Genomic DNA, 113820 nt, shown 5'->3' with positions numbered 1-113820 from the left:
CGGAGTCCAGGTTGCCCAGGTCCAGGTCACCACGTGCCACGTCGACAAAGCTCTTGCCGTCGAACTCGTTGAGGTAGCTCATCAGCCACTCGTCGATCCGGTCGGTGAGCAGCAGCACTTCGATGCCTTTCTTGCGGAAGACTTCCAGGTGCGGGCTGTTCTTGACCTGGGCGTAGGATTCGCCGGTGAGGAAGTAGATCTTGTCCTGGCCTTCCTTGGCACGCGCCAGGTATTCGGCCAGGGAAACGTTCTGCTCGCCGTCTTCGCCCTGGGTGGAAGCAAAGCGCAGCAGGCCGGCGATCTTCTCCTTGTTGGCGAAGTCCTCGGCCGGGCCTTCCTTCATCACCTGGCCGAAGTTCTTCCAGAAGCCCTTGTATTGCTCCGGCTCGTTCTTGGCCAGCTTCTCCAGCATGTCCAGCACGCGCTTGGTCAGCGCCGACTTCATCGAATCGATGATCGGGTCTTTCTGCAGGATTTCGCGGGAGACGTTCAGCGACAGGTCGTTGGAGTCCACCACGCCCTTGATGAAGCGCAGGTACAGCGGCAGGAAGGATTCGGCCTGGTCCATGACGAACACGCGCTGCACGTAGAGCTTGAGGCCCTTCGGCGCTTCACGCTGGTACAGGTCGAACGGCGCGCGGGCCGGTACGTACAGCAGCGAGCTGTATTCCAGCTTGCCTTCGACCTTGTTGTGGCTCCAGCTCAGCGGGTTCTCGAAGTCATGGGCGATGTGCTTGTAGAACTCCTGGTATTCCTCGTCCTTGATCTCGGTACGCGGACGGGTCCACAGGGCGCTGGCGCGGTTGACGGTTTCCCACTCCAGCGCCGGCTTCTCCTCGCCTTCGGCAGCTGCCGCTTCTTTAGGCAGTTCGATCGGCAAGGCGATATGGTCGGAGTACTTCTTGATGATGTTGCGCAGGCGCCAGCCGTCGGCGAACTCGTCTTCGCCGGACTTCAGGTGCAGGACGATACGGGTGCCGCGCTCGGCCTTGTCGATGGTGGCGACTTCGAACTCGCCTTCGCCCTTGGACGACCAATGCACGCCTTCGCTGGCGGCCAGGCCGGCACGACGGCTGAACACCTCGACCTGGTCGGCGACGATGAACGCGGAATAGAAACCGACACCGAACTGACCGATCAGGTGCGAGTCCTTCTTCTGGTCGCCGGTGAGGTTCTTCATGAAGTCGGCGGTGCCGGACTTGGCGATGGTACCCAGGTGGGTGATCACATCTTCACGGCTCATGCCGATGCCGTTGTCTTCGAGGGTGACGGTTTTAGCGTCCTTATCGAAGCTCACACGGATTTTCAGTTCGGCGCCACCTTCCAGCAACTCGGGCTTGGACAGGGCTTCGAAACGCAATTTATCGACCGCATCGGAGGCGTTCGAGATCAATTCGCGAAGGAAGATTTCCTTGTTGGAATACAGCGAATGGATCATGAGGTGCAGCAGTTGCTTCACCTCGGTCTGGAAGCCCAGGGTTTCCTTTTGAGTTTCCACACTCATGGTCATCAAACTCCAATCAGATGGCTGTGGCCGCGCCCGAAGGCGGACGGCGGCGGGATGACATGAAAGTGGGGATCACTCGGCAGATTTCAAGGGCCGGGACTCTCCTGAATCTTGAAATGTGCCCGGGCAGTGGCAATCGGCTCATCAGCGGTACTCTGCCAGGCGGTGATGGCGACGTTGGCCACCCGCCGGCCTTGGCGACACACCTGGCAACGGGCAAAGGTGTCGCGAAAACGCCCGGCACTCAGGTAATCCAGGGAGAAGTCGATGATCTTCGGCACCTCGCACGCCCCCGTGAAGATCAACAGATGCAGGGATGCCGCCAGCTCCATGAAGCCGGCGATCACTCCTCCGTGGAGTGCTGGCAGCAATGGATTGCCGATGTTGTCCTTGTTGGCCGGCAGGCGAAACAGCAGCTCATCACCCTGTCGCGAGCACTCGATGCCGATCAGCCCTGCATAGGGAACCCTTTGCAGCAGCGGGGCGTACTCACCCTGTCGATGGGCCTGCTCCAGCAATGCCTTGAAATCCTCGCTCATGCCGAATCTCCTTTTGCCGTGCCGGAGGAAACCGGGGCACCCTTGAGCCCCTTGCCCAAACGCATGAAGGTGCCCACCACGTGGGCTACCGGGTGCGCCGGATCGTCCTGATAGGCAAAACCACGGGTAAAGATCACATCCTTGGTGACCCGATAACACTGGGCAAAACCATGCACATCCCGGTGAGGAATGGCTGGGTGCATATAATCTATGCGCAAGTCCAGCGTCGGACACACCTCGAACTCCGGCAGCACGCAGAGCGTGGCCATACCGCAGGCAGAGTCCATCAATGACGTCAGGGCCCCGCCATGAATGACACCGCTTTGCGAGTCGCCGACGATTTTTGGGCTGTAGGGCAAGGTCAGGGTAATCCCTTCCTCAGAGGCGTCATGAACGGTTATACCCAACACTTGGCAGTGGCGTAGCGCCAAGAGGAATCGCGTTGCACGCTCAAAAATCAGATTTTGCGCCATCACAGATATCTCTTGTTATTGTCAGAAATGTGCATTTAACAAAGCACGAAAAAGTTCCGTGACATCAATCCTTAATATATCTGTGGGGCCCAAGGAACTTAAAGCACAAGGCCATGATCGAAAGGCCAGTAGATATCTTCACTCAGGAGAAACACCCCATGCGTAAGACTTTAGCTATTGCCCTGATGCTGACCGCTTCCCTCGGTCTGGCTGCCTGCGACAAGAAATCCGAGGACAAAGCTCAAGATGCCAACCAACATGCTGAGCAAGCCCAACAGAAAATGAACGAAGCTCAGGATAAGGTGAACGACGCAGCCAAGGAAAACGCCGAAGCTGCCAAAGATCAGGCTGAATCCAACAAGGCTGCAGCCGAAGAAGCCGCTAAGGATGCCGCACCTAAAACCAACTAAATCGGTTTTAGCGCAACACACAATAAAGCCCGCCAAGTGCGGGCTTTATTTTTTCCGGCGTAACTTCTATGCCAACAACCAACGAAAAGTTGGACTAAGCATCAATAACAAAGAACATAACAGGCTCACCCCCCAGGCCAGGCTCCGCTGCCACGCCAGGTCGGCCAGATAACACCCCAGGTAAAGCACACGGGCAATCACGAAGATGATTGCCAGGGTATCGATCAGCCAACCCTGGGTCTGCGTGGTGTGCGCCATCAACACCCCCACGGCGAACAGGATGAAGGCTTCGAAACTGTTCTGGTGGGCCGCCAGGGCCCGGGCACCACGCCCGCTCAACCGGGCCTGCTGCAGGCGCGGCAGGTGGTTGTCGTAGCCACCCTGCTCCTTCATGGCCTTGGCCACTGGCATCCGCGCAATGAAGATCAACAACGCGCTGATAAACACGCACCAGAACGTAATGGTCATCCGTTGCTCTCCTTGTTCGCCTCGGGCAAGGGCGCCTCTGTAGGGGTATAGACCATGACGTCCAGGACGTCGGAATGAAATTCGCGACGATAGAGCACCAGCACTACCCCGCTACTCATCAACATGAACAACCAGGGACTGACGAACCAGGCCAGCATGCTCATGCCGAAGTAATACGAGCGCAAGCCGAAGTTGAACTGGTTGGCCGCCATGGAGATCACCCGCGCAGCACGGGCGGCAAAGGCCTTGCGCTCCTGCTCGGACACATGCCGCTCGCCGATCATCGGCGCCGAACCCACCAGCACCGCGGCGAAGTTGTACTGGCGCATGCACCAACTGAAGGTGAAGAAGGCATAGACGAACACCAGGGCCAGGCATAGCAACTTGATTTCCGACATGCCCTGGGAAGCCTGCTGGACCATGGGGATATCCGCCAACAGCGAGACCGCGCGTTCCGATGCACCCAGTACGGTGATGATGCCGGCCAGGATGATCAGGGTGCTGGAGGCGAAGAACGAAGCATTGCGCTCCAGGTTACCGATCACGCTGGCATCGGCAATACGGTTGTCCCGCAACAGCATGCGGCGCATCCAGTCTTCGCGATACAGGTGCAGGACACTGGCCAGGCAAGGCGTGTCGCGGCCTTTCCAGGTGGCATAGCGGGTATAGCCGCCCCAGCAGACGATGAACCATAGAGCGGCCAATAGGTGGATCTGGTTGGCTTGGATGAACGACATGCAAATTCCTGTGGGCATTGGCGAAAGCTGGGAGCACTGTTTCGACGCCTCACCGGGGAAAAAGACACCGTGCAAGGCCCATAAAAAATGCCCCGTATCGATGGATACGGGGCATTTTAATCAGCGCTGGCCGACCGCTCGTGACGGCCGGCGAACACAGGTCAAATCAAGCCAGGGCTTCGCTGGGCTTGCCCAACAGGCGATCGCAGACCACGGCCAGCGCCAGGATGATCACCGAAGGCACCAGCCAGGCCAGGCCCTGCTCGCTCAACGGCAGGTGGGACAGTTGGCTAGGAATGAGATCGGCAAACGCGGTGCCCTTGATTGCATCGATCAGGCCGAAGATGAACGAGACCAGCATCACCGGGCCGACGATGCGGCGTTGATCCTGCCAGAAGTCCTTGCAGAAGCTCAGGGCCACCAGAACGATGCATGGCGGATAGATAGCGGTCAGCACCGGGATCGAGAACGCGATCAGCTTGGTCAGGCCCAGGTTCGACACCACCAGCGAGAAGCCCGCGAGGATCACTACCAGGGTCTTGTAGGACAGCGGCAGGACCCGGCTGAAGTACTCGGCACAGGCGCAAGTCAGGCCTACGGCGGTCACCAGGCACGCCAGGGAGATCAGTACCGCGAGGAAACCACTGCCCAGGGAGCCGAAGGTGTGCTGCACATAGGCATGCAACACGGCCGCACCGTTGGTCGCACCAACAGCTACTTCGTGGCTACCGGAGCCCAGGCGGAACAGGCTGACGTAGACCAGTGCCAGGCCGACACCGGCCACCAGGCCGGCGATCACCGCGTAACGGGTGATCAACCGCGGTGACTCGACGCCACGGGAGCGGATCGCGTTGACGATGACGATACCGAACACCAGGGCACCCAGGGTGTCCATAGTCAGGTAGCCATTGATGAAGCCTTGGGAGAACGGCGCCGCCACGTATTCCGGAGTGGCCTGGCCGATATCACCGGCTGGCAAGGCGAATGCCGCGATCCCCAGGACCGCCAGGGCGATGATCTTCAGTGGCGCCAGGAAGCGACCAACGGTGTCCAGCAGACGGCCCGGGTACAAGGAGATGAAAAACACCAACAGGAAGTAGACCGTGCTATAGAGCGCCAGCGCCAGCGGGCTTTCGCCAGTCAGCGGCGCCAGGCCCACTTCGAAGGATACGGTGGCCGTGCGCGGAGTGGCGAACAACGGGCCCACTGCCAGGTAGCTCACTGCAGCCAACAGGCCGCCGGCGACCTTGCCGATGGGGCTGCTCAGGGAATCCATGGCGCCGCCGACCTTGGCCAGGGCGACCACGGTGATCACCGGCAGGCCGACTGCGGTGATCAGAAAACCCAACGCCGCCATCCAGACATGGGGTCCGGACTGCAAGCCGACGATAGGCGGGAAGATAATGTTGCCTGCTCCAACGAACAGGGCAAAAGTCATAAAGCCGAGCGCCAGAATGTCCTGGCCTTTCAACACTTTCATTAAGGAAATACCACACTACTGAATCGGAATTTAGAGAGGGATTTCCCTTATGGGTGAGGGAAATGCTGTCAGTCCGTATAAGACTGACCCGTTTAGCGTGCCGCGGCCTTGTGGGTCGCAGACACATCAAAGAGGCGGCTAGCGTAACGAATCTGTAAGACGAACGCATCGGCGTGGGGTAAATTTTCTGATATGCGACATCGCAATGTCGCTTTTTTGAAACTATATTTCCGCGGGTATTAATCCCCTTTCCCTCTTTGCCCCGTCCCAGACCCTTTTCAGGAACTCGGAACGCACAAAGGCCACCCGAAGGTGGCCTTTGTCAGCAGAGCTACAAGTTAAGCGCGAGGCTTACTTGACCGCCCAGCCAGTCAGCTCGGCCAGGGCCTTGCCGATGTCTGCCAGCGAACGCACGGTTTTCACGCCTGCGTCTTGCAGAGCAGCGAATTTCTCGTCTGCAGTGCCTTTGCCGCCGGAGATGATTGCACCTGCGTGGCCCATGCGCTTGCCCGGAGGAGCAGTCACACCAGCGATGTAGGAAACAACCGGCTTGGTCACGTGAGCCTTGATGTAGGCAGCCGCTTCTTCTTCAGCCGAACCGCCGATCTCACCGATCATCACGATCGCTTCGGTCTTCGGGTCTTCCTGGAACAGCTTCAGGATGTCGATGAAGTTGGAGCCTGGGATCGGGTCACCACCGATGCCGACGCAGGTGGACTGGCCGAAACCGGCGTCAGTGGTCTGCTTGACGGCTTCATAGGTCAGGGTGCCAGAACGGGAAACGATACCGACCTTGCCTGGCAAGTGAATGTGACCTGGCATGATGCCGATCTTGCATTCGCCCGGAGTGATCACGCCTGGGCAGTTAGGGCCGATCAGGGTCACGCCCAGCTCGTCGCACTTAACTTTAGCGTCCAGCATGTCCAGGGTAGGAATGCCTTCGGTGATGCAGACGATCAGCTTGATGCCGCCGAAGGCTGCTTCCAGGATCGAGTCCTTGCAGAAAGGAGCTGGAACGTAGATGACGCTGGCGGTGGCGCCAGTGGCGGCTACAGCATCTTTCACGGTGTTGAACACTGGCAGGCCCAGGTGCTCGGTACCGCCTTTGCCCGGAGTTACGCCACCCACCATCTGGGTGCCGTATTCGATGGCTTGCTGGGTGTGGAAGCTACCCTGCGAACCGGTGATACCTTGGCAGATAACCTTGGTGTCTTTATTGATCAGGACGCTCATTATTTGCCCTCCGCAGCTTTGACAACTTGTTGAGCAGCGTCGGTCAGGCTGGTAGCAGCGATGATGTTCAAGCCGCTTTCTGCCAGTACTTTAGCGCCCAGTTCAGCGTTGTTGCCTTCAAGGCGAACAACAACCGGGATTTTCACGCCGACTTCTTTCACGGCGCCGATGATGCCTTCGGCAATCATGTCGCAGCGAACGATGCCGCCGAAGATGTTGACCAGTACTGCTGCGACGTTGGCGTCGGACAGGATGATCTTGAAGGCTTCGGTCACGCGCTCTTTGGTAGCACCACCACCTACGTCGAGGAAGTTGGCTGGCTTACCGCCGTGCAGGTTGACGATGTCCATGGTACCCATGGCCAGACCAGCACCGTTGACCATGCAACCGATGTTGCCGTCCAGGGCCACGTAGTTCAGTTCGAACTTGGCAGCGTGGGCTTCGCGTGGATCGTCCTGGGACGGATCGTGGAAGGTCTTCAGCTTAGGCTGACGGTACATGGCGTTGGCGTCGATGTTGATCTTCGCGTCCAGGCAGTGCAGATCGCCGTCGGCCTTGATGACAAGTGGGTTCACTTCCAGCAGAGCCAGGTCGTGATCCTGGAACAGTTTGGCCAGACCTACGAAGATCTTGGCGAACTGGGCAACTTGCTTGCCTTCCAGACCCAGTTGGAATGCCAGCTCGCGACCCTGGAATGGCTGAGCGCCGACCAGTGGATCGATAGTGGCCTTGAGAATTTTTTCTGGAGTGTCGTGAGCGATTTTCTCGATGTCCACGCCACCTTCGGTGGAAGCCATGAACACGATGCGACGGCTCGAACGGTCAACGACAGCGCCCAGGTACAGCTCTTTAGCGATATCAGTGCACGATTCAACCAGGATTTTGGTGACAGGCTGGCCATTGGCGTCAGTCTGATAAGTCACCAGACGCTTGCCCAGCCACTGCTGTGCGAATGCCTTAGCGTCTTCTTTGCTGCGAACCAGCTTGACGCCGCCCGCTTTACCGCGACCACCGGCGTGAACCTGGGCTTTGACAACCCACTCGGAGCCGCCAATCTTGTCGCAAGCTTCTGCTGCTTCTTCCGGGGTGTCTACCGCGTAGCCTTTGGATACTGGCAGGCCGTACTCAGCGAACAGCTGCTTACCCTGATACTCGTGAAGATTCATGCTTTTTACCGTCTTCGTTAGGTACTGCGCATTCGGCGCTGCACTCCAGGAGTGCCGCACCACCTGTGACCGCTACTCTCAAACCAGCGCCACACCTGGGTTCCGGAGCCTGGGCCCCGGTCCAGTGTGTGGCGCTACCCTGAGAGGTCGAGTCCAGCGGATATTCCGCGGTGAGTCTTGCGCACAAGGCTCACGACGGGCCAACCGCCGTGGTTTCTTATTATTGCTTAGCGTTTCTTGCGGTTGGCAATGTGGATGGCGCCGCCATTCACAGCCAGGGCTGCTTCGTGCAGGGCTTCGGACAGGGTCGGATGGGAGAAAACCATCATGCCCAGGTCTTCGGCGCTGGTGCCGAATTCCATGCCGATCGCACCTTGTTGAACCAGTTCCGCAGCGCTTGGGCCAATCACGTGGACGCCCAATACGCGATCTGTCTTGGCATCGGCGATGACCTTGACGAAACCGCCGGTATCGTTGGCTGCCATGGCACGGCCGCTGGCAGCGAACGGGAAGGTGCCGACGTTAACTTCTACGCCTTCAGCTTTCAAGGCCTGCTCGGTTTTACCAACCCATGCAATTTCCGGGTGAGTATAGATAACCGAAGGGATCAGGTCATAGTTCATCTGAGCCTTGTGGCCCTTGATGCGCTCGACAACCATGATGCCCTCTTCCGAGGCCTTGTGAGCCAGCATCATGCCGCGAACCACGTCACCAATGGCGTAGACGCCTGGGACGGTGGTGGCGCAATGATCGTCAACGTGCACGAAGCCGCGCTCGTCCAGGGTCACGCCGCAGTCGGCAGCCAACAGATCGGTGGTCACAGGACGGCGACCAACGGCTACGATCAGCTTGTCGAAGGTGATGGTCTGCTCACCGCTGGCATCGGTGTAGGTCACTACGACTTCTTCACCGTTGACCTTGGAGCCGGTCACGCGAGCACCCAGCTTGATATCCAGGCCCTGCTTGGTCAGGGTTTTCAGCGCTTCCTTGGAAACAGCGGTATCGGCTGCCATCAGGAAGGTATCCAGCGCTTCCAGCACGGTCACTTGTGCGCCCAGGCGCGACCATACCGAACCCAGTTCCAGGCCGATGACGCCGGCGCCGATCACACCCAGGCGCTTTGGCACTGCCTGGAATTCCAGGGCGCCAGTGGAGTCCACGATCACGTTCTGGTCAACCGGGGCTGGTGGGATGTCGATTGGACGCGAACCTGGAGCCAGGATCACGTTTTCGGCTTCGATCACTTCCACCGAACCGTCAGGCTTGGTGACTTCGACTTTCTTGCCAGCCAGCAGCTTGCCGTGGCCCTGGATCGAAGTGACGCCGTTGGCCTTGAACAGGGTGGCAACACCGCTGGTCAGGCCTTTGACGATGTTGGCCTTGCGACCGACCATGGCCGGTACGTCCATGCTCACGCCGGAGTGGCTGATGCCGTGGATGGCAAAGCCATCTTGCGCCTCGTGGAACTTCCAGGAACTGTCCAGCAGTGCCTTGGAAGGAATGCAACCGACGTTCAGGCAAGTACCGCCGAGGGCCAGCTTGCCCTCCTTGTCGGTGTACTTCTCGATGCAGGCAGTCGTCAGGCCAAGCTGTGCGGCCTTGATTGCAGCTACATAGCCGCCAGGGCCCGCGCCAATCACTACCACGTCGAATTTCTGAGTCATAAAAGGTTCCTTTTAGCGGCAAGCTAGAAGCCGCAAGCCGCAAGTTCCAAACGTCCCGCCCGAAGGCACGAAGTTCGTCGCTTGCAGCCTGCAGCTGCTTTTTAGATGTCCAGGAGCAGACGCGCTGGATCTTCCAGCAGGTTCTTGATGGTCACCAGGAACGTCACGGCTTCTTTACCGTCGATCAGGCGGTGGTCATAGGACAGCGCCAGGTACATCATCGGACGGATGACAACTTGGCCGTTGACCGCCATAGGACGCTGCAGAATGTTGTGCATGCCCAGGATGGCCGCTTGTGGCGGGTTGACGATCGGGGTGGACATCATCGAACCGAAGGTACCACCGTTAGTGATGGTGAAAGTACCGCCAGTCATCTCTTCCATCGACAGCTTGCCATCACGAGCCTTCTTGCCGAAGGTGGCGATGCCGCTTTCGATTTCAGCCAGGCTCATCAGCTCGGCGTTACGCAGAACCGGAACCACCAGGCCGCGATCGCTGGAAACGGCAACGCCGATGTCCGCGTAGCCGTGGTAGACGATGTCGGAACCGTCGATCGAAGCGTTGACCGCTGGGAAGCGCTTCAGGGCTTCGGTGGCAGCCTTGACGAAGAACGACATGAAGCCCAGGCGCACGCCGTTGTGGGACTTCTCGAACAGATCCTTGTACTTCGAACGCAGGGCCATGACTTCGGTCATGTCGACTTCGTTGAAGGTAGTCAGCATCGCCATGTTCGACTGGGCTTCGACCAGACGCTCGGCAACCTTGGCCCGCAGGCGGGTCATCGGTACGCGCTTCTCGACGCGATCGCCAGCAGCGAAAACCGGAGCAGCAGCGGCTGGAGCCGGAGCCTTGGCCGGCGCAGCGGCTGGAGCGGCCTTCTTGGCAGCAACAGCGGCCACTACGTCTTCCTTGGTCACACGACCGCCTTTGCCAGTACCGGCAACGGAAGCGATGTTGATGCCGTTTTCTTCAGCCAGCTTGCGCGCGGCTGGAGCAGCGATCGGGTCGTCTTCGCCTTCAGCGGAAGCTGGGGCAGCAGCGGCAGCCGGAGCGGCAGCAGCTGGAGCGGCGGCAGCGGCGCCGCCTTCAACGATGGAGCCCAGGACTTCGTCGGACAGAACGGTGTCGCCTTCGTTCTTGACGATAGCGCCCAGCACGCCGTCGGCGGTGGCCAGCACTTCCAGAACGACCTTGTCGGTCTCGATGTCGACGATCAGCTCGTCACGCTTGACGGCGTCGCCCGGTTGCTTGTGCCAGGTGGCAACGGTGCCATCGGCAACCGATTCCGGGAAAGTGGGGGCTTTGATCTCGATAGCCATTGTCTGTGGTTCCTTAAATTCGGTTTCAGGTGCGCGAAGGCGTTAAACGGTAAACGCGTCTTGCAGCAGTTTTTCCTGCTGCTCGGCGTGCATCGATGCGTAACCACATGCTGGGGCAGCAGAAGCCTCACGGCCCGCGTACTCGAGTACGAGAGACTTGTTGAGGTTGCTGATGCTGCGACGCAGGTGGTGCTGGCTGCAGTACCAGGCGCCCTGGTTCATTGGCTCTTCCTGGCACCAGACCGCCGCTTTGGCGTTGGTGTAAGGAGCCAGGACTTCTTTCAAGTCGTCCTCAGGGAATGGGTACAGCTGCTCGATACGCACGATGGCGATATCTTCGCGGCCTTCGGCACGGCGTTTTTCCAGCAGGTCGTAGTAGACCTTGCCGCTGCACAGAACCACGCGCTCGACCTTTTTCGGGTCCAGTGCATCGACTTCCGGGATCACGGTCTGGAACGAACCTTCGGCCAGATCTTCCAGGGTCGAGATGGCAAGCTTGTGGCGCAGCAGCGACTTCGGCGTCAGTACTACCAGCGGCTTGCGCAGCGGGCGGATCACCTGACGGCGCAGCAAGTGGTAGATCTGTGCCGGGGTGGTCGGCATGCACACCTGAATGTTGTGCTCGGCGCACAGCTGCAGGTAACGCTCAAGACGCGCCGAGCTGTGCTCAGGGCCCTGGCCTTCGTAGCCGTGCGGCAGCAGCATGGTCAGGCCGCACAGGCGACCCCACTTGTGCTCGCCGCTGGTGATGAACTGGTCGATCACGACCTGTGCACCGTTGGCGAAGTCGCCGAACTGGGCTTCCCAGATCACCAGCGCATTGGGCGTGGTGGTCGAGTAACCGTATTCGAACGCCAGCACAGCCTCTTCCGACAGGAACGAGTCGTACAGGTCGAAGCGCGGCTGACCGTCGTACAGATGCTTCAGCGGAATGTAGGTGCCGGCATCTTTCTGGTTGTGCAGAACAGCGTGACGGTGCGAGAACGTACCGCGGCCGATGTCCTGGCCAGTCATGCGGATCGGGTGACCTTCGAACGCCAGGGTCGCGTACGCCATGGTTTCGGCGTAACCCCAGTTGATCGGCAGGCCGCCGGCTTGCATCTTCTGACGGTCTTCGTAGATCTTCGCGACCTGGCGCTGAACCACGAAGCCTTCCGGAATTTCCAGCAGCTTGGCGGACAGTTCCTGCAGGGTCTTCAGGTCGAAGCGAGTGTCGTGACGCGCAGTCCAGGCGTGGCCCAGATACGGACGCCAGTCCACGAACAGCTCTTTGTTCGGTTCCTTGACCAGCGACTTCACCACGTGCAGACCGTTGTCCAGCGCATTGCGGTATTCGTCGACCTTCGCCTGGACGCGCTCTGCATCGAGCACACCGCCCTGGGTCAGGCGATCAGCGTACAGCTCGCGAGTGGTGCGCTGCTTGGTGATCTGCTGGTACATCAGCGGCTGGGTGCCACTTGGCTCGTCCGCCTCGTTGTGGCCGCGACGGCGGTAGCAGACCAGGTCGATGACCACATCACGCTTGAACTGCATGCGATAGTCGATGGCCAGTTGGGTCACGAACAGGACCGCTTCCGGATCATCGCCATTCACATGGAGGATCGGCGCCTGGATCATCTTCGCAACGTCGGTGGCGTACTCGGTGGAACGCGAGTCCAGCGGATTGCTGATGGTGAAGCCAACCTGGTTGTTGACCACGATGTGCACAGTACCGCCGGTCTTGAAACCGCGAGTCTGCGACATCTGGAAGGTTTCCATGACCACGCCCTGACCGGCGAACGCCGCGTCACCGTGGATGGAGATCGGCAGGACTTTCTCGCCGGTTGGGTCGTTGCGACGGTCCTGGCGGGCGCGCACGGAACCCTCGACCACTGGAGAAACGATTTCCAGGTGGGACGGGTTGAATGCCATCGCCAGGTGAACTTCGCCACCGGAGGTCATCACGTTGGACGAGAAGCCCTGGTGATACTTCACGTCGCCGGAGCCCAGCTCAACCTTCTTCTTGCCTTCGAACTCGTCGAACAGTTCGCGCGGGTTCTTGCCGAAGGTGTTGACCAGCACGTTCAAGCGACCACGGTGGGCCATGCCGATCACGACTTCCTTGGTGCCATAGGAGCCGGAGCGCTGGATCAGCTCGTCGAGCATCGGAATCAGGCTTTCGCCACCTTCCAGGCCGAAACGCTTGGTGCCTGGGTACTTGGTGCCCAGGTACTTCTCCAGGCCTTCTGCCGCGGTGACACGCTCGAGCAGATGGCTCTTGATGTCGGCAGAATAGGTTGGACGGCCGCGTACGCTTTCCAGACGTTGCTGGAACCAGTGGCGCTGCTCGGAATCGGTGATGTGCGTGAATTCAGCGCCGATGGTGCGGCAATATGTCTGCTGCAACGCTTCGTGAATTTCGCGTAGGCTCGCTTCCTCTTTGCCGATGAACAGGTCGCCGGCACGGAAGGTCGTATCAAGATCGGCATTGGTCAAGCCATAATGATTGATCGACAGGTCTGCAGGTGCAGGACGCTGCCACAGTCCCAGCGGGTCCAGCTGGGATGCCTGGTGGCCACGCATCCGATAGGCCTGGATCAATCGCAGCACTTCAACTTGCTTCTTCTCGTGCTCACTGCTCACGCTACCGGCGGAAACCGGTTGGGCGCGGCGCTGGTTCTTTGCCAGCAAGACGAAATGATCGCGGATCGTCGAGTGCGAAACATCGATGGCAGTGTTGCCGTCGGCAGGCAACTTATCAAAGTAAGTGCGCCACTCTTCTGGCACAGCGTTAGGGTCGTGCAGGTAGAGCTCGTAGAGCTCTTCCACATAGGCAGCGTTACTACCGGATAGGTAGGCGCTGTTCCACATGCGCTGCATCACGCTTTCTTGCATGCTTGGTCACCCTCGGTTAGGGGAACACCACCGGCGACGACACCGAGCAAGCTTGCAGAAGTCCGAATGCAGCGACCAAAACAAGCCACTTAGGATCACGCTGATAGTCCGGGTACCAGCCCGGATGCCCCTGCTTGTCTCATTTCTTCAAAAATATAGAGCAGCCACTTTGTAAGCTACTGCTCAGGTTAGAGCCATGACGCGGGTTGAAGCCCGCGCCCTGGCTTTTACGGTACAGCGGTCCTACAGGTACAACAGCTGAATCACACGCCGCTTTGCAGAAGCATGTTACGAATGTGACCGATGGCCTTAGTCGGGTTCAGGCCTTTCGGACAAACGTTGACGCAGTTCATGATGCCCCGGCAGCGGAATACGCTGAACGGGTCATCCAGCGAAGCCAGACGCTCTGAAGTCTTGGTGTCGCGGCTGTCTGCCAGGAAGCGATAGGCTTGCAGCAGAGCGGCTGGACCCAGGAACTTGTCGGGGTTCCACCAGAAGGATGGGCAAGAGGTCGAGCAGCAAGCGCACAGGATGCACTCGTACAGACCATCGAGCTTCTCACGCTCTTCCGGCGACTGCAGACGCTCGATGGCCGGGGCCGGAGTATCGTTCTGCAGGAATGGCTTCACCTTCTCGTATTGCTTGTAGAAGATGCTCATATCGACGACCAGGTCACGGATAACCGGCAGACCTGGCAGAGGACGAATCACCAGCTTGTTCTTCTTGACCACGGCGGACAGCGGCGTGATGCACGCCAGGCCGTTCTTGCCGTTGATGTTCATGCCGTCGGAACCGCAAACGCCTTCACGGCAGGAGCGACGGTAGGAGAACCCCTCGTCCTGCTCTTTGATCAGGGCCAGCACGTCCAGCACCATCAAGTCCTTGCCACCGGTGTCGACCTGGAAAACCTGGGTTTTCGGAGCCGAGTCGGTGTCAGGGTTGTAACGATAAACTTCAACTTGCAACATATCGATCACCCTTTAGTAAGTCCGGACTTTTGGTTCGAAAGTCGGAACAGTCTTCGGCGAGAAGTTGACCGCACGCTTGGCAACGCGCTTCTCACCCGGGAAGTACAGGGTGTGGCACAGCCAGTTTTCGTCGTCACGGTCTTCAAAGTCTTCACGGGCGTGAGCGCCGCGGGACTCTTTGCGCACTTCGGCAGCGATGGCAGTGGCTTCGGCCACTTCCAGCAGGTTCTGCAGCTCAAGTGCTTCGATACGCGCAGTGTTGAAAGCTTGAGACTTGTCGTTGATCTTGACGTTGGCGATGCGTTCGCGCAGATCGGCCAATTGGGCAATACCCTTCTGCATGTATTCGCCGGTACGGAATACACCGAAGTAGTTCTGCATGCAGCTCTGCAGCTCGCGACGCAGGGTAGCGACGTCTTCGCCGGTGGTGCGCTCGTTGAGCTTGGCCAGGCGGTTCAGTGCAACGTCCACATCGGTATCGCTGGCATCGCGGTATTCGATACCGTCGGTCAGCGCTTTTTCCAGGTGCAGGCCAGCCGCACGACCGAATACCACCAGGTCGAGCAGCGAGTTGCCGCCCAGGCGGTTGGCACCGTGTACCGATACGCAAGCCACTTCACCCACTGCGAACAGGCCAGGGATGATGGTGTCTTCGCCAGCGGCGTTCTGAGTGATGGCCTGGCCATGGATGTTGGTGGCAACGCCGCCCATCATGTAGTGGCAGGTAGGAACGACCGGCACCGGAGCGACGACAGGGTCGACGTGGGCGAAGGTCTTGGACAGCTCGCAGATACCAGGCAGGCGGCTGTGCAGCACTTCCTCGCCCAGGTGATCCAGCTTGAGCATCACATGGTCGCCATTAGGGCCACAGCCGTTGCCAGCGATGATTTCCTTGACCATGGAACGCGCCACTACGTCGCGGCCCGCCAGGTCTTTGGCGTTAGGAGCATAACGCTCCATGAAACGCTCGCCGTGCTTGTTGATCAGGTAACCACCTTCACCACGGCAACCTTCGGTTACCAGTACACCGGCGCCGGCGATGCCGGTCGGGTGGAACTGCCACATCTCGATGTCTTGCACCGGAACGCCAGCACGCAGGGCCATGCCCACGCCGTCGCCGGTGTTGATCAGGGCGTTGGTGGTGGAGGCGTAGATACGGCCCGCACCGCCGGTGGCCAGAACGGTGGCCTTGGACTTGATGTACAGGGTCTCGCCGGTTTCGATGCAGATCGCGATCACACCAACGAATGCGCCGTCCTGGTTCTTCACCAGGTCAACTGCGTAGTACTCGTTGAGGAAAGTGGTACCGGCTTTCAGGTTGCCCTGATACAGGGTGTGCAGCAGTGCGTGACCGGTACGGTCGGAAGCAGCGCAGGTACGGGCAGCCTGGCCACCCTTGCCGTAGTCCTTGGACTGACCGCCGAAAGGACGCTGGTAGATACGACCGGTTTCGGTGCGGGAGAACGGCAGGCCCATGTGATCCAGCTCGAAGACCGCAGCCGGACCTTCCTGACACATGTACTCGATAGCGTCCTGGTCGCCGATGTAGTCGGAACCCTTGACGGTATCGTACATGTGCCAGCGCCAGTCATCGTTCGGATCCGCCGAGGCGATCGCGCAGGTGATGCCACCCTGGGCAGATACAGTGTGCGAACGAGTCGGGAAAACCTTGGTGATCACCGCGGTTTTATGGCCGCCCTGGGCCAGCTGCAGCGCAGCACGCATGCCAGCGCCGCCGCCGCCAATGATGATGGCGTCGAAAGAAATGGTTGGAATGTTAGCCATGAATCAGATACCCCAGAGAATCTGCACACCCCAGACGAAGTAAGCGAACATTGCGACGCCGCATACTGCCTGGAAAAGGAAACGTACTGCTGTCGCCGACTTGCCCAGCGCCATATGCGTCAGGTAGTCAGTCGAGATAGTCCACATGCCGACCCAGGCGTGAGCGCCCAGGGCCACCATGGCCAGCAGACTGAAGATACGCATCCAGTTGTTTGCGAACAGGCCATGCCACTGGGTGTAGTCAATGCCCGGATTCGCTACGAGGTATCCGATCAGGAAAATGAAATAAGCCGCGAGAACGACCGCAGACACACGCTGCGCCATCCAGTCATAAAGGCCTGAACGCGACAGGTTCGTAACGCTGGTTACCATATCCAAACTCCCGCCAGAACGATTACCACCACGGATACGGCGATAACGATTTTCGAGCCCAGCTTGCCGCCTTCCAGCGTCTCACCGATGCCCATGTCCATAATCAGATGGCGTACACCCGCCACCAGGTGGTACAGCAAGGCGGACAGGAGGCCCCATGCAACGAATTTGGCCAGCGGACTGGTCAAGCACGCCTTCACCTCGGCATAACCTTCCTCGGAGCCCAGGGACTTGCTCAATGCGTACAGCATGATGCCGATGCCCAGGAAGAGAATGATGCCGGAAACACGGTGGAGAAACGACGTAACGCCGGTAATGGGGAGTTTGATGGTCCTTAGGTCTAGGTTTACAGGTCGTTGGCTATTCACGGCTTTTTTTCACACTGAAGAGCCCCTAACAATCAGGGCAAAGTTGTTGGGGAGTGCACTGGTCAGGTAACCACCACCCAGGGAGTGCGACCCCCATCAAAACGGGCCCAGAAGCCCATGGCGGTCGGTGGCCGAGTATAGACAGTTAGGCTACTAATGACAACGCAAACACCTTCCCCTAATAGCTGATTGCGTTACCTTCATAAAAGGCGTAAATGGCAGTGAATTTCGCTAAAAAATCCCTCCCAAAGCCTTCTGGGACAAGACTTTAGGCAAATTGACATTCGGATTTATCTCACTATAGTGGTGCGGGCCCTGCGTGGGGGGTCTGTCTGATGATTTCAAGCATAAATAGGAGGCCACATGGCTGACAAAAAAGCGCAGTTGATCATCGAGGGCGCAGCCCCCGTCGAGCTGCCCATTTTAACCGGCACCGTTGGTCCCGATGTAATCGATGTTCGGGGCCTGACGGCCACGGGCCGCTTCACTTTTGACCCGGGTTTCATGTCGACCGCCTCCTGCGAGTCGAAGATCACCTACATCGACGGCGACCAGGGTATCCTGCTGCATCGCGGCTACCCGATCGAACAACTGGCTGAAAAGTCGGACTACCTGGAAACCTGCTACCTGCTGCTCAACGGCGAACTGCCGAATGCCGAGCAGAAGGCCCAGTTCGTCAGCACCGTGAAGAACCACACCATGGTTCACGAGCAGCTGAAGAGCTTCTTCAACGGTTTCCGTCGTGATGCCCACCCGATGGCGGTCATGTGCGGCGTAGTCGGTGCACTCTCGGCGTTCTACCACGACTCCCTGGACATCAATAACCCGCAGCACCGCGAGATTTCCGCCGTGCGCCTGGTTGCCAAGATGCCGACCCTGGCAGCGATGGTCTACAAGTACTCCATGGGCCAGCCGATGATGTACCCGCGCAACGACCTGTCGTACGCGGAAAACTTCCTGCACATGATGTTCAACACCCCGTGCGAGATCAAACCGATCAGCCCGGTACTGGCCAAGGCAATGGACCGGATCTTCATCCTCCACGCCGACCACGAGCAGAACGCCTCCACCTCCACCGTACGCCTGGCAGGCTCTTCGGGCGCCAACCCGTTCGCCTGTATCGCTGCCGGCATCGCAGCACTCTGGGGCCCGGCTCACGGCGGCGCCAACGAAGCCGTGCTGACCATGCTCGATGAAATCGGCGATGTCTCGAACATCGACAAGTTCATCGCCAAGGCCAAGGACAAGAACGACCCGTTCAAGCTCATGGGCTTCGGTCACCGCGTGTACAAGAACCGCGACCCTCGCGCCACCGTGATGAAGCAGACCTGCGACGAAGTACTCAAGGAACTGGGCATCAACAACGATCCACAACTCCAACTGGCCATGCGCCTGGAAGAGATCGCCCTGACCGACCCGTACTTCATCGAACGCTCGCTGTACCCGAACGTCGACTTCTATTCGGGGATCATCCTCAAGGCCATCGGCATTCCAACCAGCATGTTCACCGTGATCTTCGCCCTGGCGCGTACCGTCGGCTGGATCTCGCACTGGAAAGAAATGCTCTCCAGCCCCTACAAGATCGGCCGTCCTCGCCAGCTGTACACCGGCTACGAGTCGCGCGACATCACCAAGCTGGAAGACCGCAAGTAAGACCGGCCTTGCACTACCGTTCTTAGCTCCATCGAATACGGCCTCTGTTCAGAGGCCGTATTTTTTTGCCCCTGCCCTGCCTTTGCATAAAGCCACTTCGCCGTCACGACCACCAAGCCCTGGCATCGAGCCATCCCCTCACACCACACCACAACCCTGCGGTCATTTCCCGGGCAATGAAAAATGCCCCGGCCTTTCGACCAGGGCATTTCGCCATCACTTTGCCTCTATATAGAAGCCGAACGTCGGAGACCGCTTAGTGCGATACCGCACCACTGGCACCCAGACCGGTTTGCGAACGCACGAACTGCGGGAAGAACAACGCCCTTTCGTTGGCCGCAGAGGCCGACTTGTCGGTGATGGAGAAGAACCAGATACCAACGAAGGCGATAAGCATCGAGAACAACGCCGGGTACTCATACGGATAGATCGGCTTCTCGTGATGCAGGATCTGCACCCAGATGGTCGGACCGAGGATCATCAGCGCCACTGCGCTTATCAGCCCCATCCAGCCACCGATCATGGCACCACGGGTGGTCAGCTTCTTCCAGTACATGGAAAGCAGCAGCACCGGGAAGTTGCAACTGGCCGCGATGGAGAACGCCAGGCCCACCATGAAGGCGATGTTCTGGCTCTCGAACAGAATGCCCAGGCCGATGGCCAGCACACCCAGGGTCACCGTGGTGATCTTGGACACGCGGATCTCGTCTTTCTCGTTGGCCTTGCCCTTCTTGAGCACGCTGGCGTACAGGTCATGGGAGACCGCCGAAGCGCCTGCCAGGGTCAAGCCGGCAACCACCGCCAGGATAGTGGCAAAGGCCACCGCCGAGATGAAGCCCAGGAACACGCTGCCACCCACGGCATTGGCCAGGTGCACCGCCGCCATGTTGTTACCGCCCAGCAAGGCGCCCGCGGCATCCTTGAAGTCTGGATTGGTACTCACCAGCAGGATCGCGCCAAAACCGATGATGAAGGTCAGGATGTAGAAGTAACCGATGAAACCGGTGGCATAGAGCACGCTCTTGCGGGCTTCCTTAGCATCGCTCACGGTGAAGAAGCGCATCAGGATATGCGGCAGGCCCGCAGTACCGAACATCAGCGCCAGGCCCAGCGAGAACGCAGAGATCGGATCCTTCACCAGGCCGCCCGGGCTCATGATCGCCTCACCCTTGGGGTGGACCTTGATTGCTTCGGAGAACAGCGTGTTGAAATCGAAATTGACGTGCTTCATCACCATCAAGGCCATGAACGACGCGCCGGAGAGCAGCAGGACCGCCTTGATGATCTGCACCCAGGTGGTGGCCAGCATGCCGCCGAACAATACGTACAGGCACATCAGGATGCCCACCAGGATCACTGCGACGTGGTAGTCGAGGCCGAACAGCAACTGGATCAGCTTGCCGGCACCCACCATCTGCGCAATCAGGTAGAACGCCACCACCACCAGCGAACCACAGGCCGACAAGGTGCGGATCTGGGTCTGCCCGAGGCGATAGGACGCCACGTCGGCAAAGGTGTACTTGCCCAGGTTGCGCAAGCGCTCGGCGATCAGGAACAGAATGATCGGCCAGCCCACCAAAAAGCCGATGGAGTAGATCAGCCCGTCATAGCCGGAGGTGAACACCAGGGCGGAAATCCCCAGGAAGGACGCCGCCGACATGTAGTCGCCCGCAATCGCCAGGCCATTCTGGAAACCGGTGATCTTGCCACCCGCCGCATAGTAGTCGGCGGCCGACTTGTTGCGCTTGGAAGCCCAGTAGGTGATGCACAAGGTGGCACCGACGAACACCACGAACATCACGATCGCCGATACGTTGAGGGGTTGCTTGTGGACCTCGCCCGTCAGGGCGTCAGCGGCCCATAGGGCCGGGGCGAACGCGGCAAGGCCGAGTGCAGCGAATAGACGGCGGATCATTGCTGAGCCTCCTTCAGGATCGCCTTGTTCAGCTCGTCGAACTCACCGTTGGCGCGCCGCACATAGATGGCCGTCAAGATGAAGGCCGAGACAATCAAGCCAACGCCGATGGGGATGCCCCAGGTGATGGAAGAGGTAGGACTGAGCTTGGCCCCCAGGATCTGGGGCCCGTAGGCGATCAGCAGAATGAAAGCCGAGTAAAGCCCAAGCATGATCGCCGAAAGAATCCAGGCGAACCGCTCCCGCTTGCTGACCAGCTCCTTGAAACGCGGGCTGTTTTGAATCGAGAGGTAAATGCTGTCGTTCATTGTTTTTATCCTCGCAGCACAGATTTTAGGTGGAACCTAATCCACTCTATGCGGCTATCCGGCAGGTTCTAGACGACCTTAGTATTAGAACGACATTAACCCCCGCGCCAATTCTCCCCCGCAAAAAAACAGGGCCATCCGCGACTTTGCCGCGAATGGCCCCGAGACCCTTGATATAGACGCTGCGCTGCTATTTAGCCGTCCATTCGGCCACTCGATCAGCGTGCTTGCCGACCCAATCCTTGGCCGCAACATCAGGCTTGGCGCCCTCCTGGATGGCCAGCATCACTTCGCCAATTTCGTCTTTCGAAGCCCACTGGAACTTCTTCAGGAACGCTGCCACCTCCGGCGCCTTCTTCGCCAGATCCTTGCTACCGATGCTGTTGACGGTTTCAGCGGCGCCATACACGCCTTTGGGGTCATCGAGAAAGCGCAGTTTCCACTTGGCGAACATCCAGTGCGGCACCCAGCCCGTCACCGCGATGGACTCCTGCTTCTCCTCGGCACGGCTCAGTTCGGCGATCATCGCCGCCCCGGAGCTGGCTTGCAGCTTGTAGTCCAGCCCGTAGTCCTTGATCGCCTGGTCGGTCTTGAGCATGACGCCGGAGCCGGCGTCGATACCCACGATCTTGCTCTTGAAGCTGGTATCGGTCTTGAGATCCTCGATGGATTTGGCCTTGACGTACTCCGGCACGATCAGCCCGATCTTGGCGTCCTTGAAGTTGGGGCCATAGTCCACCACCTTGTCTTTGTTCTTGGCCCAGTACTCGCCATGGGTCACCGGCAGCCAGGCCGACAGCATCGCATCGAGCTTGCCGGTGGCCACGCCCTGCCACATGATCCCGGTCGCCACCGCCTGCAGCTTGACGTCATAACCGAGCTTCTTGATCACCTCCGCGGCCACGTAGGTCGTCGCCACGCTATCGGACCAGCCATCGACATAGCCGATGCTCAGGGTCTTGCTGTCGGCGCTGGCCAAGCTGGAGCCAAGGGCAAGTACCATTGCGGCACCTACGCCTAAGAGTCGTCGCATCTTCATCGTTACTTCCCCGAAAAGTGCAGTGCCGGGCGGCTGCCGGGCACATCAACGTATGGTTATGGTGCTCGGCGCCTCCGTCACGCCTCACCGCGAACGCGTTCGATCATCAGCGGAGTACTGATGCCTGGATCATCAACCCGCCACCATCCGCGACCTGCTCTGGCTGCGACCTCAAGGCAACAAGCAGCGACATCAGAAAGCCAGTAGCCAGCATCCGCCTCTCAGGGCCAGCAGGTCCGCCCGAACTTTGCATGCCTGGATCATGCCGGCCACCAAGCTGCGGGCGAATGCAGGTAAGATGCCGGGCTTCGTTCCCCTGACGGCCTGACCATGCCCGCCACCCCTCGTTTTCCCGCCCTCGCCTATCTGCTTGCCTGCCTGCTGGGCCTGATCGCCCTCTGCAGCTACTGGTACGGCCTCGGCCAGCCGGTGCAATTGCCGGATGTCGCCAGCGCCAGCCACAAGTTGCAATGCGCCTCCTACACCCCGTTCGACAAGGACCAGTCGCCATTCGACCAGCCATTCAAGCTGCGGCCCGAACGCATGGATGCCGACCTGGCGCTGCTGGCCACCCGCTTCGAGTGCATCCGCACCTACTCCATGAGCGGCCTGGAAGCCTTGCCGGAACTGGCGCGCAAGCACGGCCTGAAGCTGATGATCGGCGCCTGGATCAACAGCAATCCGGTGGACAGCGAGAAAGAGGTCGATCTGTTGATCGCCTCAGCCAACGCCAATCCGGACGTGGTCAGCGCGGTGATCGTCGGCAATGAAGCGCTGCTGCGCAAGGAGGTCACCGGCCCACAGCTGGCGCGCCTGATCCTCAAGGTCAAGCACAACGTCAAGCAGCCGGTGACCTACGCCGACGTCTGGGAGTTCTGGCTCAAGCATCCCGAAATCGCCCCCGCCGTGGACTTCCTGACCATCCACCTGCTGCCCTACTGGGAAGACGATCCATCGAACATCGACGTAGCCCTCAATCATGTGGCCGAAGTACGCCAGGTGTTCGGCAACCGCTTCGCCCCCAAGGACGTACTGATCGGTGAAACCGGCTGGCCCAGCGAGGGCCGCCAGCGCGAAACCGCACTCCCCAGCCGGGTCAACGAGGCCAGGTTCATCCGCGGTTTCGTCGCCCTGGCAGAACAGAACGGCTGGCACTACAACCTGATCGAGGCCTTCGACCAACCCTGGAAGCGCGCCAGCGAAGGGGCAGTCGGCGGCTACTGGGGGCTGTTCGATGCCAATCGCCAAGACAAGGGCATCCTCGCCGGGCCGGTCTCCAACCTGCCTTTCTGGCCGCTGTGGCTGGGACTGGGAGCGGTGATCTTCGCCAGCACCCTGGTACTCGGCGGTCGAGTCCGCAGCGCCAAAGCCGCCCTACTGCTGCCATTGCTGGGGGCCCTGGCGGCCTGCAGCATCGGTACCTTCGCAGAACTGACGCGAGTCACCAGCCGTTTCGCCGGCGAATGGGCCTGGGCAGCCTTGCTACTGGGTCTGAACCTGCTGGTCCTGGCTCACTGCGCACTGGCCCTGAGCCCACGTGAAGGCTGGCGCCAACGGCTCTTCACGACCCTGGAGAAGCGCGCCGGCTGGTGGCTGGCGGCAGCCGGCTTCGCCGCGGCGGTGATGGCACTGGAACTGGTATTCGATCCGCGTTATCGCAGCTTCCCCAGTGCCGCCCTGCTGCTGCCGGCGCTGGCATTCGTGTGCCGGCCAGTACGAGTGCCACGTCGCGAGATAGCCCTGCTGACCTTCATCATCGGTGCGGCCATCGCACCCCAGCTGTACCAGGAAGGCCTGGCCAACCAGCAAGCCTGGGGATGGGCGCTGGTCAGCCTGCTAATGGTCGCCGCCCTGTGGCGCAGCCTGAGGGCCCGTATCGCCTGAAACCGACGGGCTAACAGCGCCTGGCACGTACCAGGCGCAGGCTCGCGAGCACCAGGGCAAATACCGCCAGGGTGGTGTTGTACAGCACCAACGCCGGAATGGCGGCCAGCAACGCCAGCGCCGCCAGCCCCCAGCCAGCGCGTCCGGGCACGACGAACGCCAGGAGCGCCGCTCCCAGGGCGCTCCAACCCAGTACTTTGAAGTGGATCATCCATCCCAGGCTGGAACGCAGGGAACACTCCCAGCGACCGGCCTCGTCGATACAGACGCCCACCCAGCGAGCGTCCTCCATGAAGCCGTAACGCAGGCCATAGCTGGCGGCCAGCCACAACGGCAAGGCAACGAGCAGGACAATCACGGGAAAGCGGCTAGACATGCAACACTCCGAACAATCAAAACGGCGCCCAGCATAATGCTCCGGCCACGCTTGGCAAGCACGACGCACAGATAGCTGTTCAGCTCGGGGTGGCAACGTGTATCGTCCGGCTACTATCACCCCGGCCAGATGCACCCAGGCGTTATTTGAACCAGCCATGGCACTTCGTCAGCAGCCCGGTGGTCATAGCCTGCGAACCTCATTCGGCACCTTCCTTCTAGGGATACAGTCATGCTTCGTTCCTTGCGCTTCGCCGCCCTGTTCGGCGGCCTTATCCTGAGTGCGTCCGCACTGGCGGTCGATGTCGACCCGGCCGGCTACGGCTATCCATTGACCAATCCCTTCGAAGCCACCATCGTCACCACGCCGCCGGACCTGCGCCCGGAGCTGCCTTCCGATGAAGACATCCGTCAGTCGGACTACAGCCTGACCCTGCGCCCGGAGCGTGAATTCACCCTCCCGGACAATTTCTGGGCGGTGAAGAAGCTCACCTACCGCATCGCCACCCAGGACCATGCAGCCCCGCTGATCTTCCTGATCGCCGGTACTGGCGCACGCTACGACAGCACACTCAACGAATACCTGAAGAAGCTCTACTACAAGGCCGGCTACCACGTGGTGCAGCTGTCCTCGCCCACCAGCTTCGACTTCATCAGCGCCGCCTCGCGCTTCGCCACCCCGGGCGTGACCGCCGAGGACGCCCAGGATCTCTACCGGGTCATGCAGGCTGTGCGGGCACAGAATGCCAAGCTGCCGATCACTGATTTCTACCTCACCGGCTACAGCCTCGGCGCCCTGGATGCCGCGTTCGTCAGCAAGCTCGACGAAACCCGGCGTACCTTCAACTTCAAGAAAGTCCTGCTGCTCAACCCTCCGGTCAACCTCTACACCTCGATCACCAACCTCGACAAACTGGTGCAGACCGAGGTCAAGGGCATCAACAACAGCACTACCTTCTACGAACTGATGCTGGCCAAGCTCACCCGCTACTTCCAGCAGAAGGGCTACATCGACCTGACCGATGCCCTGCTCTACGACCTGCAGCAATCCAAGCAGCACCTGAGCAACGAGCAGATGGCGATGCTGATCGGCACCTCCTTCCGCTTCTCGGCGGCTGACATCGCCTTCACCTCGGACCTGATCAACCGTCGCGGCCTGATTACCCCGCCCAAGTACCCGATCCGCGAGGGCACCAGCCTCACGCCCTTCCTCAAGCGTGCCCTGCAATGCGACTTCGACTGCTACCTGACCGAGCAAGTGATCCCGATGTGGCGCGCCCGCACCGATGGCGGCAGCCTGCTGCAACTGGTCGACCAGGTCAGCCTCTACGCCCTGCAGGATTACCTCAAGGCCAGCCCGAAGATCGCCGTGATGCATAACGCCGACGACGTGATCCTGGGCCCCGGCGACCTGGGCTTCCTGCGCCGGACCTTTGGCGAGCGCCTGACCGTCTACCCCCATGGTGGCCACTGCGGCAACCTCAACTACCGCGTCAACAGCGACGCCATGCTGGAGTTCTTCCGTGGCTAAACATCTCCTGCTTATCGCTGCGTTGCTCTGCACAGGCTATGCCCAGGCCGATAACAGCCTGGCCGGCACCACCACCGCCCCCGATCCCGACGGGTTCACCGAGCCACTGCAACAACTCAAGTTCAACCCGGGCCTGGACCAGCGTGAATTCGAACGCTCGACCCTCAGTGCACTGAACGTCTATGACCCGCTGGAGTCCTGGAACCGCCGGGTCTATCACTTCAACTACCGCTTCGACCAATGGGTGTTCCTGCCTGTTGTAGATGGCTACCGCTACGTGACGCCAAGGTTCCTGCGCACCGGGGTCAGCAACTTCTTCAACAACCTGGGCGACGTGCCCAACCTGCTCAACAGCCTGTTGCAGTTCAAGGGCCAGCGCTCGATGGAAACCACGGCCCGCCTGCTGCTCAACACCACCATCGGCATCGCCGGCCTGTGGGACCCGGCCACCAAGATGGGCCTGCCGCGCCAGAGCGAAGACTTCGGCCAGACCCTGGGTTTCTATGGCGTTCCTGGCGGGGCCTACCTGGTGCTGCCAATCCTCGGCCCCTCGAACCTGCGCGACACCGCCGGCCTGGCAGTGGACTACACCGCCGAATCGGCGATCAACTTCCTCAATGTCGCCGAAGTCAGCAAGAACCATCCGGAGCTCTGGCTGCTGCGCGGTGTCGACAAGCGCTACCAGACCAACTTCCGCTACGGCGAGCTGAACTCGCCGTTCGAGTACGAACAAGTGCGCTACGTCTATACCGAAGCCCGCAAGCTGCAGATCGCCGAGTAAGTGCCCGGCCGCCCTTCCATCGGAGGGCGGCCAGTTCCCGCCATTCAGCCATACCTTTCAACCGGCCCCGCCAGGCTCGAAACAACCATTGGCAGCCTCAGGCAATGTAGATACGATGCTAATCGTTAGCTAGCTATCTATGTGACCCCAACATGAAACTGCCGACTTTTCGTGTCGCCGATACCTGGCAAGCCCTCTTCGCTCCCGCCCCCTCGGACCTGCTGTTCGCCACCCGGAACCTGATTGCCGGTGGACTGGCGCTCTACCTGGCCCTGCGCCTGGATTTTCAACAACCGCAATGGGCCCTGACCACCGTGTTCATCGTCAGCCAATCCAGCAGCGGCATGGTCCTGGCCAAGGGGGCTTATCGTCTCTTGGGCACGGTGATCGGAGCCCTGGCATCGATCCTGCTCATCGGTCTGCTGGGCCAGGCACCGCTGCTGTTCCTGCTGGTCATGGCCCTGTGGCTGGCCTTGTGTACCACCGGCGCCTCGCTGCTGCGAAACCATGCCGCCTACGGATTCGTGCTGGCCGGCTATACCGCGGCAATCATTGCCCTGCCCGCCACCGTGGCGCCCTTGCAGGTGTTCGACCAGGCGGTGGCACGTTGTTCGGAGATCGGCTTGGGGATCATTTGCGCCTGCGTGGCCAGCCTCGTGCTCTGGCCACGCCGGGTCGAGCAGGCCCTCGCCGCCCAGGGCCGGGCAGCCTGGCTGGCCGGGCGCCGCGCCGCAGCGTCGGAACTGTTGGGGGATGACCAGCGCCAGGGCCTGCTGCTCGCCCTGGGCAGCATCGTCACCGTGGATGCCCAGCGCGATCACGCCTGGTTCGAGGGCGCACAGGGGCGCCGCCGTTCCCAGGCATTGCGCGTTCTGAGTCGTGACCTGCTGGGCCTGCTGCGCGCCGCCAGGAGCGTGGCCCGACAGCGACAGTTGCTCGAACCGCAAGAGGCACAATCGGTGCAAGCGCTGATCCGCGAAACCAGCCAGGCCCTGGCAGCCGAGCATGAGTCGCCCTTGGCCGCCCTGGCCCAGCGCCTGGAACAAGGCTTGGCCGATCGCTCGCAATCGACCGAAGCCCGTCTCTGCCTGCTGCAACTGTCCCAGGTGCTGGACCTGGTGGCGCAAAGTGCTCGTAGCGTCAGTGCCCTGGAACAGGGCCTGGTTCCTCCCGGCGCCCCAGGAGCCTTGTCCTGGCACCGAGACCTTGAGCAAGGCTTGCTGGGCGGATTGCGCAGTGCCCTGGCCTTTCTCGCCGTGGCCGCTTTCTGGCTCCTTTGCGCCTGGCCTTCGGGCCTGGGGGCGGTCTCCATCTGCGGTGTGGTGCTAAGTCTGTTCGCCGGCCGCGAGAACCCTGCAGCAGCCTGCCTGAACTTCCTCAAGGGTATCGCCCTGTCGGTTCCTGTCGCAGGCTTCGTCGGCCTCGGCCTGCTCCCCGGCTGGGATGGCTTTCCCCTGCTGTACCTGGGCCTTGGCGTGCCGCTATTTTTCGCGTCGCTCTGCATGAGCCGGCCGAAACTGGCACCGATCGCGTCGGCCTTCTGCATTTTCTTCGTCAACAACGTCGGCCCCGGCAACCTGATGACCTATGACCTGGCCGCCTTCCTGAACAAGGCCATGGCCACCCTGGTGGGCGTCGCTATTGCCGTGGTGGTGCTGCGCCTGGTCAGCCTGAGCCCGGGGGAGCATCACTACCGCCGGATGTTCAAAGCCTCCTTGTTCGACCTGGCACAGCTCACTTCAAGGCCGCTGGAGCAGGCCGAAAGCTGGTTCGGCGGACGCATGGCCGATCGCCTGATCCGCGTGTCCCGGTATTGGCAGATGCAACCCGAGAACCGCCGCGACCACTGGGACAATGGCCTCCAGGGGCTGGACCTGGGAGACGAGCTGCTACAGCTGCGCGGCTGCCTGGACACCACTCGCGGCGCCCTGGCCATCGAGCGTGATCGCTATCTGAATCACCTGGCGATGCTGCTCAGGAGCGGCGGCCCTACGACCCTGCGCCACGACCAACTGGATGGCCCGACGCGATCCTTGCTCCAGGCACTGGCAACCGCCCCCAACCTCCCCGAAACCTCACGGGAGATGGCCCACGCTGCGCTCATGCAGTTGCAGGCCACCTGGCGCCGCTGGTGCCGCCAACAGGCACAAGCCCCACGCCCGGAGGCAGAGCAAGCCGCGGCCTGAGGCCAGGCTCAACCGCGCAGGCCACGCCAGAGCTTGCCCGCCAGCGTCACCGCCGCCAGCACCAGAGCCCCGGCAATGACCCCGACCACGGCATTGAGCAGGGTCGGCGTCAGCACCGCAACGGCGCCGAGCAGCGAGGCACTGCGCCCGGCCAGGTCTTCGATCAGGTGATGCAAGGCGGGAACCCCATGGGTCAGGATGCCGCCGCCGACCATGAACATCGCGGCAGTACCGATCACCGACAGGCTCTTCATCATCAATGGCGCCGCCCGCAGGATCGCCGCGCCAACTCGCCTGGCCAGGGCCCCAGGCTTGCCTGCCAGCCACAGCCCCAGGTCATCGAGCTTGACGATACCGGCCACCAGGCCATAGACCCCCACCGTCATCACCACCGCGATTCCCGAAAGCACCACTACCTGCTGGGCCAGCGAAGCGCCGGCCACGGTGCCCAGGGTGATGGCGATGATTTCTGCGGAGAGAATGAAGTCAGTGCGGATCGCTCCCTTGATCTTGTCCTGTTCGAAGGCCACCAGGTCCAGCGACGGATCGACCTGCGCCTGTTGGCTTTGCACAGGCTCGGCACCCGCATCGGCGGCGTGCAGGTACTTGTGCGCCAGTTTCTCGAAACCCTCGAAACACAGGTAGGCGCCACCGAGCATCAACAAGGGCGTCACCAGCCAGGGCGCCAGGGCACTGATGGCCAGCGCCGCCGGTACCAGGATCAGCTTGTTGCGAAACGAGCCCTTGGCAACGGCCCAGACCACCGGAATCTCGCGCTCGGCACGAACACCCGATACCTGCTGGGCGTTGAGGGCCAGGTCATCCCCCAGGACCCCGGCGGTCTTCTTCGCCGCCATCTTGCTCATCAAGGCCACGTCATCCAGCACCGCGGCGATATCGTCGATCAAGACCAGCAAACTGCTTCCTGCCATGGGCCAGGCTTCCCTTCGTCAAATGAGGCCGCAGCATAGCCTGTGGCATAGGCTACCGGCGAGATAGCGACCGGCTCCGCCATGCCCCCTATAAGCGTCGATTGCTCCAGGAGCGCATGCGCTCGCCCTTGCCCCAAAAGCCCCCTTCAACTCGGAAAAAAGCTGCCCAGTGGGCATTCTTGAGCCTCTCGCAACCCCGGTGCTACCATGCGCAACCGCCCGAACAGGCAAGGAATCCCCTGGTTTATGAGCACCATCCGCGAGCGCAATAAAGAACTGATTCTGCGAGCCGCCAGCGAAGAGTTTGCCGACAAGGGCTTCGCTGCGACCAAGACCAGCGACATCGCCGCCAAGGCCGGGTTGCCCAAGCCCAACGTCTACTACTACTTCAAGTCCAAGGAAAACCTCTATCGCGAGGTGCTCGAAAGCATCATCGAACCCATTCTCCAGGCCTCCACTCCATTCAACGCCGACGGCGTGCCCAGCGAGGTGCTCAGCGGCTACATTCGCTCGAAGATCCACATCTCCCGCGACCTGCCCTTCGCCTCCAAGGTGTTCGCCAGCGAGATCATGCATGGCGCGCCGCACCTGAGCCCGGACCAGGTGGAACAGCTCAACGCCCAGGCCAAGCACAACATCGAGTGCATCCAGACCTGGATCGACCGTGGCCAGATCGCGCCCCTGGATCCGCACCACCTGATGTTCAGCATCTGGGCCGCGACCCAGACCTACGCCGACTTCGACTGGCAGATCTCGGTGGTCACCGGCAAGGCCAAGCTGGCTGACGAAGATTACGAAGCCGCCGCCCAGACCATCATCCGCCTGGTACTCAAGGGCTGCGAGCCCGAATCCGCATAACCCGCCCTCCTGGCGCCGCCCGGTTCAAGGACGCCATGGGGTTCCCGCAGGCTGCGTACGGCTCGGCACGAGCCCCCTGGTGGCTATCGGCAATTAACCTGAGGTACCGCGTCGCCCGGTTTGGCGGGCGACGCGCACCCGATCGAAGCCTCGCAGGTTCGACAGCGGCTACACGTACTGCGCGACCTAGGCGCTGACGCCTGCATCCGCGGCCAGGCCCTGAGCTTCGATGGCGCTGATGGCGCACTGCTCATCGATGTCCGAGGTATCGCCACTGATGCCGATGGCGCCGATCACCAAGCCCGCCTGATCACGAATCAATACCCCGCCCGGCGCCGGTACCACGCTGCCCTGCCCCAGGCTGTTGAGTGCGCCGATGAAGGCCGGGCGCTGCTGGGCATCCAGCGCCAGCAGGCGCGAACCCTTGCCCAGGGCGATCGCCCCCCAGGCCTTGCCGATGGCGATCTGTGGGCGCAGCAGGCTAGCGCCATCCTCCCTTTGCAAGGTCACCAGATGACCACCGGCATCGAGTACCGCGATGGCCAGTGGCGCGGCACTGATCTTGCGCCCCGCCTGGATGGCCTGGTTGGCCAGGTTGATTGCGACTTTCAAGGTTAAAGCGCTCATGGGTGCCGTCCTCATCTTGTTATTGGAAAGCCTGGTGGAGCTCATTTCAGGAGAAGCTCGATGCAACGAATAGAACACAATGAACTTTGTTTTTGTATACAATAATTGTTGAAATATAGCCCATGCGACAAAATGACACCGGTTTATCGGGGCTAAACACGCAGCCGTCTGCTTCCAAGAAAAGCCATTGACCTGCGCAGCCCGCCGTGAATACACTCTGCGCAAAGCCACTTGTATACAATTACAAAACGTAAGAGGCACAAAACCATGAGCAAAATGAGAGCAATCGAAGCCGCCGTTCTGGTGATGCGCCGTGAAGGGGTCGACACCGCCTTTGGCATCCCGGGCGCTGCCATCAACCCGCTGTACTCCGCACTGCAGAAAGTCGGCGGCATCGATCATGTGCTCGCTCGCCACGTCGAAGGCGCCTCGCACATGGCCGAGGGCTACACCCGCACCAAGGCCGGCAACATCGGCGTGTGCATCGGCACCTCGGGCCCCGCCGGCACCGACATGGTCACCGGCCTGTACAGTGCCTCGGCCGACTCCATCCCGATCCTCTGCATCACCGGCCAGGCTCCCCGTGCCCGCCTGCACAAGGAAGACTTCCAGGCCGTGGACATCACCAGCATCGTCAAGCCGGTGACCAAGTGGGCCACCACCGTGCTGGAGCCGGGCCAGGTGCCCTACGCCTTCCAGAAAGCCTTCTATGAAATGCGCTCCGGCCGCCCTGGCCCGGTACTGATCGACCTGCCGTTCGACGTGCAGATGGCGGAAATCGAATTCGATATCGACGCCTACCAGCCCCTGCCCCTGGCTAAGCCCTCGGCCACCCGGGTCCAGGCCGAGAAAGCCCTGGCCCTACTGGCCCAGGCCGAACGGCCGTTGCTGGTGGCCGGCGGCGGGGTGATCAACGCCGATGCCAGCGAGCTGCTGGTGGAGTTCGCCGAGCTGACCGGCATCCCAGTGATCCCGACCCTGATGGGCTGGGGCAGCATTCCCGACGATCACCCGCAGATGGTGGGCATGGTCGGCCTGCAGACCTCCCATCGCTACGGCAACGCCACCCTGCTCAAGTCCGATGTCGTACTGGGCATCGGCAACCGCTGGGCCAACCGCCACACCGGCTCGGTGGATGTCTACACCGAAGGCCGCAAGTTCATCCACGTGGACATCGAACCGACCCAGATCGGCCGGGTCTTCACTCCCGACCTGGGCATCGTCTCCGACGCCGGTAGCGCCCTTACCGTACTGCTGGAAGTGGCCCGCGAGTGGCAAGCGGCCGGCAAGCTCAAGGACCGCAGCGCCTGGTTGCACGACTGCCAGCAGCGCAAGGCCAGCCTGCAGCGCAAGACCCACTTCGACAACGTGCCGGTCAAGCCGCAGCGGGTCTACGAGGAAATGAACCAGGTGTTCGGCAAGGACACCTGCTACGTCAGCACCATCGGCCTGTCGCAGATCGCCGGCGCGCAGTTCCTGCACGTCTACAAGCCACGCCACTGGATCAACTGCGGCCAGGCCGGCCCGCTGGGCTGGACCATTCCCGCGGCCCTGGGGGTGGTCAAGGCTGACCCAAGCCGCAAGGTGGTGGCACTGTCCGGCGACTACGACTTCCAGTTCATGATCGAAGAGCTGGCGGTGGGTGCGCAGTTCAACCTGCCGTATATCCACGTGGTGGTGAACAACTCCTACCTGGGGCTGATCCGCCAGGCCCAGCGCGGCTTCGAGATGGACTACTGCGTGCAGTTGTCCTTCGACAACCTCAACGCTCCCGAGCTCAATGGCTACGGCGTGGATCACGTAGCGGTGGCCGAAGGCCTGGGCTGCAAGGCCCTGCGAGTATTCGAGCCCAAGGACATCCAACCGGCCCTGCGCCAGGCCCAGGAACTGGTCGAAACCTTCAAGGTGCCAGTGGTGGTGGAGATCATCCTGGAACGGGTGACCAATATCTCCATGGGTACCGAGATCAACGCCGTCAACGAGTTCGAGGACCTGGCGCTGGTGGGCAACGACGCCCCCACCGCCATCGCCCTGCTCGACTAACCAGCCAGCACAACTCCCGTAGCCGCCCAGGACCGCGCTCGAGCGCCAAGCCAACGCCGTCTTCGCGAGCCGCCAGGGTCCACCGGGCCTTGGCGCCTACTGCCCCGGCGACTACAGGACTTGATAGATCCACAGGAGACCACCATGCCGCGTTTTGCCGCCAACCTGTCCATGCTGTTCACCGAACAGGACTTCCTCGCCCGTTTCAAGGCTGCCGCCGATGCCGGCTTCAGCGGGGTCGAGTACCTGTTTCCCTATGAGTTCAGCTCGGCCGAGATCAAGGCCCAGCTCGACGCCCACGGCCTGACCCAGGTGCTGTTCAACCTGCCGGCCGGCGACTGGGCCAAGGGCGAGCGTGGCATCGCCTGCCTGCCCGACCGGGTCGCGGAATTCCGCGCCGGGGTCGATCTGGCCATCGCCTATGCCCAGGTCCTGGGCAACACCCAGGTCAACTGCCTGGCCGGCATCCGCCCCCAGGGCGTGGATGAGGCCCTGGTGCAAAAGACCTTCGTCGACAACCTCAGGTACGCCGCCGACAAGCTCCAGGCCGTGGGCATCAAGCTGGTAATGGAAGCCATCAATACCCGAGACATTCCCGGCTTCTACCTCAACAACACCGCCCAGGCGCTGTCGATCCGCGAGCTGGTCGGCAGCGCCAACCTGTTCCTGCAGTACGACATCTATCACATGCAGGTCATGGAAGGAGACCTGGCCCGGACCCTGGCCAACCACCTGGAGCAGATCAACCACGTGCAACTGGCGGACAACCCCGGGCGCAACGAACCGGGCACCGGCGAGATCAACTACCGCTTCCTGTTCGAGCACCTGGAGCGCATCGGCTACCAGGGCTGGGTCGGCTGCGAGTACAAGCCGCTGACCACCACCGAAGCGGGCCTGGGCTGGCTCAAGAGCCACAACGCCATCTGATCGGCCACCGCGTCATCGTTCATCGCGGGCCAGCCGGATGCTGCTCGCCCCTACTGCAGGGGCCAGGCTGCCCGCAAGACGGATGCCTTGGCACCCGCAACCTTATAGAGCAATAAAAAGAGGATTTTCCCATGGCTAAAATCGGATTCATCGGCACCGGCATCATGGGCCACCCCATGGCCGCCAACCTGCAGAAGGCCGGCCACAACCTGCTGCTCTCGGAACACCACGGCAAGGCCCCGGCCGACCTGATCGCCGCCGGTGCCGTGGCCCTGGCCTCCCCCAAGGAAGTGGCCCAGGAAGCCGAGTTCGTGATCATCATGGTGCCCGACACCCCCCAGGTCGAAGACGTGCTGCTGCGCGCCGACGGCGTGGCTGCCGGGATCGGCAAGGGCAAGATCGTCATCGACATGAGTTCGATCTCGCCCACCGCGACCAAGGCCTTCGCCGCCAAGATCAACGAAAAAGGCGCGCAGTACCTGGACGCCCCGGTGTCCGGCGGTGAAGTCGGGGCCAAGGCCGCGACCCTGAGCATCATGGTCGGTGGCGACAGCCAGGCCTTCGAACGCGCCCTGCCGCTGTTCCAGAGCATGGGCAAGAACATCACCCTGGTCGGCGGCAACGGCGACGGCCAGACCGCCAAGGTGGCCAACCAGATCATCGTTGCCCTGAACATCCAGGCCGTGGCCGAAGCGCTGCTGTTCGCCGCGAAGAACGGCGCCGACCCGGCCAAGGTGCGCGAAGCACTGATGGGCGGCTTCGCCTCCTCGCGCATCCTGGAAGTGCATGGCGAACGCATGATCAAGGGCACCTTCGACCCGGGCTTCCGTATCAACCTGCACCAGAAGGACCTCAACCTGGCCCTCAGCGGCGCCCGCGAGCTGGGCATCAACCTGCCCAACACCGCCAACGCCCAGCAGGTGTTCAGCACCTGCAACGCCATCGGTGGCGGCAACTGGGACCACTCGGCCCTGATCAAGGGCCTGGAGCACATGGCCAACTTCTCGATCCGCGACAAACACTAAGCAGCATTCGTAGCCACCGCCCCGGGCTGTGCGAAGGTCCGCAGGAAACGCATCACTGCGGGCCACGGACAGGCCCTGCCGACCCTGACACCGCCCTTGGCGGTGGCTACACCTGTTTCACGCCCCCATAACAAGAATCCGGGAGCCCGCCATGTCGGTCGATCCGCAACAATTGCTGCGTGAGCTGTTTGCCACAGCCATCGACGCCGCCCATCCGCAACATGTCCTCGAAGCCCACCTACCCAGCGACCGCAGCGGCCGGGTCATCGTCATCGGCGCCGGCAAGGCCGCCGCGGCTATGGCCCAGGTGGTCGAACGCAACTGGCAGGGCGAAGTCCGTGGGCTGGTGGTCACTCGCTATGGCCACGGCGCCCCTTGCCACAAGATCGAGGTGGTCGAAGCGGCCCACCCGGTGCCCGATGCCGCCGGCCTGGCCGTGGCTCGGCGGGTGCTGGAGATGGTCAGCGACCTGACGGAACAGGACCGGGTGATTTTCCTGCTGTCCGGCGGTGGCTCAGCGCTGCTGGCCCTGCCCGCCGCTGGCATCACCCTGGCCGACAAGCAAGCGCTCAACAAGGCCCTGCTCAAGTCCGGCGCCACCATCGGCGAGATGAATTGCGTGCGCAAGCACCTCTCGGCGATCAAGGGCGGGCGCCTGGCCAAGGCCTGCTGGCCAGCCACGGTCTACACCTATGCGATTTCCGATGTTCCCGGCGATTTGGCGACGGTCATCGCCTCCGGCCCCACCGTGGCCGACCCCAGCACTTCGGCCCAGGCCCTGGCGATCCTCCAGCGCTACGCCATCGAGGTACCGCCGGCAGTGCGCACCTGGCTGCAGAGCCCCGAGTCGGAAACCGTCAAACCCGGCGACCCGTGCCTGGCCCGCAGCCATTTCCAGCTGATCGCCCGGCCTCAACAATCCCTGGAGGCGGCGGCAGTCAAGGCGCGCCAGGCCGGTTTCAGCCCGTTGATCCTCGGCGACCTGGAGGGCGAGTCCCGCGAGGTGGCCAAGGTCCACGCCGGCATCGCCCGCCAGGTGGCCCTGCATGGCCAACCCCTGGCCGCGCCCTGCGTGATCCTGTCCGGCGGCGAGACCACGGTCACGGTACGCGGTACGGGCCGTGGCGGGCGCAATGCCGAGTTCCTGCTAAGCCTGACCGACAGCCTCAAGGGCCATCCCGGCATCTACGCCCTGGCTGGCGACACCGACGGCATCGACGGCTCCGAGGACAACGCCGGGGCCATCATGACCCCGGACAGCTTCGCCCGCGCCACGGCCCTGGGCCTGAACGCCAGCGACGAGCTGGACAACAACAATGGCTACGGCTATTTCGCGGCCCTGGACAGCCTGATCGTCACCGAGCCGACCCGTACCAATGTCAACGACTTCCGCGCCATCCTGATTCTCGAGACCACCAAACATGACGCCTGACAAGAAGGTCAAGATCCTCGCCACCCTGGGCCCGGCCACCGACGGCATCGAGGACATCCGTGAGCTGGTACAGGCCGGAGTGAACATCTTCCGGCTCAATTTCAGCCACGGCAGCCATGCCGATCATGCCCAGCGCTATGCCTGGATCCGCCAGATCGAAAGCGAGTTGAACCACCCACTGGGCATCCTCATGGACCTGCAAGGGCCGAAGCTGCGAGTCGGCACCTTCGCCGACGGCAAGGTCCAGTTGGTGCGCGGCCAAGCCCTGCGCCTGGACCTGGACCCGACCCCCGGGAACACCCAGCGGGTCAACCTGCCGCACCCGGAGATCATCGCCGCCCTGGAGCCGGGCATGGACCTGCTGCTGGACGACGGCAAGCTGCGCTTGCGAGTCCTGGCCAGGCACGCCGACGCCATCGACACCACGGTGCTCAACGGTGGCGAGCTCTCGGACCGCAAAGGGGTCAACGTGCCCCAGGCGGTGCTGGACCTGAGCCCGCTGACCGCCAAGGACCGCCGCGACCTGAGCTTCGGCCTGGAACTGGGGGTGGACTGGGTGGCGCTGTCCTTCGTGCAGCGCCCGGAAGATATCCGCGAAGCCCGGGAGCTGATCGGCAGCAAGGCCTTCCTGATGGCCAAGATCGAAAAACCCTCGGCAGTGGCTCAACTGCGGGAAATCGCCGAACTGAGCGACGCAATCATGGTGGCCAGGGGCGACCTGGGAGTCGAGGTACCGGCCGAAGCCGTGCCGCAGATCCAGAAGGACATCATCGGTACCTGCCGCCAACTGGGCAGGCCGGTGGTGGTGGCCACGCAGATGCTGGAGTCCATGCGCTTCAGCCCGGCGCCCACCCGGGCTGAAGTGACCGATGTCGCCAATGCCGTGGCCGAAGGCGCCGATGCGGTGATGCTGTCGGCGGAAACCGCTTCAGGCGAGTACCCGCTGGAAGCCGTGCAGATGATGAGCAAGATCATCCGCCAGGTGGAAACCGGGCCGGACTACCAGGCCCAGTTGGACGTCAGCCGGCCCCAGGCCGAAGCCACGGTGTCCGATGCCATCAGCTGTGCGATCCGGCGTATCTGCAGCATCCTGCCGGTGGCGGTGCTGGTGAACTACAGCGAATCCGGCAGCTCCACCTTGCGCGCCGCCAGGGAACGACCGTCGGTGCCCATTCTCAACCTGACCCCCAACCTGCTGGCGGCCCGCCGCCTGAGCGTGGCCTGGGGCGTGCATTCGGTGGTCAACGATCGCCTGCGCCAAGTGGATGAAGTGTGTGCCACGGCCCTGGAAATCGCCCAGGCCCAAGGCCTGGCCAAGCGCGGGGATACCGTCGTGATCACCACGGGTGTGCCGTTTGGCCAACCTGGGACGACTAATTCCCTGCGTGTCGAAACCCTTCTCTGACCTGCCCCACTGCCGGCGCTGCGGCCCCGGTCCATTCAGCGCTCTCCACAGAGAGAGCCTGGTGGGCCGGACGCAGCCAACAGCGGCCGCACTGACCGATGTCCATCATGCCGTCACAGTCGTTCAACGCTTTCTGCCCCGATTGGGCCACTGCCCTGCTCAATGGCTTCAGCCAGATCTTTCTCCAGCGCGACCCGCTGTGCGGCCTGCTGTGCCTGCTGGCGATCCTGGCCAGCGCTCCGGCGCTGCTCGGTGGCGCCCTGCTCGGCGCCCTGGCCGGACTATTGACGGCCCAGCAACGGGGCTACGCCAAGGCCGATCGGCAAGCCGGGCTGTTCAGCTACAACGGCGTGCTGCTCGGGCTGCTGCTGAGCCTGTACCTGCCCTGGTCGATCTTGCTGCCACCTTTGATCATCGCCGCCGGCGGCCTGAGCGCGATCATCACCCAGCAGTGGCTCAAGCGCGCCCGGCAACCCGCCCGGCTGCCGGCCTACACCGCACCCTTCGTCGGCCTCGGCTGGCTCCTGGCGGGCCTGTTCACACCGCTGGCCGCCCACCCGCAAACCGCTGGGCTGTCACCCACGGGGCTGCTGGGCGGCCTGTTCCAGGGCCTGGGCCAGGTGATGTTCCTCGGCGACTGGCTGGCGGGGCTGCTGGTCTTCGCCGGCCTGCTGCTGGCCAACCGTCGGGCGGCGATCTGGGCCCTGGGCGGCTCGGGGTTCGGCCTGGCCGTGGCGGTCATGCTGCAGGAGCCCGGCCAGGCGCTCTCGGGACTGGCCGGCTACAACTGCGCGCTGGTGGCCCTGGCCTTGGGCCAACTTGGCCTGCGCCCCTGGTGGCCGCTGCTGGGCATGGTCCTGGCGCTGTTGATCGCCCCCGGCATCGCCGCGATAGGCTTGCCGCCCCTGACCGGTCCCTTCGTCCTTGCCTGCTGGCTGGTGCTGGCCTGCAATCGGGTGTTGGGCCGCACGCCACGCAGCGAGGCGCCTTGCGCTAGCGCGACGAATCCACCTAGGCTTCGCTGATCTTCGATTCAGGCGATTTCCATGGGTAACAGCGACAACTGGCGGCAACGCCTCTACGTGATGATCTTCCAGACCGACACCGTGGCTGGAAGACGCTTCGATACCACCTTGCTGCTGATCATTCTCGCCAGCCTGGTGATCGTGATCCTCGACAGCATCGACCAGGTGCACCGCGACTACGCCAACGTCCTGGCGTACATCGAATGGGGCTTCACCCTGATCTTCGCCATCGAGTACGGGCTGCGCCTGTACTGTTCGCCCAAGCCGCTGCGCTATGCCTTCAGCTTCTACGGGCTGGTGGACCTGTTGGCGATCGTCCCCGGGATCCTCGCCCTGTACTACAGCGACGCCCAGTACCTGTTGATCATCCGCATCATCCGCATGCTGCGGATCTTCCGGGTGCTCAAGCTGGCGCCCTACCTCAAGCAGGCTCACTACCTGCTCGACGCCCTGCGCGGCAGCAAGCAGAAGATCCTGGTGTTCCTGCTCAGCGTCTGCACCCTGGTCACGGTGTTCGGCACCCTGATGTACGTGGTCGAAGGCCCGGAGCACGGCTTCACCAGCATTCCCAAGGGCATCTACTGGGCCATCGTCACCCTGACCACCGTGGGCTACGGCGATATCGTGCCCAAGACGGTGATCGGCCAGGTGATCTCGTCCATGGTGATGATCACCGGTTACTCGATCATCGCCGTGCCCACCGGGATCTTCACCGCCGAACTGGCCAGCGCCATGCGTGGCGAACAGCTCAAGCACGACTGCCCGGTGTGCCGCAAGAACCACCATGAACCGGCCGCCGCCTTCTGTTCACGCTGCGGTAATGCCCTTTTTAAGAAAATGGAATAAGCAAAGTACTTTTCAATCTTTAAAGAGATATAGCGCCCCGGCTATAGTCGGCGGCAAATTGCCTTCACTCTCGAATAAAAGGAAATGTGCAGTGAAAAAACTCTTCAGCGCTTCGCTCCTGGCCGCCGGCCTGGCCCTGGCTGGCGCCGCCCAGGCCGCACCGACCCTGCTCAACGTTTCCTACGACGTGATGCGCGACTTCTACAAGGACTACAACGCCGCCTTCCAGAAGCACTGGAAGGCCGAGCACAACGAAAACATCACCCTGCAGATGTCCTTCGGCGGCTCCAGCAAGCAAGCGCGCTCGGTGATCGACGGCCTGCCGGCGGACGTCATCACCATGAACATGGCCACCGACATCAACGCCCTGGCGGACAACGGCAAGCTGGTCCCGGACAACTGGGTCACCCGCCTGCCGGACAACAGCGCCCCCTTCACCTCGGCCACGGTGTTCATCGTGCGCAAGGGCAACCCCAAGGCATTGAAGGACTGGCCGGACCTGCTCAAGGACGGCGTGCAGGTGATCGTGCCCAACCCCAAGACCTCGGGTAACGGTCGCTACACCTACCTCTCGGCCTGGGGCTACGTGCTCAAGAACGGCGGCGACGAGAACAAGGCCAAGGACTTCGTCGGCAAGCTGTTCAAGCAGGCGCCGGTGCTGGACACCGGTGGCCGCGCCGCCACCACGACCTTCATGACCAACCAGATTGGCGACGTGCTGGTGACCTTCGAGAACGAGGCGGAAATGATCGCCCGCGAATTCGGCCGCGACCAGTTCGAGGTGATCTACCCGAGCGTCTCCGCCGAAGCCGAGCCTCCGGTGTCGGTAGTGGACAAGGTGGTGGAGAAGAAAGGCACCCGCGCCGCCGCCGAGGAATACCTGAAGTACCTGTGGTCGCCGGAAGGCCAGGAGATCGCCGCCAACAACTACCTGCGCCCGCGGGATCCGAAGGTGCTGGCCAAGTTCACCGACCGCTTCCCGAAAGTCGACTTCCTTTCGGTGGAGAAGACCTTCGGCGACTGGCGCAGCGTGCAGAAGACCCACTTCAACGACGGCGGGATCTTCGACCAGATCTACACCAACGCCAAGTGACCCCTCGCGGGTGAATAGAAAAAGCGATCTGTGCGGTTAATGCCGATCAGTTAAGCGAGGTGATCCCGGTAGGAGCGAAGTTCGCTCGCGATGGTAGCGCGTGTTCACTGGATAAACGCAGCGCTCCGAGTCCATCGCGGGCAAGCCTCGCTCCTAGCATTTTCTTGACTGGCGGTCAGATGGCCCGCGCCGGATTGAACAGCGCCGTTTCGACGACCTGCTGACGCTCCTCCAGCACTGCCTCTGCCTCGACTTCGATCAGCCACTCGGGTAGCGACAGGCCGCTGACAATGATCCACGAAGACGCCGGTGGCTGGCTGGCAAAGCGTTCGAGCAAGACCGCGCTGATGTGCTCCTGCTGGTCCCGGGCCGCTTCGGCGATATAGATCCGCAGCATTACCACATCCGCCAACGCCCCACCGGCCTCGGCCAGCACCCGCTGGATATTGTCGAACGCCTGCTCGGTCTGCTCCCGCAGGCCCGGGCCCACGGTCCGCTCGTACTCGTCCACCCCCACCTGCCCGGACAGCAGCAAGCGCCGCCCGCCCCGCACCTCCACGGCCTGGCTGAAACCGTATTGCAACGAGTTGAACACCGTGGCCGGATTGAACGTTGACTTTTCCATAAGGGACTCCGCCGTTATTGAACGACCGCAAACCCTAAACCAGGGCCCGGCGAACCGCCAGCACAACCCCGGTATGGAAACATCCGGCAACGCAACACCGGACGACGAACCTACATCGGCGGTTTCACCCCGTCCTTGCCAGCGGAAATCGATTGCGCAGTCAGTTTGCCGTCGGCACCCTGGGTGACGAACATCACCACCTTGACCCCGGACTTGAGCAAGCTGCGATCCCCCGGCAGCAGATTGACGATGGGCACATCGTCAGGCACCAGGATCTTCTGCTGGCCACCCTTGTAGTTGACGGTCAGGGTCCGGCCATTGCTCACCACCAGATCACCAACGCTGCCGTTGGTCATGCTGCTGCCCTTGGCCAGGTCGAAAGGCCGGTGGCCGTCGCCGGTCCCGGCCATCTGCGGCGGAAACACATGCACCTCCAGGGCCTTGAGAGTGCCGTCGGCCATGGGCACCGCCGCCGAGCCGATGTAGCTGCCGGGCTTGATGTCCTCGATATTGGCCAGGGTCACGGCACGCACCTGGGTCTGCGGCGTCAGCTCGACACTGACATTCTCGCCGGTTGTGACATGCACCCGCAGTACATCGCCACTGATCCCGGCGATCTCCCCACGTACACCGACCCGCATGCCGGGAGCATCCTGGGCCAGTGCACTGCCCAGCATGGCTGCCAGGGCAATGCACTGGATACTGCGAAACAGGCCAAGCAAAGACCGATTCATAGGAGCGCCTTCCTCTGTTGAACGGATTGCACGGCGCCAGGCTGCCAGCACCAGGGCCGAAGAAAAACATTAGCCTGCTATCGGAAAAAATGTAAGCACATGCATCGTTGCTCTTGGAGCGGGACAGGGCATAGCGGTGGCGGCCCGGACTCAGCCGCCATCGATGTCTTCGCCGGTACGATCACGGACCCACAGCAGCACCAGGGTGGACAGGGCCACTGTCGCCATCATGTACCAGGCCGGGGCCAGGGCCTGCTCGGTCACCTGCAGCAACCAGGTCACGAAGAACTGGGCAAAGCCGCCGAACACCGAGACGCCGATCCCATACGCTGCCGCCATGCCCGTGGTGCGCACGGATTTGGGGAACATCTCCGGCAACATGGTGATGCCCGGCACCGTCTGCAAGGTCAGCAGCACCGACAGCAAACCGATGATCAGGAGCAAGCTGGACAGGCTTGGAGCCGCAATCAGCCACTGGAAACACGGCACGATCGCGACCAGGGTCAAGAGTCTTGAATGGAAGATCACCCGCTTGCGCCCCCAGCGATCGGCCAGCCAACCCACCCATGGCGACAGCAGGAAACACACCGCGCCCACCACCACGCTGGCCAGCAGGCTGGAAGTAGTGGGCAAGCCCAGCACCCGGGCAGCATAGGCCGGCATGTAGAAGGCAATGATCTGGGTCGAGACCATGGCCCCCAGCATCAGCAGCACGCTTTTGCACAGCGTTGCCTTGTGCTTGCCAAACAACTCGCGCAAAGGGCTGCTGCGAGCAGCACGCTCCATGGCCTGCCGACTCTGCGCACTGGGCACGCCGGCCACCAGCGTGTCCTCCAGATGCCGGCGGATGTACCACCCCACCGGGGCGGTGAGCATCCCGATGAAGAACGGGATGCGCCACCCCCATTCAGCCATCGCCCCCTGGCCCAGCCCCGCCACCAGGGCTGCCACCATGATCGCGCCGAGAAAGATCCCCAGGGACTGGCTGCCGAACTGCCAGCTGGCATAGAAGCCCCGCTGCGATGCCGGTGCATGCTCGACCAGTAAAGTGGTCGCTGCCCCCACCTCGCCCCCGGCCGCGAAACCCTGGATCAACCGCGCCAGGGCCATGACCAGGGGGGCGGCCATGCCGATCTGGGCATAGGTCGGAGTCAAGGCCATCAGGCCGCAGCCCAGGCCCATGAGGAACAGCGTCAGGGTCAATGCCGAACGCCGCCCGAAACGATCGGAGTAGGAGCCGATCAGCATCGCCCCTACCGGACGCATCAGGAAACCCACGCCGAAGGTGGCAGTGGTCAACAACAGCTGGCCGTAAGCGGAAGCTGCCGGGAAAAACAAGGGACCGATAAACAGCATCAGGAAACTGAAAACCGTGAAGTCGAAGAACTCCAGGGCATTGCCGATGGTGGTGCCAACGATCACTCGACGGCGCGATACAGGTAGGTCAGATGCGACAAGCGGCAGATGGGACTGGCGAAGAACAGTCATGGGATTCTCCAAGGCATACCTATCCACAACCGACCAAGCCGGACGGGCCTGGTCGGTATCATTGTCAGAAGGTGTGGATCAGTCGTCGGGATCGAGGAAGGCGCTCACCAGCTTGACCCAGTAGGTAGCGCCATAAGGCAGCCCGGCATCGTTGAAGTCGTAACCTGGGTTGTGCAGCAGGCAGCCGCCCTCTTCTCCCTCGCCATTGCCCATGATCAGGTAGCTGCCAGGGCAGGCTTGCAGCATGAAGGAGAAATCCTCGCTGCAGGTCATCGGCTGCATATCGGGCACCAGGCCGTCGTTGCCCAGCCAGTCCTGGACCACACGGCGCGCCAGTTCGGTTTCCCGCGGATGGTTGAACAGCACGGGAAAGGCATTGGGGCTGACCAGTACCTCGGCCGTCGCGCCGTATGCCTGGGCTTGTGCCTGGGCCAGTTCATCGATGCGCTTGAGCAGCAGGTCACGGATGGATGTTTTCAAGGCCCTGACCGTCACGGCGAGCTCGACACTGGTGGGCACCACCGACGAACTGCTGCCACCGTGAATCGCCCCGACCCCCACCACACCCATGTCCAGGGGCGGCACATTACGCGCCACCACGGTCTGCAAAGCCATCACCAGCGAGGCAGCGGCCACCACCGGGTCCACGGTGTCGTGGGGCATGGCCCCGTGGCCACCACGACCGTGGATGCGAATGGTCACGGTATCGGCCGAGGCCATGAACGGCCCGGCCAGGAAGCCAAAGCGCCCCACCGGCAGGCCCGGCCAATTGTGCATGGCGAACACCGCATCGCAGGGAAACAACTGGAACAGGCCGTCCTCGATCATCTTGCGTGCCCCTACATGCCCCTCTTCGGCAGGCTGGAAAATCAGGCGCACAGTGCCATCGAAGTCGATATCCCGAGCCAGGCACTGGCCGGCGGCGAGCAACATCGCCGTATGCCCGTCGTGGCCACAGGCGTGCATCTTGCCTTCATGGCGACTGGCATAAGGCAAGCCGCTGCTCTCCAGGATCGGCAGCGCGTCCATGTCCGCCCGCAAGCCGATGACCCGGCCGCTGCGGCCCTTGCGCAGCGAGCCGACCACCCCGGTGCCGGCCAGCCCCTGGTGGACTTCGTACCCCCACTCACGCAGCTTCTCGGCGACCAGTTCGCTGGTGGCGAATTCCTCATAACTCAACTCGGGATGGGCGTGCAGATGCTGGCGCAGGGCAATCATGGAGGGAATCGATGCTTGTACTTCAGGCAGGATCGCGTGGTTCGGCATGGGTTACTCCTCAGCGATGTGGTACGGCCTGATCGTCGGCTGAGACGCTGTCAGGCTCTTGTAGGATGTCGCCGGCACGCCAGGGCGGACCCACCCCATCGCGACGGCACGCCGACTATCGCCCCAGGCCCTGGCAAAAATAAAATAATATGTTCCGATCTGGCTCCTCGGAATTTCTTATGAAGATCAGCCTGCGCCACCTGCGATATGCCCTGGCGGTCACTCGCCACAGCAACATCACCCAAGCCGCCGAACACCTGAACGTGTCGCAGCCTGCAATATCTGCGGCGATCAGCGAGCTGGAAGGGCACCTGGGCCAGTTGCTGTTCATTCGCCAGCGTGGGCTGGGCATGACGCTCACCCCTTTCGGCCGTGTGGCGATGGACAAGGCCCGGCAGATCCTGGCTGGGGTACACGAACTGGAGAGCCTGGCCACCAACGACGCCCTGTCCGGAGAGCTGATGCTGGCTTGCTTCGAGGACCTGGCGCCCTACTGCCTGCCGCAGCTACTACGGGGCTTGCAGCAGCGTCATCCAGCCATCAGGGTGGCGATTCGCGAATGTGGCTTCGACCAGATTGGCAAGCAATTGAGCAATGGCAGCCTGGACGTCGCTCTGAGCTACGACCTGGGCCTGCCGGACGGCGTCCACACCACCGTACTGTGCGAGTTGGCGGCCCATGCGCTGCTGCCAGCCAACCATCCTCTGGCCGCGCAGCACAAGGTTAGCCTGCAGCAACTTTGCGAGTATCCCCTGGTACTGACTGGACAGGCCTATAGCTGGCAGCACTTCCTGGATCTGTTTCGTTTCCATGGGCTGCAACCACAAAACCTGAGCAAGACCCACTCGTTCGAGCTGCAACGCGGCCTGGTGGCCAACGGCCTGGGCGTGGCAGTGGCGTATACCCGGCCTTTTGGCGATCACAGCTACGACGGCCAGCCCCTGGCGGTACGCCCAATCAGTGAAGCCCTGCCCCTGCAACGCATCGTCCTGGCCCAGTCACGGGCCCAGAGCGACTCCCAACTGGTCGATGCCTTTCGAGAGCAGGCCGTGCAATGGTTCGGTGAAAGCCCGGGATTTGGCTGGCAGCCGTAAGCCCAGGAGGCAAGGACGAACAGGCACTCAGATCCGCTCGCGAATCAGGACCTCGACGTTGCTCTCCTGGCCCCAGCGGCGCACGCGCTCGATCAGCCCGGCGTCGGTCTCCCCCACCAGGTACAGAAGATCGATGCTCTGGCTGGCAGTCCATTCGACGAATTCGCTGCTATCGAATTCAGCGAGGTTAGCCAGATGGAATTCATTTTCGTAGAACCCTGCCCCCACCGGCACCTGGGTGTCCTGTGGACTGGCCGGGGCGATGAAATCGCACGCCAGGTGCACCACCCCCCACTGCGCGACTCGCCAGTTCCTCAAGGCTTCGTCCAGGCGGGCACGGGCTCCACGGGCAAACCCCTGGCCATCGAGGACCACGCGCCGATTGACGATCAGCCACAGCTTGCGCCGCCGCGGCGCCTTGAGCAGCACCTCGCCGGTGACCTTGGCAGCTCGCAGGGCCAGGGCAATCACCAATAGCAAGGGAGAACAGTAGCTGTAGGTTTTTTCAGCCTGGCTGGCCTGCGTCAGCTGATGCAGGCGGCGGACTTCCTCGCGCTGGCGCTTTTGCTCGGAGAAGTCGGTCCCGATACGTTCCAGCCACTGGCTGACCAGGGGTGAGGAATACTCGCCCTGCAGCGATTCCAGGGCCTGTTCCACCTGGGCCACGCCGAGTGTCGACAAGCGCCCATCGGCCATGCGCGGCAGTGTGGCGAAGCGTTCGCACAGGCTGGCTACCTGGGCGGCGTCCTGGGGTTCAAGGCGCTGGGGTGCCGACTTGCACTGTTCGGGGGCCAGCAGGTCGTCGATGTCCGCCATCACCCGTCGCTGCAAGCCGGACTCGGCGCTCTGGGCCAGATGGAAGTCGGTCTGGAACCAGTCCACCCGCACCACCTGGGTCGCACTGACCAACGCCATGGACGCCAGGGCCAACCAAAGATAATCCACCTTCTTCCAGCCCACCTCGCCCAGTGGGAACACCGAGATCAAGGTCCAGCAACACAGGTAATAGAAAAAGGCGAAGACCACCAGCAAGGACAACGGTTGTACCGACAGATAGATCAGCTCCGGCACTTCGGCCGGCCCCATGCCATATACCAGCAGCAGAACGCCGATCACCACCAGCCAGAAAAACATCGGCGCAAAATAGGGTTTGTTCAGGTCTTTCTTCATCGGACACTCGATAGCCACTACTCGGGAACACCCCGCTGTATCGGCCAGCGAGCTGGTGGCTTAAATGGGAGACCCGAGCCTGTGGCCCGGCTTACTGGAACTGGCGCCCGAGCCCTGCCGGCACACCATGGATATCGGTGTCCTCCCACGGGCCGTCGGGGCTGATGGCGCGGCTCCAACCATTGTTCCAGCGGTAATAGGTGCGCTGGCGGTAGAAGGTGTTGCTCTGGTTATCCAGCACATAGACCCCCAGTCGCGCATCCCAGTGACTGTTGCCACCAGGCGGCGGTGCGAAGTGGGTGGAAGTGCGAGGCAAGGGCTTGGTCGCAGGCGCGGGGGCATGGGGCGTGCCCGGCGTGACCGGCCTGGTCGACGGTGCCGGGCTGGGGGCCGGGTGCGTACTCGGCCCCGCTGGCGGGATGGGCTCGGAACTGGTGGGAAGCGGCCGATGGACCGTACAAGCGCTCAACCCCAGGACCAGTGACAACAGGGTGATGCGAGCGATGGCGGTCATGACGGCTTCTCTGCTTATTGATCCGGAGTGTCGATGGTCAGCTGCTGGGCGGCACGGGTGCTGCTGGCCAGGGGCTGGCTACGCCCGACCCATTCGCCGGTCATTGGCTGGCCGGCACGGGATACGCGCGCAACCAGTTGGACTTCAGGAAAGTTCGACAGTTTCAACTGCGGCATCATCGCATCGGCATCGCCCAGCTCGACGGTAGTCGGCAGGTCGGCGACCGTCAGGCGCTTGGCGGCCAGTGGCGCAGGCGGCCCCTGGGTGGCACGGGCGAAGATGAATACGCTGTCGCCTGGCTGGACCTTGGCCTTGAGCTCGGCGGCCAGGTCGACCCGGACCTTGATCAGTGCACCCTTGGCCTTGGCCGTCGGCTCGGTGGCAACCTTGCCCCCGGCAGCCACCAGTTTCTCGCTGGCCCGGTCGATCCCGCCTTGCAGGGCAGCACGGGACTTGTCGTCCGGCGGCAATTGCGCCTGCAGGCGCTTCCAGTAGTCGATGGCGTCCTGGAACCGCTCGGCCTCGAACGCAGCGATGCCCAGCAGGCCCAGGCTGGTGACTTCATTGGGGTCGGCCTTGAGCGCTTCGTCGGTGAGGGCCTGGACCTTGTCCGACCACTTCTTGTCGTCGGCGAAATACTGGGCCTGGGCCCACTGCCCCAGCAGCTCGGGCTGACGCCCGGCCAGGGCCACGGTGCGCTCGAAGATCTTCGCCGCGTCCGCCGGCCGGTCCTGGGCCATGTAGGTACGCCCGAGGAAGTACAGCCCTTCGGCGGAGTCCGGCTGGGCCGCCACCGCACGCTCCAGGCGCTGGGTCATTTCCTCCATGGTCTGCGGCGCCTGGGCGAACTCGCGAGTCAGCTCGACTTTGTCGCTGGCGCCGAAGTGCAGGTACAAGGCCACGCCCAGTACCGGCACCAGCAACGCAGCCAGCAAGGGTAGCGGCTTGCCCAGGCGCGAACCGCTGGCCTGGCCACTGCCTTCGGTGTCCGCCAGCAACTCGCGGGCGGCCTCGGCGCGACCGCTGTCCAGTTGCTCGGTAGTGAGCACGCCTTCTTGCTGCTGGCCCTGCAGCTCGGCCAGGCGCTCTTCATACAACGCCACGTTCAGGGCGGTCCGATCCTCTTCACGCTGGGCGCGACGTTCGCGCAATACCGGGATCAACAGGAAACTCAAGGCGATCAGGAGCAACAGGCCTGCCGCAAGCCAGAAATCAATCATGGGTGTTTTTTATCCAGCAGTTGGTCAAGGCGCTGCCGCTCCTCGGCGGAAAGCGTGTTCGGGCTGTCGCCGCGCTGGGCGCGGCGGCGCCGGACAATCACGGCGATGATCACCAGGCCGCCCAGCAACAGGGCGGCGGGGCCGAACCAGAGCAAGGCGGTCTTGCCGGTCAGGGCCGGGTTGTAGCGTACGAAGTCGCCGTAGCGGTCGACCATGAAATCGACGATTTGCTGATTGTCCTTGCCCTCGCCGAGCATGCGGAAAATCTCTTTGCGCAAGTCCGCGGCGATGGGCGCGTTGGAGTCGGCGATATCCTGGTTCTGGCACTTGGGGCAGCGCAGTTCCTTGGTCAACTCATGGAAGCGTTCGCGCTCGCTGTCATTGGCGAACTGGTAGGTGTCGATGGCGGCATGGGCCACCCCCGCAATGCTCAAGCCCAACAGGGCGGCGAATAACCAGCGCTTCATGGCTTGGCCTCGTCCACCAGGGCCTGGTACTTGGCAGCCAGCTGTTCGCGCCATATCACCTCGTCGATCACCCCGACATACTTGTCGCGGATGATGCCCTTGGCATCGATGAAGAAGGTTTCCGGAGCGCCATACACACCAAGGTTCAGGCCCAGGGAGCCATCTTCGTCACGCACGTCCAGCAGGTAGGGATTGTGGAACTCAGCCAGCCACTTCAGGGCATCGGCGTTGACGTCCTTGTAGTTGATCCCGTAGATCACCACGCCGCGCTCGGCCAGCTTGTTCAGCACCGGATGCTCGACCCGGCAGGAAATGCACCAGGTGGCCCAGACATTGACCAGCGCCGGCTTGCCCAGCAGGTCGGCACGGGTCAGGGTCTTGTCGCCCTGCACCGAAGGCAGGGAGAACTCGGGGAACGGCTTGCCGATCATCGCCGATGGCAGCTCGGCCGGGTCCAGGTACAGGCCGCGGTAGAGAAACACCGCCACCACCAGGAACGCCGCCAGGGGCAACATCATCATCCAGCGCTTCATGCGGTGGCTCCCGTCATGCCCAGTGCCTCGCGCACTCGGCTTTTCACCTTGATTCGATAGCGCCGGTCCAGTGCCGCCAGCATCCCGCCCAGGCCGGTCAGCAGACCGCCCAGCCAGATCCAGCGCACGAATGGCTTGACGTGTACCCGCACGGCCCAGGCGCCATCACCCAGGGATTCGCCCAGGGCGACATAGAGGTCACGGGTGAAACCGGCATCGATCCCGGCCTCGGTCATCATCGAGCTCTGCACGGTGTACAGGCGTTTTTCCGGGTGCAGCACCGCCACTTCCTTGCCGTTGCGCACGACACGGACAGTGCCCTTGTCGGACGTGAAGTTAGGTCCTTCGAAGTGCTTGGCGCCCTCGAAGATGAAGTGGTAGCCGGCCAGTTCCATGGACTCGCCCGGCTCCAGGCGCAGGTCGCGCTCGGCGCTGTTCTGGCTCGACAGCACCACGCCCAGGGCGCAGACCGCGATACCCACGTGCGCCAGGTGCATGCCCCAGTAGCTGCGGGTCAGGCTCGGCAGGCCCTTGATCAGGCCCTTGTGGCGGGTCTTGTCGAAAATGTCCCGCACGCTGGCCAGCAACACCCAGGCTGCCAGCATGAAGGTCGCCAGCACCGCCCAGTTGAAGTCGCCATAGGCGATGCCGGCCACCACGGCCAGGGCCACGCTGCCCAGCAGCACCGGACCGAGCATGCCCAGCAGCCACTTCACCGGGGTGTCTTTCCAGCGCACCAGCACGCCAACCGCCATCACCACCATCAGCAAGGCCATCAACGGAATGAACAGGGCGTTGAAGTACGGCGGGCCCACCGACAGCTTGGCGCCGCTCAGGGCATCCAGCACCAGTGGATACAGGGTGCCCAGCAGAATCATCGACGCCGCCACCACCAGCACCAGGTTATTGCCCAGCAGCAGGGTTTCCCGGGACCACAGGCTGAAGCCCACCTGGCTCTTGACCACCGGTGCGCGCAGGGCGAACAGGGTCAGGGAACCGCCCACCACGAACAACAGGAAGAACAGGATGAACACGCCGCGCTCAGGATCGGCGGCAAAGGCATGGACCGAGGTCAGGACCCCGGAACGGACCAGGAAGGTACCCAGCAGGCTCAGGGAAAACGCCGCGATCGCCAGCAGCACGGTCCAGCTCTTGAACACCCCGCGCTTCTCGGTGACGGCCAGGGAGTGGATCAGTGCGGTGCCCACCAGCCAGGGCATGAAGGAAGCGTTTTCTACCGGGTCCCAGAACCACCAGCCACCCCAGCCCAACTCGTAGTAGGCCCACCAGGAGCCCAGGGTGATGCCGATGCCCAGGAACGCCCAGGCGACGATGGTCCAGGGCCGCGACCAGCGGGCCCAGGCGGCATCCAGGCGGCCGCCGAGCAGCGCGGCGATGGCGAAGGCGAAGGCCACCGAGAAACCGACATAGCCCATGTAGAGCATCGGTGGGTGGACGATCAGGCCGATGTCCTGCAACAGCGGATTGAGGTCGCGCCCATCGGCCGGAACCTGGGGCAGGATCCGCGCGAAGGGGTTGGAGGTCACGATCAGGAACGATAGGAAACCGGTGCTGATCATGCCCATCACCGCCAGTACCCGGGCCAGCATCACTTGTGGCAACTGCCGCGAGAACACCGATACGGCGAAGGTCCAGCCGCCCAGGATCAGCGCCCAGAGCAACAACGATCCTTCGTGGGCGCCCCACACGGCGCTGAACTTGTAGTACCAGGGCAAGGCGCTGTTGGAGTTGTGGGCGACGTAGGCCACCGAGAAATCGTCATTCATGAAGGCGTAGGTCAGGCAGCCGAAGGCGAACACCAGGAAGGCGAACTGCCCCCAGGCCGCCGGCTGTGCCAGGCTCATCCACAGGCGGTCGCCACGCCAGGCGCCCAGCAACGGCACCACCGCCTGGACCAGGGCCAGGCACAGCGCCAGGATCATCGCCAGGTGGCCGAGCTCGGGAACGAACAATGCGGAACTCATGGCTTAACCCTCCTTGGCCGGGGTCGGAGCAGACTGGCCGCTGTCTTTCAGGGCCTTGGTGACTTCCGGCGGCATGTACTTCTCGTCGTGCTTGGCCAGTACTTCATCGGCCACCACCACGCCATCGGCATTGATCTTGCCCAGGGCGACGATGCCCTGCCCTTCGCGGAACAGGTCCGGAAGAATGCCGCGGTAGGTGATGGTCACGGACTTGTTGAAGTCGGTGACCACGAACTTGACGTCCAGCGAGTCGGCGGAGCGCTGCAGGGAACCGGCCTCGACCATGCCGCCGGCACGGATGCGGGTGTCATGGGGGGCTTCGCCATTGGCGATCTGGGTCGGGGTGTAGAACAGGTTGATGTTTTCCTTCAGCGCACTGAGGGCCAGGCCGACGGCGATGCCCACACCTACCAGGATCGCCAGGATGATCAAAAGACGCTTTTTACGCAGCGGATTCACTTACCGTTCTCCCGGCGCAGACGACGCGCCTCTTGTTGCAGATAGCTCCTGCGGTCCAGGATCGGCGCCACCAGCTCACGCACCAGGACCACCAGGCAGATGCCATAGGCCGACCAGACGTACAGGCCGTGATGGCCCATGGCGAGAAAGTCGCTGAAGGATGCAAAGCTCATTGTGCGGCCTCCAGGCTGCGTTGGACTTCGGCCTTGACCCAGCTGGTCCGGGCTTCGCGCTTGAGTACCTCAAGACGCATGCGCAGCAACAGCACCACGGCGAAGAAGCAATAGAAACCCAGTACCGTCAGCAACAGCGGCAGCCACATTTCCACTGGCATGGCAGGTCTTTCGGTCAGGGTGAAGGTGGCGCCCTGGTGCAGGGTGTTCCACCACTCCACCGAGTACTTGATGATCGGGATGTTGACCACTCCGACAATCGCCAGTACCGCACAGGCCTTGGCGGCGCTGTCGCGGTTGCTGATGGCGGCGTTCAGGGCCATGAGGCCGGCGTACAGGAACAGCAGGATGAGCATCGAGGTCAGCCGGGCATCCCAGACCCACCAGGAGCCCCAGGTCGGCTTGCCCCAGATGGCCCCGGTCACCAGCGCCAGGAACGTGATGGAATGGCCAATGGGCGCCGCGCATTGCAAGGCGACGTCGGCCAGTTTCATTTTCCACACCAGCCCGACCACGCCACATACGGCCAACATGACATAGCAGGACTGGGCCAGCATCGCCATCGGCACATGGATGTAGATGATGCGGAAGCTGTTGCCCTGCTGGTAATCCGGTGGTGCAAAGGCCAGGCCCCAGACCACGCCGATACCGATCAGCAACACGGCGGCAACGCTCAGCCAGGGCAGCAGCTTGCCGCTGATGCCGTAAAACCATTTCGGCGAGCCGAGCTTATGAAACCAGGTCCAGTTCATTCGTTGTTTCCATCACGGTTGCTCTTCGCTTTCACGAACAGCCAGGGTCTTTACTGGTTAAAAAACAACCAGACCTCATTATTCGCCGACGCTGATCTTCAGGCCAGCAGCTATTGCAAAGGGTGTCAGGGTTACTGCCAGGGCAGTCAGGCTACCAAGCCATAGCAGGAAACCCGTCGCCGGCAGCCCTTGCAATGCTGCCTGCAAGGCACCACTGCCCAGAATCAACACCGGGATATACAAAGGCAGGATCAGCAGCGCCAGCAACAGGCCGCCGCGCTTGAGTCCCACCGTCAATGCCGCGCCTACCGCTCCAAGCAGGCTGAGTACCGGCGTGCCCAGCAGCAACGAGAGCAATAGCACCGGCAGGCAAGCTACCGGCAGCCCCAGCATCACGGCCAGCAAAGGCGACAGCAATACTAGTGCCAGACCAGAAAAAACCCAGTGTGCCAGTACCTTGGCCAGGACCAGAAGTGCCAGGGGGTGCGACGAAAGGACCCACTGCTCCAGGGAACCATCTTCGAAATCACTGCGAAACAGCCCGTCCAGCGAGAGCAGGACGGACAATAGGGCCGCTACCCAGACCAGCCCAGGAGACAAGGTTTGCAACAATTGTGTCTCAGGTCCCACCGCCAGCGGAAACAATGCGACAACGATTGCGAAAAATACCAGGGGGTTGGCCAACTCCGCCGGGCGACGGCACAGCAGCCGTGCTTCCCGGGCGACCAACAAGGCAAAGACACTCATGCGGCCCACCGTCCAAGATCGATATCGCGATAACCCGATGGCGTCCGGGTCAGGCTGTGGTGGGTCGTCAGCAGCACGATGCCGCCTCGTTCGCAGTGGGCAGCCAGGTGCTCCTCGAGCTGGGCCACCCCTTGCTTGTCGAGGGCGGTGAAGGGCTCATCGAGAATCCACAGCGGTGGGCTGTCCAGGTACAAGCGCGCCAGGGCCACGCGACGCTGCTGGCCGGCGGACAAGGTATGGCAGGGCACGTCTTCGAAACCTTTCAGGCCAACGGCAGCCAGGGCCTGCCAGATCGCTTCGCGCCGAACCGGTTGATGCAGAGCGCAGAGCCAACGCAGGTTTTCCTCGGCAGTGAGCAGATCCTTGATGCCAGCGGCATGCCCGATCCACAACAGATTGCGCGCCAGTTCGGCACGCTGGGCATGCAGTGGCTGGCCATTGAGCAGTACCTGGCCACTGGTGGGTTGCATCAGTCCGGCAAGCAGGCGCAGCAGGCTGGTCTTGCCACTGCCATTGGGGCCGCTGATCTGCACCATGTCTCCAGCCGTCAGGCGCAACTCGAGGTGTTCAAACAGCATCCGCCAATCGCGCTCACAAGCGAGTGCAACGGCTTCGAGAAGAGGGCTGGTCAAGGGATAACGGGCCTTTACGGGTTCAAGTCGGCAGTGGAGCGGCCGTTAAAGGGATGCAGGATAAATGCATTGGCGGCCTGTTCTAGAGAGCTGCGTCAAACAATTGTATTGTTTTTACCACTCCTTCAAAGACGGGCGGCATTATACATGTGAGTCCCTACCTTATAGGGGGTTAATTTCCACAGGTTGTGTCCGAATGACAGGCGAAATGAACATCCTCCCGCTGCCACCGACGCCCGCTCCCGGCGCCTCGCGTCCCCAGGTGCCCAGTGGTGAACTGCTCAAGCTGACGCTGCCGCTGGAAGGGCTGATCGCCGCCGGCCAGAGCGCCAAGGCTGAAGTGCTGTCGCTCAAGCAGACCGACCAGACCTTCGAGCTGCTGCTCAAGCTGACCTTGGACAATGGCCGGCAAACCACCTTGCAGGCCACCAGCAGCCAACCCCTGCCCCAGGGCACCAGCCTGGCGGTGACCCAACCGTCGGCGGGCAACCTGGCCATCACGGTGCAGCAGGCCATCGCCTCCAGCGTTGCCGCCTTGACCCGACTGGACACCACGCAACTGCCACCCGGCACCCTGCTGCAGGGCAAGGTACTGACTTCCCAGGCGCTGCCCCAGGGGAGCAACCAACCCGCGGTGTACCGCTCCCTGGTGAGCCTGCTCAACACCGCCCAGAGCGGCAGCACCCTGAGCCTGGAAAGCCCGCAGCCACTGCGTATCGGCAGTTTGTTGAGCGCCCTGGTCAGCGACGCTCAGACCCTGAATTTCGTCCCCTTGAGCAACCGCCAGGATCAACTGGCCATTGCCGCCCAACTGGCGACCCAACAAGGCCGCCAGGGCTCCTTGGGGGCTCTGCTCAATGCCTTGCAAAATCTGCCGGCCGACAGCGACCAGGCAGACACGCAACTGCGCTCAGCAATCGAGCGCCTGCTGGGCAACCTGCCCGATGCGCAACAACTGAGTACCAGCCGTGGGGTGGCTCAAGCGCTGCTGGGCAGCGGTGCGTTTCTGGAAGCCCAACTGGCCACCGGCAATCCAGGCCAGGCATCGGACCTCAAGGCCGACCTGCTACGCCTGGTCGCACAGCTGACGCCAGCCCTGCCCTCCTCCACCAGCCTCAATGCCATCCTGGCCGCCAGCACACTGGCCCAGTCGCTACCGAACTTCGTGCGCGGTGCACTGGGAACCCTCGGCCAACTCGCCAGCAAGCCCACGCCCGGTGGCTTCCCGCTCCCCGAACGCTTGCTGCAGAGCCTGGAAGGTTCAGACAGCCTGGAACAACTGCTGCGCCTGGCTGCTGCAGCGATATCACGCCTGCAGAGCCATCAACTGGCCAGCCTGGAACAAAGCGGGCGCACCGACGACGGTCGACTGCTGACGACCTGGCAGCTGGAAATCCCCATGCGCAACCTGCAGGACATCGTGCCGTTGCAGGTCAAGCTGCAACGCGAGGAGCCGCCCGAGCCGGAACAACAGCCCCAGAACAAACGTGAGGAACGCGAGCCCAGGCAGGCGCTATGGCGAGTGGACCTGGCCTTCGACCTGGAGCCGCTGGGCCCCTTGCAAGTCCAGGCACAATTGATCCAGGGCCGCCTCTGCAGCCAGCTGTGGGCCGAGCGCCCCTACACCGCAAGCCTGATCGAAAGCCACCTGGGCAACCTGCGCGAGCGCTTGTTGGCCTCGGGCCTGAATGTCGGCGACCTGGATTGCCACCTCGGCATCCCTCCACAAGGTCCACAAACCCGATTGGAACAACGCTGGGTCGACGAAACCGCATGAAGCACTCTGCCCCACCCCGCCAGGCCATCGCCCTGAAATATGACGGCCAACAGGCCCCGATGCTCACCGCCAAGGGCGATGACGAACTGGCCGAAGCCATCCTGAAGATTGCCCGGGACTATGAAGTACCGATCTATGAGAACGCCGAACTGGTGAGATTGCTGGCCCGGCTGGAGTTGGGCGACAGCATTCCGCCGGAGCTGTACCGGACCATCGCCGAGATCATCGCGTTCGCCTGGAACCTCAAGGGCAAGTTCCCGGCAGGCCACGATCCGCAACAGATAGAGTCGGAGAAGGACGTCACCGAACGCGGCGACGATTACTAGAAGAGCCGCTGCAAGCCATGAGCCGCAAGTCTTGAAGCTTGCGGCTTGCGGCTGACGGTCAGCCTCTGTGCAGCTTGCTGACCAGCTCTGCCTCGGCCTGGGTCAGGCCGCAGGACTGGGTCAACTCGTCAACGCTGGCACCCATGCCGACCAGGCGGGCAGCCTGGGCGAAGGACAGACTTGAGGGGTCTCGCTGCTCCAGCTGGGCCAGCTTGTCCGGCAACGGCGCCACGACTGCGCGCAGCTCATGCAGGTCTTCGCCCATGCGCACCGTACCGTTCTGGTAATGGTCGACGCGCTTGGCCAGCTCCTTGATCCGCTGGTCGCGCAGGGCGTCGCCTTCTGCCTGCTGCGCAGCGATCTGGCGCTGGTTGCGGGCATAAGACAAGAACATGGCCAGTGTGGCGACCCAGAAGATCGCCAGGACAATAACCGCTACCTCGAGGATCAATCAGATACTCTCCAGTTCCGACCATTCCTCTTCGCTCATCATCTTGTCCAGTTCGACGAGGATCAGCAGCTCGCCGTTCTTGTTGCAGACGCCCTGGATGAACTTGGCCGACTCTTCATTGCCGACATTCGGTGCAGTCTCGACTTCCGACTGACGCAGGTAGACCACTTCGGCCACGCTGTCGACCATGATCCCGACCACTTGCTTGTCGGCTTCGATGATGACGATCCGAGTGTTGTCGTTGACCTCGGTGGGCACCAGGCCGAAACGCTGGCGAGTGTCGATCACGGTGACCACATTACCCCGCAGGTTGATGATCCCCAGGACATAGCTGGGCGCGCCCGGCACCGGAGCGATCTCGGTGTAGCGCAGGACTTCCTGGACCCGCATCACGTTGATGCCATAGGACTCGTTATCCAGCTTGAAGGTGACCCATTGCAGGATCGGATCTTCGGAACCCTGTGCAGACGACGACTTATTCATACCCTGACCCCTCAAAATACCGTTGAAAACGGCGTGTGTTCTGTATGGCCGCGCCCCACTGGCGCGGCCTGTGTTTGGTTCACTTCGGCTTGTGGGCCGCTTGACTGATTGCCAGCTGCTTGGCGCCACCGGTGGCGATCAGCTCCGCCAGTTCGGCCACGTCAAGCAGGGCGCACATGTGTTCGATCACCGTGCCGGCCAGCCAGGGGCGTTGGCCACGATGGCTGCGCCACTTGATTTCATTGGGGTCCAGGCGCAACGAGCGACTGACCTGATGCACGGCCAGTCCCCACTCGTAGCCCTGGACCGAGATCACGTACTGCAGGCCCTGGCGAAAATCATCGCGATACCGATCCGGCATGACCCAGCGCGCGGTATCCAGGACCTTGAGGTTGCCCGCCTGGCTCGGCAGGATGCCGAGGAACCATTCCGGCTGCCCGAACAACGGCGTCAACTCCTGACCGGCCAGGGAGTAGATCGAGCCCAGGCAGACCAGGGGCACTGCCAGGGTCAGGCCGGCGACATCGAACAGCAGGCACTCGAAAGGCTCGGCCGCCCAACTGGGGCGATCGCTGCCGGCGGCTGGCGGCGGCGTGTTGCTCGGCGGCAGGTGAACTTCCACCAGCGGTGGCACCAGCGCCTGGAGCATCGGCACCACGGGGCTGGGCAAGGGCGCCGGTGCATCCATTACCGGGGCCACCGGTACGACCTTGGCTTGCTCGGCAGGTGCCGCCTGGTGCTGGCTCCGTGCATCCCGGGCCTGCTCTTCCAACACCGCAGCCTGGAACTCGTCCAGGACTTCGCTGGAAACCTCCTCGACGAGTGGGGCGGCGGGCAACACGACCTGCGCTACCGGCTCCGGAACCTGCTCCTCTTCGGTAGCGTCCTGCAGCAACGCGTCCAGGTACGACTGCAATGCCAGCTGCGGTCGGTTCTTGATATCCAGGGGACGATTCATGAGGACACCCATGCAGACACCCCTGCATAACGATCTGTAGGGGTTATCGGCTGCACTGCCGGGCGACTTGAATGGCGCTTCACGTCAGGCCACCTGCGCCACGAGTTGCTGGGCCAGCAGGTGCTTGAGCAAGGCCTTGTAGGCCAGGACCCCGCGACTCTTGCCATCGAACTGCGAAGGAGTGACTCCAGCCCGGCTGGCATCGCGCAAGCGCGTGTCCACGGGGATATAGCCCTGCCAGATCTCCTCGGGAAACTTGTCGCGCAGGATCCGCAATGTGCCCAGGGAGGCCTGGGTCCGACGGTCGAACAGGGTCGGCACGATGGTGAACGGCAGCGGCTGCTTGCGCGAGCGATTGACCATCGCCAGGGTATTGACCATGCGCTCCAGGCCCTTGACCGCCAGGTGCTCGGTCTGCACCGGGATCACCAATTGCTGGCTGGCCGCCAGGGCGTTGACCATCAGCACACCCAACAGCGGCGGGCTGTCGATCACGGCATAGTCGAAGTCCTGCCACAACTGGGCCAGGCTCTTGGCAATCACCAGGCCCAGGCCGCTCTGCCCCGGCGACTGGCGCTCCAGGGTCGCCAGGGCGGTGCTCGATGGCAGGAGCGAGATGCGTTCATGGCTGGTGCCCAGCAGCAACTGCCCAGGCAGATCCTCGGGCACATTACCCTTGTGCAGGAACAGGTCGTAGCTGCTGTGCTCCAGGCTGTCAGGGTCATAACCGAAATAACTGGTCATGGAGCCGTGGGGGTCGAGGTCGACCACGACCACGCGCTTGCCCGCCTCCGCCAGCAAGCCGGCTAAAGCGATAGAACTGGTGGTTTTACCAACACCACCCTTTTGATTGGCAACAGCCCAGACTCTCATTCGGTTTGTTCCTCCCGCCCGGCCACAGCAGGGCGAGACATAGCGCAAAGTTATAAAGCAGGTGACGGAGAATTGACGGCGTTCCTCTGTACCGGCGTTTTCACCGCGGTTGGTGCAGTTTGTGTGCCAGCCCGCTTGAGTGCCGCATCCGGCGTCGCATTGGCGCTGCCAGTTCCGGTCAGGCTACGGCGCACATCCAGGTTTCGCGAGACCACCAGCACCACCCGGCGATTGCGTGCCCGGCCCTCGGCGGTGGCATTGTTGGCCACCGGCTGGAACTCGCCATACCCTACCGAAGCCATGCGTGCCGGGTTCACTCCCTGCATCGCCAGCATGCGCACGATACTTGCCGAACGTGCCGAAGACAGCTCCCAGTTAGTGGGGTACTGCATGGTCTGGATCGGCTGGTTGTCGGTAAAACCCTCGACATGGATCGGGTTGTCGAAGGGTTTGAGGATCTTCGCCACCTTGTCGATGATGCTGAACGCCTTGTCGCTGGGCATGGCATCACCGCTGCCGAACAGCAGGCTGGAATTGAGCTCGATCTCCAGCCACAGCTCGTTGCCACGCACAGTCATCTGGTCGGAGCTGATCAAGTCGCCGAAGGCAGCGCTGATATCGTCGGCGATGCTCTTGAGCGGGTCGCTACCACCGGAAATACCGGCGTCGGTCTGCTCACTGTCCTTGACCAGAGGCTTGGCCGGAGTCACGGTCTTGGGCCGCTCGTCACCAATGGGAATCGGCTTGAGGGCGCGATCGGAATCGGTGAAGACCCCGACCAGCGCTTCGGAAATGACCTTGTACTTGCCCTCGTTGATCGAGGAGATCGAGTACATGACCACGAAAAACGCGAACAACAGGGTGATGAAGTCGGCGTAGGAAACCAACCAGCGCTCGTGGTTGACGTGTTCTTCATGCTGACGACGACGGGCCATAATCAGTCCATGAAGCCTTGCAGCTTCAGCTCGATGGAGCGGGGATTCTCGCCTTCGGCGATGGACAGGATGCCCTCCAGGAGCATTTCCCGATACCGCGATTGGCGCAGGGCGATGGACTTCAGCTTCGCCGCGATCGGCAACAGCACCAGGTTGGCACTGGCCACGCCATAGATGGTGGCGACGAAGGCCACGGCGATACCACTGCCCAACTGCGATGGATCGGCCAGGTTGCCCATCACGTGGATCAGGCCCATGACCGCCCCGATGATACCGATGGTGGGGGCATAGCCGCCCATGCTCTCGAACACCTTGGCGGCCTCGATATCACGACTCTCCTGGGTGTAGAAGTCGACTTCCAGGATGCTGCGGATCGCTTCCGGCTCGGCGCCATCCACCAGCAACTGCAGGCCCTTGCGCGAATAGGTATCCGGTTCGGCATCCGCCACGCCTTCCAGGCCCAGCAGGCCCTCCTTGCGCGCCGTCAGGCTCCAGTTGACCACCCGGTCGATACCGCCAGCCAGGTCGACCCGCGGCGGAAACAGTATCCATGCCAGGATCTGCATGGCGCGCTTGAAGGCACTCAGCGGCGACTGCAACAAGGCCGCGCCGATGGTCCCGCCAAGCACGATCAAGGCTGCCGGACCATTGGCCAGGGCCGACAGATGACCACCTTCAAGGTAGTTGCCACCCACGATGGCGACGAACGCCATGATGATGCCGATAAGGCTGAGCACATCCATTACAGGCAAGCCTCGACCAGGTGCCGGCCGATATCGTCCAGGCTGTACACCGCATCCGCCAGGTTGGCCTTGACGATGGCCATGGGCATGCCATAGATCACGCAACTGGCCTCATCCTGGGCCCAGACCGCGCTGCCGCCCTGCTTGAGCAACCGTGCGCCTTCGCGCCCGTCCGCCCCCATGCCGGTGAGCACCACCGCCAGAACTTTGTCGCTATAGGACTTGGCCGCCGAGCCGAAGGTAATGTCCACGCACGGCTTGTAGTTCAGGCGCTCGTCGCCGGGCAGGATCTTCACCGCACCGCGGCCGTCGACCATCATCTGCTTGCCGCCGGGGGCCAGCAGTGCCAGGCCTGGACGCAGGATGTCGCCATCCTCGGCTTCCTTGACGCTGATCTTGCAAAGCTTGTCCAGGCGCTCGGCGAAGGCCTTGGTGAAGGCCGCCGGCATGTGCTGGATCAACACGATCGGCGCCGGGAAGTTGGCCGGCAGCTGGGTCAGCACCCGCTGCAGCGCCACCGGGCCGCCAGTGGAAGTACCGATGGCCACCAGTTTGTAGGCCTTGCGCTTGGGCGCTGGCGCCGCCGGACTGGCAGCCGGTGCCGGAGCACGACTTGGAGCCGGGGCTGGTGCCGGGCGGCTGCTGCCGAAGCTGGACGCAGCCGGCGCCGCAGCGGCAGTCGGCTGCGGAGCTGGCGTGCTGTAGCTGCTGAAGCGACGATTACTGCGCGAGATGCTATGGACCTTCTCGCACAGCAGTTGCTTGACCTTCTCGGGGTTGCGCGAGATGTCCTCGAAATTCTTCGGCAGGAAGTCCACGGCCCCGGCGTCCAGCGCATCGAGGGTCACCCGCGCGCCTTCATGGGTCAGGGAAGAGAACATCAGGACCGGGGTCGGGCAGCGCTGCATGATGTGCCGCACTGCGGTGATGCCGTCCATCATCGGCATCTCGTAGTCCATGGTGATCACGTCCGGCTTGAGGGCCAGGGCCTGATCGATCGCCTCTTTACCATTGGTCGCGGTACCGACGACCTGGATGCTCGAATCCGCAGAAAGAATTTCCGAGACGCGGCGGCGGAAAAAACCCGAATCGTCCACCACCAGGACTTTGACTGCCATAAACACTCCGTTAGGTGGGGCGAGGCCAAGCGCCCCTCCCCTCCGAATCAAATACGCCGTGCGGCGTAACGCTTGAGCATGCTCGGGACATCGAGGATCAATGCGATGCGACCATCACCCGTGATGGTGGCGCCGGACATGCCCGGGGTTCCCTGAAGCATTTTGCCCAAGGGCTTGATGACCACTTCTTCCTGGCCCACCAACTGATCGACGACGAAGCCGATCCGCTGGGTACCCACCGAAAGGATCACTACGTGGCCTTCGCGCTGCTCTTCATGAGCGGCGGAACTGACCAGCCAGCGCTTGAGGTAGAACAAGGGCAAGGCCTTGTCCCGCACGATCACCACTTCCTGGCCGTCCACCACATTGGTGCGCGACAGATCGAGGTGGAAGATCTCGTTGACGTTGACCAACGGGAAGGCGAACGCCTGGTTGCCCAGCATCACCATCAGGGTCGGCATGATCGCCAGGGTCAACGGCACCTTGATCACGATCTTCGAACCCAGGCCCTTGGTCGAGTAGATATTGATCGAGCCGTTGAGCTGGGAAATCTTGGTCTTGACCACGTCCATGCCCACACCGCGACCAGAGACATCGGAGATCTCGGTCTTGGTGGAGAAGCCCGGGGCGAAGATCAGGTTGTAGCACTCGGTATCGCTCAGGCGATCGGCGGCGTCCTTGTCCATCACCCCGCGCTTGACCGCGATGGCGCGCAGGACGTTGGGGTCCATGCCCTTGCCGTCGTCGGAGATCGACAACAGGATGTGGTCGCCCTCCTGTTCCGCTGCCAGCACCACCTTGCCCAGGCGGGACTTGCCCGACTCCTCGCGCTCTTCCGGCGACTCGATACCATGGTCCACCGCGTTGCGCACCAAGTGCACCAGCGGGTCGGCCAGGGCTTCCACCAGGTTCTTGTCGAGGTCGGTTTCTTCCCCCACCAGCTCCAGGTTGATCTCTTTCTTGAGCTGCCGGGCCAGGTCGCGAACCAGGCGCGGGAAGCGCCCGAAGACCTTCTTGATCGGCTGCATGCGGGTCTTCATCACCGCGGTCTGCAGGTCGGCGGTAACCACGTCGAGGTTCGACACCGCCTTGGACATGGCCTCGTCGCCACTGTTGAGACCCAGGCGCACCAGGCGGTTACGCACCAGCACCAGCTCGCCCACCATGTTCATGATTTCGTCCAGGCGCGCGGTATCCACGCGCACCGTGGTTTCTGCTTCACTGGCAGGCTTTTCCGCCGGGGCCGCAGCCGCTGCGCGGGCTGGGGCCGGGGCAGCGGCTGGCTTCGGCGCTTCGGCCTTGGCTTCGGCTTTCGGCGCGACTGGCTTGGCCACCGCAGCGGCGGCCGGGGCGGATGGCGCAGCCGGTGCGGAAGCCGCTGCCGGGGCCGCGGGCTTGGCTGTCCCCGGGGTGTCGGAGAACTTGCCTTTGCCATGCAGCTCGTCGAGCAGGGATTCGAATTCGTGATCGCTGATCAGGTCGCTGCCCGCGGCGGCGGCACTGGCTGCCGGCGTAGCGGGAACGGCGGCCACGGCCGATTCCAGCGCGTCAACGGCAAAGTTGCCCTTGCCATGCAGCTGATCGAGCAAGGCTTCGAATTCATCATCGGTAATTTCATCGCTGCCGGCGGCTGCGCCGCTGTCGGCACTGGCCGCGGCAGGTGCGATGGCATCGGGGGCGAACTGGCCCTTGCCATGCAACTGGTCCAGCAGGGACTCGAACTCGGCATCGGTGATTTCATCACTGGCCGCTTCGCCCTCAACCGCTGGCGCAGCAGCAGGTGCAGCCTCGGCTTCGGCCTTGGCAGCGCTCAGCGAGTCGAGCAGGAGTTCGAATTCATTGTCGGTGATATCGCCCGACGGGCTTTCGGCCGCAGGCTCCGCTACCACTTCCACCACCTCTTCCACCACCGGTTCGGGGGCGGGTTCGGCACCAGCCGGCTCAGCCAGGCGGGCCAGGGCGGAAAGCAGTTCAGGTGTCGCAGGAGTGATCTCGGAACGCTCGCGGACCTGGCCGAACATGCTGTTCACCGTGTCCAGCGCTTCGAGCACCACATCCATCAGTTCCGAATCGACACGCCTCTCACCCTTGCGCAGGATGTCGAAGACGTTCTCGGCGATATGGCAGCACTCCACCAGCTCGTTGAGCTGGAGGAAGCCGGCGCCCCCTTTAACAGTGTGAAAACCGCGAAAAATTGCGTTGAGCAGATCCGCATCATCCGGCCGGCTTTCCAGCTCGACCAGTTGTTCGGACAGTTGCTCTAGAATCTCGCCGGCCTCAACCAGGAAATCCTGAAGGATCTCTTCATCGGCGCCGAAGCTCATTAATGGGTGCTCCTAGAATCCAAGGCTGGAAAGCAAATCGTCTACATCGTCCTGACCGGACATAACGTCTTCCCGTTTATCGGCATGAATCTGCGGACCTTCACCCTTAGCGAGATGTTTTTGCGGATCTTTTTCCGCTAGGATCGAGGCACGGTCATGTTCGATGCCGGCGAAACGATCGACCTGGCTGGCCATCAAGACGAGTTTGAGCAAATTGCTTTCGACTTCCGTGACCAACTGGGTCACGCGCTTGATCACCTGGCCGGTAAGGTCCTGGTAATCCTGCGCCAGAAGAATGTCGTTGAGGTGGCCCGAGACGGTACGGGTCTCCTGTTCGCTACGAGTCAGGAAACTGTCGACCCGACGCGCCAGCTCGCGAAACTCCTCGGCCCCGACCTCGCGCCGCATGAAGCGCCCCCAGTCCACGCTCAACGCCTGGGCTTCGCTGCTCAGGCCGTTGACCAGCGGGGTGCTGCTCTCCACCAGGTCCATGGTGCGGTTGGCCGCGGCTTCCGTCAGCCGGACCACGTAGGACAGGCGCTCGGTGGCATCCGTGATCTGTGAAACTTCCTCGGCTTGCGGCATGTGCGGATCGATCTGGAAATTGACGATCGCACTATGCAACTCGCGGGTGAGCTTGCCCACTTCCTGGTACAGGCCGCGGTCACGGGTCTGATTGAGCTCATGGATCAGTTGCACAGCTTCGCCGAACTTGCCCTTTTCCAGGCTTTCGACCAGCTCCAGCGCATGTTTTTTCAGGGTCGACTCAAAGTCGCCCAGTGAAGATTCGTTATGCTCCATAGCTCCCCCGTGGCGCAATGGCTACGCATCTCAACCGATGCGTTCGAAGATCTTCTCGATCTTCTCTTTCAGCGCCTGGGCCGTGAATGGTTTGACGACATAGCCGTTTACGCCGGCCTGGGCGGCTTCGATGATCTGCTCACGCTTGGCTTCGGCAGTGACCATCAGTACCGGCAGGTGCTTGAGTTTTTCATCGGCGCGCACATGACGCAGCAGGTCGATACCGGTCATGCCCGGCATGTTCCAGTCCGTTACCAGAAAGTCGATGCTCCCGCTGTTGAGAACCGGGATGGCAGTGGTGCCATCGTCGGCCTCGACCGTGTTGGTGAAACCCAGATCACGCAACAGGTTTTTTATGATCCGCCGCATCGTTGAGAAGTCATCAACGATGAGGATTTTCATGTTCTTGTCCAATTCGACCTCCAAGCAGTCTTAAACGCATCCAGTACCTGGATACGCCATTCAATCAATCCGGCATAACACGCAACGACTGCATGGAGCACATACTGCAAAACCGGCCAGGCACAAGGCCCGACCGGTCTTGGGCGCAGTGTCCCCACACTGCCTGTCAGCGCGCTCGCCACTCCCCCAAACGCCCCCGCAAGCGGGCCGCGCACTGGCTGTGTAACTGGCTGACCCGCGATTCGCTGACCCCCAGGACCTCACCGATTTCCTTGAGGTTCAGCTCTTCGTCGTAGTACAGCGCCAACACCAGTCGCTCGCGCTCCGGCAAATTGGCAATCGCATCCGCCAACGCGGCCTGGAAGCGTTCATCCTCCAGGTCCCGTGACGGCTCGAGATGAGCACTGGCGCCATCCTCGTGCAGCCCTTCGTGTTCGCCGTCCTGCAACAGGTCGTCGAAACTGAACAGTCGGCTGCCCAGGGTGTCGTTCAAAATCCCGTAATAATCATCGAGGCTCAATTGAAGTTCGGCCGCAACCTCGTGATCTTTAGCGTCACGACCGGTTTTAGCTTCAATTGCGCGAATGGCATCACTGACCATGCGCGTATTACGGTGCACCGAACGCGGGGCCCAGTCGCCTTTACGAACCTCGTCGAGCATCGCACCGCGGATACGGATACCCGCGTAGGTCTCGAAACTCGCACCCTTGCTCGCGTCGTACTTGGTCGACACTTCGAGCAAACCGATCATCCCGGCCTGGATCAGGTCTTCCACCTGGACGCTGGCCGGCAACCGCGCCAACAGGTGATAGGCAATACGCTTGACCAGGGGCGCATAGCGCTCGATCAGTTCGTATTGGCTGTCACGCGCCGACTTCTTGTAGAGGTTGTAGCCACTGGCAGTCATAGCACCGGTCCCGCTGTTTGATGCACTAGCCGCTCGACAAAAAACTCCAGGTGCCCGCGAGGGTTCGCCGGCAATGGCCAGGTATCGACTTTTTGCGCGATGGCCTTGAACGCCAATGCACATTTCGAACGAGGAAAGGCTTCATAGACCGCACGCTGCTTTTGCACGGCCTTGCGCACGCTTTCGTCGTAGGGAACTGCGCCGACATATTGTAAGGCCACGTCCAGGAACCGATCAGTGACCTTGGTCAACTTTGCAAACAGGTTGCGCCCTTCCTGGGGGCTCTGGGCCATGTTGGCCAGGACCCGGAAACGGTTCATGCCGTAGTCGCGGTTGAGCAGCTTGATCAGGGCGTAGGCATCGGTGATCGAGGTCGGCTCGTCGCAGACCACCAGCAGCACTTCCTGGGCCGCGCGGACAAAACTGACTACCGAGTCACCAATACCCGCAGCAGTGTCGATCACCAGCACATCGAGGTTGTCGCCGATGTCGCTGAAGGCCTGGATCAGGCCGGCATGCTGGGCCGGGCTCAGGTGCACCATGCTCTGGGTGCCCGAGGCTGCCGGCACGATACGGATGCCGCCCGGGCCCTGGAGCAGCACATCGCGCAGCTCGCAGCGCCCTTCGATGACATCGGCCAGGGTACGTTTGGGGGTCAGTCCCAGCAGGACATCGACATTGGCCAATCCCAGGTCGGCATCCAGCAGCAACACCCGCCGGCCGAGCTCAGCCAGAGCCAGGGACAAGTTCACTGACACATTAGTCTTGCCGACGCCACCTTTGCCGCCGGTCACCGCAATCACCTGTACGGGATGCATGCTGCCCATGTTCTTTCTTTACCTTGTCTTACTTAGACGGGGCCACATAACTGGCTGCGTGTTCACCATTGGAACAGTGCCTGGCAGACCATCGATGTAGATACGCTGCAATCTATCCATGAGTACCTCAACCGACCCGCTTGGCCGGATTGTGGTACAGGTCAGCGAACATGTCGGCCATGGCCTCTTCGCTGGGTTCTTCCTGCATCTGCACGCTCACTGCGCGGCTCACCAACTGATGCCGGCGGGGCAGATGCAAGTCGTCAGGAATCCGCGGCCCATCGGTCAGATAGGCAACCGGCAGTTCGTGACTGATGGCCAGGCTCAATACCTCGCCAAGACTGGCCGTTTCATCCAGTTTAGTCAGGATGCAACCGGCCAGGCCGCAGCGCTTGTAGCTGTGGTAGGCGGCGGTCAGCACCTGCTTCTGGCTAGTGGTGGCCAGCACCAGGTAGTTCTTCGCCCGGATACCGCGACCGGCCAGGCTTTCCAGTTGCATGCGCAGCGCCGGATCGCTGGCCTGCAGGCCGGCGGTATCGATCAGCACCACGCGCTTGCGCAACAGTGGGTCCAGGGCCTGGGCCAGGGACTGGCCAGGGTCGACATGGGTCACCGAGACATTGAGGATCCGCCCCAGGGTCTTGAGTTGCTCCTGGGCGCCGATGCGATAACTGTCCATGCTCACCAGCGCGATGTTCTGCGCACCGTACTTGAGCACATAGCGCGCCGCCAGCTTGGCCAGGGTCGTGGTCTTGCCCATGCCGGCCGGGCCGACCATGGCAATCACCCCGCCCTCTTCCAGAGGCTCGAGCTCCGGTGTCTGGATCATCCGCGCCAGGTGGGCCAGGAGCATGCGCCAGGCCTGGCGAGGCTCGTCGATATCGGTGATCAAGGCCAGCAGGTCGCGCGCCAGCGGGCCGGAAAGGCCAATGCGCTGCAGCCGGCGCCAGAGATTGGCCTGCTCCGGACGACTGCCCTGCAACTGGCTCCAGGCCAGGGAGCCCAGCTGGACTTCCAGCAGCTCGCGCAGGCCGTTGAGCTCGAAACGCATCGAATCCAGGGCACGATTGTCCACCGCCGGTGCAGCAGGGGCTGGCGCCGGGCGCGGGCGCTCGGTCAGGGTCGGTTCGATCAGGGGCTCGGCGGCGGTCAACGGCAGGCCGGCGAACAACTGACGGTTGGTCATCGAGGTACTGTCGCCCTCGCTGCGCAGGCTGAGTTCGGCCTGGGCCGTGACGATCCGCGACTGAGTCTTGCGCAGCTCGTCCTCGAGCTCCATGTTCGGAACCCGCGGCGACAGTGCCGACAACTTGTAATCCAGCGCCGCCGTCAGCTCGACACCACCGGCGATCCGGCGGTTGCCGATGATGGCAGCCTCAGCGCCCAGCTCATCACGAACCAGCTTCATGGCCTGACGCATATCGGCGGCGAAAAAACGCTTAACTTGCATAACCCACTACCTCAGCCGTTGGGCCCTACTGTCGCAACGATGGTCACTTGCTTGTTGTCAGGAATTTCCTGGTACGCCAGCACATGCAAACCCGGAACGGCCAAGCGACCGAACCGCGAGAGCATGGCGCGGACCGGACCTGCAACCAACAGGATCACCGGTTGACCTTGCATCTCTTGACGCTGCGCCGCTTCGATCAGCGAACGCTGCAGCTTTTCTGCCATGCTTGGCTCGAGCAGAACGCCTTCTTCCTGGCCTTGTCCTGCCTTCTGCAAACTGCTGAGCAAAATTTGTTCCAACCTTGGCTCCAAGGTGATCACAGGCAGCTCGGACTCAGTACCTACAATGCTTTGGACAATGGCGCGCGAGAGTCCGACGCGGACCGCAGCCACCAAAGCGGCAGTATCTTGACTCTTAGCGGCATTGTTGGCGATGGCCTCGGCAATGCTGCGAATGTCCCGCACGGGCACCTGCTCGGCCAACAGCGCCTGCAGCACCTTGAGCAACTGCGACAACGACAGCACGCCCGGCACCAGCTCCTCGGCCAGCTTCGGCGAACTCTTGGCCAGCAGCTGCATCAGTTGCTGGACTTCCTCGTGGCCGATCAGCTCACTGGAATGCTTGTACAGAATCTGGTTCAAGTGGGTCGCGACCACGGTGCTGGCGTCCACCACGGTGTAGCCCAGGGATTGGGCCTGGGGCCGCTGGCTGATCTCGATCCATACCGCTTCCAGGCCGAAGGCCGGGTCCCGGGCGGCGATGCCATTGAGCGTGCCGTAGACCTGCCCCGGGTTGATCGCCAGTTCGCGATCCGGGTAGATCTCGGCCTCGGCCAGGATCACGCCCATCAGGGTCAGGCGATAGGCGCTGGGCGCCAGGTCCAGGTTATCGCGGATATGCACGGTGGGCATGAGGAATCCCAGGTCCTGGGACAACTTCTTGCGCACGCCCTTGATCCGCGCGAGCAACTGCCCACCCTGGTTGCGGTCCACCAGGGGAATCAGGCGGTAGCCGACTTCCAGGCCGATCATGTCGATGGGAGTCACGTCATCCCAGCCCAGCTCCTTGGTTTCCATGGCCCGCGCCGGAGATGGCAGCAGTTCCTGCTGGCGCTGCACCTCTTCCTCGGCCCGGATCTTGGCCTGCTGCTGCTTTCTCCAGACCAGGTAGGCCGCACCACCTGCCACCAGCGCCAGGCTGAGGAAGGACACATGCGGCATGCCCGGCACCAACCCCATCACCGCCATCAGCGCGGCGGCGACGGCCAGCGCCTTGGGCGAGGCGAACATCTGGCGATTGATCTGCTTGCCCATTTCCTCGGAACCCGAGGCCCGGGTCACCATGATCGCCGCCGCGGTGGACAGCAGCAGCGAAGGCAACTGCGCCACCAAACCGTCACCGATGGTCAGCAAGGCATAGACCCGACCCGCGTCGGCAAAGGTCATGTTGTGCTGGAACATGCCGACCGCCATACCGCCGATCAGGTTGATGAACAGGATCAGCAGGCCAGCGATGGCGTCACCGCGAACGAACTTGCTGGCACCGTCCATGGAACCGTAGAACTCGGCTTCCTGGGCGACTTCGGCGCGGCGCGCCTTGGCCTGGTTCTGGTCGATCAGGCCGGCGTTGAGGTCGGCGTCGATGGCCATCTGCTTGCCGGGCATGGCGTCCAGGGTGAAGCGCGCGCTCACCTCGGAGATCCGCCCCGCACCCTTGGTCACCACCACGAAGTTGATGATCATGAGGATCGCGAAAACCACGATACCCACGACATAGTTGCCGCCGATCACCACTTCGCCGAAAGCCTGGATCACCTTGCCCGCAGCGGCATGCCCCTCTTGGCCGTGGAGCATCACCACCCGGGTCGAGGCCACGTTGAGCGCCAGGCGCAACAAGGTCGCCACCAGCAGGATGGTGGGAAAGACGGCGAAATCCAGTGGCCGCAAGGCATAGACGCAGACCAGCAGGACCACGATCGACAGGGCGATGTTGAAGGTAAAGAACACGTCCAGCAGGAACGCCGGCACCGGCAGCATCATCATGGCCAGCATGACCAACAGCAGCACCGGCACACCCAGGTTGCCCCGACCAAGGTCGGCCAGGTTACTGCGAGCCGTGTTGATTAACTGAGTGCGATCCACCGATTTACCCCGTTCCGTAAAGCAAACTTTTGACGCCTGAAGCGATACAGGGCGGCTACTGCAAGAAGCCTTCCAACTTTCACCTGGACAGCTCAATCAAGCATTTGCGCCCATTTCGTCACGCAAGGAGCTGCACCTGGAAGGCCCTGAGGAAGGTTAATAGCAATTAGCCATTTTTCTGACGAACAAGCCCGAACGGGCGAGGCTCGTGCTAGGCAGGTTTCGCCGGCCCCGAAGCCGGTCGATTGCCGGCGCTGTCGCGCTGCAAGTCGTCGGGGATCTGCGGGTCCTTGAGCGGGTCCGGGCGCTTGCCCTTGCCGGCGCGATGTTGGCGAATCTGATAGACGTAGGCCAGGACCTGGGCCACCGCCAGGTACAGGCCGGCCGGGATCTCCTCCTCAAGCTCGGTGGAGTAGTAGATCGAGCGAGCCAGCGCCGGGGACTGCAGCAACATGATCTCGTGAGCCGTGGCGATCTCACGGATCTGTTGCGCCAGGAAGTCCGTGCCCTTGGCCAGCAGCATCGGCGCCCCGCCCTTCTCGGCATCGTACTTGAGGGCCACGGCATAGTGGGTCGGGTTGGTGATCACCACGTCAGCCTCAGGAATGGCCGCCATCATCCGCCGCTGGGACATCTCGCGCTGCACCTGGCGAATCCGCTGCTTGACCTCCGGTCGCCCCTCCTGGTCCTTGTGCTCGTCGCGCACTTCCTGCTTGGTCATCATCAGCTTCTTGTGGGCCTGGTACAGCTGCACCGGCACATCCACCGCGGCAATCAGGATCAGCCCGCAAGCCATCCACAAGGTGCTCCAGCCCACCACCTGGACACTATGGATGATCGCCAGCTCAAGGGGCTCATGGGCGATCCGCAGCAGGTCGTCGATATCGGAGGACAACACCGACAGTGCCACGAATAGCACCAGGCTGAACTTGGCCAGGGCCTTGAGCAGCTCGATCAACGCCGTGAAGGAGAACATCCGCTTCAGCCCATTGGCCGGATTCATCCGGCTGAACTTGGGCGCCAGGCTCTTGCCGGCGAACAGCCAGCCTCCCAGGGAAATCGGCCCGATGATGGCCGCCAGCAGCAGCGTCAACAGCACCGGCTGCACCGCCAGGATGGCGATCTTGCCCGAGTGCAGCAGATACAAGCCCATGGCCCCGGGGCTGAGCAGCACATCGCGCGGCAGGGAAAAATTCAGGCGCATGATCTCCAGGAGGTTCTGCGCCAGGTTCGCACCGAAGACCAGCAGGCCTCCAGCCCCGGCCAACATGATGGCCAGGGTGTTGAGCTCCTTGGAGCGAGCGATCTCGCCCTTTTCCCGGGAGTCCTTCTTGCGTTTCTCCGTGGGGTCTTCTGTCTTGTCCTGACCGCTCTCGCTCTCAGCCATGGCTCAACGTGACCTCGCCAATTCGCGCAAGAACTGCAAGGCCTCGGCGGCCAGCGGTTGATACTGGTTGAGAATGTCGGCGAGGCTGATCCAGACGATACCCATCCCCAGCACCAGGGTCAGGGGGAAACCGATGGAGAAGATGTTCAACTGTGGCGCCGCCCGGGTCATCACGCCGAAGGCGATGTTCACCACCAGCAAGGCGGTGATCGCCGGCAACACCAACAGTAGCGCCGCCCCCAGCACCCAACCCAGCTTGCCGACCAGCTCCCAGTAATGATTGACCATCAGCCCGCCACCGACCGGCAGCGTGGTGAAACTTTCCACCAGCACCTCGAACACCACCAGGTGGCCGTTCATGGCCAGGAACAGCAAAGTCACCAGCATGGTGAAGAATTGCCCGATCACCGCCACCGAGACACCGTTGGTCGGGTCGACCATGGAAGCGAAGCCCATGCCCATCTGGATCGCGACGATCTGCCCGGCGATGACAAAGGCCTGGAAGAACAACTGCAAGGCAAACCCGAGCACGGCACCGATCAGTATCTGCTCAGCCACCAGCAGCAGGGCACTGGCGTCCAGCGCATGCACCTCGGGCATGGGCGGTAGCGCCGGGGTGATCACCACGGTGATCGCCAGGGCGAAGTACAAGCGCACCCGCCGCGGCACCAGGGTCGTGCCGAAGACCGGCATCACCATCAACAGCGAGGTGACCCGGAACAGCGGCAGCACGAAGCTCGCCACCCAGCTGCTGATCTGGGTATCGGTCAACGCCAGCAAGGACATGGGTTCAGCCGATCAACTGCGGAATACTGCCGTACAACTGACGGATGTATTCCATGAAGGTCTGCACCAGCCAGGGGCCGGCGACAATCAGGGTCACCAGCATCACCAGCAAGCGCGGCAGGAAGCTCAGGGTCTGCTCGTTGATCTGCGTGGCCGCCTGGAACATGGCCACGATCAGGCCCACCAGCAGGCTGGGCACCACCAGCACGGCAACCATCATGGTGGTCAGCCACAGGGCTTCGCGAAACAGGTCTACCGCGACTTCTGGAGTCATTGTCGATCACCCGCAAACAAGGTTCTAAACACCGCCGAAACTGCCGGCCAGCGTGCCGATGATCAGTGCCCAGCCGTCCACCAGGACGAACAGCATGATCTTGAACGGCAGGGAAATGATCAGCGGCGACAGCATCATCATGCCCATGGCCATCAGCACACTGGCGACCACCAGGTCGATGATCAGGAACGGGATGAAGATCATGAAACCGATCTGGAACGCCGTCTTGAGTTCCGAGGTGACGAAGGCCGGCACCAGGATGGTCAACGGCGCCTGGTCAGGACTGGCAATGTCGGTACGCTTGGACAGGCGCACGAACAGCTCCAGATCACTGCTGCGGGTCTGCGCCAGCATGAAGTCCTTGATCGGCACCTCGGCCTTGGCCACCGCATCCTGGGCGGTGATCTTTTCCGCCAGGTACGGCTGCAACGCGTCCTGGTTCACCCGGTCGAACACTGGAGCCATGATGAACAGGGTGAGGAACAGCGCCATGCCGGTGAGGATCTGGTTCGACGGCGTCTGCTGCAACCCCAGGGCCTGGCGCAGGATCGAGAAGACAATGATGATCCGGGTAAAGCTGGTCATCAGCATGACGAACGCCGGGATGAAACTCAGCGCGGTCATGATCAGCAGGATCTGCAGGCTGACCGAGTACTCCTGCTGGCCGCTGGCATTGGTGCCCAGGGTGATGGCCGGGATCGACAACGGATCGGCCGCCAGCGCCAGCGGCGCCGCCAGCATCAGGGCCAACGTCAAGATGATGCGCAACGGCATTACTTCCTATCCTTCTGATCCTTGCCCAACAGCTCCATCAGGCGCTGGGCGAACTCAGGCGTGGCCTGTTCGGCGCTAGGCACCTGCACCGGCTCTTTGAGTACATGTAACGGGGTGATCGTGCCCGGGGTCAGGCCCAGCAGGATCTGCTCGTTGCCGACCTGCACCAACACCAACCGGTCACGCGGGCCCAGGGCCCGGGAACCGATCAGCTCGATCACCTGCCCCTTGCCAGCAGGACCTGCCTGCTGCACTCGGCGCAACAGCCAGGCCAGGAGAAAGATCAGCCCGACCACCAGCAACAGGCCCAGCACCAACTGGGCCAGCTGCCCGCTAAGGCTGCCCACCGCCGGCACCGCGGCCGTCACCTGGGCAGTGGCCACAGGTTCTGCGGCCAGGGCACTCAAGGGCAAGCCGAGCAATACGCCAAGCAGCCTGTTCACTTAGCGCAGCTTCTTGATGCGTTCGCTTGGGCTGATCACGTCAGTCAGGCGGATACCGAACTTCTCGTTGACCACCACCACTTCGCCGTGGGCGATCAGGGTGCCGTTGACCAGCACATCCAGCGGCTCGCCCGCCAGGCGATCGAGCTCGATCACCGAACCCTGGTTGAGCTGCAACAGGTTACGGATGTTGATGTCGGTACTGCCCACTTCCATGGAGATCGATACCGGGATGTCCAGGATCACGTCCAGGTTCGGCCCTTCCAGGCTCACCGGCTCATGGTTCTTGGGCACACTGCCGAACTCCTCCATTTGCAGGCGCCCACCGCTGGCCGCGGCGCCGGCATCGGCCGCCAGCAAAGCGTCGATATCGGCCTGGCCGGCATCACCGGTTTCTTCCAGCGCAGCAGCCCACTCGTCGGCCAGCGCCTGATCGTCCTGGGAGTTAATTTCGTCAGCCATCTTGGGTCCTCGACGCGCAAAAATTCATTGAACAACAAACAGGTTGGAGCACCGTTCAGCGGCGCTCGATCGGTTCGATCACTTGCAGCGCCAGGTTGCCCTTGTGGGAACCCAGCTTGACCTTGAACGACGGCACGCCGTTGGCCCGCATGATCATGTCTTCTGGTAGCTCCACCGGGATCACATCGCCAGGCTGCATGTGCAGGATGTCGCGCAGGCGCAGTTGCCGGCGGGCGACCGTGGCGCTCAGCGGCACCGCCACATCCAGTACGTCTTCGCGCAGGGCTTTGCTCCAGCGCTCGTCCTGGTCGTCCAGGTCGGACTGGAAACCGGCGTCGAGCATTTCCCGGATCGGCTCGATCATCGAGTACGGCATGGTCACGTGCAGGTCGCCGCCACCACCATCGAGCTCGATATGGAAGGTCGACACCACCACCGCCTCGCTCGGGCCAACAATGTTGGCCATCGCCGGGTTCACTTCGGAGTTTATGTACTCGAAATTGACCGGCATGATCGCCTGCCAGGCTTCCTTGAGGTCGACGAAGGCCTGCTCCAGCACCATGCGCACCACGCGCAGCTCGGTGGGAGTGAACTCGCGCCCCTCGATCTTCGCGTGACGACCATCACCGCCGAAGAAGTTGTCCACCAGCTTGAACACCAGCTTAGCGTCGAGGATGAACAGCGCGGTGCCGCGCAGCGGCTTGATCTTCACCAGGTTCAGGCTGGTGGGAACGTACAGCGAGTGCACGTACTCGCCGAACTTCATCACCTGCACACCACCGACCGCCACATCGGCGGAACGACGCAACATGTTGAACATGCTGATCCGGGTGTAGCGGGCGAAGCGCTCGTTGATCATCTCCAGAGTCGGCATGCGTCCGCGGACGATGCGATCCTGGCTGGTCAGGTCGTAGCTTTTGACACTACCGGGTTCGGCAGCGTGTTCGGTCTGTACCAGACCGTCGTCGACGCCATGCAACAGCGCGTCGATCTCATCCTGGGACAGCAGGTCCTGCACGGCCATGTCGTGTTCCTACTGCAATACGAAGTTAGTAAAGAGCAACTGCTCGACCACTACCTTGCCCACCTCTTTCTGGGCCACTTCCTGGACGCTGGCGGTGGCTTTCTGGCGGAGCATTTCCTGACCGACCGGAGTCGCCAGGGTGTCGAAATTCTGCGCGGAAAACAGCATCACCAGGTTGTTGCGGATCACTGGCATATGCACTTTCAGGGCATCCAGGTCCGCTTGATTGCGCGCCAGCATGGTGATGCTCACCTGCATGTAGCGCTGCCGGCCGTTCTGCGTGTAGTTGGCAACGAAAGCCGGGGCCATGGGCTCATAGATCGCTGCGGGCTTGACGTTGGTGGCGGTCTCCGCAGCCGGTGCCGGCTTGCTCTGAGCACTGTGCATGAAATACCAGGTGGCGCCGACCGACAGGCCGATGGCCAACAACAACGCCAGGACAATCAAGAGGATAAGCTTGAGTTTGCTTTTCCCTGCGGTGGGTTTTTCTGCTGCTTCGCTCTTCGCCATGCCAATAATCCGTCACTATTCGGGGGTTCACAGTCGCACGGCAAGGCAAGAGCAAGTGTTATGCCAGATTTGTCAGAAATGCAGATCTGAGACCGTCAGCAGGACGCTGAAAGAAATGGCGAGCCGGGACGCCGGGGCAATGTCCGCCGGGAGCCTCCTTGCCACAGGAAGCTCCCGCTGGTCATCCGGTCAGGCGTAATAGTCCACGACACTCGTGCCGATCACGCTCTGCACCGGGGCAGAGACCTCAGCCAATGCAGGCTGCCCGTCATCGCCAGGCTCGCCATCCAGGCGCGAACCACTGGCGCTGGAGCCGCTGGCGCGGCTCTGCCCTTGCTGCGCCTGCTCCTGGCCCTGCCAGCCACGGGACTGATCGGAAACATTGACGTCCACCTGCCCCAGGCCCTGCTGGCTGAACATATCGCGCATGCGATGCATCTGCCCTTCCAGGGCTTCACGCACACCCGCATGGGCACTCATGAACGTCACCTGGGTCTGCTGGTCGGGAATCATGTGCACGCGAATATCCAGGCGCCCAAGCTCGGCCGGTTGCAACTGGATATCCGCCGACTTGAGGTTGGCGCTGGACAGGTACATCACCCGGTTGACCACTTCATCGGTCCACCCGCTCTGGTGCATGGCCAATGGCTGGTTGACCGGCACCGCATTGGCTGTCTTGGGCGTTGCCGCCTGGGTCAGGGCCGCCAGGCGGTTGGCGAAGTCATCCACGCGAGTATCGCTGGACGCGCCCTTGAGATCCTTCAAGCCTTCGGTAATCAGACCGCTGAAGGCCTTCTCGCCCCCCTGCTCGGTACCGCCCTTGCCAGCCTGCTCGAGCAGGCCGGCCATGCCATTGGCGATATTCGGCGCCGATGCCAACTGAGCATCGGCGTTAGCGGTGCTAGAGGCATTCTTGGGTTGCGATTGACTGGACGCCGAGACATGGCCGCTTTGCTCCATGGCCAAACGCACGGCAGGCAGGGCATCCAGAGGGTCGGCCTCGGGATCGAACGCCTCTTTGGCAGGTTCGGCGGCCGGCGCCGGCACTACCGCTGCCGCAACCTGCGCTGGCACCAGGACAGGAGCCGCTTCGACCTGAGGCTGCGGCACAGGGACCGGGGCAGGCTCTGCCACTGCCACCGGCGCTACAGGCTGGCCTTGCAGCAGGCTTGGATCCACCGCGGGCTCGCTGGACGGCGCCTCGGCCTGTGCTGTATCGACTGGCTTGCGGTCATCGCTGGCAGCACCATCTTTGCCGGTGCTGGCCGGTTTTTCGGCAGGCAAGGCCTTGCCGCTATCGGCAACCGCTGGCTGCGATGCGGCAGCCTGATCATTGCCAGCGTCCCTTTTCGGGGTGTTGTCGGGGCTCTTGTCGCGCACCGGTGACGGGCTGTTGTCAGCGACAGCCTGAGGCTTGCTCTGCACTTTGGCTTGAGATTGGCTGGCGTAGAGCTGCGCGAAGCTGGAAGCCTTGTCCCCAGGCTGGGCAACGCTTGCCAGAGGGCCAACAGCAGCCGCTTGCGCCTTGGATTGAGGGCTGGCCTGGGCGGTGGCCTGAAGAAGCGAATTAGGGGTAACAGCCATGGAACAGTCTCCGCTGCACTGAAATCATAGGTACAGTACGAGACTTCTTTGCAAAGGACGGGCCAACTCCTGCAAAGCACTGGCCGAGGATCGCCATTCAGCAATGAAAACGCTGCAGCTCCTGCTCACACAAGCGCCGGACAATAGCGAACTCGCCATCAATCTCCCCCACCAACTGGCGCACCCCCTCATCAGCCGCCTGCGCGGCTCGCAGCTCCAATTGATGGCAGAGCTCGGCCAGGCGCGTAGCGCCCATGTTGCTACTGCTGCCCTTGAGGCTATGGGCAGCGGCGACCAGCTGGATGCTGTCCCGGGACTTATGCAGCACGCGTACACGCTCGGCCGAATCGCAGACAAAAGTATCCAGCAGGACGGGATATTCGTCCTCCATGACCTCCTGCAACGCGTTGAGTACCGTGTGATCCAGATGAATCTCAGCCACTTGTTCGCTCCTTGATCAAGAACCAGGAAATTATGCCAGAGCCTCCCAGGAAAACTCCACGCGGACACTGCGACCATCGTCAGCCCATTGTGCCTCGCGGCTCATCTGACGAATCAGGCTGACACCGCGCCCCGACAAGCGCCCGGTATCGTTGGGCCGAGCCATGATCGCCGCCACGTCGAATCCTTCGCCACTGTCCTCGACCCGTATCACCAGGCGCCCTCCCGCCTCCAAGGGCTCGACCTGCAGATGCACGCGGACAAAACCCTCGCGCAACTCCTCCAGGCGGCTGGCCCGCTCGCGATAGTAGCGAGTGAATCCCTGGGCATCGCGCTTGAGTTGCGAGTCCAGCTTGAGCACTCCATGCTCCAGCGCATTGGAGTACAACTCGGCCAACACGCTGTACAACGCCCCGCTCTGGGAACGCAGGCCATGCACCTCCAATAGCAGCTGCAACAGATAAGGCAGCGGATTGAAGCGCTTGAGAGTGGCGGCACGAAACTCGAAGCTCACCGACCAATCCAGCGGGCAGGACAAGCCGCTGTCGGAGTAGACCAGGGCCGGGGGCACCAAGCGGGAGAACTCCGGCAGGCTGACCTCGACCATGCTCACATCGTCCCGGGCCTGGCCGCCAAAGTCTTCCAGTGCCTGCTGGATCTCCCCCAGCAGGCACTCCTCCTGGCGGTTGGCAGCAAACACTTGCTGCAGGCGCTGTGCACCGAACAACTCATCCTCGGCATTGCAGGTATCGATCACACCATCGGAGAGCAGGAACACCCGGTCCCCCGGGGCCATGGGAAAGACCTCGGTGCGGTCCTCGAACACCTCAACCCCCTGCACCCCAAGCGGCAGGTGCCGGGACACCAGGGGCGTTCGCGCGCCACTGGCATGGCTGTACAGATACCCTTCGGGCATGCCGCCGTTCCACACTTCCAGCGCCCGCCGCTGGGAACTCAGGCACAGCAGCGTGGCACAGCAGAACATGTCCACCGGCAGGATGCGCTTGAGCTTGGCATTCATCTCCCGCAGGGTTTCCGGCAACCCGTAGCCCTTGGCAGTCATGCCATAGAACACCTCGGCCAGGGGCATCGCCCCGACGGCAGCCGGCAGGCCATGGCCGGTGAAATCCCCCAGCAGCACATGCATGTCCCCCGCCGGGGTATACGCCGCCAGCAGCAGATCGCCGTTGAACAGTGCGTAGGGCGATTGCAGGTAACGGATGTTCGGTGCATTCAGGCAGCCGGAATGCGCCACCTTGTCGAACACCGCCTTGGCCACCCGCTGCTCGTTGAGCAGGTAGTCATGGTGACGAGTGATCTGGTCACGCTGCTGCAATACGGTTTCCTGCAGACGGCGCAAGCGGTCCATGGCATTGATCTTGGCCGCCAGGATTACCGGGTTATAGGGCTTTGCCAGAAAATCGTCGCCTCCGGCCTCCAGGCAACGAGCCAGCGCCTCGCCCTCGCTCAGGGAGGTCAGGAAGATAATGGGCACCAGGGTCTCGCCCGCCAGCGCCTTGATCCGACGCGCCGCCTCGAATCCGTCCATGACCGGCATCATCGCATCCATCAATACGATCTGCGGGCGCTGGCCCTGGAACAACTCCAGGGCCTCCAGGCCATTGCTCGCGGCCAGTACCCGATGGCCCTGGCGACGAACGATGCTCGACAGCAACAGACGGTCCGCCGCGCCATCCTCGGCAATCAATACGCACAGGGACTCGGTCATCGACCGCACGCCAGTCAACTGATATCGAAAAGCTTGTCGAAATTGGAGATAGCGAGGATCTTGCGGACATCCGAATTGCTATTGATCACCCGGACGTCGGCATTGTCGCCACCGGCGTGATCACGCAGCAGCAGCAACATGCCCAGGGCCGAGCTGTCGAGATAGGTGGCCTCCTTGAGATCCACCACGATGGATTCCGGCGTCTTGTTGAGTCGTTCGTAGGACTCGCGAAATTCCTGGTGACGCCCGAAGTCGAAACGCCCCTTGATCGAAATAGTGAGTTTCTGTCCATCCGGGGATATTTCTGTAACGACCGACATGAGACTGGTTCCTTGTCATTGGCGACGTCTAGAAGGTTTAGCACCCACTGGGCAGCCGAACAACCTGCCAGGAAAAAAACCGCCGCTCAATAAGGCGATTGGCGCGGCAGGCGCTGGGAAAGCTCATCCAGCAGTTTCTGCTCGCGCTTGTCTTCCAGCGCCCGCGCCTCGTCGATATAGCGCTGCACCAGCTTGCGCAACCCTTCCACCCGCGCGTAGGCCTGCTGCCAGGCCTCACGGGCGCGGTCGAGGTTGTTCTGGTGCCAGGCCAGGCTCTGGCGCTGCTGGGCTACAGCGGTGTCCAGCTGACTGAGGAAGTACTGGTAGTTGAGCAGCCAGTGGCCGGAAACCCCCAGCTTGCCGCGCTCGACCCATTGCTCCTGGTAGTCGTTGCGAAACCGCTCCAGGTCACCCAGCTTGCTTTCGGCGACCCGCATCTGGCCATTGAAGTATTCCAGGCGCTGGACCGCAGTGCGCTCGGCTTTCTCCGCCATGTCCACCACCGGCGCCAGGCGCGCCGCACGGCTATCGGCCATGACCGGTTACCCGCTCGCGATCTGGGAGAACAACATTTCCAGATGGGTCTGGCTATGGCCCAGGCTGACGTTGTCGTTCAGTCCCTGGCGCAGATAGGCCACCATCGCCGGATGCAGGGAGATCGCGGTATCGGTGTCGCGATCGCCACCGGCGACGTAGGCCCCGACGCTGATCAGATCGCGAGCCTGCTGGTAACGCGACCACAACTGCTTGAAGTACTGGGCGCGCGCCATGTTCTCGGCACTGATCACCGCCGGCATGACCCGACTGATGGAGGCCTCGATATCGATTGCCGGGTAGTGCCCCTCCTCCGCCAGGCGCCGGGACAGCACGATGTGTCCGTCGAGCACGCCCCGGGCCGAGTCGGCGATCGGATCCTGCTGGTCGTCGCCTTCGGAAAGCACGGTATAGAACGCCGTGATCGAACCACCACCGGCCTCGGCATTGCCCGCGCGCTCCACCAGCTTGGGCAGCTTGGCGAATACCGACGGCGGATAGCCCTTGGTCGCCGGAGGCTCGCCGATCGCCAAGGCGATTTCCCGCTGGGCCTGGGCAAAACGAGTCAGCGAATCCATCAGCAACAGGACATTCTTGCCCTTGTCGCGAAAATACTCAGCGATCCGCGTGCAATACATCGCCGCGCGCAAACGCATCAGCGGTGCGTCGTCCGCCGGCGATGCCACCACCACCGAGCGCTTGAGCCCCTCTTCGCCGAGGATATGCTCGATGAACTCCTTGACCTCGCGTCCCCGCTCACCGATCAGCCCGACCACGATGATGTCGGCCTCGGTGAAGCGGGTCATCATGCCCAGCAGCACACTCTTGCCCACGCCCGTACCGGCGAACAGGCCCAGGCGCTGGCCGCGACCGACTGTCAATAAACCGTTGATGCTGCGGATACCCACATCCAGCGGCTGGCTGATGGGGTCGCGATTGAGCGGGTTGATGGTCGGACCGTCCATCGGCACCCAGTCTTCGGCACGCATGCCGCCCTTGCCGTCCAAGGCCCGACCGGCACCGTCCAGCACTCGCCCGAGCATGCTCATGCCCATGGGCAGGCGCCCGGTATCGCCCAGCGGTACCACGCGAGCACCGGGAGCAATCCCGGCGACACTGCCCACCGGCATCAGGAACACCTTGCTCCCGGAGAAACCCATGACTTCGGCTTCGACCTGGACCGGGTGGTAACTGTCGTCGTTGATCACCAGGCAGCGGGTGCCCATGGCGGCTCGCAGGCCTTCAGCCTCCAGGGTCAGGCCGACCATGCGCAGCAGGCGTCCCTCGAGGACCGGCTGGCTCGGCAACTTGACGGCCTCGGCGTAGCTGCCCAGGCGCTTGCCGAAGCTGGTCCGATCAAGGCGCATGGACAGGGTCCGTGGGCTCAGGCTGCTCGGCATCCTGTTCAGCACCTGGATCGGCAGCTGGCGCCTGCGGCAAGTCCGGCGTACGCGGCCCGAGCTCCAGGCTCAAGTCCGCCGCCGCTGGATGCAGCGATTGTTCGTGCAATTGATCGAAGAGCTGGTCCATGGCCTGGGTAATCCGGGTCTCGACGCTGGCATCGATACGACTGTGCTCGGTCTCGACCCGGCAGCCGCCCGGCAGCAGGGACTCGTCCTCGACGATGCGCCAGTCTTCTTCATGCCGGTCGCGCAGGCTCTTGACCTGTTCGAAGTCCTGCGGATTGACGTACAGCCGCACATTGCCAACGCCCAGGGGCAGCAGCTTGAGGGCCTCGCGCATGACCTGTTCGATCTGGCTGGAGTCCATCGCCAGCTCACGCTGGATAACCTGGCGCGCTACATGCCTGACCAGGTCCACCAGGGTTTTCTCGATCTGGGTGTCTTGCTCGGCGATCGGCTCGAACAGATTGCCCATCAGCAATTCGAGCGCCTGCAACTTGGCATTCAAGGCCACGTCAGCTTCCTGGCGAACCTTGAGCGTGGTGCTGTGGAAGCCCTCGCGTTCACCGGTGGCAAAACCCTCGTTGTAGGCTTCCTGGCGAATGCTCTCGAGTTCCTCCAGGGTCAGTGGCTGGACTTCCTCCAGCGGCACCTCCTCGATTTCTTCCTCGATCTCCTCGGGCTCGGGTTCCGGCTCCGGCTCGGGTTCCGGGTCGAAGCTGGGCAGCGCCCAGACATCGAAACCCTCTACGTCCCGAGCACGGATCAGTCCGCTCTGGGCTTCATCACTGCTGGACGACATAAAGCGACCTTAGATCATTTCTTCGCCGCCCTTCCCACCGAGAACGATCTCTCCGGCTTCGGCCATACGGCGGGCAATGGTGAGGATTTCCTTCTGCGCAGTTTCCACGTCGCTGACGCGCACCGGCCCCTTGGCTTCCAGGTCGTCGCGCAGCAACTCGGCGGCACGCTTGGACATGTTCTTGAAGATCTTTTCCTTGACGCCCTCGTCCGACCCCTTGAGGGCCAGCACCAGCACATCGGAAGACACCTCGCGCAACAGCGCCTGGATCCCGCGGTCGTCGACATCGGCCAGGTTGTTGAAGACGAACATCAAGTCCTCGATCTGGCCGGACAGGTCCTCGTCCACTTCGCGGATCGAGTCCATCAGCTGGCCTTCGATCGAGCTGTCGAGGAAGTTCATGATGTCGGCGGCGCGCTTGATACCGCCCAAGGTGGTACGCGAAGCGTTGGAGTTGCCGGAGAACTGCTTCTCGAGGATCTGGTTCAGCTCTTTCAGCGCCGCAGGTTGCACGGTATTGAGCGAAGAAACCCGCAGGATGATGTCCAGTCGCGCCTTGTGGTCGAAGTTGCCCAGCACCTCGCCAGCCTGGTCCGGATCCAGGTAGGCCACCACGATCGCCTGGATCTGCGGGTGCTCATAGCGGATCACGTCGGCCACGGCCCGCGGCTCCATCCACTTCAGACTGTCCAGGCCACTGGTGTTGCCGCCCAGCAGGATGCGGTCGATCAAGCCGTTGGCCTTGTCCTCGCCCAGGGCCTGGGTGAGCATCTTGCGTACGTAATCGTCAGAGCCCACGCCGAGACTGGTCTGGTCGCCGACGATGTCGACGAACTCGCTCATCACCTGCTCGACCTGCTCACGGTGCACGTTACCCATCTGCGCCATGGCCACACCCACACGCTGGACCTCCTTGGGCCCCATGTGGCGCAACACTTGCGCGGCATCGGTGGAGCCCAGGGACAGCAGCAGGATCGCAGCCTTGTCGACCCGGGTCAGTTTGGCGGTAGCGGCTCGGTTATCACTCATCTGCGTTAATCCACTCTTTCACGACCTGGGCCACTCGACCCGGGTCTTCTGCCACCAGACTCTTGATTGCATTCAACTGAGCGTCATAACCCTCGCTCGGGCTCGGCAGCAGGATGCTTTGCGGACCACCGAGGCTGACACGGTCGTTGGCCAACTCGCCATCCAGGCCGCCCATGCCGCCCAGCTCGACGTCGCTGCCCAGGCCAGCCAGTTGCTTGCCTTTGCCGCCGCCGGTGATGTTGTTGAGCACCGGACGCAGGACACCGAACACCAATACCAGGATGAACAGCACGCCCAGCACTTGCTTGACGATGTCCCAGAACCAGGGCTGCGAGTAGAACGGAATATCGGCGACCACTTCCCCACGATCGGCGGAGAACGGCACGTTGATCACACTGACGCTGTCACCACGGCTGGCATCGAAACCGACCGCGTCCTGAACCAGGCGAGTGAAGCGCGCCAATTCGTCGGCGCTCCATGGCGCACGGGTAGTTTCGCCATTGGCCGGGTTGACCTTGACCTGGTCGTCCACCACCACAGCGACCGAGAGGCGATTCAAGCGGCCCTGCTGTTGCTTGGTGTGACTGATGGAACGGTCGAGTTCGAAGTTCTTGGTGGATTGTTGACGCTTGTCCGACGGATAAGGCGCGAGCATCGGCTGGCCAGTGGCCGGGTCCATGATCTGCTGGCCGTTGGCATCCAGCAACGGCTGCCCTGGCTGCACCATACCGGCAGAAGCGGTGGCGCCACCGGTAGTCTGCGGGGCCGAGGCCGGCGACGGCGGCTGGTTGCTCAGGGCACCAGGAACGCCTTGCGGGCCATTGCTGCTGGAACGCTGCTCGTTGACCGACTGCTCGCTGCGCAAGGCCGGCTGGTCGGGGTTGAACTGTTCAGAGGTGGATTCCACCGCACTGAAGTCGACATCGGCCGAGACTTCAGCCTTGTAGCGATCGTTACCCAGCACCGGCTGCAGGATGTTATGCACCCGCTGGGTCAGCATGCTTTCCATGCGGCGGCTGTAGTCGAACTGCTTGCCGGCCATGGTCAGCGCGGAGTTTTCCGCCTGGTCGGAAAGCAGGTTGCCCTTCTGGTCCACTACGGTGACCTGGGACTTGCTCAACTCGGGAACGCTGGTCGCCACCAAATTGACGATAGCCATGACCTGGCCAGGCTCGAGGGAGCGGCCAGAGTACAGCTCGACCAACACCGAGGCACTGGGCTTGCGTTCGTCGCGCACGAATACCGAGCTCTTCGGAATGGCCAGGTGCACCCGGGCACCCTTGACGTTGTTCAGGCTGGAAATAGTGCGGGCCAGTTCGCCTTCCAGACCACGGCGGTAGCGGGTAGCCTCCATGAACTGGCTGGTGCCCAGCCCTTGTTCTTTATCGAGGATCTCGAAGCCGACATTGCCGTCGCCCGGCGCTACGCCGGCGGCGGCCAGTTTCAGGCGGGCACGAGGCAAGTCATCGGCCTTGACCAGCAGGGCTCCGGAGTTGGGCTCGACGGTGTAGGGAATATCGGCAGAGGCCAGGGTATCCATGACCTGCTTGGCATCCATCCCCGCCAGGCTGCCATACAGCGGCCGGTAATCGGGCTGCTGGGACCACAACACCACGGCAAAGCCGATCGCCACGCTGGCGGCCAGGCCCACCAACAGGCCGACCTGACGCAGCATGGTCATCTGGGACAGGTTTTCCAGGAACGACAAACCGAACAGCGGCGGTTTCCCGTCTACCGGCGGTGTGGCCTTGGCCGGTACGTTATCGGCGACTGCTTCTGCCATGACTCAATCTCGTCCTTAAACCGGCATCTGCATGATGTCTTGATACGCTTGAACCAGCTTGTTACGCACCTGGGTCAAGGCTTGAAAAGACACACTGGCCTTTTGCGAGGAAATCATCACGTCCGTCAGATCGACGCCGCTCTTGCCAATCTCGAAGGCGTTGGCCAACTGATTGGAGGCTTGCTGGGTATCGTTGACCTTGTTCACGGCCTGGCCAAGCAGGTCGGCGAAACTGCTGCCGGCGACCTCTGCTACTGCGGCGGATTTTGGCTGCGACATTGCGTCCATCTGCATGGCCCGCATATCCAACATCAACCGATTAAATTCAATACCTTGGCTCATGGTCTACTCTCTCTGACGACCCGCATTTTTTTGACGCTCACTCCGCGGTTAGTGAGGTGTTAGCAACAAGGGTGCCAGCTCCATGGCCCAACTCGACAAAAGCCCATCCTGGGCTTCGTAAACCTCTCATCAGGTAGCGAACAGATAGGCCTCGACGTCCATTCCGGCGTCACGCATCTGCGCCAATTTGTAACGCAGGGTGCGCGGACTGATGCCCAGGCGCTCCGCCGCCTCCTTACGCCGTCCGCGCTCTGAGCGCAGGGTATCGATGATCATCTGGAACTCCCGCCGCCGCAGATCGTCCCCCAGGCCACCCGACTCCTGGGGTGCCTCAGGCAGCTCCCCCACCACATCGCGGGCCGCCTGGCCAACAGGCGCGAGCGCCGGCAACGGCGCACAGGCAACGGGCCCGGCGAGACAGAAATCCTCGGGGCGAATCAGGCCGCCCTGCTGCAGGATCAGGGCCCGCTGCAATGCGTTGTCCAACTCACGCACATTACCCGGCCAGGGGTAGGCCAACAGACAAGCCTGGGCTTCGACCGAGAGCTTGGCGGCGGCATGCTTCATTTTATTGACGTGCTTGAGCAGCAATCTTTCGGCCAGCGGCAGAATATCGGCAGTGCGCTCGCGCAATGGACGCCAGGCCAGGGGGAAAACCGACAAGCGGTAATAAAGGTCCTCGCGGAAACGCCCGGCCGCCACCTCTCCCGCCAGGTCGCGGTTGGTCGTGGCCACTACGCGGATATCCAGGCTGATGGGCTTGCGCGCGCCGACCCGCTCCACTTCACGCTCCTGCAAGACCCGCAGCAGCTTGGCCTGCAGGCCGAGGGGCATTTCGGAGATCTCGTCGAGCAAGATCGTGCCGCCATCGGCCTGCTCGAACTTGCCCGGCTGGGCTGCGATAGCGCCCGTAAAGGCCCCCTTCTCATGCCCGAACAGAGTGGCCTCGAGCATGTTGTCCGGAATCGCCGCACAGTTGATGGCGATAAAGGGCTGGCTCGCACGGTGCGAATGCTGGTGAATGTAGCGCGCCAGCACCTCCTTGCCAGTACCCGACTCCCCGGAGATCAGCACCGTGGAGTCACTGCGGGCCACCCGGCTCGCCAGCTCCAGCAACTGCATGCTGGCCGGCTCGAAGGCGACCGGACCTTCATCGTCGCTCACTCCCAAGCAGCCCAGGGCATGACGCGCCACCAGATCGAGCAGGGCCTTGGGTTCGAAGGGCTTGACCAGATAATCGGCGGCCCCCTGGCGCATGGCATCCACGGCACGCTCGACTGCGCCGTGGGCCGTCATCAATAGCACCGGCAACTGCGGCTGGCGCGCGCGCAGCAGGCCCAGCAACTGATGGCCATCCATGCCGGGCATGTTGACGTCACTGAGCACCAGGCTGAAAGACTCGCTGGCCACTGCCGTCAATGCCTCTTCGGCACTACCGACCGCCTTGTAGTCATGCCCCGCCAGCAGCAGGGTGTCGGCCAGTGCTTCACGCAGGGCGCGATCGTCTTCAACCAGTAGAACCTTGATTGCCATTACCTTCACTCCACTCCATGGGCACTGGAGAACAGAGGCAGGGTCACCAGTGCGCAAGTACCACGCCCGGGACGCGAGCGCAGTGACAATTCTCCCTGATGAGCCCGCGCCACCGCCTTGACCACTGTCAGGCCAAGCCCTGTTCCGTTGGCCTTGGTGGTGAAAAACGGCTCCCCCAGGCGCTCCAGCACGGCAGCGTCGATACCACTGCCATTGTCACTGATACACAACCGCAAGGTGTCATCACGCCGATACAGGTGGACCTTCAAGCGTGCCGTTGCGGCACTGGCCTGGAGCGCATTCTCGATCAGATTGAGCAAGGCCCCCACCAGGGTGTCGCGATTGCACAACAGCTCGCCTTCGCGGCTATCGCACTGCCAGCGCACCGACGCCTCCTGGACATGAGGCGAGGCCGCTTCCTGCAACGACTGCAATAGGGCACTGGGCGTCAGGCGATCCGTCAACGGCAGCTCGCCACGGGCGAACACCAGCATGTCGCGCACCTGATGCTCGAGCTCATGCAGGCGCTCCTTGAGCCGACCGGCAAAACGCTGCTGGGTGCTCACGGGCAGCTCCTGCTCGGTCAAATGGCTGGCATACAACAAGGCCGCCGACAACGGCGTACGGATCTGGTGCGCCAGGGACGCCACCATTTTTCCCAGGGAGGACAGACGCTCATGGCGAGCCAGCTGATCTTGCAAATGGCGGGTTTCAGTCAGGTCGTTGAGCAGCACCAATTGCCCAGGTTCTGCATCCAGCGAGCGGGTCGAGATGGACAGCCGTCGACCGTCGCGCAGGGAAATCTCATGACCATCGTCTTCGCGCGGAGCGAAACTGCGGGTAATGACGTTGCGCCACAACTCCCCCTCCAGGGGCAAGCCCAGGAGATCACAGGCGGCCGGGTTGGCTTCGCTGACGATGCCATGGCCGTCGATCACGATCACGCCGCCCGGCAACAGGTCGAGGAGGTTCTGCAGGCGATTGGCCAGGCGTTCTTTTTCCGCCAGCTCCTGCATGCGTTGGGCACTGACCACCGCCAACTCGCCCTTGAGCTCGGTGACCCGGGCTTCAAGCATGCTGTAGGAGTCAGTAAGTTGGCTCGATACCTGGTTGAACAGGGCAAAGGCCTGCTCAAGACCCAGCCGGCTTGCCTGCTCTACGGACGACGATTGCCCCTGGGTATCGGGAGCAGGAGACATCTGGGCGGCTTGGGGCATGGGGCTCTCTCGCGTGGCTGACCGTCAGTTAAACGGAACGTTACGAGAGACTTAGCAATACCCGTGCCTAAAAAAAACCGCCCATATTTCAATGACTTGAAAAACAGGCGTCAATCATCCGCCTGTTCATCACCTTCACGACGGCTCATGCCGTACTTGCGCATTTTCTCCACCAGGGTGGTACGCCGGATGCGCAACCGCTCGGCGGCACGCGCCACGATGCCATTGGCATCGTCCAGCGCCTGCTGGATCAACCCCTGCTCCAGGCTACCGAGGTAGTCCTTCAGATCCAGGCCTTCCGGCGGCAGCATGGCGGTGGAAGCAAAGTCCGGGGCATGGCCGTTAATCGCCACCCGCTCTTCCAGGTCACTGCGCAGGCTGTCGACCATCTGCTCGTCTTCATCGTCGACATAGCGGAATTTCTTCGGCAACTCGACCACGCCGATCACCCCATAGGGGTGCATGATCGCCATGCGCTCTACCAGGTTGGCCAGCTCGCGGACGTTGCCCGGCCAACCATGGCGGCACAAGGACATGATGGCGGCGGAATTGAAGCGAATCGAACCGCGCTTCTCGTGCTCCATTCGCGAGATCAGCTCGTTCATCAGCAGTGGAATGTCTTCCACCCGCTCACGCAGCGGGGCCATCTCGATAGGGAACACATTGAGGCGGTAGTACAGGTCCTCACGGAAACTGCCGACCTCGATCATGCTTTCCAGGTTCTTGTGGGTCGCAGCGATGATGCGCACATCCACGCCCTGGGTCTTGTTGCTACCCACGCGCTCGAAGGTACGCTCCTGCAGCACACGCAAGAGCTTGACCTGCATCGGCAACGGCATGTCGCCAATTTCATCGAGGAACAGCGTTCCGCCATTGGCCAGCTCGAAACGCCCGGCACGGCTGGTAATCGCCCCGGTGAATGCGCCTTTTTCATGGCCAAACAGCTCGCTTTCCAGCAACTCGGCAGGAATCGCCCCGCAATTGACCGGCACGAAAGGTGCGTCGCGGCGTTTGGAGTGATAGTGCAAGTTGCGTGCAACCACTTCCTTGCCGGTACCCGACTCGCCAAGGATCAGCACGCTGGCGTCGGTATCCGCCACCTGCTGCATCATCTGCCGGACGTGTTGGATCGCTCGGCTGGTGCCGACCAGGCTACGAAACAGATTGGGTTCGCGATGACGCCCGCGCTCACGCGCCTGGTCGTACATCTCACGATAGACCTGAGCCCGATGCAGCGAGTCGAGCAGCTTGCTGTAGCTAGGCGGCATTTCCAGGGTGGACAGCACCCGACGACGCTGATCTTCGGGAAGATCAACAGAGGAATTTTCACCCATCAGCAGAACCGGAAGGAACTCATCCCAGGTCGAGAGTGTCTTTAACAAGCCCGGAAGTGCGCCAGGAGCATTTACGGTCCCGATGAGGACGCAAATAACTTCACGACTGGACGACAAAGAGTCGACAGCCTGCTGCCAGTCATGGCTACCGCAGGGTAAATTTTCTTCGCCGAGAAAATTTAAAATCACCGCCAGGTCGCGGCGGCGGACGCTATCGTCATCGATCAGCAGAATTTTGGTTTCACGCCACATGCAATAGCAACTTCCCTAGTCAACTCAATGCCCGAAAAAAAGGGGGCAAGCTAGACGCGCTTGAAGGCATTTTCTGCCCTCATAGACGCCTGAAATCTGAAAACAGCCACTAGTTAAGTCAAAAAAGCGTGCACAGTCAAATTTATGGCGCGCAGTGTTCGGTTCAGCTCGACATTAACCGAACAAATGGTAAACCTTTGCTGCGTTCTGTGCTTGGTGGATCTGCGACATCTCGTCGAATATCGCTTGGCGCTCGCCAGTCGCCACTTCCAGCAGTTGCCGATAGACCCCCAGCAACTCCTCCAGATTGTCCTTCAGGGCTGCCTCGTCGACCTCGGCTTCGCTGAGTACGTCCTCCATGCACGAACGGCAGGCCAGGTCCAACTCACCGATGGCTTGCCAATTGCGCTCGGCCAAGGCATCGACCAGGGCCACGCGAGTTTCTTCAATGCGTTGCAGGACTGCACTCATGGTGTTTCTCCTTAAAACTGCGGACCCGGGGCTGCGATCGCATCCCAGCCCTCTTTGACCGTACGCAGCAGGTCGGCGACCTCATCGAGAATCTTCGGGTCGCTCTTGATGTTAGCCTCGGTCAGGCGCTTCATCATGTAGGTGTACAGGCCGTCCAGATCCCCCAGGGTATCCATGGAGTTTTCCAGGTCCAGGCCTTCGCGCAAGCCGCCGATGATGCCGATGGCCTTGTTGATGAACACGCCCTTGTTGGCAACATCCTTGCGCTCTATTGCACCCTTGGCCTGAGCGATACGATCCAGGCCACCTTCCATCAGCATCTGCACCAGGCGATGCGGGCTAGCCTCGGAGGTCTGCGCCTGTCCACCCACCTTTTGGTACTGGCGAAGGGCTAACATCGGATTCATGTGGTACCTCTTCAAAACTCAAGGGTTTGTATAAACAGCGTATCGACGCAACGTCAAAAAACTTTAGGTCAAATGCAAAAGCCCGGAGCGCTGGAAAACGCTGCCGGGCTTTTGGCGCAGACTGTATATCAGGATTTCTTCTGCGCGTTCAATGCCTCGAACATCGAAGTGATGTTGTTGCCGGTAGCCTTCAGCTTGCCGACCAAGGTGTCCATGTCGTTGTACTTCTTGGTCAACACGGCGGTCAGCGTTTCGATCCGACGATCCAGGGCAGCCTGCTGGTCGGTGAGCTTCTTCTTGACCATGTCCAGGTTCTTGGTCCGAGTGGTCAGAATTCCCTCGGTGGTACCGACACCCTGGGTAAACGGCTTGATCGCAGCAGTCATGCGATCCAGCAGGCCCGACCCCGGAACGGCATCGTCACCGGTGAACAGCTTTTGCACCTCGCCGCCCAGCTTCTTGTCGTTCATGGCCGCCGTGAATTTCTTGTCATCGAAATCCAACGCACCGGTCTTCTGGTTGGTCGTGATCCCCAACTGCGCCAGCACGGTCAGCTTGCCGCCCGAGCCTACTTGCGACAACGGCTCACGAATCGCCGCCAGGATAGAGCGCGGCAGCGGGTCACCGGTCAACGGAGCAGGCACGGTCAGCTTGCCATCGTCGTCCAGGGACGGCTTGGTCAGGGTCGAGATGCCGTTGGCCACGGCATTGTAGGCATCGACGAACTTCTGGATGGAAGTCTTGAGCCCCTCGGTGTTGGTCTTCACTTCCACCGTGATTGAAGTATTAGGGGCCGTTGGTGCCACCAGATTCAGCTTGAGCCCCGAGATGGCCTGGGTGACCGTGTTGTACTTACTGGTCAACACCATTCCATCGACCGTGAAATTGGCATCTTTAGCCAGGCTGCCAATAGCACCGGAAGAAGTGGCCGTGACCGGATTATCCTTGTCCGACATCACCTTGGTGCCATCGATCTGCAACTCGGGAATGCCGCTCACGGAGAGGTCGGTACCCACGCCCGTCTTGTCAGAACCGACCACCAGGCGCGAGCCGAACGAGTCGGTCACGATGTTGGCACTGATCCCGGACGACGCCATCTTGGAGTCGGCGTTGATCGCATCACGCACCGATTGCAAAGTGGCATTCGCACCGACGGCCAGAGAGTAACTGGAGGAGCCCTGGGTGATGGTCAGGGTACCCTTCGAAATAGGGCTGGAAACGCCACCCGAAAAAGCCTGACTGGCTACTTTCGATGAAGTAGCAAGGTTTTGCACGGTAACGGTGTACTTGCCGGCAACCGCGTCATTACCCGCCGTGGCATCCACGAACTTGGCATCGCTGGAAGTCGCGGCAAAACCTGTAAAGGCTGGATTGACAGCACTGCCCAGCCCGGCGACCGAGAGGGTGCTTTGAAAGGTCGACAGCAACGATTGCAAGGTTCCGATACCGGAGATGCTCGCGCTGTTGCTCGCGGTTGCACGGTCGATCTGGCCCTGCTTGGCTGCTTTGTCAGCATTGACCAATGCCTTGACGATGGCACCGGTATCGAGACCGGAACCCAGACCGGTACCCGGTAGAATTGGACTTGCCATGTGTATCTCCCTTCAGTGTGCCGCCAGTCTTTTGACCGCCACGGCGTCCAAAAGTACAGAAAACAATATTCGTGCCAGCTATCAGACCTTGGCGCTGAACAGCAGGCTGCTGGCATCGTTCAAACTGTTTGCCAGTCTCAGCACTTCTTCGTTGGGGATCTGGCGAACCACTTCCCCCGAGTCGCTGGCAATCACTTTGACTACAACTTTGCCGGAGGGCTCGTCGATGGAGAACTCCAGGTTACGCTTGACCGATTGGACGAACTTCTCGATTTCCTGCACGGCCATCTTTACTTTTTCCTGCTCGGATTGAGCCTCTTTCCTGTTTTCCTGGGTGTGCACGGCTGGATCAGCCACTGCAGCCACAGCAGGAACACGGTCTTGAGACTTTTCCACAGGGTGGTCAGCGACAGGCGTCGCGGGCTTGGCCACGGGATAAGACAAGTTCAGCTTCACGCTCATATCCATGTCCACCACCTCTTAAAGTAAAAAAGCGAGAGAGCACGACCAGCGCACTCCCCCGCCAAAGCTTAGCCAGCTATTACTGAAGCAGCTTCAGTACAGCGGATGGCAGTTGGTTGGCCTGGGCCAGAACTGCGGTCGAAGCTTGTTGCAGAGTCTGCTGCTTGGTCAGCTGGGCAGTTTCAGCAGCGAAGTCGGTATCTTGTACGCGACCCAGTGCAGCACTGGCGTTTTCGTTGATGTTCTGCAGGTTGGAGATGGTGCTGGTCAGACGGTTCTGGGCAGCACCGAGGTCGGCACGGCTGGAGTTGATGGTCTGCAGCGCCTTGTCGATGGCATCCAGCGACTTGGTAACGTTGGTGTCGATGTTGGAGCTGTCGCCGGTGATGGCGATGGTGCCGGAGTCAACACCCAGGGTGGAAGCGTCGAAGCCGCTAGCCAGGGTGATGGTGATCTGGTTGGTAGCGCCAGTGTTGGAACCAACCTGGAAGGTCATGGTGCCAGCAGTACCGTCGATCAGGTTCTTACCGTTCAGGTTGGTCGACTTGGCGATACGGGTCAGCTCGTCCGACATCTGCGAGAACTCTTTGTTCAGAGCAGTACGGTCAGCAGTGCCGTTGGAGTCGTTTCGAGCCTGAACAGCCAGTTCACGCATACGCTGCAGGATGTTGGTGGATTCTTGCATCGCACCTTCAGCGGTCTGGGCGATGGAGATACCGTCGTTGGCGTTCTTGATCGCCATGTTCTGACCACGGATCTGCGAAGTCATACGGGTAGCGATCTGCAGGCCAGCAGCGTCGTCTTTTGCACTGTTGATCTTCAGGCCGGAAGACAGGCGAGTCATCGAAGTCGACAGAGCGTCGGAAGCGCGGTTCAGGTTTTTCTGAACGCTCAGCGATGTAACGTTAGTGTTTACTGTTAAAGCCATGACGAATTCCTCGTTGGTTGGGTACTGCGGCTTCCGGCCCTGGCAACCGCCGGGTAATGGCCTAGAGAACCTTCGTAATAGTTATCGTCGCGGATGCAAGTTGCTTTAGGGCTTTTTCAAAAATATTTGCCATCACCCTGCCACCCCTTTAAATACAAGGGCTTAAACCCCTACCCAACGAAAAACTGACGCCAGAAAACCTTGCCCGACAAGGCACACATTCAATCGGCGAACCCCTCCTGCAGCCAATCCACCAGTTCATATTCCAGATAGTCGGCGAGCCCCAGCCAGTCCTGCGCCTCCTGGCACGCCAGCATCGCCCCCAACAGCCGGGCCCAGTCCTGCTGAAACGCCCCTGGTGCGGTATCCACCCGTGCCTGCACCGACTCGAACAGCTCGACCATGACTCCCGCCGCCTCGACATCGCACCCCAGGCGAAACAGCCTGGCAACCGCCCGAGCGCGGGCCAGCAACGGCTCAAGCGGCTTCATTGGACATAGTCTCCGTGGAAGGTGGTACCGGCGATCATCGCGCCGCTACGGCTGGTATTGAAGAAAGCAACATCAGGCCGAGTCTCGATGTATCGCTCCAACTCGCAGAGGTAACTGCGAAAATTGAGCTGGGTCCTCACCCGCTGCCCGTGACCATCGAGCACCCAATGCCTGGCCACACCCAGCTGAGGCCCCAGATCTCCATCTTCCCAGCCGGCATGGGTACGGTTTAGCGCAAACGCAAAATCCGCACCGAATAGCGTGATGCGCTTGCCGCCCATCCTCACTGCCAGATCTACCGCCGGATGAATCACGCTCCCGCCAGAGTGCAGTTGCGCGCGAGGCAGGCGCTGGCGCAGCGCCTGGAACACATCGCTGGCCGAGTAGCCGACATAACGCGGCCCCTGCCAGCCTTCGAGCACCTGCGGATCGGCCAGGGGCATATAGACCAGGATCGTCCCCTCACTGTCCTCGGGCGGTAGATGCCGAGTGGAGATCCGCTGGTCGATGCTCACCACCAGATCCGGCCGGATGCCATTCCTGCGCAGCGGCATATAGGCCGTATCGACACACATCAACAGCGGCCTGTGCGCCTGGCCGGCCAAGGCACGCAATGCACCAAAGTGCTGCTCCAGGCTCGGCCCGGTAGCGATGACGAAAACCTCTCGCCCAACACAGGTATCGAACAGCCGGGCGACATCAGGATCGATCGCGACCCATGGCTCCACGGCCACAAGCCGCTCCTGGAGCTGCTCCACATCTTCACTGAATAGTCGGTTATTGAAGGCCAGGTGGGTCTCGCTGATCAGCCGGTCACGAATCTTCGCGCTGTGATCGTCCGCCAGCACCAGCTCGGCCGGCAGGGCGAAGAACGGCAACTGGATCTCGCGCAAGTCACCGGCGTACAGCAACTCCACCCGCGGATCGGCCAGCCAGCCGTCCTGCTCCAGCAGCTGCAGCACCAGCTTGAACACGGCGCCGTTGAGAATATGCACATAAAGGCGCTCAAGGGATGGCCTGGCCAATAACTCCAACTGCAGGTCGCCAAGCCCCGTTCCATACAAATGCAGCACCGCCTCCTGGGGCAAGCTGGCCGCCTGTTGCCGAGCCTCCAGGGTACGGTCATGGCGGCTGGTCAACTGGATGCCGGAAATGCTCAGGGTCGACCCCAGTCCTTGCACCAGGTCCGCCTGCAGGGCGGCGCCATCCTCAGCCTCGATCCGGGCCTGCAGCGCCGGCCAGCGCTCCTTCAGTACCCGGGCGTTATGTTCAAAGCAGTCGCTCATGCTGCCTCGCCTTTGAGTAGTGCAAAAAAAAGCGCTCAAGACCATGGCTTGAGCGCCCCATTTATCGCCGTGAGCAGGTCGTCACGCGCGGTAGATGATCGCCGACCCCCAGGACAGGCCAACACCGAAGCCGCTCAGGGCCACGCGCTTCCAGCTGGAGTCGAACATGTGCTTCTCCAACAGCAGCGGGATGCTCGAAGACACAGTATTGCCGGTTTCCACCATGTCCTTGATGAATTTCTCAGGATTGTCCTCGAAACGCCGGGCCACGGCGTCAACGATGGCGGCGCTGCCCTGGTGGATGCAGAAGGCATCGATATCCTCGGGCTGCAAGCCTGACTCACCCAGCAGTTCGTGCAGGTGGGCCGGGACCTTGAGCAGGGCGAAGTTGAACACCTGGCGGCCATTCATGAAGAACACACCATCGGACACCTTCAAGTGTGCAGCTCCGGAGCCATCGGTACCGAACTTGGCCTTGCCCAACTGCCAGGGCGCATCCTCACCCAACCAGGTGGCGGTCGCCGCATCACCGAACAACATGGTGGTATTGCGATCCTCGGGATCGACGATCTTCGAATAAGGGTCGGCAGTCACCAGCAGGCCATTTTTCAGCCCTGCGGCCTCCATGAAGCCCTTGATGGCATAGATGCCGTAGACATACCCGGAGCAACCCAGGGAAATATCGAAGGCCGCCAGGCTGGTTGGAAGGCCCAGCTTGTCCTGAACGATCGCCGCGGTATGGGGCAAGCCCTCCTCGTCGCCGTTCTGGGTGACCACGATCAGCACGTCAATGGCTTCGCGCTTGAGTTCGGGGTTGTTGGCGAACAATGCATTGACAGCTTCGACGCACAGGTCGGAAGTTTCTTGGGCGGCCTCTTTGCGAGGCAGGAAGGCCGATCCGATCTTGCCCAGGATGAACTCTTCATCCTTGCCGAATTTTGCACCTTGTGCGTAGTTATCCAGGCCGGCTACAGGCACGTAGCTCGCAATGCTTTTTATGCCAATCATTACGGCTTCCCAATAATAAACAGCTCAATACCCCCGCTCAGTCTCCTGGCAGGGGCTGCCGAAAAAACACGGATGATTCCGCGAGCATAGCGTTATCGGGAAGAACCATGGGCTGTCACGCAAGGCTGGCGCCATCTTCCCGAGCCATACATTACAGTGAAGATGCACGTTATGACCTATAGGTCACGCCATTGGACCGAATCACCCGGATAAAGGCTTATTCGACGAGCGTCCAATCCAGCGCGGTGCCACGTTTCAGCGCCTGGCGCGCGCGCCGTCCGAGCAACGCCTCATAGTGCTTGGGCGCCAACCCCAGTCCGGGGCGAATCGCCCGTACATTGTCGGCGCAGAACAACTCCCCGGCCTGCATGTCCCGGGTGACATACAACGAACGGCGATACACCAGGGACTTGCCCTCGGCCTGGGTCGGGCCATAACGCACCTGCCCCATGGCCTGCCAGGCTCGCTCGGTTTCCACCACCAGGCTGGCCAGCTCCGCAGGCTCCAGGGAAAAGCTGGCATCGACGCCGCCCGCCGCGCGATCCAGCGTGAAATGCTTTTCGATCACCGTGGCCCCCAGGGCCACGGCCGCTACCGAAACCCCGACGCCCATGCTGTGATCGGACAACCCCACCTCACAACCGAACAACGCCCGCAGGTGCGGAATCGTCAGCAGGTTGCTGTTGGCCGGCGAGGCCGGATAGGTACTGGTGCACTTGAGCAGCACCAGGTCGCGGCAGCCGGCTTCGCGGGCAACCCGTACGCTTTCGTCCAGCTCGGCGATGCTGGCCATGCCCGTGGAAATGATCAACGGCTTGCCCGTGGCCGCGACCCGGCGAATCAACGGCAGGTCGGTATTTTCGAAACTGGCGATCTTATAGGCCGGAACCCCGAGGCCTTCGAGAAAGTCCACCGCGCTCTCATCGAAAGGCGTGGAAAATGCCAGCATGCCCAGCTCCCGCGCCCGGGCGAAGATCGGTTCGTGCCACTCCCAGGGGGTATGGGCCTGCCGATACAGTTCGTACAGGGAGGAGCCAGCCCAGAGACTATCCGGATCCTTGATGAAAAACTCACCCTGATCCAGGTCCAGGGTCATGGTATCGGCTGTATAGGTCTGCAGCTTCAGCGCGTGGGCTCCGGCCTTGGCTGCCGCCTCGACGATTCGCAAGGCCAGATCCAGCGACTGGTTATGGTTGCCACTCATCTCGGCGATGATCAGCGGCGCGGCACCTGCGCCCACGGAGCGCGAGCCGATCTTGAAACTAGTCATCCAGAGACTCCTTCAGTACACGGGTGAATTCGCAAGCCCCCTGCTCATAACCGGCCCCGCGAAACAGCGCCAGCGAAACCTGGTTCTGCGCCAATACCTGGGCCCGCAGGCGCTTGACCTCAGGCCAGTGGCGCATCAGGTGGCCCTCGCCCTGCTCCAGCAACGCACGCCCCCAGCCCTGGCCGAATCGCCCCGCAAACAGGTAGATCGACACTTCGGCCACTTCTCCCTGGCGATCGTAGCGCAGCATGCCCACAGGACCGTCAAGCAGCTCGGCAATCAGCAACAGGCGTTCTGGGTCGCCCAGGGCGCCTGTCAGCCATTGCACATGCTCCTGCCAGCCCGTAGGTTCGGACTGCCTTGACCAGCGCCTTACGGCTTCGGCGTTGCGCCCCTCGAACAACAGCCTGGCATCCGCGAAGCTGGCCGGCCGCCAGCGCAACACCGCGCAGAACAGCGCCGCAGCGACGCGCTGCACGCCCAGGCCATCCACCAACTCACGCCCGCGCTCGGCCAGGCAGTGACGCAAGCCGGGATTCTCGACAAGCAAGCCCAAGGCCTGGCGTAGCTGCTCGACACTGACCTCTTCGCAACGCCCCAGGTACAGATGGGCTCCCGCCTCGGCCAGTAGCCGGGCGTTGGCCTCCTGGTTAGCAGCCACGCTGACGCAGACGCTAGGCACCCCTAGCGCCGCACGCTCCCAACTGGTACCGCCGCCGGCCCCAAGGCACAGGTCGGCCGCCCCCAGGAGCCCGGCAAAATCCGCGACATAGCCATGCAGTCGCCAGTTCGGCCTGGTCACTGCCAGCATTTGCATGGCCTGCCAGTCAGGGTTTTCGTTGCCGGCGACAAAGTCCACGTCCAGCTCGGGCAATTGCGCCAGCGCCAGCATGGCCTTGTGAGTCTGGCGCGCAGCATCGAAACCACCGAAGTTCACCAGCACTCGTCGCGCTCGGGGCAGGATCACCCGCGCCGGACGCTGGAACGCCTCACGCAACAATGCGAAGCGCGGGCCGAACAGGGTGCGGCAAGTATCATCATGCAACCCTGCATAAGCCTCGGCGGTGCCGCTGAAGTTCTGGTCCAGCAACAAGTCCACGGCATGCCGGCGATTGGCCAGGTCGTCGATCGCGGCAATCCGTGGCGCCCACTGGCGTGCAGCACGCTGCCACTGATGATCCAGGCCATAGTGATCCACCAGCACCCAGTCGAAGCACGACTGCTCGCCCAGCACCGTAGCCAGCGCCGCGATATCCGCCTGCCAGGGCAAGGCGGCCTCGATGCCGGCCCCCGGCTGCTCGCCGGCATAGACCGCGGGCAACTCGAAAACCTGGAACCCTTCGGCCTGCAAGTCGGCCAGGCGATGGCCGGGCAAACGCCGGCAAGCGAACGCCACATTGGCACCTTGCGCACGCAGGGCCCTGGCCAGGGTCAGGCATCGGGCCACATGCCCGCTGCCGATGGCCGGCGAGGCATCTGCGCGAATCAGCACCCTCATTCCAGCTCGCCTCCGGCCTTGAGCGCGGCATACAGATACTCGGCACGCCGCCAGTCTTCCTCGGTATCGATGTCCTGCACCAAATGGCGCGGCAGGATCACTGGCAGGCTGCGAGGCGAAAACAGTACCTGGCCCTCCAGCCAGGCGTGGGTCCGCCCCCAATAGAACTGCGCGGCATCCTGGTAGGCCGCCGGCAGGTCCTGGGAGCGAACCTGGCGAAACTCCGGATACAGAGCCTGCACGGCGCCATCGGCATCGAGGGTCAATGCCCGCTGCACCGGAAAACCAAAGCCACACACCGAGAAAGCGAACCCTCGTTCCGGATGCGCCACCAGCGCTTCCAGCCCCTGGCGCAGGTAGCGCTGCTGCAGCAACGGCGCAGTTGCATAGATGCAACAGGCGTATTCGAACACCCGCCCCTGCTCCCGCAACGCCTGCAAGGCATGGACGATGACCGCGGCAGTGCCAGTGAAATCATCCGCCAGGCTCTCGGGGCGAACAAAAGGCACTTCAGCGCCATGGGCCACGGCCAGCTCGGCAATCTCAGGATCATCGGTGCTGACCACCACGTGCTGGAACAGCCCCGAAGCACGGGCGATGTCGATCGAGCGCACGATCATCGGTACGCCATCGAAGGGCTTGAGGTTCTTGCGCGGGATCCGCTTGCTGCCGCCACGGGCGGGAATGATCGCGACGGCGCTCACGCGGCCTCCGGTGCCCGGAGCAAGCGTTGCAACTGCTCGACCACATAATCCTGCTCGTCGTCGCTCAATCCGGGGTACATGGGCAAGCTGATGGCCTGGGCGTAATAGCGTTCGGCCTCGGGAAAATCCCCTGCGGCGAAACCCAGGTCCTGGTAATAGGGCTGCAGGTGCACCGGGATGTAATGCAGGTTGACGCCGATTCCCGCGGCCCTCAGGCCCTCGAAAACCTCTCGATGGGAACGCCGCAGGCCTTCAGGCTGCAACCGTACGACATACAAGTGCCAGGCCGACTGCGCTTCAGCCTGGGACCGCGGCAGCGTCAGCGGCAATTCCTGCAACCGCTGCCGGTAGCGCTCGGCCAGGTAACGACGGCGCTGCACGAACTCGTCCAGCTTGTTCAACTGTGACAACCCCAGGGCCGCCTGCAGGTCCGTCATCCGGTAGTTGAACCCAAGTTCGGTCTGTTGGTAGTACCAGGGGCCGTGGGAGTCCCCTCTCATCTGCGCCGGGTCACGGGTCATGCCATGGCTGCGCAAGCGCCGCAAATGGTCCGCCAGCTCAGCGTCGTTGGTCATGACCATGCCACCTTCGGCACTGGTAATGATCTTCACCGGGTGAAAGCTGAACACCGTCATCGCCGCGAACTCGCCACAACCCACCGGACGCCCGGCATAGCTGGCGCCAACGGCATGGGAGGCATCCTCGATCAGGATGAAGCCATAGCGCTCGGCGAGCTCCGCCAGCCGGCGCATGTCACAGCTTTGCCCAGAGAAGGCCACGGCCACCAGCACCTTGGGCAGGCGCCCCTTGGCAGCGGCGAACAGCAATTTGCGCTCCAGCGCCTGGGCATCGAGGTTCCAGGTATGTGGATCGATATCGACGAAATCCACCTGTGCCCCGCAATAACGCCCACAGTTGGCCGACGCCAGGAAGGTGTTGGGACTGGTCCACAGCCAGTCGCCGGGTCCCAGGCCGGCAGCCAGGCAAGCGATATGCAGGGCTGATGTCGCATTGCATACCGCCACGCCATGGGCCGCCTGGCAACGCAGCGCCATCGCCTGCTCAAAGGCCTCGATGCCCGGCCCCTGGGTCAGCCAGTCGGACTGCAGGACCTGCACCACGGCATCGATATCCGCCTGGTCCAGGCTCTGGCGACCGTAGGGGATCATGCCAGGATGCCCTCATGCAGCTCGGCAATCTGGCGCACGGAGAGAAACTGCGGATTGGTGTCGGAGCGGTACTCGAAATCCTCGGCTACCGGCACACCTTTCTCCCCTGCCCCATCCATGGCGAAATCAACATTGACGCTGGTAAAGCGAATGGACGGCTGGATCGTGTAGTGATCGGCGAACTCCAGGGTCATGCGTGCATCATCCAAAGGCACCATCAACTCGTGGAGCTTCTCTCCAGGACGGATGCCCACCTGCCTGTGGGGCAGATGTGGAGCCATGCCCGAAGCCAGGTCGAGGATGCGAATCGAAGGAATCTTCGGCACGAAGATTTCTCCACCGTGCATGCGGGCAAAGCTGTCGAGGACAAACTGCACACCATGGTCCAGGGTGATCCAGAACCGGGTCATGCGCTCATCGGTGATCGGCAGCTCGCTCGCCCCTTCGGCTATCAGCTTGTTGAAAAACGGCACCACCGAGCCACGGGAGCCTGCGACATTGCCATAACGCACCACGGCGAACCGGGTGGGCTGCTCGCCGGCAATATTGTTCGCGGCAACGAACAGTTTGTCCGACAGCAACTTCGTCGCGCCATACAGGTTGATCGGGCTCGCAGCCTTGTCGGTAGACAGGGCCACGACCTTCTTCACCCCATTGTCGATCGCCGCGGCAATGATGTTCTCGGCGCCATTGACGTTGGTACGAATGCACTCCGTCGGGTTGTACTCCGCCGCCGGAACCTGCTTCAGGGCCGCGGCATGGACCACGAAGTCGATACCGCGCATGGCCTGGCGCAACCGCTCGGCATCACGCACATCCCCCAGGAAGTAACGCATGCAGGGCGCATTGAAGGTCTGCTGCATTTCGTACTGCTTGAGCTCATCGCGCGAGAACACCACCACCCGCTTGGGCTGGTACAGCTCAAGCAGGCGGCGAATGAAGTTGCGACCGAAGGAGCCGGTACCGCCAGAGATGAAAATCGACTTGCCGTTGAACATGACGGGCTCCTATCCGAGCAGTTGCATCCAATTCACCGTCCTGGCAGTACTCAATTCAAACCCCTTGCCAGCCAGCTCCAGGTTTTCGTTGTAATTGACATCCTGGGCAAAGCGCACCGCCCACTTGTCCTTCAGGGCCGCGGCAGCCTGCGAGTCCTCGGCCAGGGTGCCCGGGTGCAGGATCTGCGCCTGCGGCGTCAACACGGTGAGATAACCGGCATCGGCAGTCTTCAGGCACAGGTCGACATCGGCGAAAGCCTGGTCGAAGTGTTCTTCGTCCAGTCCACCGACAGCCTCGTAGAGGTCCTTGGCCAGCATCAGGCAAACGCCGGACACCGCCGAGTAGTTCTTCTCCACCCACAAGCTGTTCATGTAGCCCGGTGCATCCTTGGCCTCGCCGGCAAAGGCCGCGCCCAGTTGGCCATTGGCCCCCAGGATCAGGCCAGCCTGGGTGGTCAGGCCCTGCTCATCGACCAAGCGGGCACCGACCACCCCGACCTCAGGACGCTGGGCCTGGTTGAGCAGGCTCTCCATCCAGTTGGCGTTGACCACCTCGGCATCCGAGGACAACAGCACCAGGTACTCGCCCTTGGCCTCGCGGCAAGCGGCGTTGTACAGCGCCGAGTGGCTCAGGCGTCGCTCACTGCGCAGCACGCGGATGCGCTCGCCACGGCCCTCAAGGCTGGCCAGCCAGCTGTCGAGCTCGGCATTCTGGCTATGATTCTCCGCGATCAACACTTCGTAGCGCTGGTAGCGGGTACGTTGCAGCACGCTCACCAGGCAGCGCTGCAACTGGGCGAAGTTATCCTGGCTGGCCAGGATGATCGATACCAACGGCCGCTCTGCATGCTGGTAGTCGATCTGGTAGGTACCTGGCTGCGCCGAGCCGATCTGGGCCCGATAGCCCCGTGCGGCCAGATTGCGAGTCAGTACCTGCCGCTCCTCGGCATGGGTTTCATCGCCCGGGGCCTGGCAAATCAGCAACGGCTCGGCCAGGTGCGCAAGGCCGCCCAAGCCACCGTCCTGGATCAGGCGCAGCAACACATCCAGCTCCAGCGCTTGCTTGAGCTCAGTGGAGAACCCGCCAATCGCCAACAGGGCCTGGCGTTGCAACAGCCAATGCCGCGCCATCAACGACGGCGCGCCCTGCAACTGGTCCAGGTTGATCCCTGGGCGCCACACCATGCTCAGGGTCGCATCGCTGCGGCGCTGGACCTCGTCCATGGCCACGGCACGAATGCCTTCGACGCCCGCCAACTCGAGGCTGGCCCGCAACAGGCCACTGGCGGTGAATTGATCGCCGGCCGCCGCCATCAGCACCCACTCGGCAGCGGACTGGGCCACCGCCTGGTTGATCCGCTCGACGTAGTTGCTGTGCGTCACCTTGACGAAATGCAGGGTGTCCCGGGCCGTGGTCGTGGCTGGCAGGTCGCCCGTGGTGAAGACCACCAGCTTGAACGCCTTGTAGTGGCTGGCGACCAGGCTATCGAGGGTGGCCTGCAACTTGACCATGCTGGCATCGAGATCGAGCAGCAGGATCTGTACCTGCGGCACGCCACCCTGGCGGGCCTGGTGCGCGGCGATCGCGCTCAGCTGTGCAGGCTGTGGAGCTCGCGCCTCGAGCCAATTGAGCAAACGGCCCGACCCGGTAGCGTCGAGCAGCTCGCGCCCCTGCGGCCCCGGCACCGACTCCAGGCGCTCGGCCCAGGCTTGCAGCTTGCGCAGCTCTTGTGGCTCGTCGCTGTCCTGCATGGCCTCGACCAGGCGCTTGACCACCTGGCGGTTGAACAGGTTCAGCCCCAGGGCCTCCCACAACCGGCTGCGCAGGCTGCGCGGCGTATCGTTGGGCTGCACGCGCATCAGCTCTTCCTGGCGCAGCAATACGCCTTCAAGCTCCTTGAGCTGGACCCGGCCGGCAGGCATCGCGTGCATGAGGAATTCGAACTGGGTCAGCAGATCGAACATCGGCTTGTTGTAGAACGGCATCTCGACAAACTGCTCCGGACCGAAGGAGCGTACCGGCTCATCTCCCACCTCGACCCAGGCCGAACGGAAGATCATCGTCCCCTTGAGCGAACGTCCGCTGGTCAAGCATTCGGCCATGACCGCGAAGCTGTCCAGGGCAATCTGCTTGACCTGCTGCGGGTCCCGGCCGCTGAAACCACTGGGCAACGAGGCCAGGAACTCCGCGAATGCCTCCCGCTGCGCCACCGACTGCGCATCGTTGTACATCAACACCGTCAGCACGTTGGTGTTGTGTTCCGAAGCCCCATAGTTGGCTTCACGCACGGCAAAGGGAATCGGCAGGACCCGCGCCTTGGCGCAGGCCAGCAGGTAGAAGCTGTGGCCGATCTCCTGCCATTCGAAATTCGTCCCCGCAGGCAACTGGTTGTACCACTGCTGCAACAGGTCGGTGCGGGTCACGGCATAGAATGGCGGCAGGAAATGCCCAAGGAAATCCTTGACCCGCTGTTCCGGATCTTCGCTGGCATAGTCCTCGATTCCCCGGCGATCGCGACGGTAATAGGCGGTTTCCGAAGCCCTGGCCAGGTACATCATCCCGTAGCCATGGCACACCCCGTAGTCGGGATGGGCTTCAAGGAACTCCACCGATGCGGTCAAGGCATCGTGGATCAGGAAATCATCATCGGCGGCAAACACCATGTAGGGCGTGGTCACCAGGTTCACGCCATAGGTCAGCTTGTCCTGCAGCCCCTTGTAGGTGAACTGCGGCAGGTGCCGGTAATCGACCTGGGGATAGCGCTGGGCGATGGACTCGTCGGCTTGCGGCGAGGAGTCCAGCACCAGGATCGAACACGGATAAGTGCTGTAGTACTGCAAGGTACGTTGCAGGAACGCCTTGCGCTTGTGAGTCATCACCACCAGTGTGATTCGTTCGCTCAACGGCGCTGTATCAGTCTTCATTGTCTTGTCTTCAACCCACATATGCCTTTCCCCACCAACGGCCAAGCGCCTGGTTCCTGCCGCTATTGATATTCAACGAACCCGACGCAGATAGCCGTCCGGTGCCACGGTGATCAGCAGCTTGTTCTGCATCTGATAGTCGATCTCGAAATCACGGTTCTCCTCCAGATAGGCCCACACTGCGGTCTTCGGGTTGTCTCCCGGCCCCCAGGGACGATCCGGGAAGAAGTCTGCCGGCATGTCCTCGACAACCGTGTCCATGACCACGCAATAGCTATCCACCGACACCAGCGGCGCATACAGGCGCAGCTCTTCGAGCACATGCTCGTGGGTGTGGTTGGAGTCCAGGACCAGGATCACTTTCTTGCCGGCGGCCGCGGCCCGTACCTGTTCGGCGATGGCCGGATCGATGCTCGAACCCTCGATCATGCGAATACGCTTGCTCATCGGATGCTGCTCGATGGCCTCGCGGTTGTGGGGACGAATGTCCAGGTCGATCCCCAGCACTTCGCCATGGCCCTGCAACTCCAGCAGCGAGGCGTAGTAGATGATCGACCCGCCATGGGCGATGCCGCACTCGATTATCAGGTCCGGCTTGACCTGCCAGATGATCTCTTGCATCGCCATCATGTCCTGGGGCAACTGGATGATCGGCCGCCCCATCCAGGAGAAGTGATAGCTGTACTTGTGGGTCGCGGACTCATTGAAAAAATCCCGCGCCAGGCCCTTGAGCTTTTCATCCTGGCCCTGGGCGCTGATCTGCGCCTGGCACTCTTGTTCGAAGGCTTGAATGACGTTGTTCTCGCTCATGTTCGGGTCTCACTGAAAATTATCGGAATGAAGCGCTGTCGACGGCGTGATAGACATAACGGCCATCGGTCATGCGCTTGATCTCTTCTAGGTAATTGGAATTCATCACGAACAGGTTGGCCCCTTCCGGCAGCACCTGCATGGCCTCTTGCGGCGATGACACGCGCATGCCGCTCAGCGGCAGGTAGCGCCCTTGCTTGGCAGGGTTGATGTCCACCACCTGGTCCACCGCCACTCCGGCGCGTTGCAGGAACAGCGAATAGATCACGCCCTTGGAAGATGCCCCCCAGATACCGGCACCCGCCTGCGGAGCCGAACCGATGATGCGCTTGGCCTGCTCGATGCTGGCGGTGAAGTCCACCGGCATCTGCAAAGGCTGGGCAGGCGCCTGCAACTGGTCCTTGAGGCTACCGAGGTCCGCGACCACATACAGGTACTGGCCACCAAACAGGTGCCCGGCCTCATGCACCGTGCCGAACATCCGCCGCAAGTCGTCGAGGCGGAAATAGTTCACGTGCTCGTAGAACACATCGAACCAGGCACGATGCTCCAGGATCCAGTCGAAGCAAGGCACCTCGATATAGATCTGCCCACCCTGGTTGGCCCTGGCGATTTCCTTGAGGAACGCCAGCGGGTCGGCAATGTGCTCCAGCACATGGCGCAACACGATGGCCTCGGCGGACAACCCCAGGTCACGGGTGAACGGGGCCTTGATCACTTCTGGATTATCGCCCTCATAGGCCGGGTCGATACCGGTGATGGAGTAATCCAGGCTGCGCAACAGCTCGAGGAAATACCCCTTGCCGCAACCGACCTCGATCAGCCTTTGTCCCTTGAAGTGCCGGGCGACAATGCCCTCGACATCCATCAGATGCCGCTGGAACTGCGCCGAATGGGCCTGTTCGTTCTGGTAGTCGCTGTCGTAGCTGAGCTTGTCGGCATCGAAGGCCTGGTTATAGACCAACCCGCTTTGCAGGTCCTGCACCAGGACCATGTCCGCGCTGGCCGAAGCCTGGGCGCTGCGAGCATCGGCGAAGGTGCGGTTCTGCAACACCGGCAGGTCGGCGACCCGATACAACTCATGCGTCATGTGCAGCTCCCGTCAATTGTCGCAGGCGCTGGTTCAAGCCCCAGAACGCCATGGGTTCGTAGTCCGGATAGGGGTAGTGTCCAAGATTCAGGCGGATCGACGAGCCACGCTGGGCGATCTGCCGCTCCACCAGCGAACGCACCGATACCGGCTGGCCGCTGGAACAGTTGACGGCCCCGGAGAACGTCCGGACCTGCAACAGCGCGGCCAACTGCTCGGCAGCGTCCTCGATGGCCTGGTAATCCCGTAGCTGCTCGCCACCGGACATGTCGAAAGACTCGTCACCGGCATCGATGGCCCGATCCAGGGCCGCCAGCAGGCTCTTCGGATTCTGTCCCGGCCCATGGAGGTAGAACAGCCGGGCCCATTGCAAGCTGAAAGGCACGTGCTGCTGCAGGGCCTGGAGGAACAAGTGCAGGCTGTGCTTGGCCAAGCCATAGGGATTGCCTGGCCGAGCCTCGGTCTGCTCGTCCAGCGGCCCGCTCTGCATGCCGTACTCGAAACAGGTACCGGTGACCAGCACCTGGGAGACGCCAGCCTCGACCACCGCCTTGATGAAGCGGTAGTCGGCCATCAGGTTGTGCTCCAGGTGAAACAGCGCCTGGTAGTTCGGCAGGCCAGGCCAGGCCAGGTGCGCCAAGGCATCGACGCCATCCACCAGCGCCGCCATGTCGATATCCGCGGCATGCACATCCTGGGCACGAAACTCCACGGCCTCGAACCAGGGCATCCGGCGGGCCTTCTCCACATCCCGGGCCACCGCCCGCACCTGGCAACCGCGGGCCAGCAAGGCCGCGACCAGGTGCCGGCCAACAAAGCCGGTGGCCCCGGTGACCAGCACCTTAAGGCCACTCATAGTACTTTCAGCTCCGGCACGGCGATCACGAACCGAGCGCCCCACTGGCGAACCTGGGCCAGTTGCTCACTGACCTCCGCCAGCAGGTTCCACGGCAGCACCAACACATAATCGGGCCGTTCAATATCGATACGCTCGGGCGCCACGATGGGAATCCGGCTACCCGGCAGGAACTTGCCTTGCTTGTGCGGGCTGGCATCAGCGACCCAGGCCAGCAGGTCGGCCTTGATCCCGGCATAGTTGAGCAGGGTATTGCCCTTGGCCGCCGCCCCATAGCCCACCACGCGCTTGCCCTCGGCCTTGGCCTGGAGCAGGAACCTGAGCAACTCGTGCTTGATGCCCTGCGCCGCCGGCGCCAGGGTCTGGTAGTACTCGGTGGTCGTCACCCCCGCCTCATGCTCCAAGCGCAATTGCCGGACGACGCTGTCCTGCACCGGACGCGACGCCACGCCCTGGCGCTGGACGAAGACCCGCAGCGAGCCGCCATGGGTCTTGAGGGCCTGGACATCGAAGACCTCAAGGCCATTGCGCTGACAGAGCCCCATGACCGCTGTCAGGGAAAGATACGAATAGTGCTCGTGATACAGGGTGTCGAACTGTTGCCCGGCCATCAGGCTCAGCAATTGCGGGAACTCGAAGGTCGCCACCCCCGCCGGCTTGAGCAGGGTGGCAAAACCACCCAGGAAATCGTTGATGTCCGGCACGTGGGCCAGCACGTTATTGGCTGCCATCAGGTCCGCAGCCCAGCCCTGCGCCACCAGTTCGCGGGCGGTTTCCAGGCCGAAGAACGCTTCACGAATCAACAGCCCCTTGTCCCGCGCTGCCTGGGCAGTGCTGTGGGTCGGCTCGACGCCCAGGCAGGGAATACCGCGCTCGGCCACATACTGCAGCAGGTAGCCATCGTTCGCCGCGATCTCCACCACCCGGCTCTGCGAATCGAGCCCGAAACGCTCGACCATTTGCGCCACATAGTCCTGGGCGTGCTTGAGCCAGGTGCTGGAAAACGAGCTGAAGTAGGCGTAGTCGGCATCGAACAGGTGGTCGGCGCGGGTGTAGTCCTCGGTCTGCACCAACCAGCATTGCTGGCAGACCTGGACCTTGAGCGGCACCCACTGCTCGGCCTGGTCCAGTTGTTCAGCGCGCAAGTAAGCATTGGAAGGTGGCGAGGTACCCAGGTCGATCAGGGGCAGGCTCAGGCATGCGCCGCAACCACGGCAATTCATAGTTTCACTCCAGCGAAGGCGGCATCGAGCAAGGGATGGCTGGCATCGCGGCTCGACAGATTATTGACAGGCAATGGCCAATCGATCGCCAGCCTCGGGTCCAGCACCGACAGCCCGGCCTCGTGCTCCGGGGCATAGTCGGCGCTGTGCAGGTACAACAATTCGGCATCGTCGCTCAGGGCCTGGAAGCCATGGGCAAAACCCGCTGGCAGCAGCAAGCTGCGGCCATCGCCAGCACGCAAGTGCTCGGCATGCCAGTGCAGGAAGGTCGGCGAATCGGCGCGCAAGTCCACTGCCACGTCCCAGACTTCGCCACGCAGGCAGGTAATGAGCTTGGCCTCGGGACGCGCCGCGGTCTGGTAATGCAGGCCGCGCACGCTGCCACGTTCGCGAGTACAGGAATGGTTGATCTGGCGAATGTGAAACGGCTGGCCGAAGGCGCCCAGGCTGCCCTCGCAGAACAGTCGCGAGAAATGCCCGCGCTGATCTTCGAAGCGCTTGTGGCGCACCTCCGACAGCCCCGCCAGGGCCAGGGGCATCACCTGGAACTCGCTCACAGTGCGCCTCGATACAGGTTCAACTGGCCCAAGGTCACGGCGCGCATGTCCGCACCGCCCTTCCAGGCCAGGTGCCAGTCCAGGGTCTGCGTCAGGCATTGCTCCAGGCTCCAGCGCGGCTGCCAGCCCAGCAGTTGGCGGGCGCGGCTGCTGTCCAGGCGCAACAGCCCGGCTTCATGCAGTTCACTCGGTTCGATTCGCAAGCCCGGCGCTGCCGGCCAATGCCGGGCCAGCAACTCCACGACATCGCCGACGCTGCACATGTCCTGCTCGCTAGGGCCGAAATTCCAGGCCCCGGCGAACTCCGGGCCTTGCTGGTACAACCCGGCGGCCAGTTGCAGGTAGCCGGCCAGGGGCTCCAGGGCGTGCTGCCAGGGGCGCACGGCCTGGGGATAGCGCAAGGTCACCGGTTCACCGGCGGACCAGGCCTTGAGCACATCGGGTATCAAGCGCTCCGGCGCGAAGTCACCGCCACCCAGGACATTGCCGGCACGTGCCGTGGCCAGGGCCAGGCCGTGCTCGTCATGACGCTGGGCAGGAAAAAACGACGACGCATAGGACTGCGCCAGCAATTCGCAGCAGGCCTTGCTGCTGCTATAGGGATCATGCCCGCCCAGGGGCTCGTTCTCCCGGTAGGGCCACAGCCACTCCTGGTTGGCATAGACCTTGTCGGTAGTGACCAGCACGCAGGCTCGTACTCCGCCGACCTGGCGGATCGCCTCCAACAGGTTCAGGGTGCCCATGACGTTGCTCGAGTAAGTACCCAGCGGGTCGCGGTAGGCCTCGCGGACCAGCGGCTGGGCCGCCAGGTGCAGGACGATCTCCGGCTCCGTGCGGGCAATCAGCTCCAGCAGGCTGCCCAGGTCGCGCAGATCACCGCGATGGTCATCGATGCCTTCGGCCACCCGGGCCAGCTCGAACAGGCTCGGCTCGGTTCCAGGGTCCAGGGCGAAACCGCTGACCTGGGCGCCCAGGCTCTCCAGCCACAGGCTCAGCCAACTACCCTTGAAGCCGGTGTGGCCGGTCAGCAGGACACGCTTTCCCCGCCAGAATTGCGCGCTCAGTCCCACTGCTTCCACGGGGCCTCCCCGCTTTGCCAGAGTTGTTCCAGGTGATTCTTGTCGCGCAGGGTATCCATCGGCTGCCAGAAGCCGCCGTGCTCGAAGGCTCGCAGTTGCTCGTCCCGGGCCAATTGCATCAGCGGCTCCGCTTCCCAGGTGGTGCTATCGCCCTGTATGTAAGGCAGCACCTTGGGCGACAGGACAAAGAACCCGCCATTGATCCAGCCACCATCGCCCCGAGGTTTCTCGGTGAAGCCCATGACCTGATCGCCATCGCGCTCCAGAGCGCCATAACGGCCGGGCGGCTGCACCGCCGTCACCGTGGCCAGCTTGCCGTGGGCCTTGTGGAACGCCACCAGGGCGCCGATATCCAGGTCGGACACGCCATCGCCATAGGTGAAACAGAACGCTTCTTCGTCCTGCAGGTAACGCCCGGCCCGACGCAGGCGACCACCGGTCATGGTCTCCTCGCCCGTGTCGATCAGGGTCACGCTCCAGGGCTCGCTGTAGTTCTGGTGCACATCCATGCGGTTGTTGCGCATGTCGAAGGTCACGTCCGAGGTGTGCAGGAAGTAGTTGGCGAAGAAGTCCTTGATCGCGTAGCCCTTGTAGCCCAGGCAAATCACGAAGTCATGGATCCCATGGGCGGAATACAACTTCATGATGTGCCAAAGAATTGGCTTGCCGCCGATCTCGATCATGGGCTTGGGCTTGAGATGGGACTCCTCGCTGATACGCGTACCCAGGCCACCTGCCAGAATTACTGCCTTCATCGCTGTCCTCTTGCTCTTCGCGGGCTGAATCAGCCCTCTTGAGGCCTGGCAGAGCACCAGACGCAGATCCCATGCAGCCGGCACCGCAGCGCGGTGAAGGTTTTATGGCGATATGAGCAAGACTTGCAGGAACTGCGCCAAGTGTGCGGCCTGCCTTCGAAAACCACCCAGGCACACACTCCTGAGCCGAGGAGCGAGCCCCCGCGCCGGAAACGGCGGCCCGCACTGAGGATGCGCGGGCCGGCCCCATCAATCCGGCAGCCACCCCCACAACCAGTGCTGCAGGTTGTCGCTGCGCAGCATGAAATCGCGATGCACTGCCGCGCGCAGCTCATCGCCCATGCGATAGCTGGCCGCCGGGTCGGCCAGGTGCATGCGAATGGCCTGCAACCACTCCTCGGTGCTGTTGCTCAGCACCTTGGTGCACGGCAGGAAGCCGCGATAGGCCTCGGTATCGGTGCAAATTACCGGATAGCCGCAGGCGCCGTACTCCAACAACCGCAGATTGCTCTTGCAGTCATTGAAGATATGGAACTCCAGCGGTGCCAGGGCCAGGTCCAGGTTCAAGCTGGCCAACTTGAAGGGGTAGCTCTGCAAGCTGATCGCCGGATGGAACTCATGCAGATAGGGCCGTAGTTCGTCGGGGCACATGCCGAAGAACACC

111 protein-coding genes (2 of these 111 running past the window's edge) are annotated in these 113820 nt (G+C 62.2%); 18 read left to right on the top strand and 93 right to left on the bottom strand.

From position 1 onward, the window contains the following. The 3 genes from htpG to C4K39_RS08820 form a co-directional block, all read right to left on the bottom strand. Positions 1 to 1504, bottom strand: partial view of a molecular chaperone HtpG gene (htpG, locus tag C4K39_RS08830; RefSeq protein WP_068587936.1) — the 5' portion only. Its footprint begins 401 nt before the window's first position; only the first 1504 of its 1905 coding nucleotides appear in the window; it begins with the start codon at positions 1502 to 1504; the stop codon falls past the left edge of the window. 89 nt (positions 1505 to 1593) lie between these two features. Further along, positions 1594 to 2046 (bottom strand): PaaI family thioesterase, encoded by a 453-nt coding sequence (locus tag C4K39_RS08825; protein ID WP_068587906.1) that lies wholly within the window; start codon positions 2044 to 2046, stop codon positions 1594 to 1596. Then, complete coding sequence (locus C4K39_RS08820; RefSeq protein WP_068587908.1) at positions 2043 to 2519, bottom strand: PaaI family thioesterase; 477 nt, start codon at positions 2517 to 2519, stop codon at positions 2043 to 2045. Before C4K39_RS08820 ends, C4K39_RS08825 begins: the two co-directional genes overlap by 4 nt. A 158-nt stretch (positions 2520 to 2677) precedes the next feature. Here C4K39_RS08820 and C4K39_RS08815 point away from each other — a divergent pair, with 158 nt between their 5' ends. Continuing rightward, complete coding sequence (locus C4K39_RS08815; RefSeq protein ID WP_068587938.1) at positions 2678 to 2929, top strand: hypothetical protein; 252 nt, start codon at positions 2678 to 2680, stop codon at positions 2927 to 2929. A 66-nt stretch (positions 2930 to 2995) separates the two neighbouring features. Here C4K39_RS08815 and C4K39_RS08810 read toward each other — a convergent pair whose 3' ends face one another. From C4K39_RS08810 to sdhC, 12 genes are all read right to left on the bottom strand, one after another. After that, on the bottom strand, positions 2996 to 3397 hold the full coding sequence (locus tag C4K39_RS08810) for an MAPEG family protein (protein WP_124346146.1): 402 nt from the start codon (positions 3395 to 3397) through the stop codon (positions 2996 to 2998). Next, complete coding sequence (locus tag C4K39_RS08805; RefSeq protein ID WP_124346145.1) at positions 3394 to 4134, bottom strand: DUF599 domain-containing protein; 741 nt, start codon at positions 4132 to 4134, stop codon at positions 3394 to 3396. Before C4K39_RS08805 ends, C4K39_RS08810 begins: the two co-directional genes overlap by 4 nt. A gap of 166 nt (positions 4135 to 4300) precedes the next feature. Next, positions 4301 to 5614, bottom strand: a complete 1314-nt coding sequence (brnQ, locus tag C4K39_RS08800; RefSeq protein ID WP_124346144.1) for a branched-chain amino acid transport system II carrier protein — start codon at positions 5612 to 5614, stop codon at positions 4301 to 4303. A gap of 351 nt (positions 5615 to 5965) precedes the next feature. Continuing rightward, entirely contained in the window at positions 5966 to 6847 is an 882-nt protein-coding gene (gene sucD, locus C4K39_RS08795) for a succinate--CoA ligase subunit alpha (RefSeq protein WP_068587916.1), read from the bottom strand. Then, positions 6847 to 8013, bottom strand: coding sequence for an ADP-forming succinate--CoA ligase subunit beta (sucC, locus tag C4K39_RS08790; protein WP_068587918.1), 1167 nt, complete (start codon positions 8011 to 8013; stop codon positions 6847 to 6849). The genes sucD and sucC overlap by 1 nt, the downstream gene beginning before the upstream one ends. A 227-nt stretch (positions 8014 to 8240) precedes the next feature. Then, a complete protein-coding gene (gene lpdA / locus C4K39_RS08785; protein ID WP_068587920.1) occupies positions 8241 to 9677 on the bottom strand; it encodes a dihydrolipoyl dehydrogenase in 1437 nt (478 codons plus the stop codon). Between the two features lie 101 nt (positions 9678 to 9778). After that, entirely contained in the window at positions 9779 to 10996 is a 1218-nt protein-coding gene (odhB, locus tag C4K39_RS08780) for a 2-oxoglutarate dehydrogenase complex dihydrolipoyllysine-residue succinyltransferase (RefSeq protein ID WP_124346143.1), read from the bottom strand. A gap of 42 nt (positions 10997 to 11038) precedes the next feature. Continuing rightward, the gene (locus C4K39_RS08775; RefSeq protein WP_068587923.1) at positions 11039 to 13870 is read right to left on the bottom strand and encodes a 2-oxoglutarate dehydrogenase E1 component; all 2832 of its coding nucleotides are present in this window, start codon (positions 13868 to 13870) and stop codon (positions 11039 to 11041) included. 263 nt (positions 13871 to 14133) lie between these two features. Next, on the bottom strand, positions 14134 to 14838 hold the full coding sequence (locus tag C4K39_RS08770) for a succinate dehydrogenase iron-sulfur subunit (protein WP_022643104.1): 705 nt from the start codon (positions 14836 to 14838) through the stop codon (positions 14134 to 14136). Positions 14839 to 14850: 12 nt separating this feature from the next. Further along, entirely contained in the window at positions 14851 to 16623 is a 1773-nt protein-coding gene (sdhA, locus tag C4K39_RS08765; RefSeq protein WP_068587925.1) for a succinate dehydrogenase flavoprotein subunit, read from the bottom strand. Positions 16624 to 16626: 3 nt separating this feature from the next. Then, entirely contained in the window at positions 16627 to 16995 is a 369-nt protein-coding gene (sdhD, locus tag C4K39_RS08760) for a succinate dehydrogenase, hydrophobic membrane anchor protein (RefSeq protein WP_068587926.1), read from the bottom strand. Beyond that, complete coding sequence (gene sdhC / locus C4K39_RS08755) at positions 16989 to 17363, bottom strand: succinate dehydrogenase, cytochrome b556 subunit (protein ID WP_011060048.1); 375 nt, start codon at positions 17361 to 17363, stop codon at positions 16989 to 16991. Before sdhC ends, sdhD begins: the two co-directional genes overlap by 7 nt. Positions 17364 to 17726: 363 nt before the next feature. Here sdhC and gltA point away from each other — a divergent pair, with 363 nt between their 5' ends. Then, on the top strand, positions 17727 to 19016 hold the full coding sequence (gltA, locus tag C4K39_RS08750; RefSeq protein WP_068587928.1) for a citrate synthase: 1290 nt from the start codon (positions 17727 to 17729) through the stop codon (positions 19014 to 19016). A gap of 256 nt (positions 19017 to 19272) precedes the next feature. On the opposite strand, the gene C4K39_RS08745 is transcribed toward gltA, so the two are convergent. The 3 genes from C4K39_RS08745 to C4K39_RS08735 form a co-directional block, all read right to left on the bottom strand. Further along, the gene (locus C4K39_RS08745) at positions 19273 to 20931 is read right to left on the bottom strand and encodes a cation acetate symporter (RefSeq protein WP_068587930.1); all 1659 of its coding nucleotides are present in this window, start codon (positions 20929 to 20931) and stop codon (positions 19273 to 19275) included. Beyond that, positions 20928 to 21239, bottom strand: coding sequence for a DUF485 domain-containing protein (locus C4K39_RS08740; RefSeq protein ID WP_124346142.1), 312 nt, complete (start codon positions 21237 to 21239; stop codon positions 20928 to 20930). Before C4K39_RS08740 ends, C4K39_RS08745 begins: the two co-directional genes overlap by 4 nt. A 190-nt stretch (positions 21240 to 21429) precedes the next feature. Beyond that, entirely contained in the window at positions 21430 to 22278 is an 849-nt protein-coding gene (locus C4K39_RS08735) for a glycine betaine ABC transporter substrate-binding protein (RefSeq protein ID WP_124346141.1), read from the bottom strand. Between the two features lie 330 nt (positions 22279 to 22608). Here C4K39_RS08735 and C4K39_RS08725 point away from each other — a divergent pair, with 330 nt between their 5' ends. After that, entirely contained in the window at positions 22609 to 24162 is a 1554-nt protein-coding gene (locus tag C4K39_RS08725) for a glycoside hydrolase family 17 protein (RefSeq protein WP_068578529.1), read from the top strand. A 10-nt stretch (positions 24163 to 24172) separates the two neighbouring features. Here the strand turns inward: C4K39_RS08725 and C4K39_RS08720 are convergent, their stop codons facing one another. After that, positions 24173 to 24538: a hypothetical protein gene (locus tag C4K39_RS08720; protein WP_124346140.1), complete on the bottom strand. Its 366-nt coding sequence runs from the start codon at positions 24536 to 24538 to the stop codon at positions 24173 to 24175. Between the two features lie 231 nt (positions 24539 to 24769). On the opposite strand from C4K39_RS08720, the gene C4K39_RS08715 reads away from it, so the two are divergent. The 3 genes from C4K39_RS08715 to C4K39_RS08705 all read left to right on the top strand — a co-directional run bounded on the left by C4K39_RS08715 (position 24770) and on the right by C4K39_RS08705 (position 29035). After that, positions 24770 to 26068 (top strand): serine/threonine protein kinase, encoded by a 1299-nt coding sequence (locus C4K39_RS08715; RefSeq protein WP_068578525.1) that lies wholly within the window; start codon positions 24770 to 24772, stop codon positions 26066 to 26068. Then, on the top strand, positions 26061 to 26849 hold the full coding sequence (locus C4K39_RS08710) for an MlaA family lipoprotein (RefSeq protein ID WP_068578523.1): 789 nt from the start codon (positions 26061 to 26063) through the stop codon (positions 26847 to 26849). Before C4K39_RS08715 ends, C4K39_RS08710 begins: the two co-directional genes overlap by 8 nt. A gap of 152 nt (positions 26850 to 27001) precedes the next feature. Then, complete coding sequence (locus C4K39_RS08705; protein WP_124346139.1) at positions 27002 to 29035, top strand: FUSC family protein; 2034 nt, start codon at positions 27002 to 27004, stop codon at positions 29033 to 29035. Positions 29036 to 29043: 8 nt separating this feature from the next. On the opposite strand, the gene C4K39_RS08700 is transcribed toward C4K39_RS08705, so the two are convergent. Further along, positions 29044 to 29967 carry a DUF808 domain-containing protein gene (locus C4K39_RS08700; protein ID WP_068578518.1) on the bottom strand — a complete coding sequence of 308 codons (924 nt, stop codon included), beginning with the start codon at positions 29965 to 29967 and terminating at the stop codon, positions 29044 to 29046. Positions 29968 to 30213: 246 nt separating this feature from the next. Here C4K39_RS08700 and C4K39_RS08695 point away from each other — a divergent pair, with 246 nt between their 5' ends. Further along, complete coding sequence (locus C4K39_RS08695) at positions 30214 to 30825, top strand: TetR/AcrR family transcriptional regulator (protein ID WP_124346138.1); 612 nt, start codon at positions 30214 to 30216, stop codon at positions 30823 to 30825. 186 nt (positions 30826 to 31011) lie between these two features. Here the strand turns inward: C4K39_RS08695 and C4K39_RS08690 are convergent, their stop codons facing one another. Beyond that, the gene (locus tag C4K39_RS08690) at positions 31012 to 31452 is read right to left on the bottom strand and encodes a GlcG/HbpS family heme-binding protein (RefSeq protein ID WP_068578514.1); all 441 of its coding nucleotides are present in this window, start codon (positions 31450 to 31452) and stop codon (positions 31012 to 31014) included. A gap of 267 nt (positions 31453 to 31719) precedes the next feature. Here C4K39_RS08690 and gcl point away from each other — a divergent pair, with 267 nt between their 5' ends. From gcl to C4K39_RS08650, 8 genes are all read left to right on the top strand, one after another. Beyond that, a complete protein-coding gene (gene gcl, locus C4K39_RS08685; RefSeq protein ID WP_124346137.1) occupies positions 31720 to 33495 on the top strand; it encodes a glyoxylate carboligase in 1776 nt (591 codons plus the stop codon). Positions 33496 to 33639: 144 nt separating this feature from the next. Then, the gene (hyi, locus tag C4K39_RS08680; protein ID WP_068578509.1) at positions 33640 to 34422 is read left to right on the top strand and encodes a hydroxypyruvate isomerase; all 783 of its coding nucleotides are present in this window, start codon (positions 33640 to 33642) and stop codon (positions 34420 to 34422) included. Between the two features lie 131 nt (positions 34423 to 34553). Continuing rightward, entirely contained in the window at positions 34554 to 35447 is an 894-nt protein-coding gene (locus C4K39_RS08675; protein WP_068578507.1) for a 2-hydroxy-3-oxopropionate reductase, read from the top strand. A 151-nt stretch (positions 35448 to 35598) separates the two neighbouring features. Next, positions 35599 to 36879 (top strand): glycerate kinase type-2 family protein, encoded by a 1281-nt coding sequence (locus C4K39_RS08670; RefSeq protein ID WP_068578505.1) that lies wholly within the window; start codon positions 35599 to 35601, stop codon positions 36877 to 36879. Further along, positions 36869 to 38284 carry a pyruvate kinase gene (gene pyk, locus C4K39_RS08665; protein ID WP_124346136.1) on the top strand — a complete coding sequence of 472 codons (1416 nt, stop codon included), beginning with the start codon at positions 36869 to 36871 and terminating at the stop codon, positions 38282 to 38284. Before C4K39_RS08670 ends, pyk begins: the two co-directional genes overlap by 11 nt. 107 nt (positions 38285 to 38391) lie before the next feature. Then, positions 38392 to 39309 (top strand): urea transporter, encoded by a 918-nt coding sequence (locus C4K39_RS08660; protein ID WP_068578530.1) that lies wholly within the window; start codon positions 38392 to 38394, stop codon positions 39307 to 39309. A 21-nt stretch (positions 39310 to 39330) separates the two neighbouring features. Next, positions 39331 to 40155, top strand: coding sequence for an ion transporter (locus tag C4K39_RS08655; protein ID WP_068578501.1), 825 nt, complete (start codon positions 39331 to 39333; stop codon positions 40153 to 40155). A gap of 91 nt (positions 40156 to 40246) precedes the next feature. After that, positions 40247 to 41248: a sulfate ABC transporter substrate-binding protein gene (locus C4K39_RS08650; protein ID WP_068578499.1), complete on the top strand. Its 1002-nt coding sequence runs from the start codon at positions 40247 to 40249 to the stop codon at positions 41246 to 41248. Between the two features lie 175 nt (positions 41249 to 41423). On the opposite strand, the gene C4K39_RS08645 is transcribed toward C4K39_RS08650, so the two are convergent. The 4 genes from C4K39_RS08645 to C4K39_RS08630 form a co-directional block, all read right to left on the bottom strand. Next, complete coding sequence (locus C4K39_RS08645; protein ID WP_124346135.1) at positions 41424 to 41873, bottom strand: RidA family protein; 450 nt, start codon at positions 41871 to 41873, stop codon at positions 41424 to 41426. 110 nt (positions 41874 to 41983) lie between these two features. After that, entirely contained in the window at positions 41984 to 42607 is a 624-nt protein-coding gene (locus C4K39_RS08640) for a hypothetical protein (protein ID WP_068578495.1), read from the bottom strand. Positions 42608 to 42757: 150 nt separating this feature from the next. Beyond that, on the bottom strand, positions 42758 to 44095 hold the full coding sequence (locus C4K39_RS08635; protein ID WP_124346134.1) for an MFS transporter: 1338 nt from the start codon (positions 44093 to 44095) through the stop codon (positions 42758 to 42760). Positions 44096 to 44173: 78 nt separating this feature from the next. Then, positions 44174 to 45361: a M20 aminoacylase family protein gene (locus C4K39_RS08630; RefSeq protein WP_124346133.1), complete on the bottom strand. Its 1188-nt coding sequence runs from the start codon at positions 45359 to 45361 to the stop codon at positions 44174 to 44176. A 179-nt stretch (positions 45362 to 45540) separates the two neighbouring features. Between C4K39_RS08630 and C4K39_RS08625 the strand changes: the two genes are divergently transcribed. Further along, positions 45541 to 46455, top strand: coding sequence for a LysR family transcriptional regulator (locus C4K39_RS08625; protein WP_124346132.1), 915 nt, complete (start codon positions 45541 to 45543; stop codon positions 46453 to 46455). 27 nt (positions 46456 to 46482) lie between these two features. Here C4K39_RS08625 and C4K39_RS08620 read toward each other — a convergent pair whose 3' ends face one another. The 11 genes from C4K39_RS08620 to ccmA all read right to left on the bottom strand — a co-directional run bounded on the left by C4K39_RS08620 (position 46483) and on the right by ccmA (position 55107). Continuing rightward, the gene (locus tag C4K39_RS08620; RefSeq protein ID WP_124346131.1) at positions 46483 to 47625 is read right to left on the bottom strand and encodes a hypothetical protein; all 1143 of its coding nucleotides are present in this window, start codon (positions 47623 to 47625) and stop codon (positions 46483 to 46485) included. A 91-nt stretch (positions 47626 to 47716) separates the two neighbouring features. Continuing rightward, positions 47717 to 48139, bottom strand: a complete 423-nt coding sequence (locus C4K39_RS08615) for a hypothetical protein (protein ID WP_068578491.1) — start codon at positions 48137 to 48139, stop codon at positions 47717 to 47719. A 14-nt stretch (positions 48140 to 48153) separates the two neighbouring features. Beyond that, entirely contained in the window at positions 48154 to 49359 is a 1206-nt protein-coding gene (gene ccmI / locus C4K39_RS08610) for a c-type cytochrome biogenesis protein CcmI (protein WP_068578489.1), read from the bottom strand. Next, a complete protein-coding gene (locus C4K39_RS08605) occupies positions 49356 to 49826 on the bottom strand; it encodes a cytochrome c-type biogenesis protein (protein WP_124346130.1) in 471 nt (156 codons plus the stop codon). Before C4K39_RS08605 ends, ccmI begins: the two co-directional genes overlap by 4 nt. Then, positions 49823 to 50359, bottom strand: coding sequence for a DsbE family thiol:disulfide interchange protein (locus C4K39_RS08600; RefSeq protein ID WP_124346129.1), 537 nt, complete (start codon positions 50357 to 50359; stop codon positions 49823 to 49825). The genes C4K39_RS08605 and C4K39_RS08600 overlap by 4 nt, the downstream gene beginning before the upstream one ends. Continuing rightward, a complete protein-coding gene (locus C4K39_RS08595; protein WP_068578483.1) occupies positions 50356 to 52344 on the bottom strand; it encodes a heme lyase CcmF/NrfE family subunit in 1989 nt (662 codons plus the stop codon). Before C4K39_RS08595 ends, C4K39_RS08600 begins: the two co-directional genes overlap by 4 nt. Positions 52345 to 52347: 3 nt before the next feature. Further along, a complete protein-coding gene (gene ccmE / locus C4K39_RS08590; protein WP_068578480.1) occupies positions 52348 to 52803 on the bottom strand; it encodes a cytochrome c maturation protein CcmE in 456 nt (151 codons plus the stop codon). Further along, entirely contained in the window at positions 52800 to 52976 is a 177-nt protein-coding gene (gene ccmD, locus C4K39_RS08585; RefSeq protein ID WP_022643069.1) for a heme exporter protein CcmD, read from the bottom strand. Before ccmD ends, ccmE begins: the two co-directional genes overlap by 4 nt. Next, the gene (locus tag C4K39_RS08580) at positions 52973 to 53728 is read right to left on the bottom strand and encodes a heme ABC transporter permease (protein ID WP_068578478.1); all 756 of its coding nucleotides are present in this window, start codon (positions 53726 to 53728) and stop codon (positions 52973 to 52975) included. Before C4K39_RS08580 ends, ccmD begins: the two co-directional genes overlap by 4 nt. 78 nt (positions 53729 to 53806) lie before the next feature. Continuing rightward, complete coding sequence (gene ccmB / locus C4K39_RS08575; RefSeq protein ID WP_068578476.1) at positions 53807 to 54475, bottom strand: heme exporter protein CcmB; 669 nt, start codon at positions 54473 to 54475, stop codon at positions 53807 to 53809. Further along, positions 54472 to 55107, bottom strand: a complete 636-nt coding sequence (gene ccmA, locus C4K39_RS08570; RefSeq protein WP_068578474.1) for a cytochrome c biogenesis heme-transporting ATPase CcmA — start codon at positions 55105 to 55107, stop codon at positions 54472 to 54474. The genes ccmB and ccmA overlap by 4 nt, the downstream gene beginning before the upstream one ends. 196 nt (positions 55108 to 55303) lie before the next feature. Here ccmA and fliK point away from each other — a divergent pair, with 196 nt between their 5' ends. Next, positions 55304 to 56884 (top strand): flagellar hook-length control protein FliK, encoded by a 1581-nt coding sequence (fliK, locus tag C4K39_RS08565; protein WP_068578472.1) that lies wholly within the window; start codon positions 55304 to 55306, stop codon positions 56882 to 56884. Further along, a complete protein-coding gene (locus tag C4K39_RS08560) occupies positions 56881 to 57210 on the top strand; it encodes an EscU/YscU/HrcU family type III secretion system export apparatus switch protein (RefSeq protein WP_124346128.1) in 330 nt (109 codons plus the stop codon). Before fliK ends, C4K39_RS08560 begins: the two co-directional genes overlap by 4 nt. 58 nt (positions 57211 to 57268) lie before the next feature. Here the strand turns inward: C4K39_RS08560 and C4K39_RS08555 are convergent, their stop codons facing one another. The 57 genes from C4K39_RS08555 to C4K39_RS08275 form a co-directional block, all read right to left on the bottom strand. Next, positions 57269 to 57661, bottom strand: a complete 393-nt coding sequence (locus C4K39_RS08555) for a DUF2802 domain-containing protein (protein ID WP_068578458.1) — start codon at positions 57659 to 57661, stop codon at positions 57269 to 57271. Next, positions 57662 to 58144 (bottom strand): chemotaxis protein CheW, encoded by a 483-nt coding sequence (locus tag C4K39_RS08550; RefSeq protein WP_011060011.1) that lies wholly within the window; start codon positions 58142 to 58144, stop codon positions 57662 to 57664. A 79-nt stretch (positions 58145 to 58223) separates the two neighbouring features. After that, the gene (locus C4K39_RS08545; RefSeq protein WP_124346127.1) at positions 58224 to 59102 is read right to left on the bottom strand and encodes a CheW domain-containing protein; all 879 of its coding nucleotides are present in this window, start codon (positions 59100 to 59102) and stop codon (positions 58224 to 58226) included. An 84-nt stretch (positions 59103 to 59186) separates the two neighbouring features. Then, the gene (locus tag C4K39_RS08540) at positions 59187 to 59975 is read right to left on the bottom strand and encodes a ParA family protein (protein WP_068578460.1); all 789 of its coding nucleotides are present in this window, start codon (positions 59973 to 59975) and stop codon (positions 59187 to 59189) included. A 50-nt stretch (positions 59976 to 60025) separates the two neighbouring features. After that, a complete protein-coding gene (gene motD, locus C4K39_RS08535; RefSeq protein WP_068578463.1) occupies positions 60026 to 60910 on the bottom strand; it encodes a flagellar motor protein MotD in 885 nt (294 codons plus the stop codon). A 2-nt stretch (positions 60911 to 60912) separates the two neighbouring features. Next, a complete protein-coding gene (locus C4K39_RS08530) occupies positions 60913 to 61653 on the bottom strand; it encodes a flagellar motor protein (RefSeq protein ID WP_068578465.1) in 741 nt (246 codons plus the stop codon). Then, complete coding sequence (locus tag C4K39_RS08525) at positions 61653 to 62771, bottom strand: protein-glutamate methylesterase/protein-glutamine glutaminase (RefSeq protein WP_068578467.1); 1119 nt, start codon at positions 62769 to 62771, stop codon at positions 61653 to 61655. The genes C4K39_RS08530 and C4K39_RS08525 overlap by 1 nt, the downstream gene beginning before the upstream one ends. Before the next feature lie 47 nt (positions 62772 to 62818). After that, positions 62819 to 65095: a chemotaxis protein CheA gene (locus tag C4K39_RS08520; protein ID WP_124346126.1), complete on the bottom strand. Its 2277-nt coding sequence runs from the start codon at positions 65093 to 65095 to the stop codon at positions 62819 to 62821. Between the two features lie 12 nt (positions 65096 to 65107). After that, complete coding sequence (locus C4K39_RS08515) at positions 65108 to 65896, bottom strand: protein phosphatase CheZ (protein WP_068578533.1); 789 nt, start codon at positions 65894 to 65896, stop codon at positions 65108 to 65110. Positions 65897 to 65926: 30 nt separating this feature from the next. After that, on the bottom strand, positions 65927 to 66298 hold the full coding sequence (locus C4K39_RS08510) for a chemotaxis response regulator CheY (RefSeq protein ID WP_003183998.1): 372 nt from the start codon (positions 66296 to 66298) through the stop codon (positions 65927 to 65929). A 166-nt stretch (positions 66299 to 66464) separates the two neighbouring features. Beyond that, the gene (gene fliA, locus C4K39_RS08505) at positions 66465 to 67205 is read right to left on the bottom strand and encodes an RNA polymerase sigma factor FliA (protein ID WP_011060003.1); all 741 of its coding nucleotides are present in this window, start codon (positions 67203 to 67205) and stop codon (positions 66465 to 66467) included. Beyond that, on the bottom strand, positions 67202 to 68032 hold the full coding sequence (fleN, locus tag C4K39_RS08500) for a flagellar synthesis regulator FleN (RefSeq protein WP_016963180.1): 831 nt from the start codon (positions 68030 to 68032) through the stop codon (positions 67202 to 67204). The genes fliA and fleN overlap by 4 nt, the downstream gene beginning before the upstream one ends. A gap of 118 nt (positions 68033 to 68150) precedes the next feature. Then, the gene (gene flhF, locus C4K39_RS08495) at positions 68151 to 69473 is read right to left on the bottom strand and encodes a flagellar biosynthesis GTPase FlhF (RefSeq protein ID WP_068578535.1); all 1323 of its coding nucleotides are present in this window, start codon (positions 69471 to 69473) and stop codon (positions 68151 to 68153) included. An 11-nt stretch (positions 69474 to 69484) separates the two neighbouring features. Continuing rightward, entirely contained in the window at positions 69485 to 71614 is a 2130-nt protein-coding gene (gene flhA / locus C4K39_RS08490; protein ID WP_124346125.1) for a flagellar biosynthesis protein FlhA, read from the bottom strand. Positions 71615 to 71825: 211 nt separating this feature from the next. Beyond that, positions 71826 to 73001 (bottom strand): flagellar biosynthesis protein FlhB, encoded by a 1176-nt coding sequence (gene flhB, locus C4K39_RS08485; protein WP_068578539.1) that lies wholly within the window; start codon positions 72999 to 73001, stop codon positions 71826 to 71828. Between the two features lie 3 nt (positions 73002 to 73004). Next, positions 73005 to 73787, bottom strand: a complete 783-nt coding sequence (fliR, locus tag C4K39_RS08480; RefSeq protein WP_068578541.1) for a flagellar biosynthetic protein FliR — start codon at positions 73785 to 73787, stop codon at positions 73005 to 73007. A gap of 4 nt (positions 73788 to 73791) precedes the next feature. Next, the gene (fliQ, locus tag C4K39_RS08475; protein ID WP_022643038.1) at positions 73792 to 74061 is read right to left on the bottom strand and encodes a flagellar biosynthesis protein FliQ; all 270 of its coding nucleotides are present in this window, start codon (positions 74059 to 74061) and stop codon (positions 73792 to 73794) included. A 24-nt stretch (positions 74062 to 74085) separates the two neighbouring features. Beyond that, positions 74086 to 74835, bottom strand: coding sequence for a flagellar type III secretion system pore protein FliP (gene fliP / locus C4K39_RS08470; RefSeq protein ID WP_068578543.1), 750 nt, complete (start codon positions 74833 to 74835; stop codon positions 74086 to 74088). Continuing rightward, positions 74835 to 75278 (bottom strand): flagellar biosynthetic protein FliO, encoded by a 444-nt coding sequence (fliO, locus tag C4K39_RS08465; protein WP_068578545.1) that lies wholly within the window; start codon positions 75276 to 75278, stop codon positions 74835 to 74837. Before fliO ends, fliP begins: the two co-directional genes overlap by 1 nt. Next, positions 75279 to 75740 (bottom strand): flagellar motor switch protein FliN, encoded by a 462-nt coding sequence (fliN, locus tag C4K39_RS08460; protein ID WP_068578547.1) that lies wholly within the window; start codon positions 75738 to 75740, stop codon positions 75279 to 75281. It abuts the gene before it with no gap. Between the two features lie 55 nt (positions 75741 to 75795). Further along, entirely contained in the window at positions 75796 to 76764 is a 969-nt protein-coding gene (gene fliM, locus C4K39_RS08455; RefSeq protein WP_068578549.1) for a flagellar motor switch protein FliM, read from the bottom strand. 9 nt (positions 76765 to 76773) lie between these two features. Further along, positions 76774 to 77274 carry a flagellar basal body-associated protein FliL gene (fliL, locus tag C4K39_RS08450; protein ID WP_068578551.1) on the bottom strand — a complete coding sequence of 167 codons (501 nt, stop codon included), beginning with the start codon at positions 77272 to 77274 and terminating at the stop codon, positions 76774 to 76776. Between the two features lie 189 nt (positions 77275 to 77463). Continuing rightward, positions 77464 to 78858, bottom strand: coding sequence for a flagellar hook-length control protein FliK (locus C4K39_RS08445; RefSeq protein WP_124346124.1), 1395 nt, complete (start codon positions 78856 to 78858; stop codon positions 77464 to 77466). 97 nt (positions 78859 to 78955) lie between these two features. Continuing rightward, complete coding sequence (locus C4K39_RS08440; RefSeq protein ID WP_083236063.1) at positions 78956 to 79300, bottom strand: Hpt domain-containing protein; 345 nt, start codon at positions 79298 to 79300, stop codon at positions 78956 to 78958. A gap of 30 nt (positions 79301 to 79330) precedes the next feature. After that, on the bottom strand, positions 79331 to 81028 hold the full coding sequence (locus C4K39_RS08435) for an ATP-binding SpoIIE family protein phosphatase (RefSeq protein ID WP_217884169.1): 1698 nt from the start codon (positions 81026 to 81028) through the stop codon (positions 79331 to 79333). A 14-nt stretch (positions 81029 to 81042) separates the two neighbouring features. Further along, positions 81043 to 81348: an STAS domain-containing protein gene (locus C4K39_RS08430; protein ID WP_022643029.1), complete on the bottom strand. Its 306-nt coding sequence runs from the start codon at positions 81346 to 81348 to the stop codon at positions 81043 to 81045. A gap of 86 nt (positions 81349 to 81434) precedes the next feature. After that, entirely contained in the window at positions 81435 to 81884 is a 450-nt protein-coding gene (gene fliJ, locus C4K39_RS08425; protein WP_068578557.1) for a flagellar export protein FliJ, read from the bottom strand. 6 nt (positions 81885 to 81890) lie between these two features. Further along, positions 81891 to 83249 carry a flagellar protein export ATPase FliI gene (fliI, locus tag C4K39_RS08420; RefSeq protein ID WP_068578559.1) on the bottom strand — a complete coding sequence of 453 codons (1359 nt, stop codon included), beginning with the start codon at positions 83247 to 83249 and terminating at the stop codon, positions 81891 to 81893. Continuing rightward, complete coding sequence (gene fliH, locus C4K39_RS08415; protein ID WP_124346122.1) at positions 83239 to 84087, bottom strand: flagellar assembly protein FliH; 849 nt, start codon at positions 84085 to 84087, stop codon at positions 83239 to 83241. Before fliH ends, fliI begins: the two co-directional genes overlap by 11 nt. Positions 84088 to 84096: 9 nt before the next feature. Then, entirely contained in the window at positions 84097 to 85116 is a 1020-nt protein-coding gene (gene fliG, locus C4K39_RS08410) for a flagellar motor switch protein FliG (protein WP_011059975.1), read from the bottom strand. Continuing rightward, entirely contained in the window at positions 85109 to 86899 is a 1791-nt protein-coding gene (gene fliF / locus C4K39_RS08405; protein ID WP_124346121.1) for a flagellar basal-body MS-ring/collar protein FliF, read from the bottom strand. Before fliF ends, fliG begins: the two co-directional genes overlap by 8 nt. Positions 86900 to 86914: 15 nt before the next feature. Further along, on the bottom strand, positions 86915 to 87241 hold the full coding sequence (gene fliE, locus C4K39_RS08400) for a flagellar hook-basal body complex protein FliE (RefSeq protein WP_068578565.1): 327 nt from the start codon (positions 87239 to 87241) through the stop codon (positions 86915 to 86917). Positions 87242 to 87370: 129 nt separating this feature from the next. Continuing rightward, positions 87371 to 88774, bottom strand: a complete 1404-nt coding sequence (locus tag C4K39_RS08395) for a sigma-54-dependent transcriptional regulator (RefSeq protein ID WP_124346120.1) — start codon at positions 88772 to 88774, stop codon at positions 87371 to 87373. A gap of 5 nt (positions 88775 to 88779) precedes the next feature. Continuing rightward, complete coding sequence (locus C4K39_RS08390; protein WP_124346119.1) at positions 88780 to 89991, bottom strand: sensor histidine kinase; 1212 nt, start codon at positions 89989 to 89991, stop codon at positions 88780 to 88782. A 110-nt stretch (positions 89992 to 90101) separates the two neighbouring features. Next, entirely contained in the window at positions 90102 to 91577 is a 1476-nt protein-coding gene (locus C4K39_RS08385; RefSeq protein ID WP_124346118.1) for a sigma-54 dependent transcriptional regulator, read from the bottom strand. Between the two features lie 174 nt (positions 91578 to 91751). Next, positions 91752 to 92048, bottom strand: a complete 297-nt coding sequence (locus tag C4K39_RS08380) for a flagellar protein FliT (protein ID WP_124346117.1) — start codon at positions 92046 to 92048, stop codon at positions 91752 to 91754. 11 nt (positions 92049 to 92059) lie between these two features. Continuing rightward, a complete protein-coding gene (gene fliS, locus C4K39_RS08375; protein WP_124346116.1) occupies positions 92060 to 92455 on the bottom strand; it encodes a flagellar export chaperone FliS in 396 nt (131 codons plus the stop codon). 128 nt (positions 92456 to 92583) lie between these two features. After that, positions 92584 to 94047 carry a flagellar filament capping protein FliD gene (fliD, locus tag C4K39_RS08370; RefSeq protein ID WP_124346115.1) on the bottom strand — a complete coding sequence of 488 codons (1464 nt, stop codon included), beginning with the start codon at positions 94045 to 94047 and terminating at the stop codon, positions 92584 to 92586. 81 nt (positions 94048 to 94128) lie between these two features. After that, a complete protein-coding gene (locus C4K39_RS08365) occupies positions 94129 to 94515 on the bottom strand; it encodes a flagellar protein FlaG (protein WP_124346114.1) in 387 nt (128 codons plus the stop codon). 73 nt (positions 94516 to 94588) lie between these two features. After that, the gene (locus tag C4K39_RS08360) at positions 94589 to 95437 is read right to left on the bottom strand and encodes a flagellin domain-containing protein (protein ID WP_124346113.1); all 849 of its coding nucleotides are present in this window, start codon (positions 95435 to 95437) and stop codon (positions 94589 to 94591) included. Between the two features lie 221 nt (positions 95438 to 95658). Continuing rightward, on the bottom strand, positions 95659 to 95928 hold the full coding sequence (locus C4K39_RS08355) for a hypothetical protein (RefSeq protein ID WP_124346112.1): 270 nt from the start codon (positions 95926 to 95928) through the stop codon (positions 95659 to 95661). Further along, positions 95925 to 97214 carry a motility associated factor glycosyltransferase family protein gene (locus C4K39_RS08350; protein ID WP_124346111.1) on the bottom strand — a complete coding sequence of 430 codons (1290 nt, stop codon included), beginning with the start codon at positions 97212 to 97214 and terminating at the stop codon, positions 95925 to 95927. Before C4K39_RS08350 ends, C4K39_RS08355 begins: the two co-directional genes overlap by 4 nt. An 81-nt stretch (positions 97215 to 97295) precedes the next feature. Beyond that, complete coding sequence (locus C4K39_RS08345; protein WP_124346110.1) at positions 97296 to 98222, bottom strand: ketoacyl-ACP synthase III; 927 nt, start codon at positions 98220 to 98222, stop codon at positions 97296 to 97298. A gap of 217 nt (positions 98223 to 98439) precedes the next feature. Beyond that, entirely contained in the window at positions 98440 to 99492 is a 1053-nt protein-coding gene (gene pseI, locus C4K39_RS08340) for a pseudaminic acid synthase (protein ID WP_124346109.1), read from the bottom strand. Further along, the gene (gene pseG, locus C4K39_RS08335) at positions 99485 to 100990 is read right to left on the bottom strand and encodes a UDP-2,4-diacetamido-2,4,6-trideoxy-beta-L-altropyranose hydrolase (RefSeq protein WP_124346108.1); all 1506 of its coding nucleotides are present in this window, start codon (positions 100988 to 100990) and stop codon (positions 99485 to 99487) included. Before pseG ends, pseI begins: the two co-directional genes overlap by 8 nt. Next, on the bottom strand, positions 100987 to 101694 hold the full coding sequence (pseF, locus tag C4K39_RS08330; protein ID WP_124346107.1) for a pseudaminic acid cytidylyltransferase: 708 nt from the start codon (positions 101692 to 101694) through the stop codon (positions 100987 to 100989). The genes pseG and pseF overlap by 4 nt, the downstream gene beginning before the upstream one ends. Then, the gene (gene pseC, locus C4K39_RS08325; protein WP_124346106.1) at positions 101691 to 102863 is read right to left on the bottom strand and encodes a UDP-4-amino-4,6-dideoxy-N-acetyl-beta-L-altrosamine transaminase; all 1173 of its coding nucleotides are present in this window, start codon (positions 102861 to 102863) and stop codon (positions 101691 to 101693) included. The genes pseF and pseC overlap by 4 nt, the downstream gene beginning before the upstream one ends. Further along, a complete protein-coding gene (gene pseB, locus C4K39_RS08320; RefSeq protein ID WP_124346105.1) occupies positions 102860 to 103861 on the bottom strand; it encodes a UDP-N-acetylglucosamine 4,6-dehydratase (inverting) in 1002 nt (333 codons plus the stop codon). The genes pseC and pseB overlap by 4 nt, the downstream gene beginning before the upstream one ends. 9 nt (positions 103862 to 103870) lie before the next feature. Continuing rightward, on the bottom strand, positions 103871 to 106807 hold the full coding sequence (locus C4K39_RS08315) for a TIGR00180 family glycosyltransferase (protein WP_124346104.1): 2937 nt from the start codon (positions 106805 to 106807) through the stop codon (positions 103871 to 103873). A 51-nt stretch (positions 106808 to 106858) separates the two neighbouring features. Then, positions 106859 to 107596: a cephalosporin hydroxylase family protein gene (locus tag C4K39_RS08310; protein ID WP_124346103.1), complete on the bottom strand. Its 738-nt coding sequence runs from the start codon at positions 107594 to 107596 to the stop codon at positions 106859 to 106861. 19 nt (positions 107597 to 107615) lie between these two features. Then, positions 107616 to 108686 carry a class I SAM-dependent methyltransferase gene (locus C4K39_RS08305; protein WP_124346102.1) on the bottom strand — a complete coding sequence of 357 codons (1071 nt, stop codon included), beginning with the start codon at positions 108684 to 108686 and terminating at the stop codon, positions 107616 to 107618. Then, entirely contained in the window at positions 108676 to 109542 is an 867-nt protein-coding gene (locus C4K39_RS08300; protein WP_124346101.1) for an NAD-dependent epimerase/dehydratase family protein, read from the bottom strand. Before C4K39_RS08300 ends, C4K39_RS08305 begins: the two co-directional genes overlap by 11 nt. Further along, positions 109539 to 110765 carry a class I SAM-dependent methyltransferase gene (locus C4K39_RS08295; protein WP_124346100.1) on the bottom strand — a complete coding sequence of 409 codons (1227 nt, stop codon included), beginning with the start codon at positions 110763 to 110765 and terminating at the stop codon, positions 109539 to 109541. The genes C4K39_RS08300 and C4K39_RS08295 overlap by 4 nt, the downstream gene beginning before the upstream one ends. Continuing rightward, positions 110762 to 111304: a dTDP-4-dehydrorhamnose 3,5-epimerase family protein gene (locus C4K39_RS08290; RefSeq protein WP_437179379.1), complete on the bottom strand. Its 543-nt coding sequence runs from the start codon at positions 111302 to 111304 to the stop codon at positions 110762 to 110764. The genes C4K39_RS08295 and C4K39_RS08290 overlap by 4 nt, the downstream gene beginning before the upstream one ends. A gap of 14 nt (positions 111305 to 111318) precedes the next feature. After that, positions 111319 to 112401 carry a CDP-glucose 4,6-dehydratase gene (rfbG, locus tag C4K39_RS08285; protein WP_124346098.1) on the bottom strand — a complete coding sequence of 361 codons (1083 nt, stop codon included), beginning with the start codon at positions 112399 to 112401 and terminating at the stop codon, positions 111319 to 111321. Next, a complete protein-coding gene (gene rfbF / locus C4K39_RS08280; protein ID WP_124346097.1) occupies positions 112383 to 113156 on the bottom strand; it encodes a glucose-1-phosphate cytidylyltransferase in 774 nt (257 codons plus the stop codon). Before rfbF ends, rfbG begins: the two co-directional genes overlap by 19 nt. A 249-nt stretch (positions 113157 to 113405) precedes the next feature. Next, positions 113406 to 113820, bottom strand: the 3' end of a protein-coding gene (locus C4K39_RS08275) for a glycosyltransferase (protein WP_124346096.1). 3155 nt of this gene lie beyond the right edge of the window; only the last 415 of its 3570 coding nucleotides appear in the window; its start codon lies beyond the right edge, outside the window — the gene reads right to left on this strand; the stop codon is at positions 113406 to 113408.

It is taken from the genome of Pseudomonas sessilinigenes (genome assembly GCF_003850565.1).
Classification (GTDB): Bacteria; Pseudomonadota; Gammaproteobacteria; order Pseudomonadales; family Pseudomonadaceae; genus Aquipseudomonas; species Aquipseudomonas sessilinigenes.
This window is presented reverse-complemented; position numbering and strand designations above follow the sequence as displayed.

Excerpts from the sequence above, each read along its gene's own strand:
- C4K39_RS08595 (WP_068578483.1), bottom strand. The coding sequence starts at position 52,344 with ATGAGTTCCGCATTGTTCGTTCCCGAGCTCGGCCACCTGGCGATGATC.
- C4K39_RS08775 (WP_068587923.1), bottom strand. The coding sequence starts at position 13,870 with ATGCAAGAAAGCGTGATGCAGCGCATGTGGAACAGCGCCTACCTATCC.
- C4K39_RS08290 (WP_437179379.1), bottom strand. The coding sequence starts at position 111,304 with ATGCCCCTGGCCCTGGCGGGGCTGTCGGAGGTGCGCCACAAGCGCTTC.
- C4K39_RS08725 (WP_068578529.1), top strand. The coding sequence starts at position 22,609 with ATGCCCGCCACCCCTCGTTTTCCCGCCCTCGCCTATCTGCTTGCCTGC.
- fliG (WP_011059975.1), bottom strand. The coding sequence starts at position 85,116 with ATGAGTGATAACCGAGCCGCTACCGCCAAACTGACCCGGGTCGACAAG.
- C4K39_RS08445 (WP_124346124.1), bottom strand. The coding sequence starts at position 78,858 with ATGGCTGTTACCCCTAATTCGCTTCTTCAGGCCACCGCCCAGGCCAGC.
- C4K39_RS08315 (WP_124346104.1), bottom strand. The coding sequence starts at position 106,807 with ATGTGGGTTGAAGACAAGACAATGAAGACTGATACAGCGCCGTTGAGC.
- pseB (WP_124346105.1), bottom strand. The coding sequence starts at position 103,861 with ATGTTCAACGGCAAGTCGATTTTCATCTCTGGCGGTACCGGCTCCTTC.
- C4K39_RS08380 (WP_124346117.1), bottom strand. The coding sequence starts at position 92,048 with ATGAGTGCAGTCCTGCAACGCATTGAAGAAACTCGCGTGGCCCTGGTC.
- C4K39_RS08525 (WP_068578467.1), bottom strand. The coding sequence starts at position 62,771 with ATGGCAGTCAAAGTCCTGGTGGTGGACGATTCGGGTTTTTTCCGCCGC.
- fliP (WP_068578543.1), bottom strand. The coding sequence starts at position 74,835 with ATGCCGTTGCGCATCATCTTGACGTTGGCCCTGATGCTGGCGGCGCCG.
- C4K39_RS08365 (WP_124346114.1), bottom strand. The coding sequence starts at position 94,515 with ATGGATATGAGCGTGAAGCTGAACTTGTCTTATCCCGTGGCCAAGCCC.
- fliQ (WP_022643038.1), bottom strand. The coding sequence starts at position 74,061 with ATGACTCCAGAAGTCGCGGTAGACCTGTTTCGCGAAGCCCTGTGGCTG.
- fleN (WP_016963180.1), bottom strand. The coding sequence starts at position 68,032 with ATGGGCAGCATGCATCCCGTACAGGTGATTGCGGTGACCGGCGGCAAA.
- C4K39_RS08600 (WP_124346129.1), bottom strand. The coding sequence starts at position 50,359 with ATGAAGCGCTGGATGATGATGTTGCCCCTGGCGGCGTTCCTGGTGGTG.
- rfbF (WP_124346097.1), bottom strand. The coding sequence starts at position 113,156 with ATGAAGGCAGTAATTCTGGCAGGTGGCCTGGGTACGCGTATCAGCGAG.
- C4K39_RS08810 (WP_124346146.1), bottom strand. The coding sequence starts at position 3,397 with ATGACCATTACGTTCTGGTGCGTGTTTATCAGCGCGTTGTTGATCTTC.
- gcl (WP_124346137.1), top strand. The coding sequence starts at position 31,720 with ATGAGCAAAATGAGAGCAATCGAAGCCGCCGTTCTGGTGATGCGCCGT.
- C4K39_RS08645 (WP_124346135.1), bottom strand. The coding sequence starts at position 41,873 with ATGGAAAAGTCAACGTTCAATCCGGCCACGGTGTTCAACTCGTTGCAA.
- hyi (WP_068578509.1), top strand. The coding sequence starts at position 33,640 with ATGCCGCGTTTTGCCGCCAACCTGTCCATGCTGTTCACCGAACAGGAC.
- brnQ (WP_124346144.1), bottom strand. The coding sequence starts at position 5,614 with ATGAAAGTGTTGAAAGGCCAGGACATTCTGGCGCTCGGCTTTATGACT.
- C4K39_RS08435 (WP_217884169.1), bottom strand. The coding sequence starts at position 81,028 with ATGACCGAGTCCCTGTGCGTATTGATTGCCGAGGATGGCGCGGCGGAC.
- C4K39_RS08295 (WP_124346100.1), bottom strand. The coding sequence starts at position 110,765 with ATGAATTGCCGTGGTTGCGGCGCATGCCTGAGCCTGCCCCTGATCGAC.
- pseG (WP_124346108.1), bottom strand. The coding sequence starts at position 100,990 with ATGAGGGTGCTGATTCGCGCAGATGCCTCGCCGGCCATCGGCAGCGGG.
- pseC (WP_124346106.1), bottom strand. The coding sequence starts at position 102,863 with ATGATCCCCTACGGTCGCCAGAGCCTGGACCAGGCGGATATCGATGCC.
- fliJ (WP_068578557.1), bottom strand. The coding sequence starts at position 81,884 with ATGGCCGATAGCCGTGCGGCGCGCCTGGCGCCGGTGGTGGACATGGCG.
- C4K39_RS08430 (WP_022643029.1), bottom strand. The coding sequence starts at position 81,348 with ATGTCGGTCGTTACAGAAATATCCCCGGATGGACAGAAACTCACTATT.
- C4K39_RS08300 (WP_124346101.1), bottom strand. The coding sequence starts at position 109,542 with ATGAGTGGCCTTAAGGTGCTGGTCACCGGGGCCACCGGCTTTGTTGGC.
- C4K39_RS08615 (WP_068578491.1), bottom strand. The coding sequence starts at position 48,139 with ATGACCGCCATCGCTCGCATCACCCTGTTGTCACTGGTCCTGGGGTTG.
- C4K39_RS08550 (WP_011060011.1), bottom strand. The coding sequence starts at position 58,144 with ATGAATAAGTCGTCGTCTGCACAGGGTTCCGAAGATCCGATCCTGCAA.
- C4K39_RS08395 (WP_124346120.1), bottom strand. The coding sequence starts at position 88,774 with ATGGCAATCAAGGTTCTACTGGTTGAAGACGATCGCGCCCTGCGTGAA.
- C4K39_RS08670 (WP_068578505.1), top strand. The coding sequence starts at position 35,599 with ATGTCGGTCGATCCGCAACAATTGCTGCGTGAGCTGTTTGCCACAGCC.
- C4K39_RS08825 (WP_068587906.1), bottom strand. The coding sequence starts at position 2,046 with ATGAGCGAGGATTTCAAGGCATTGCTGGAGCAGGCCCATCGACAGGGT.
- ccmD (WP_022643069.1), bottom strand. The coding sequence starts at position 52,976 with ATGAGCTTTGCATCCTTCAGCGACTTTCTCGCCATGGGCCATCACGGC.
- fliF (WP_124346121.1), bottom strand. The coding sequence starts at position 86,899 with ATGGCAGAAGCAGTCGCCGATAACGTACCGGCCAAGGCCACACCGCCG.
- C4K39_RS08690 (WP_068578514.1), bottom strand. The coding sequence starts at position 31,452 with ATGAGCGCTTTAACCTTGAAAGTCGCAATCAACCTGGCCAACCAGGCC.
- C4K39_RS08310 (WP_124346103.1), bottom strand. The coding sequence starts at position 107,596 with ATGAGCGAGAACAACGTCATTCAAGCCTTCGAACAAGAGTGCCAGGCG.
- ccmI (WP_068578489.1), bottom strand. The coding sequence starts at position 49,359 with ATGATTGATTTCTGGCTTGCGGCAGGCCTGTTGCTCCTGATCGCCTTG.
- C4K39_RS08515 (WP_068578533.1), bottom strand. The coding sequence starts at position 65,896 with ATGGAGCATAACGAATCTTCACTGGGCGACTTTGAGTCGACCCTGAAA.
- C4K39_RS08350 (WP_124346111.1), bottom strand. The coding sequence starts at position 97,214 with ATGAGCGACTGCTTTGAACATAACGCCCGGGTACTGAAGGAGCGCTGG.
- C4K39_RS08510 (WP_003183998.1), bottom strand. The coding sequence starts at position 66,298 with ATGAAAATCCTCATCGTTGATGACTTCTCAACGATGCGGCGGATCATA.
- C4K39_RS08360 (WP_124346113.1), bottom strand. The coding sequence starts at position 95,437 with ATGGCTTTAACAGTAAACACTAACGTTACATCGCTGAGCGTTCAGAAA.
- C4K39_RS08820 (WP_068587908.1), bottom strand. The coding sequence starts at position 2,519 with ATGGCGCAAAATCTGATTTTTGAGCGTGCAACGCGATTCCTCTTGGCG.
- C4K39_RS08805 (WP_124346145.1), bottom strand. The coding sequence starts at position 4,134 with ATGTCGTTCATCCAAGCCAACCAGATCCACCTATTGGCCGCTCTATGG.
- C4K39_RS08630 (WP_124346133.1), bottom strand. The coding sequence starts at position 45,361 with ATGCCGAACCACGCGATCCTGCCTGAAGTACAAGCATCGATTCCCTCC.
- sdhA (WP_068587925.1), bottom strand. The coding sequence starts at position 16,623 with ATGGCTAACATTCCAACCATTTCTTTCGACGCCATCATCATTGGCGGC.
- pseI (WP_124346109.1), bottom strand. The coding sequence starts at position 99,492 with ATGACTAGTTTCAAGATCGGCTCGCGCTCCGTGGGCGCAGGTGCCGCG.
- C4K39_RS08560 (WP_124346128.1), top strand. The coding sequence starts at position 56,881 with ATGAAGCACTCTGCCCCACCCCGCCAGGCCATCGCCCTGAAATATGAC.
- flhB (WP_068578539.1), bottom strand. The coding sequence starts at position 73,001 with ATGGCTGAGAGCGAGAGCGGTCAGGACAAGACAGAAGACCCCACGGAG.
- fliD (WP_124346115.1), bottom strand. The coding sequence starts at position 94,047 with ATGGCAAGTCCAATTCTACCGGGTACCGGTCTGGGTTCCGGTCTCGAT.
- C4K39_RS08655 (WP_068578501.1), top strand. The coding sequence starts at position 39,331 with ATGGGTAACAGCGACAACTGGCGGCAACGCCTCTACGTGATGATCTTC.
- C4K39_RS08715 (WP_068578525.1), top strand. The coding sequence starts at position 24,770 with ATGCTTCGTTCCTTGCGCTTCGCCGCCCTGTTCGGCGGCCTTATCCTG.
- C4K39_RS08815 (WP_068587938.1), top strand. The coding sequence starts at position 2,678 with ATGCGTAAGACTTTAGCTATTGCCCTGATGCTGACCGCTTCCCTCGGT.
- C4K39_RS08545 (WP_124346127.1), bottom strand. The coding sequence starts at position 59,102 with ATGAATCGTCCCCTGGATATCAAGAACCGACCGCAGCTGGCATTGCAG.
- motD (WP_068578463.1), bottom strand. The coding sequence starts at position 60,910 with ATGGCCCGTCGTCGTCAGCATGAAGAACACGTCAACCACGAGCGCTGG.
- C4K39_RS08745 (WP_068587930.1), bottom strand. The coding sequence starts at position 20,931 with ATGATCCGCCGTCTATTCGCTGCACTCGGCCTTGCCGCGTTCGCCCCG.
- sucD (WP_068587916.1), bottom strand. The coding sequence starts at position 6,847 with ATGAGCGTCCTGATCAATAAAGACACCAAGGTTATCTGCCAAGGTATC.
- odhB (WP_124346143.1), bottom strand. The coding sequence starts at position 10,996 with ATGGCTATCGAGATCAAAGCCCCCACTTTCCCGGAATCGGTTGCCGAT.
- C4K39_RS08355 (WP_124346112.1), bottom strand. The coding sequence starts at position 95,928 with ATGAAGCCGCTTGAGCCGTTGCTGGCCCGCGCTCGGGCGGTTGCCAGG.
- C4K39_RS08530 (WP_068578465.1), bottom strand. The coding sequence starts at position 61,653 with ATGGATGTGCTCAGCCTTATCGGCATCATCATGGCGTTCGTCGCCATC.
- C4K39_RS08660 (WP_068578530.1), top strand. The coding sequence starts at position 38,392 with ATGCCGTCACAGTCGTTCAACGCTTTCTGCCCCGATTGGGCCACTGCC.
- C4K39_RS08390 (WP_124346119.1), bottom strand. The coding sequence starts at position 89,991 with ATGCCCCAAGCCGCCCAGATGTCTCCTGCTCCCGATACCCAGGGGCAA.
- C4K39_RS08620 (WP_124346131.1), bottom strand. The coding sequence starts at position 47,625 with ATGAAGAAAGACCTGAACAAACCCTATTTTGCGCCGATGTTTTTCTGG.
- fliA (WP_011060003.1), bottom strand. The coding sequence starts at position 67,205 with ATGACTGCCAGTGGCTACAACCTCTACAAGAAGTCGGCGCGTGACAGC.
- C4K39_RS08695 (WP_124346138.1), top strand. The coding sequence starts at position 30,214 with ATGAGCACCATCCGCGAGCGCAATAAAGAACTGATTCTGCGAGCCGCC.
- C4K39_RS08720 (WP_124346140.1), bottom strand. The coding sequence starts at position 24,538 with ATGTCTAGCCGCTTTCCCGTGATTGTCCTGCTCGTTGCCTTGCCGTTG.
- fliE (WP_068578565.1), bottom strand. The coding sequence starts at position 87,241 with ATGAGCCAAGGTATTGAATTTAATCGGTTGATGTTGGATATGCGGGCC.
- gltA (WP_068587928.1), top strand. The coding sequence starts at position 17,727 with ATGGCTGACAAAAAAGCGCAGTTGATCATCGAGGGCGCAGCCCCCGTC.
- C4K39_RS08740 (WP_124346142.1), bottom strand. The coding sequence starts at position 21,239 with ATGAACGACAGCATTTACCTCTCGATTCAAAACAGCCCGCGTTTCAAG.
- C4K39_RS08705 (WP_124346139.1), top strand. The coding sequence starts at position 27,002 with ATGAAACTGCCGACTTTTCGTGTCGCCGATACCTGGCAAGCCCTCTTC.
- C4K39_RS08640 (WP_068578495.1), bottom strand. The coding sequence starts at position 42,607 with ATGAATCGGTCTTTGCTTGGCCTGTTTCGCAGTATCCAGTGCATTGCC.
- C4K39_RS08520 (WP_124346126.1), bottom strand. The coding sequence starts at position 65,095 with ATGAGCTTCGGCGCCGATGAAGAGATCCTTCAGGATTTCCTGGTTGAG.
- ccmB (WP_068578476.1), bottom strand. The coding sequence starts at position 54,475 with ATGAGTGTCTTTGCCTTGTTGGTCGCCCGGGAAGCACGGCTGCTGTGC.
- C4K39_RS08625 (WP_124346132.1), top strand. The coding sequence starts at position 45,541 with ATGAAGATCAGCCTGCGCCACCTGCGATATGCCCTGGCGGTCACTCGC.
- fliK (WP_068578472.1), top strand. The coding sequence starts at position 55,304 with ATGACAGGCGAAATGAACATCCTCCCGCTGCCACCGACGCCCGCTCCC.
- fliR (WP_068578541.1), bottom strand. The coding sequence starts at position 73,787 with ATGTCCTTGCTGGCGTTGACCGATACCCAGATCAGCAGCTGGGTGGCG.
- C4K39_RS08605 (WP_124346130.1), bottom strand. The coding sequence starts at position 49,826 with ATGAAGCGCTGGTTATTCGCCGCCCTGTTGGGCTTGAGCATTGCGGGG.
- C4K39_RS08700 (WP_068578518.1), bottom strand. The coding sequence starts at position 29,967 with ATGGCAGGAAGCAGTTTGCTGGTCTTGATCGACGATATCGCCGCGGTG.
- fliS (WP_124346116.1), bottom strand. The coding sequence starts at position 92,455 with ATGAATCCGATGTTAGCCCTTCGCCAGTACCAAAAGGTGGGTGGACAG.
- fliH (WP_124346122.1), bottom strand. The coding sequence starts at position 84,087 with ATGTCGTCCAGCAGTGATGAAGCCCAGAGCGGACTGATCCGTGCTCGG.
- C4K39_RS08770 (WP_022643104.1), bottom strand. The coding sequence starts at position 14,838 with ATGTTGCAAGTTGAAGTTTATCGTTACAACCCTGACACCGACTCGGCT.
- fliI (WP_068578559.1), bottom strand. The coding sequence starts at position 83,249 with ATGCGCCTTGATCGGACCAGCTTCGGCAAGCGCCTGGGCAGCTACGCC.
- flhF (WP_068578535.1), bottom strand. The coding sequence starts at position 69,473 with ATGCAAGTTAAGCGTTTTTTCGCCGCCGATATGCGTCAGGCCATGAAG.
- C4K39_RS08675 (WP_068578507.1), top strand. The coding sequence starts at position 34,554 with ATGGCTAAAATCGGATTCATCGGCACCGGCATCATGGGCCACCCCATG.
- C4K39_RS08345 (WP_124346110.1), bottom strand. The coding sequence starts at position 98,222 with ATGATTGGCATAAAAAGCATTGCGAGCTACGTGCCTGTAGCCGGCCTG.
- C4K39_RS08580 (WP_068578478.1), bottom strand. The coding sequence starts at position 53,728 with ATGAACTGGACCTGGTTTCATAAGCTCGGCTCGCCGAAATGGTTTTAC.
- fliL (WP_068578551.1), bottom strand. The coding sequence starts at position 77,274 with ATGGCGAAGAGCGAAGCAGCAGAAAAACCCACCGCAGGGAAAAGCAAA.
- C4K39_RS08735 (WP_124346141.1), bottom strand. The coding sequence starts at position 22,278 with ATGAAGATGCGACGACTCTTAGGCGTAGGTGCCGCAATGGTACTTGCC.
- sucC (WP_068587918.1), bottom strand. The coding sequence starts at position 8,013 with ATGAATCTTCACGAGTATCAGGGTAAGCAGCTGTTCGCTGAGTACGGC.
- fliM (WP_068578549.1), bottom strand. The coding sequence starts at position 76,764 with ATGGCCGTGCAGGACCTGCTGTCCCAGGATGAGATCGACGCGCTGTTG.
- sdhD (WP_068587926.1), bottom strand. The coding sequence starts at position 16,995 with ATGGTAACCAGCGTTACGAACCTGTCGCGTTCAGGCCTTTATGACTGG.
- C4K39_RS08305 (WP_124346102.1), bottom strand. The coding sequence starts at position 108,686 with ATGACGCATGAGTTGTATCGGGTCGCCGACCTGCCGGTGTTGCAGAAC.
- lpdA (WP_068587920.1), bottom strand. The coding sequence starts at position 9,677 with ATGACTCAGAAATTCGACGTGGTAGTGATTGGCGCGGGCCCTGGCGGC.
- pyk (WP_124346136.1), top strand. The coding sequence starts at position 36,869 with ATGACGCCTGACAAGAAGGTCAAGATCCTCGCCACCCTGGGCCCGGCC.
- fliN (WP_068578547.1), bottom strand. The coding sequence starts at position 75,740 with ATGGCTGACGAAATTAACTCCCAGGACGATCAGGCGCTGGCCGACGAG.
- C4K39_RS08540 (WP_068578460.1), bottom strand. The coding sequence starts at position 59,975 with ATGAGAGTCTGGGCTGTTGCCAATCAAAAGGGTGGTGTTGGTAAAACC.
- C4K39_RS08635 (WP_124346134.1), bottom strand. The coding sequence starts at position 44,095 with ATGACTGTTCTTCGCCAGTCCCATCTGCCGCTTGTCGCATCTGACCTA.
- C4K39_RS08385 (WP_124346118.1), bottom strand. The coding sequence starts at position 91,577 with ATGTGGCGTGAAACCAAAATTCTGCTGATCGATGACGATAGCGTCCGC.